The organism is Bradyrhizobium sp. SZCCHNS1022 (genome assembly GCF_032484835.1).
GTDB lineage: Bacteria > Pseudomonadota > Alphaproteobacteria > Rhizobiales > Xanthobacteraceae > Bradyrhizobium.
This window is the reverse complement of record NZ_JAUETT010000002.1, coordinates 857,807-972,333: the sequence shown is the minus strand read 5'-3', so window position 1 is coordinate 972,333 and position 114,527 is coordinate 857,807. Positions and strand designations below refer to the sequence as shown.

104 protein-coding genes, 1 tRNA gene and 4 pseudogenes (2 of these 109 running past the window's edge) are annotated in these 114,527 nt (G+C 63.5%); 58 read left to right on the top strand and 51 right to left on the bottom strand.

All coding sequences use genetic code 11. The features are described 5' to 3' along the window. On the bottom strand, positions 1–2,089 hold the 5' portion of the coding sequence (locus tag QX071_RS18075; RefSeq protein WP_315703980.1) for an autotransporter domain-containing protein. It extends 1,409 nt beyond the left edge of the window; 2,089 of the gene's 3,498 nt are visible here — the first part of the coding sequence; its start codon is at positions 2,087–2,089; the stop codon falls past the left edge of the window. A gap of 1,233 nt (positions 2,090–3,322) precedes the next feature. Between QX071_RS18075 and QX071_RS18070 the strand changes: the two genes are divergently transcribed. Together QX071_RS18070 and QX071_RS18065 are read left to right on the top strand one after the other, a co-directional pair. Continuing rightward, on the top strand, positions 3,323–3,766 hold the full coding sequence (locus QX071_RS18070; protein WP_315703979.1) for a hypothetical protein: 444 nt from the start codon (positions 3,323–3,325) through the stop codon (positions 3,764–3,766). Positions 3,767–3,985: 219 nt separating this feature from the next. Continuing rightward, a complete protein-coding gene (locus QX071_RS18065; RefSeq protein ID WP_315703978.1) occupies positions 3,986–5,227 on the top strand; it encodes a hypothetical protein in 1,242 nt (413 codons plus the stop codon). A 59-nt stretch (positions 5,228–5,286) separates the two neighbouring features. Here the strand turns inward: QX071_RS18065 and QX071_RS18060 are convergent, their stop codons facing one another. Continuing rightward, positions 5,287–5,640, bottom strand: coding sequence for a helix-turn-helix transcriptional regulator (locus tag QX071_RS18060; RefSeq protein ID WP_315703977.1), 354 nt, complete (start codon positions 5,638–5,640; stop codon positions 5,287–5,289). After that, positions 5,621–6,202, bottom strand: coding sequence for a hypothetical protein (locus tag QX071_RS18055; protein WP_315703976.1), 582 nt, complete (start codon positions 6,200–6,202; stop codon positions 5,621–5,623). The genes QX071_RS18060 and QX071_RS18055 overlap by 20 nt, the downstream gene beginning before the upstream one ends. A 119-nt stretch (positions 6,203–6,321) precedes the next feature. Between QX071_RS18055 and csgH the strand changes: the two genes are divergently transcribed. From csgH to QX071_RS18035, 4 genes are all read left to right on the top strand, one after another. Then, positions 6,322–6,639 (top strand): curli-like amyloid fiber formation chaperone CsgH, encoded by a 318-nt coding sequence (csgH, locus tag QX071_RS18050; RefSeq protein ID WP_315703975.1) that lies wholly within the window; start codon positions 6,322–6,324, stop codon positions 6,637–6,639. Further along, entirely contained in the window at positions 6,624–7,118 is a 495-nt protein-coding gene (locus tag QX071_RS18045; RefSeq protein WP_315703974.1) for a hypothetical protein, read from the top strand. The genes csgH and QX071_RS18045 overlap by 16 nt, the downstream gene beginning before the upstream one ends. A gap of 29 nt (positions 7,119–7,147) precedes the next feature. Beyond that, a complete protein-coding gene (locus QX071_RS18040; protein WP_315703973.1) occupies positions 7,148–7,489 on the top strand; it encodes a curli assembly protein CsgF in 342 nt (113 codons plus the stop codon). Positions 7,490–7,590: 101 nt separating this feature from the next. After that, positions 7,591–8,406 carry a CsgG/HfaB family protein gene (locus QX071_RS18035; protein ID WP_315703972.1) on the top strand — a complete coding sequence of 272 codons (816 nt, stop codon included), beginning with the start codon at positions 7,591–7,593 and terminating at the stop codon, positions 8,404–8,406. A gap of 125 nt (positions 8,407–8,531) precedes the next feature. Here the strand turns inward: QX071_RS18035 and QX071_RS18030 are convergent, their stop codons facing one another. From QX071_RS18030 to QX071_RS18005, 6 genes are all read right to left on the bottom strand, one after another. Further along, complete coding sequence (locus tag QX071_RS18030) at positions 8,532–8,813, bottom strand: hypothetical protein (protein WP_315728954.1); 282 nt, start codon at positions 8,811–8,813, stop codon at positions 8,532–8,534. Positions 8,814–9,177: 364 nt separating this feature from the next. Next, on the bottom strand, positions 9,178–9,750 hold the full coding sequence (locus tag QX071_RS18025; RefSeq protein WP_315728955.1) for a flavin reductase family protein: 573 nt from the start codon (positions 9,748–9,750) through the stop codon (positions 9,178–9,180). A gap of 61 nt (positions 9,751–9,811) precedes the next feature. Next, on the bottom strand, positions 9,812–11,041 hold the full coding sequence (locus QX071_RS18020) for an acyl-CoA dehydrogenase family protein (protein ID WP_315728956.1): 1,230 nt from the start codon (positions 11,039–11,041) through the stop codon (positions 9,812–9,814). A 37-nt stretch (positions 11,042–11,078) separates the two neighbouring features. After that, the gene (locus QX071_RS18015; protein ID WP_315728957.1) at positions 11,079–12,104 is read right to left on the bottom strand and encodes an NrtA/SsuA/CpmA family ABC transporter substrate-binding protein; all 1,026 of its coding nucleotides are present in this window, start codon (positions 12,102–12,104) and stop codon (positions 11,079–11,081) included. A gap of 18 nt (positions 12,105–12,122) precedes the next feature. After that, positions 12,123–12,836, bottom strand: coding sequence for an ABC transporter ATP-binding protein (locus tag QX071_RS18010; RefSeq protein ID WP_315728958.1), 714 nt, complete (start codon positions 12,834–12,836; stop codon positions 12,123–12,125). After that, a complete protein-coding gene (locus QX071_RS18005) occupies positions 12,833–13,705 on the bottom strand; it encodes an ABC transporter permease subunit (protein WP_315704290.1) in 873 nt (290 codons plus the stop codon). Before QX071_RS18005 ends, QX071_RS18010 begins: the two co-directional genes overlap by 4 nt. 305 nt (positions 13,706–14,010) lie before the next feature. Here QX071_RS18005 and QX071_RS18000 point away from each other — a divergent pair, with 305 nt between their 5' ends. The 7 genes and pseudogenes from QX071_RS18000 to QX071_RS17970 form a co-directional block, all read left to right on the top strand. Then, on the top strand, positions 14,011–15,093 hold the full coding sequence (locus QX071_RS18000) for an LLM class flavin-dependent oxidoreductase (protein WP_315728959.1): 1,083 nt from the start codon (positions 14,011–14,013) through the stop codon (positions 15,091–15,093). Positions 15,094–15,353: 260 nt separating this feature from the next. After that, the gene (locus tag QX071_RS17995) at positions 15,354–16,136 is read left to right on the top strand and encodes a MetQ/NlpA family ABC transporter substrate-binding protein (protein WP_315728960.1); all 783 of its coding nucleotides are present in this window, start codon (positions 15,354–15,356) and stop codon (positions 16,134–16,136) included. A 223-nt stretch (positions 16,137–16,359) separates the two neighbouring features. Then, a pseudogene (locus QX071_RS17990) lies at positions 16,360–17,327 on the top strand (sulfonate ABC transporter substrate-binding protein). Between the two features lie 230 nt (positions 17,328–17,557). Then, positions 17,558–18,934: an LLM class flavin-dependent oxidoreductase gene (locus QX071_RS17985; RefSeq protein ID WP_315728961.1), complete on the top strand. Its 1,377-nt coding sequence runs from the start codon at positions 17,558–17,560 to the stop codon at positions 18,932–18,934. A 28-nt stretch (positions 18,935–18,962) separates the two neighbouring features. Continuing rightward, positions 18,963–19,808, top strand: coding sequence for an amidohydrolase family protein (locus QX071_RS17980; RefSeq protein WP_315703962.1), 846 nt, complete (start codon positions 18,963–18,965; stop codon positions 19,806–19,808). A 218-nt stretch (positions 19,809–20,026) separates the two neighbouring features. Continuing rightward, on the top strand, positions 20,027–20,809 hold the full coding sequence (locus QX071_RS17975; RefSeq protein WP_315728962.1) for a class II aldolase/adducin family protein: 783 nt from the start codon (positions 20,027–20,029) through the stop codon (positions 20,807–20,809). Between the two features lie 186 nt (positions 20,810–20,995). Then, positions 20,996–21,409 (top strand): annotated as a pseudogene (locus QX071_RS17970) (DOPA 4,5-dioxygenase family protein); the annotation flags it as partial. 24 nt (positions 21,410–21,433) lie between these two features. Here the strand turns inward: QX071_RS17970 and QX071_RS17965 are convergent. Beyond that, entirely contained in the window at positions 21,434–22,843 is a 1,410-nt protein-coding gene (locus QX071_RS17965) for an LLM class flavin-dependent oxidoreductase (RefSeq protein WP_315703960.1), read from the bottom strand. Between the two features lie 252 nt (positions 22,844–23,095). On the opposite strand from QX071_RS17965, the gene QX071_RS17960 reads away from it, so the two are divergent. The 10 genes from QX071_RS17960 to QX071_RS17915 all read left to right on the top strand — a co-directional run bounded on the left by QX071_RS17960 (position 23,096) and on the right by QX071_RS17915 (position 32,449). Further along, positions 23,096–23,905: a MetQ/NlpA family ABC transporter substrate-binding protein gene (locus QX071_RS17960; RefSeq protein WP_315703959.1), complete on the top strand. Its 810-nt coding sequence runs from the start codon at positions 23,096–23,098 to the stop codon at positions 23,903–23,905. 270 nt (positions 23,906–24,175) lie between these two features. Beyond that, positions 24,176–24,964, top strand: coding sequence for a MetQ/NlpA family ABC transporter substrate-binding protein (locus tag QX071_RS17955; RefSeq protein WP_315703958.1), 789 nt, complete (start codon positions 24,176–24,178; stop codon positions 24,962–24,964). Positions 24,965–25,366: 402 nt separating this feature from the next. Then, on the top strand, positions 25,367–25,678 hold the full coding sequence (locus QX071_RS17950; protein WP_315703957.1) for a hypothetical protein: 312 nt from the start codon (positions 25,367–25,369) through the stop codon (positions 25,676–25,678). Next, positions 25,614–26,843: an LLM class flavin-dependent oxidoreductase gene (locus QX071_RS17945; RefSeq protein ID WP_315703956.1), complete on the top strand. Its 1,230-nt coding sequence runs from the start codon at positions 25,614–25,616 to the stop codon at positions 26,841–26,843. The genes QX071_RS17950 and QX071_RS17945 overlap by 65 nt, the downstream gene beginning before the upstream one ends. 22 nt (positions 26,844–26,865) lie before the next feature. Beyond that, on the top strand, positions 26,866–27,951 hold the full coding sequence (locus QX071_RS17940) for an ABC transporter substrate-binding protein (protein WP_315703955.1): 1,086 nt from the start codon (positions 26,866–26,868) through the stop codon (positions 27,949–27,951). Continuing rightward, entirely contained in the window at positions 27,948–28,799 is an 852-nt protein-coding gene (locus tag QX071_RS17935; protein WP_315703954.1) for an ABC transporter ATP-binding protein, read from the top strand. The genes QX071_RS17940 and QX071_RS17935 overlap by 4 nt, the downstream gene beginning before the upstream one ends. Then, a complete protein-coding gene (locus tag QX071_RS17930; protein ID WP_315703953.1) occupies positions 28,796–29,656 on the top strand; it encodes an ABC transporter permease in 861 nt (286 codons plus the stop codon). Before QX071_RS17935 ends, QX071_RS17930 begins: the two co-directional genes overlap by 4 nt. After that, positions 29,646–30,428, top strand: a complete 783-nt coding sequence (locus QX071_RS17925) for an ABC transporter permease (protein ID WP_315703952.1) — start codon at positions 29,646–29,648, stop codon at positions 30,426–30,428. Before QX071_RS17930 ends, QX071_RS17925 begins: the two co-directional genes overlap by 11 nt. A gap of 13 nt (positions 30,429–30,441) precedes the next feature. Beyond that, complete coding sequence (locus tag QX071_RS17920; protein WP_315703951.1) at positions 30,442–31,296, top strand: NADPH-dependent oxidoreductase; 855 nt, start codon at positions 30,442–30,444, stop codon at positions 31,294–31,296. A gap of 226 nt (positions 31,297–31,522) precedes the next feature. After that, on the top strand, positions 31,523–32,449 hold the full coding sequence (locus tag QX071_RS17915) for a TauD/TfdA family dioxygenase (RefSeq protein ID WP_315704289.1): 927 nt from the start codon (positions 31,523–31,525) through the stop codon (positions 32,447–32,449). A gap of 48 nt (positions 32,450–32,497) precedes the next feature. Here the strand turns inward: QX071_RS17915 and QX071_RS17910 are convergent, their stop codons facing one another. The 3 genes from QX071_RS17910 to QX071_RS17900 all read right to left on the bottom strand — a co-directional run bounded on the left by QX071_RS17910 (position 32,498) and on the right by QX071_RS17900 (position 35,640). Continuing rightward, a complete protein-coding gene (locus QX071_RS17910) occupies positions 32,498–33,340 on the bottom strand; it encodes a MetQ/NlpA family ABC transporter substrate-binding protein (protein WP_315703950.1) in 843 nt (280 codons plus the stop codon). A gap of 77 nt (positions 33,341–33,417) precedes the next feature. Next, complete coding sequence (locus QX071_RS17905; RefSeq protein WP_315703949.1) at positions 33,418–34,761, bottom strand: LLM class flavin-dependent oxidoreductase; 1,344 nt, start codon at positions 34,759–34,761, stop codon at positions 33,418–33,420. A 63-nt stretch (positions 34,762–34,824) separates the two neighbouring features. After that, positions 34,825–35,640: a class I SAM-dependent methyltransferase gene (locus QX071_RS17900; RefSeq protein WP_315703948.1), complete on the bottom strand. Its 816-nt coding sequence runs from the start codon at positions 35,638–35,640 to the stop codon at positions 34,825–34,827. A 391-nt stretch (positions 35,641–36,031) separates the two neighbouring features. On the opposite strand from QX071_RS17900, the gene QX071_RS17895 reads away from it, so the two are divergent. From QX071_RS17895 to QX071_RS17880, 4 genes are all read left to right on the top strand, one after another. Beyond that, positions 36,032–36,376: a DUF3088 domain-containing protein gene (locus QX071_RS17895; RefSeq protein ID WP_315703947.1), complete on the top strand. Its 345-nt coding sequence runs from the start codon at positions 36,032–36,034 to the stop codon at positions 36,374–36,376. A gap of 26 nt (positions 36,377–36,402) precedes the next feature. Further along, the gene (locus tag QX071_RS17890; RefSeq protein WP_315703946.1) at positions 36,403–37,842 is read left to right on the top strand and encodes an NAD(P)-binding domain-containing protein; all 1,440 of its coding nucleotides are present in this window, start codon (positions 36,403–36,405) and stop codon (positions 37,840–37,842) included. 71 nt (positions 37,843–37,913) lie between these two features. Further along, positions 37,914–38,366 carry a hypothetical protein gene (locus tag QX071_RS17885; RefSeq protein WP_315703945.1) on the top strand — a complete coding sequence of 151 codons (453 nt, stop codon included), beginning with the start codon at positions 37,914–37,916 and terminating at the stop codon, positions 38,364–38,366. 12 nt (positions 38,367–38,378) lie between these two features. Beyond that, a tRNA-Ser gene (locus QX071_RS17880) sits at positions 38,379–38,468 on the top strand. Between the two features lie 290 nt (positions 38,469–38,758). On the opposite strand, the gene QX071_RS17875 is transcribed toward QX071_RS17880, so the two are convergent. After that, positions 38,759–40,249: a carotenoid oxygenase family protein gene (locus QX071_RS17875; RefSeq protein WP_315703944.1), complete on the bottom strand. Its 1,491-nt coding sequence runs from the start codon at positions 40,247–40,249 to the stop codon at positions 38,759–38,761. A gap of 45 nt (positions 40,250–40,294) precedes the next feature. After that, positions 40,295–40,588 (bottom strand): aldehyde dehydrogenase family protein, encoded by a 294-nt coding sequence (locus tag QX071_RS17870; RefSeq protein ID WP_315704288.1) that lies wholly within the window; start codon positions 40,586–40,588, stop codon positions 40,295–40,297. 219 nt (positions 40,589–40,807) lie between these two features. Here QX071_RS17870 and QX071_RS17865 point away from each other — a divergent pair, with 219 nt between their 5' ends. Further along, positions 40,808–41,497 carry a TetR/AcrR family transcriptional regulator gene (locus QX071_RS17865; protein WP_315703943.1) on the top strand — a complete coding sequence of 230 codons (690 nt, stop codon included), beginning with the start codon at positions 40,808–40,810 and terminating at the stop codon, positions 41,495–41,497. A gap of 338 nt (positions 41,498–41,835) precedes the next feature. On the opposite strand, the gene QX071_RS17860 is transcribed toward QX071_RS17865, so the two are convergent. Together QX071_RS17860 and QX071_RS17855 are read right to left on the bottom strand one after the other, a co-directional pair. Further along, positions 41,836–42,153 carry an NIPSNAP family protein gene (locus tag QX071_RS17860; RefSeq protein ID WP_315703942.1) on the bottom strand — a complete coding sequence of 106 codons (318 nt, stop codon included), beginning with the start codon at positions 42,151–42,153 and terminating at the stop codon, positions 41,836–41,838. A 364-nt stretch (positions 42,154–42,517) separates the two neighbouring features. Continuing rightward, positions 42,518–42,907 (bottom strand): ester cyclase, encoded by a 390-nt coding sequence (locus QX071_RS17855; protein WP_315703941.1) that lies wholly within the window; start codon positions 42,905–42,907, stop codon positions 42,518–42,520. An 85-nt stretch (positions 42,908–42,992) separates the two neighbouring features. On the opposite strand from QX071_RS17855, the gene QX071_RS17850 reads away from it, so the two are divergent. Beyond that, positions 42,993–43,427, top strand: a complete 435-nt coding sequence (locus tag QX071_RS17850; protein WP_315703940.1) for a MarR family winged helix-turn-helix transcriptional regulator — start codon at positions 42,993–42,995, stop codon at positions 43,425–43,427. Between the two features lie 138 nt (positions 43,428–43,565). On the opposite strand, the gene QX071_RS17845 is transcribed toward QX071_RS17850, so the two are convergent. Beyond that, positions 43,566–45,332: a B12-binding domain-containing radical SAM protein gene (locus tag QX071_RS17845; RefSeq protein WP_315703939.1), complete on the bottom strand. Its 1,767-nt coding sequence runs from the start codon at positions 45,330–45,332 to the stop codon at positions 43,566–43,568. 1,315 nt (positions 45,333–46,647) lie between these two features. On the opposite strand from QX071_RS17845, the gene QX071_RS17840 reads away from it, so the two are divergent. The 4 genes from QX071_RS17840 to QX071_RS17825 all read left to right on the top strand — a co-directional run bounded on the left by QX071_RS17840 (position 46,648) and on the right by QX071_RS17825 (position 51,022). After that, positions 46,648–47,583 (top strand): septal ring lytic transglycosylase RlpA family protein, encoded by a 936-nt coding sequence (locus QX071_RS17840; protein ID WP_315703938.1) that lies wholly within the window; start codon positions 46,648–46,650, stop codon positions 47,581–47,583. Positions 47,584–48,144: 561 nt separating this feature from the next. Continuing rightward, on the top strand, positions 48,145–49,299 hold the full coding sequence (locus tag QX071_RS17835; protein WP_409977500.1) for a D-alanyl-D-alanine carboxypeptidase family protein: 1,155 nt from the start codon (positions 48,145–48,147) through the stop codon (positions 49,297–49,299). Between the two features lie 2 nt (positions 49,300–49,301). Then, on the top strand, positions 49,302–49,985 hold the full coding sequence (tmk, locus tag QX071_RS17830) for a dTMP kinase (RefSeq protein WP_315703936.1): 684 nt from the start codon (positions 49,302–49,304) through the stop codon (positions 49,983–49,985). Then, positions 49,982–51,022, top strand: coding sequence for a DNA polymerase III subunit delta' (locus tag QX071_RS17825; RefSeq protein WP_315703935.1), 1,041 nt, complete (start codon positions 49,982–49,984; stop codon positions 51,020–51,022). Before tmk ends, QX071_RS17825 begins: the two co-directional genes overlap by 4 nt. 23 nt (positions 51,023–51,045) lie before the next feature. On the opposite strand, the gene QX071_RS17820 is transcribed toward QX071_RS17825, so the two are convergent. Beyond that, positions 51,046–51,480 carry a hypothetical protein gene (locus QX071_RS17820; protein ID WP_315703934.1) on the bottom strand — a complete coding sequence of 145 codons (435 nt, stop codon included), beginning with the start codon at positions 51,478–51,480 and terminating at the stop codon, positions 51,046–51,048. A 67-nt stretch (positions 51,481–51,547) separates the two neighbouring features. Between QX071_RS17820 and metG the strand changes: the two genes are divergently transcribed. From metG to QX071_RS17800, 4 genes are all read left to right on the top strand, one after another. After that, complete coding sequence (metG, locus tag QX071_RS17815) at positions 51,548–53,134, top strand: methionine--tRNA ligase (protein WP_315703933.1); 1,587 nt, start codon at positions 51,548–51,550, stop codon at positions 53,132–53,134. After that, positions 53,134–53,925 carry a TatD family hydrolase gene (locus QX071_RS17810; RefSeq protein WP_315703932.1) on the top strand — a complete coding sequence of 264 codons (792 nt, stop codon included), beginning with the start codon at positions 53,134–53,136 and terminating at the stop codon, positions 53,923–53,925. The genes metG and QX071_RS17810 overlap by 1 nt, the downstream gene beginning before the upstream one ends. Further along, positions 53,922–54,719, top strand: coding sequence for an MBL fold metallo-hydrolase (locus QX071_RS17805; protein ID WP_315703931.1), 798 nt, complete (start codon positions 53,922–53,924; stop codon positions 54,717–54,719). Before QX071_RS17810 ends, QX071_RS17805 begins: the two co-directional genes overlap by 4 nt. A 149-nt stretch (positions 54,720–54,868) precedes the next feature. Next, positions 54,869–55,498, top strand: a complete 630-nt coding sequence (locus tag QX071_RS17800) for an antibiotic biosynthesis monooxygenase family protein (protein WP_315703930.1) — start codon at positions 54,869–54,871, stop codon at positions 55,496–55,498. A gap of 4 nt (positions 55,499–55,502) precedes the next feature. Here QX071_RS17800 and QX071_RS17795 read toward each other — a convergent pair whose 3' ends face one another. Continuing rightward, the gene (locus QX071_RS17795; protein ID WP_315703929.1) at positions 55,503–56,084 is read right to left on the bottom strand and encodes a hypothetical protein; all 582 of its coding nucleotides are present in this window, start codon (positions 56,082–56,084) and stop codon (positions 55,503–55,505) included. Between the two features lie 73 nt (positions 56,085–56,157). On the opposite strand from QX071_RS17795, the gene QX071_RS17790 reads away from it, so the two are divergent. Together QX071_RS17790 and QX071_RS17785 are read left to right on the top strand one after the other, a co-directional pair. After that, positions 56,158–56,706 (top strand): DUF2975 domain-containing protein, encoded by a 549-nt coding sequence (locus QX071_RS17790; RefSeq protein WP_315703928.1) that lies wholly within the window; start codon positions 56,158–56,160, stop codon positions 56,704–56,706. A gap of 9 nt (positions 56,707–56,715) precedes the next feature. Continuing rightward, positions 56,716–56,958, top strand: a complete 243-nt coding sequence (locus tag QX071_RS17785; protein WP_315703927.1) for a helix-turn-helix transcriptional regulator — start codon at positions 56,716–56,718, stop codon at positions 56,956–56,958. 59 nt (positions 56,959–57,017) lie between these two features. On the opposite strand, the gene QX071_RS17780 is transcribed toward QX071_RS17785, so the two are convergent. The 3 genes from QX071_RS17780 to QX071_RS17770 form a co-directional block, all read right to left on the bottom strand. Continuing rightward, positions 57,018–58,661, bottom strand: a complete 1,644-nt coding sequence (locus QX071_RS17780) for an acyl-CoA synthetase (protein WP_315703926.1) — start codon at positions 58,659–58,661, stop codon at positions 57,018–57,020. A gap of 31 nt (positions 58,662–58,692) precedes the next feature. Next, complete coding sequence (locus QX071_RS17775; RefSeq protein WP_315703925.1) at positions 58,693–60,579, bottom strand: TRAP transporter large permease subunit; 1,887 nt, start codon at positions 60,577–60,579, stop codon at positions 58,693–58,695. Between the two features lie 67 nt (positions 60,580–60,646). Next, positions 60,647–61,678: a TRAP transporter substrate-binding protein gene (locus QX071_RS17770; RefSeq protein ID WP_315703924.1), complete on the bottom strand. Its 1,032-nt coding sequence runs from the start codon at positions 61,676–61,678 to the stop codon at positions 60,647–60,649. Between the two features lie 382 nt (positions 61,679–62,060). On the opposite strand from QX071_RS17770, the pseudogene QX071_RS17765 reads away from it, so the two are divergent. From QX071_RS17765 to QX071_RS17755, 3 genes and pseudogenes are all read left to right on the top strand, one after another. Then, positions 62,061–62,315 (top strand): annotated as a pseudogene (locus tag QX071_RS17765) (IS5/IS1182 family transposase); the annotation flags it as partial. Positions 62,316–62,596: 281 nt separating this feature from the next. Then, positions 62,597–62,827, top strand: coding sequence for an outer membrane protein (locus QX071_RS17760; RefSeq protein ID WP_409977495.1), 231 nt, complete (start codon positions 62,597–62,599; stop codon positions 62,825–62,827). A gap of 305 nt (positions 62,828–63,132) precedes the next feature. Further along, a complete protein-coding gene (locus QX071_RS17755) occupies positions 63,133–63,951 on the top strand; it encodes an outer membrane protein (RefSeq protein WP_315704287.1) in 819 nt (272 codons plus the stop codon). Positions 63,952–64,466: 515 nt separating this feature from the next. Here the strand turns inward: QX071_RS17755 and QX071_RS17750 are convergent. The 8 genes from QX071_RS17750 to QX071_RS17715 are packed head-to-tail and all read right to left on the bottom strand — an operon-like array spanning position 64,467 to position 72,852. Continuing rightward, complete coding sequence (locus tag QX071_RS17750; RefSeq protein WP_315703923.1) at positions 64,467–65,186, bottom strand: ABC transporter ATP-binding protein; 720 nt, start codon at positions 65,184–65,186, stop codon at positions 64,467–64,469. Further along, a complete protein-coding gene (locus QX071_RS17745; protein WP_315703922.1) occupies positions 65,179–65,934 on the bottom strand; it encodes an ABC transporter ATP-binding protein in 756 nt (251 codons plus the stop codon). Before QX071_RS17745 ends, QX071_RS17750 begins: the two co-directional genes overlap by 8 nt. Beyond that, the gene (locus QX071_RS17740) at positions 65,931–66,926 is read right to left on the bottom strand and encodes a branched-chain amino acid ABC transporter permease (protein WP_315703921.1); all 996 of its coding nucleotides are present in this window, start codon (positions 66,924–66,926) and stop codon (positions 65,931–65,933) included. The genes QX071_RS17745 and QX071_RS17740 overlap by 4 nt, the downstream gene beginning before the upstream one ends. Next, complete coding sequence (locus tag QX071_RS17735; RefSeq protein ID WP_315703920.1) at positions 66,923–67,798, bottom strand: branched-chain amino acid ABC transporter permease; 876 nt, start codon at positions 67,796–67,798, stop codon at positions 66,923–66,925. Before QX071_RS17735 ends, QX071_RS17740 begins: the two co-directional genes overlap by 4 nt. A 9-nt stretch (positions 67,799–67,807) precedes the next feature. After that, positions 67,808–69,058, bottom strand: coding sequence for an ABC transporter substrate-binding protein (locus QX071_RS17730; RefSeq protein ID WP_315703919.1), 1,251 nt, complete (start codon positions 69,056–69,058; stop codon positions 67,808–67,810). Positions 69,059–69,083: 25 nt separating this feature from the next. Further along, positions 69,084–71,459, bottom strand: a complete 2,376-nt coding sequence (locus QX071_RS17725) for a xanthine dehydrogenase family protein molybdopterin-binding subunit (protein WP_315703918.1) — start codon at positions 71,457–71,459, stop codon at positions 69,084–69,086. Further along, positions 71,456–71,995 (bottom strand): (2Fe-2S)-binding protein, encoded by a 540-nt coding sequence (locus tag QX071_RS17720; RefSeq protein ID WP_315703917.1) that lies wholly within the window; start codon positions 71,993–71,995, stop codon positions 71,456–71,458. The genes QX071_RS17725 and QX071_RS17720 overlap by 4 nt, the downstream gene beginning before the upstream one ends. Next, positions 71,992–72,852 (bottom strand): xanthine dehydrogenase family protein subunit M, encoded by an 861-nt coding sequence (locus tag QX071_RS17715; RefSeq protein ID WP_315703916.1) that lies wholly within the window; start codon positions 72,850–72,852, stop codon positions 71,992–71,994. Before QX071_RS17715 ends, QX071_RS17720 begins: the two co-directional genes overlap by 4 nt. A 268-nt stretch (positions 72,853–73,120) precedes the next feature. Between QX071_RS17715 and QX071_RS17710 the strand changes: the two genes are divergently transcribed. Continuing rightward, positions 73,121–73,738 carry a helix-turn-helix domain-containing protein gene (locus QX071_RS17710; protein ID WP_315704286.1) on the top strand — a complete coding sequence of 206 codons (618 nt, stop codon included), beginning with the start codon at positions 73,121–73,123 and terminating at the stop codon, positions 73,736–73,738. Between the two features lie 29 nt (positions 73,739–73,767). On the opposite strand, the gene QX071_RS17705 is transcribed toward QX071_RS17710, so the two are convergent. Beyond that, on the bottom strand, positions 73,768–75,735 hold the full coding sequence (locus QX071_RS17705; protein ID WP_315703915.1) for an alkaline phosphatase family protein: 1,968 nt from the start codon (positions 75,733–75,735) through the stop codon (positions 73,768–73,770). A gap of 344 nt (positions 75,736–76,079) precedes the next feature. On the opposite strand from QX071_RS17705, the gene QX071_RS17700 reads away from it, so the two are divergent. After that, on the top strand, positions 76,080–76,910 hold the full coding sequence (locus QX071_RS17700; RefSeq protein WP_315703914.1) for a hypothetical protein: 831 nt from the start codon (positions 76,080–76,082) through the stop codon (positions 76,908–76,910). A gap of 223 nt (positions 76,911–77,133) precedes the next feature. Then, entirely contained in the window at positions 77,134–78,555 is a 1,422-nt protein-coding gene (locus QX071_RS17695) for an FAD/NAD(P)-binding protein (protein WP_315703913.1), read from the top strand. Between the two features lie 207 nt (positions 78,556–78,762). On the opposite strand, the gene QX071_RS17690 is transcribed toward QX071_RS17695, so the two are convergent. From QX071_RS17690 to QX071_RS17680, 3 genes are all read right to left on the bottom strand, one after another. Then, positions 78,763–79,632: a hypothetical protein gene (locus tag QX071_RS17690; RefSeq protein ID WP_315703912.1), complete on the bottom strand. Its 870-nt coding sequence runs from the start codon at positions 79,630–79,632 to the stop codon at positions 78,763–78,765. A gap of 255 nt (positions 79,633–79,887) precedes the next feature. Continuing rightward, on the bottom strand, positions 79,888–81,000 hold the full coding sequence (locus QX071_RS17685; protein ID WP_315703911.1) for a S1/P1 nuclease: 1,113 nt from the start codon (positions 80,998–81,000) through the stop codon (positions 79,888–79,890). Between the two features lie 107 nt (positions 81,001–81,107). After that, positions 81,108–82,577, bottom strand: a complete 1,470-nt coding sequence (locus QX071_RS17680) for a GH1 family beta-glucosidase (protein ID WP_315703910.1) — start codon at positions 82,575–82,577, stop codon at positions 81,108–81,110. 194 nt (positions 82,578–82,771) lie between these two features. Here QX071_RS17680 and nthA point away from each other — a divergent pair, with 194 nt between their 5' ends. The 4 genes from nthA to QX071_RS17660 all read left to right on the top strand — a co-directional run bounded on the left by nthA (position 82,772) and on the right by QX071_RS17660 (position 85,366). Beyond that, positions 82,772–83,392: a nitrile hydratase subunit alpha gene (nthA, locus tag QX071_RS17675; protein ID WP_315703909.1), complete on the top strand. Its 621-nt coding sequence runs from the start codon at positions 82,772–82,774 to the stop codon at positions 83,390–83,392. After that, complete coding sequence (gene nthB, locus QX071_RS17670; RefSeq protein WP_315703908.1) at positions 83,392–84,051, top strand: nitrile hydratase subunit beta; 660 nt, start codon at positions 83,392–83,394, stop codon at positions 84,049–84,051. Before nthA ends, nthB begins: the two co-directional genes overlap by 1 nt. Continuing rightward, positions 84,051–84,437: a nitrile hydratase accessory protein gene (locus QX071_RS17665; RefSeq protein ID WP_315703907.1), complete on the top strand. Its 387-nt coding sequence runs from the start codon at positions 84,051–84,053 to the stop codon at positions 84,435–84,437. Before nthB ends, QX071_RS17665 begins: the two co-directional genes overlap by 1 nt. A 185-nt stretch (positions 84,438–84,622) precedes the next feature. After that, positions 84,623–85,366 carry a hypothetical protein gene (locus tag QX071_RS17660; protein WP_315703906.1) on the top strand — a complete coding sequence of 248 codons (744 nt, stop codon included), beginning with the start codon at positions 84,623–84,625 and terminating at the stop codon, positions 85,364–85,366. A gap of 70 nt (positions 85,367–85,436) precedes the next feature. On the opposite strand, the gene queC is transcribed toward QX071_RS17660, so the two are convergent. Next, the gene (gene queC, locus QX071_RS17655; protein ID WP_315703905.1) at positions 85,437–86,144 is read right to left on the bottom strand and encodes a 7-cyano-7-deazaguanine synthase QueC; all 708 of its coding nucleotides are present in this window, start codon (positions 86,142–86,144) and stop codon (positions 85,437–85,439) included. Between the two features lie 128 nt (positions 86,145–86,272). Here queC and QX071_RS17650 point away from each other — a divergent pair. The 3 genes and pseudogenes from QX071_RS17650 to mazG all read left to right on the top strand — a co-directional run. Beyond that, positions 86,273–86,380: pseudogene (locus QX071_RS17650) on the top strand (nucleoside triphosphate pyrophosphohydrolase); the annotation flags it as partial. Positions 86,381–86,382: 2 nt separating this feature from the next. Further along, positions 86,383–86,841 carry a hypothetical protein gene (locus QX071_RS17645; protein ID WP_315703904.1) on the top strand — a complete coding sequence of 153 codons (459 nt, stop codon included), beginning with the start codon at positions 86,383–86,385 and terminating at the stop codon, positions 86,839–86,841. Positions 86,842–86,925: 84 nt separating this feature from the next. Beyond that, entirely contained in the window at positions 86,926–87,738 is an 813-nt protein-coding gene (mazG, locus tag QX071_RS17640; RefSeq protein ID WP_315703903.1) for a nucleoside triphosphate pyrophosphohydrolase, read from the top strand. A 91-nt stretch (positions 87,739–87,829) separates the two neighbouring features. On the opposite strand, the gene QX071_RS17635 is transcribed toward mazG, so the two are convergent. The 8 genes from QX071_RS17635 to dusB all read right to left on the bottom strand — a co-directional run bounded on the left by QX071_RS17635 (position 87,830) and on the right by dusB (position 98,828). Next, positions 87,830–89,041 carry a hypothetical protein gene (locus QX071_RS17635; protein WP_409977494.1) on the bottom strand — a complete coding sequence of 404 codons (1,212 nt, stop codon included), beginning with the start codon at positions 89,039–89,041 and terminating at the stop codon, positions 87,830–87,832. A gap of 316 nt (positions 89,042–89,357) precedes the next feature. After that, complete coding sequence (gene hflX / locus QX071_RS17630; protein WP_315703902.1) at positions 89,358–90,767, bottom strand: GTPase HflX; 1,410 nt, start codon at positions 90,765–90,767, stop codon at positions 89,358–89,360. An 11-nt stretch (positions 90,768–90,778) separates the two neighbouring features. Further along, positions 90,779–91,027: an RNA chaperone Hfq gene (hfq, locus tag QX071_RS17625; RefSeq protein ID WP_315703901.1), complete on the bottom strand. Its 249-nt coding sequence runs from the start codon at positions 91,025–91,027 to the stop codon at positions 90,779–90,781. 260 nt (positions 91,028–91,287) lie between these two features. Next, a complete protein-coding gene (locus QX071_RS17620) occupies positions 91,288–92,658 on the bottom strand; it encodes a sigma-54 dependent transcriptional regulator (RefSeq protein WP_315703900.1) in 1,371 nt (456 codons plus the stop codon). 17 nt (positions 92,659–92,675) lie between these two features. Further along, positions 92,676–95,024: a PAS domain-containing sensor histidine kinase gene (locus tag QX071_RS17615; protein WP_315703899.1), complete on the bottom strand. Its 2,349-nt coding sequence runs from the start codon at positions 95,022–95,024 to the stop codon at positions 92,676–92,678. Between the two features lie 166 nt (positions 95,025–95,190). Then, complete coding sequence (gene ntrC / locus QX071_RS17610; RefSeq protein ID WP_315703898.1) at positions 95,191–96,633, bottom strand: nitrogen regulation protein NR(I); 1,443 nt, start codon at positions 96,631–96,633, stop codon at positions 95,191–95,193. A 9-nt stretch (positions 96,634–96,642) separates the two neighbouring features. Beyond that, on the bottom strand, positions 96,643–97,830 hold the full coding sequence (locus QX071_RS17605; RefSeq protein WP_315703897.1) for a nitrogen regulation protein NR(II): 1,188 nt from the start codon (positions 97,828–97,830) through the stop codon (positions 96,643–96,645). Continuing rightward, positions 97,827–98,828 carry a tRNA dihydrouridine synthase DusB gene (dusB, locus tag QX071_RS17600; RefSeq protein WP_315704284.1) on the bottom strand — a complete coding sequence of 334 codons (1,002 nt, stop codon included), beginning with the start codon at positions 98,826–98,828 and terminating at the stop codon, positions 97,827–97,829. The genes QX071_RS17605 and dusB overlap by 4 nt, the downstream gene beginning before the upstream one ends. 430 nt (positions 98,829–99,258) lie before the next feature. Between dusB and QX071_RS17595 the strand changes: the two genes are divergently transcribed. The 5 genes from QX071_RS17595 (at position 99,259) to QX071_RS17575 (ending at position 104,352) form a co-directional block, all read left to right on the top strand. Continuing rightward, entirely contained in the window at positions 99,259–100,440 is a 1,182-nt protein-coding gene (locus QX071_RS17595; protein WP_315703896.1) for a bifunctional 2-C-methyl-D-erythritol 4-phosphate cytidylyltransferase/2-C-methyl-D-erythritol 2,4-cyclodiphosphate synthase, read from the top strand. A 64-nt stretch (positions 100,441–100,504) separates the two neighbouring features. Continuing rightward, positions 100,505–101,116, top strand: coding sequence for a CinA family protein (locus tag QX071_RS17590; protein ID WP_315703895.1), 612 nt, complete (start codon positions 100,505–100,507; stop codon positions 101,114–101,116). A gap of 141 nt (positions 101,117–101,257) precedes the next feature. After that, positions 101,258–102,523 carry a methyl-accepting chemotaxis protein gene (locus QX071_RS17585; RefSeq protein ID WP_315703894.1) on the top strand — a complete coding sequence of 422 codons (1,266 nt, stop codon included), beginning with the start codon at positions 101,258–101,260 and terminating at the stop codon, positions 102,521–102,523. 79 nt (positions 102,524–102,602) lie between these two features. After that, positions 102,603–103,166 (top strand): sugar O-acetyltransferase, encoded by a 564-nt coding sequence (locus QX071_RS17580; RefSeq protein WP_315703893.1) that lies wholly within the window; start codon positions 102,603–102,605, stop codon positions 103,164–103,166. A 214-nt stretch (positions 103,167–103,380) separates the two neighbouring features. Then, a complete protein-coding gene (locus QX071_RS17575; protein ID WP_315703892.1) occupies positions 103,381–104,352 on the top strand; it encodes an alpha/beta hydrolase family protein in 972 nt (323 codons plus the stop codon). A 22-nt stretch (positions 104,353–104,374) separates the two neighbouring features. On the opposite strand, the gene QX071_RS17570 is transcribed toward QX071_RS17575, so the two are convergent. The 3 genes from QX071_RS17570 to lipA form a co-directional block, all read right to left on the bottom strand. Next, a complete protein-coding gene (locus tag QX071_RS17570) occupies positions 104,375–104,605 on the bottom strand; it encodes a DUF1127 domain-containing protein (RefSeq protein WP_315703891.1) in 231 nt (76 codons plus the stop codon). A gap of 1,327 nt (positions 104,606–105,932) precedes the next feature. Next, positions 105,933–106,406 carry a type II toxin-antitoxin system RatA family toxin gene (locus QX071_RS17565; protein WP_315703890.1) on the bottom strand — a complete coding sequence of 158 codons (474 nt, stop codon included), beginning with the start codon at positions 106,404–106,406 and terminating at the stop codon, positions 105,933–105,935. A 1-nt stretch (position 106,407) separates the two neighbouring features. Further along, positions 106,408–107,367, bottom strand: coding sequence for a lipoyl synthase (gene lipA / locus QX071_RS17560; protein ID WP_315703889.1), 960 nt, complete (start codon positions 107,365–107,367; stop codon positions 106,408–106,410). 132 nt (positions 107,368–107,499) lie between these two features. Here lipA and QX071_RS17555 point away from each other — a divergent pair, with 132 nt between their 5' ends. After that, positions 107,500–108,189: a DNA-3-methyladenine glycosylase gene (locus tag QX071_RS17555; RefSeq protein ID WP_315703888.1), complete on the top strand. Its 690-nt coding sequence runs from the start codon at positions 107,500–107,502 to the stop codon at positions 108,187–108,189. A gap of 28 nt (positions 108,190–108,217) precedes the next feature. Here the strand turns inward: QX071_RS17555 and QX071_RS17550 are convergent, their stop codons facing one another. From QX071_RS17550 to QX071_RS17535, 4 genes are all read right to left on the bottom strand, one after another. Continuing rightward, positions 108,218–111,085: a valine--tRNA ligase gene (locus QX071_RS17550; protein WP_315704283.1), complete on the bottom strand. Its 2,868-nt coding sequence runs from the start codon at positions 111,083–111,085 to the stop codon at positions 108,218–108,220. A gap of 308 nt (positions 111,086–111,393) precedes the next feature. After that, a complete protein-coding gene (locus QX071_RS17545) occupies positions 111,394–112,152 on the bottom strand; it encodes a DUF2497 domain-containing protein (RefSeq protein WP_315703887.1) in 759 nt (252 codons plus the stop codon). 428 nt (positions 112,153–112,580) lie between these two features. Next, complete coding sequence (locus QX071_RS17540; protein ID WP_315703886.1) at positions 112,581–113,966, bottom strand: TolC family outer membrane protein; 1,386 nt, start codon at positions 113,964–113,966, stop codon at positions 112,581–112,583. Positions 113,967–114,243: 277 nt separating this feature from the next. Beyond that, positions 114,244–114,527 carry the end of a protein-L-isoaspartate O-methyltransferase gene (locus QX071_RS17535; protein WP_315703885.1) on the bottom strand. The gene runs 382 nt beyond the window's last position, so only the last 284 of its 666 coding nucleotides appear in the window; its start codon lies beyond the right edge, outside the window; the stop codon is at positions 114,244–114,246.

Sequence of the window (114,527 nt, the reverse complement as noted above, 5' to 3'; positions counted from 1 at the left end):
CTCCGGTCAGCGTTGCGATCCCGGAGACGTTGGCGAGCGAGGCGGTCGAATTGGTCTGGACGAGATAGAAAGCGCCCGCCTGAAAGGCGAGGTTGCCGGCAATCGTCATGCTGCCGGGTGAGGTTAGCGGTCCGGGGGCCAAAATGCCGCCGCTGCCCACCATGACGTTGCCCACGGTACCGCTGCCCGCGAGCGTGCCGCCGCCATTGATGGTCGAAGCGGAAGGAGCAATCGAGCCATCGACGACAAGGATGCCGGAGTTGATGCTGGTCGCGCCGGTATACGTGTTGTTGCCGGTCAGCACGAGCGTGCCGGCGCCGCTCATATCGAGCGTTCCGGCAATGGTGCCGTCGGAGATGACGCTGGAGATGGTTTGCGTCGTGCCCGCCGGCGGCGTGAAGAAGGGATCGCCCGAAATCTGGATATTGTTGGCAATGGTGAAATTGGCCGTGTCGAGGAACGATAAAGTCGTTCCGGCGGCCAACGACAATAAGCCGGTCCCCAGCGCGCTGTTGTTGCCGATCACCAGCGTACCGGCATTGACGGCCGTGCCGCCGCTATAGGTGTTGCTGCCCGACAGCGTAAACGCACCCGCGCCAATCTTGGTAAGCCTGCCCGTTCCGCTGATCACGCCGCCGAAGGCAGTCGAGGTGCCGTTGTTCCCGGTTGTCAGCGTCGCAGAGCCGAGCGTCACGCTCCCGCTGCCTGCCAGCGATCCGATCGATTGGTTGAAGCTGCCGAGATCGACAGTTGCGCCGCTCGCAATCGTGTAGGCACTGTTCGGTGAAAACGCGTTGACGATGCCGGCCTGCAGTGTGCCTGCGTTGACGAAAGTGGGCCCGGAATAGGTGCCTGCGCCCGACAAGGTCAGCGTGCCGGCGCCGATCTTGGTAAATCCGCCCGGCCCGCTGATGGTGCCGGACAAGGTCGCGTTGTTGCCGGCGGTGTCAAACGTACCACCCTGGCTCAGCAGCGTGATTGGCAACGAAGTCGAGATTCCGCCCGCTGCGAACTGCAAGGTCCCACCGGTAAAGATCGGACCCGACGCGCCGCTTGGGCCGGAGGCCAGCGTGCAGGCGAGCGCTCCCGACGTATTGGCCTTGAAGGTGAGCCCGGCCGCAAGCAATGCGTTGCCGTTCGAGCAGATGCTGGCAATACCTGGGCTGGACGAGACGGCGAGGGTCGTCAGGACCGTATTGGAGGCTGTGTCGATGACCGACACGTTGTTGCTGGTGCGGTTGGTGACGTAAACCCGAGAGCCGTCCGGACTGATCACCACCCCAAAAGGATCAGTCCCTACGGCGATGTTGGTGATAACGGTGTTCGTCACGGCGTTAATAACGGAAACGGTGTCGTTATTGAAGTTGGTCACATAAAGGCGCGTCCCGTCGGGACTGACCGCGATTTGACGAGGGCTGGCCCCGGCTGCGACTCCGATATTCGTGAGCACGGCGTTGGTCGCCGTATCGACGACTGAAATCGTGTTGCTGGTCTGGTTGGCCACATACGCGCGCGTTCCATCCGGACTAAATGTGACCCCGGCAGGGTTTACGCCGACGTTAATCGTTGTGGTCACCGAGTTCGTCGCCGTGTCGATGACCGAAACTGTGTTACCGAACAAATTCGTCGCATAGACGCGCGTGCCGTCCGGACTGACTGCGGTCATGGTCGGACGATTGCCTACCGGAATGGTGGCGACCACTGTGTTGGTCGTGGTGTCGATGACCGCAATGTCGTTGACGGCCGCGTTCGCCACATAGAGCCGAGTGTTGTCCGGACTAATTGAAATGCCGAGAGGATTTGCTCCTCCTCCGACATTAATAGTGGCAATGATTGCGTTAGTGGCAGTGTCGATAGCGTATACGGTGTTGGGAGAAGCAAAACTGCTATTGCTGTTGCTCAAGTAAACTATCGATTCGTCTCCGCGCACGACAGCGGCTGTTGGTTGAGCGCCGGTGACGAGCGGGGTAAGCACGTTGTTGTTGGACGTGTCGATTGTCGACATCGTAGTAAAGCTGATGCCAAAAGCATCTTGGGGTACGAACACAAATGGCCCTGTTTGCGCGCGGGACTCGTCGGCGACGAGCATTGGCAGAAGGAAAGCCGAGGCGAGAATGATCAGGGTGAGAGGGAAACCCGCGGCTCTCATTGTGCGGCCACGATTCCGGCGGAAGCACCCGCACTCGCTTTTTGGGACCGGCGGTATCGTCAGAACCCGAGGTAAGCGTGGCCCGAGTGCTGACCATTTGGCAGGATTTGGAGCGCGGTCGTCATCCGGGAGAGCCGGAGTAAGGTTCTGCCCCACAAACCTTCTCATTGACTCGGAGTTCATCCTGGGAAGCGGAGCCATCTGCGAGTTCCGTAAGGCAGGAATACCGGCGAGGAGGCCAAATCGGGCAAAGATTTGGTGCAATTTACAGGTGTGTCGCCGAGAAGCGCTATTGGCGGATGAGCCGGCTGGCCCGATTTGTGCTTTCCTGTGTCGAGAAGGCCACAAGGTCGAGTTCCGCAGATGCGACCCAGTTTCATTTCGGACTTCGGCCGCGATTCCAACAGGCAAAGAGCTGAGTGCCCCGGGCAAAGGTCAAGGCAGCCCGAGGGCTACAGCTCGTGGGTACGAGCGTTTCCGGAGACCGCATCGTTCGCGTCGAGGTGTTGCCGGAACTGCGATCACGACCGGGTTGCGCCAAGATCAGATATGATGTTGTCCGCGATGTCCGCCCTAGACGCAGCGCATCATCCCCCCCCGGCATGACGCAGCGCATCATGCCCGGCAACCTCGTCGAAAGGCTCACGCCGAGGCCATCCAGCGCATTCGAACGGTGATCCAGGGCAGTACCGAGCCGGTGCATATTCGGCATCACGCCGGCATGTCAGGGTGCAGCGCTTCATATTGGCCATTGCCGCAAACCGATGAGCGTCAGGCGAACCTAAACGCCGGTCGGGGAGGAGGTTTAGGAAGACCAGTCAGGAAAGCTTTTCCTCGACTGCGAAAAAGCTCCTCGTCAGCCGCCGCGGGGGAGGCGACACAATTGGAATGCAGGCGCAGGGAAGGGTGAAATTGCTCCGTCTAATACACGATCTGCGGCCGGGTCTTCTGCCACGACCCCAACGCGCTGCCTTCGGCAAGTTAGATCCGGCGATACGGCTGGAGCGCATTCGACGAAGCGAGACAGAGTTAGGTGCCCATAACTAACGACCGTGAGGTCAAGACCCGACGGATCGCTGGACAGGAACAGGCCTGTAATCATGTCGTCACACTGCTGCGCGAAGACAGCCGGGCTGTATGGGTGAGGAGCGGCCGTGTCGACGGTCTGCGATCATGGATCGGTACGGGTATTCAATCTTCTGCGACGATATTCGCAACGAACCTGGCGGCAAGCTCAGCTTCATTGGCTGCTACAACGGTGTGATCTTCATCTCGGGCCGTTTTCCTCTGGTCCTGCCCAAACTATGCGTTCACATCCATATCTTCTCTCCGGCGTCGCGGCCCTTCAACTCGATCGTCGTACGCTGCTATCTGCCGGGCGACGAGCAGCCGTTCGCTGAAGAGCCGATCGAGACCCCGCGGCGCAACGAGCAGACCGAGCTGGTCACCAACCTAAAGCCGGAGACCAGCGCACCGCTCTATATCGTGGCCGCCACCAGCCTCATCTTCACGCCGCTCCAACTGCGCTCCGGCGGCCTGATGAAGATCCGTGCCATCGTCGATGCCGAGCAGGAAGTGCGACTCGGATCGTTGCGGATCGAAGCGCAAGATCACTGAAGAAAGCTGAAAAGGGCTGCTGAGAACGCGCTGCGGTCGACGCTGCCGCACGGGCCTACGCGGTCGATGCGCATGGAGTTCCACGCCGCGGGACCCAGCGCGATTTGGCCTGCTCAGTCGGAGAGTTGTCATTCGGTCGTTAGGTTAACAATGTTTTAACGCGCGCCGAGGGCGGCGATCCCCGCCGACCCCGCTTTGGACAACGCAAGGACTATCTTCATGAGAACGATGACTGCCTTGGCACTCATCCTCGCGAGCGCTTCGGCCGCGAATGCTGCCGGCGCCCGCAACAACGAATCCTTCATTGAGCAGGTCGGCGCCCGCAATCAGGCGACGATCCAGCAGAAGGGCGGCAGGAACAATCAGGCCACGGCTCAGGCCGGCGAGGACAACACCGTTCTGACCCGCCAGACGGGCAAGCTTGCCCATGGCCGGAACAACTCCGGCAACGTCCAGGTCGGCAACGAGAACTTTGCGTCCACCCTGCAGACCAACAGCGCGCCCAACGCAGAGGCAAAGGACGTCGGCTACAAGAACAACTCGTTCAGCGCACAATATGGCGACAGGAACACCGCGCTCGCCAAGCAGGACGGCGGCAAGAACAACCAGGCGACGCTGCAAGTCGGCAATCTGAACGTGTCGCAGGTCGTCCAGGCCAATTCGAGCGTGACGCCGTCGTCCGCGACCCCGGTCGGAGGCGCCAACGGCGCCGTGACGAAGCAGATCGGCGACAAAAATCTCGCCGCGGTGTCGCAGAAGAGCGCCGACAGCACGGCTGACGGTGACTTCCAGCCGGGCCACAGCAACGCCGCGATGACGACGCAGATCGGCAACCGCAACGAAGTCGCGACCGAACAGACCTCGGTCGGCGGCACTGCTGAAGGGCCGCGGAATGCGGCTGCGACAGTGCAGATCGGCAACAAGAATCTGGCCTCCACCAAGCAAGGTGGCGGCGTCGCAGGCAGCTTCGGCGACACGCCGGAGGAACAGCGCGCGAACTACACGAACGCCTCGTTCATCGGTCAAGCCGGTGTCAAGAACGTCGCCGAGGTCGAGCAGGCCAACGGTGCCAACACCCAGGCGCTGTTCCAGCACGGCTACAAGAACGCTGCGACCATCGAGCAGAGCACCCAGACCTTCGGCACCGGCAACGCCAGCAACAATGCGCTGACCTTGCAGCATGGCTCGAAGAACCTCGCCAGCGTCAGTCAGTCGGTGGCCGTTCCGCTCGCGCTCGGCAGCAACAACTCGCTGATCTCGCAGATTGGCGGCTCCAACGTGGTCAACGCGGCGCAGAGCGTCGGCCAGCAGGCGAGCGCCGGCAACAACAGCCAGGTCTCGATGCAGGTGGGTCAGGGCAACGTGATCCAGCTGGTTCAGGCCACCGGCGCCAACGTGTCGAACACGTCGTTCACGGCCCAATACGGCATCCACAACGTCGCGACGGTCTCGCAGAAGTAGGTCATGCAGGCGGCGGGGCATCTCCCGCCGCCTGTTTCAAATCCGGTGCCGGCATCCAACTAATCGTCGGAGCGCTTCGGTGCGACGATCCTAGCCGGCCGATAGCCGACCGTCGACGTGCGGGGGGCGATGTTGTCGCCCGCCATCTGGTCCGGCCGGCGCAGTTCAAGGCTGATTTCGCGGTCGAGCGCCCAGGCGAGATCGGCGAGCTCGCGCAGGGTGATCTCCGATTCTCCTGACAATTTGCGATTGACGATCGCACGGCGCGTCTTCAGCCGCTGTGCAAGCTGCTGCTGCGTCAATCCTGCGCGCCGTTCTTCCATGACGGCCTTGAGCAGCTCGCGTCGCACCCGCCCCAGCAGCCGGCTGACCTTGCGCGAACGCGCGTCGATATCAAATCGAAAGAACGTCATCCGGTGCGCCCCCCTTCACGCACAGCGTCGCATCGATCCCAAGTTCACGGCGCAGTCGCCGGATCGCGATCCGGTAGCCGCGATAGAGATCATGATCCTTGATGATATCAGCCCAGTTTCCGAATACTGCGACAAAGCAGTCTTTGGCCATGAACCAGCCGAAGATGCGGACATCCGCCGTCTTCAATTCCCAGACCGCATTGTCCTCTGCGCGGATAGCACGAAACTGTCTGTTAAAGACGAGCGGCGCGCCACTCAAGAACGAATAAAACAGATCGTCGATTTGCTGCGCCGGTGATAGCTCGCCGAGCGGTCGCGGCGGCACTGCGCCTGCAAGGATCTCTTCCAGCCAGGCGACGAACGACGGCGTGCCGTAGAGCAGGCGCAGCTGCTGTTCGTGCGCGCTGAGCTCAACCTCGATCTTGACGATCGCCCCGCTGGCCACGAGGTCCGAGATGGTGGGCATGACAGGAACAATCGATGCATTAGTCAGGTGGTGACGCAGCTTAGCACAAACCTGAAGTCTATACGATCCGCTCTCCTCATGTTGCAGAGTGATCACGGCTTCACCTCAGTCCGTCAAGCCGAATGCGAATGTACGAATTGTCAAAAAAGAGCAAAGAACGACCGATAGGGTCCCCGCAAAATTGCCGTATATGCGGCAGTTCCAGTGCGTAAGAGGTGAGTGACAAGCCGATGCAGCCTAATGCAGCCGCGGTGATCGAATGCGCGATACGGGCGGCCCCACAGTCCGGCTACCTGAGAATTGACGCGACTGTCCGATCCGTCCGTCCCGCCCGTGGTCAATATCGCTTCCTGATCGACAAGCAGAGCAGCACCGGACGCTCCAGCAACACCCAAAGCGGGAGCTTTGTGCTGCAGCCCGGACAAGAGCAAGTGCTCACGACGATCATCCTGGATCGTTCGGCCGCCGATCACTATCGCGCAGAGCTGACGTTGGAATCCGACCAGGGGAGGCTGACGTGCACGTCGCCATGAAGCAAGCAATCGCGATCGGCATTATGGGCGTGGTCTTGACCATCGGCGCTTCGGCCCACGCGGAGTCCGCCTATATTGCCCAAGTGAACGCCAAGGCAGGAGTGACGGTTTCGACCACCGCGTCACAGCCTGTCCAGCTGATCCCGACCGCATCCTACGTGCCTCGACAACCCGCTTATGTGCCGACGCCGGAGGCGGCGCAATCCGCGCGCGGCAATAACATCGCCACAACATTGCAGATCGGCAACAACAATCGCGTGCTGCAGGCGCAGTCAGGCGGCAACAACTACTCCAATGTAGGCACCATCGGCGGCTCGAACAACAACGTTACCGTGCTCCAGGGCGGCCGCGACTATTCCAACGTGAACCTCATCAATACCCAGAGCCTGAACATCGCGGTGCTCCAGCCGCCCGGATCCGCGCCGATCAACATGCTGATTGCCAAACTTCCGAACGGAAGCCTGTTGATCAAGCGATGACCTCATAACTTCGAATCGAGATCTGTATCATGCGTAAGTTTGGTTTGTTTGTATTTGCGATTGCATCCGCGATCGGCATCGGCTTGTCCGCCGCGGCGGCGTCCGAGATCGTCTATCATCCCACGAATCCGACGTTCGGGGGCAGCGGGCTCAATGGTTCGTATCTACTTTCACAGGCGCAGGCACAGGGACACGGCGTGAAGTCCGGTTCGCAAGGTCCTGATCTTTCGGGTCTCAACAGCGCCTTGAGCAATCTCGGCTCGGGCGCCGTCATTATCGGCGGCAACGGTACGGGCACCGGCACGTCGGGCTCCGGAACGGGCAGCGGCACGACGACATCCCCAAGCGCCGTACGCTCCATCGTTCCCTGATACGTTGAAATCGCCGAACCGGCGCCGGATCTGACATGATGAACAAACAGCTTCGAGGCATCGCTGCCATTGCGATGCTTTCTCTCAGCTTGGCCGGATGCATGTCCGGATCGGCCAAGGACCCGTTTGCGCGCCCAGCCAAGCTGGTGCCGGAGACCAAGACCGGTGTGGTGCTCGATCGCCTGCCGCCACCCCGCCGCAAGCTCGATGTCTCCGTCTACAACTTTCCCGACCTGACCGGACAGAACAAGCCGAATGACAATTTCGCGGAATTCTCCCGCGCATTGACGCAAGGCGCCAGCGCCGTGCTGATCGACGTGCTCACCAAGGCCGGCAGCGGCGCCTGGTTCAACGTGGTGGAACGCAACGATTTGCAGCCGCTCTTGCAGGAACGGCAGATCATCCAGACCACGCGCGCCGCCGCCGAGGGCGACAGCGCGCCGAGCCTGCCGCCGCTGCGCTTCGCCGGCATCCTGCTCGAAGGCGGCATCATCGGCTATGACAGTAACGAGACCACCGGCGGGATCGGCGCCAATTATCTCGGCATCGGCGCCGACACGCAGTATCGGCAGGATGTCATCACGGTAGCGCTGCGCGCGGTGAGCGTGCAGAGCGGACGCGTGCTGGCAAGCGTCACGACCACAAAGACGATCTATTCCGTCCAGGTCCATAGCTCGGCCTACATGTTTGCTGCCATCGATCAATTGCTTCAGGCGGAGCTTGGCTTCACCAAGAACTCGCCGGCGACCCTCGGCGTACGTGAGGGCGTCCAGCTCGCGGTCTATGCCCTGATCTTCGAGGGCGTGAAGAACCATCTCTGGGAGTTCAAGGACCGTGCGGCGGGCGACGCCTTCATGCGCGAGCTGGAGAAGAATCAAGAGGCGGCGGCCATCAAGATCGACGTCCCCAAGAGCTGATCTGACAGAATGCAGGAGAGGAGGGCGGCCGTGCGGGCAACCGCACGGCTGATGTCGCGCGGCCCGGGCACTCAGCGGTCCGAGCCCTCAAACACGGCGTGAACGCTGTTGGCTGGGCTCTTATGCTACCGTGATGGCCGCGCCTGCTGGGTCGCGGTATAGCAGGCCTGCGACGATGCATTCTGTGCATTGCAGGTTTCCGGCGCGGTCGGCGCGGACCCCGCAGTGTTGGCCGGCGCAGCTGCTTCGGGCGGCGGCTTCGTCACTACCGTCGTTCCTGCGACATTGCCACGGGCCTGCTGGATGTAGACTTCGGAGCCGGCACGGGCGGCCGGCGAGCCCGACGCGACAAGGACGACGGCGGCGAGCAGTGCAAGCGTTATCGGTCTGGCAGTATTGACGATCATCGGATGACGCCCGTTCGGTCTCTTGTTGTCCTCACATCGCATTCCGCGCGACGCGCAGCTCCGTGAGCTGACGCCGGACACAGACCATGGTTCCAGGCATTTTCCAAGATGTCTGCGGAAAAAAGAGCAGGGCGTATGGCCTCGTGCGCAGGGCCCATTCCGTCACCTCGCAGGTGGTTGCAGATGGGCCAGTCCGGAAGGCCCACCCGCACTGGCCCTCGTTGACGATTCGCGTATCGCCCTAAAGCGGACCTGCCTACGGGTTGCTGTCCGAGGTGGATCCGGTTGCGATGCGCTCGGAGCCGAAGGGATGTCCGCGCCTCATCTTCGTCGTCTCCGCCGCGGCCCGTGCATGCCGTTCGTCTCACCGCACATGATTCAGTGGAACGCTGACCTCTGCGAGCAGGTCCAGGTCGGCATTGCGGTCGACCTCGACATACTGCTCATTCCAGTAAAGCAGGCCCGAAAGCCGCGGGGCCAGCTCGACGCTCTCAGGACGGCCGACGATGATCGCGTGCGCATATCGCTCGATGATCTCGTCGACTTCGCATTCGATTGCCGCCTGCGCATGCTGCAGGAGAGGAACGCCTGCAGCACCACGCGACCAGCGGATGCCATCGAACTTCTGGCGGCGAGACAGGTGTGGCGTGCCGAAGCGGTCCGCCAGAGAGAGCTGGTCCGAGCCGAGGATGTTGACGCCGAACCAGCCGTCGTGAGCGATGAGCGGAAAAGCCGATGACTGCAGGCCGAGGTTGATCATGAGCCGAGGTGGATCCACGGACAAGGATATCAGCGAGGCGATCGTCACGCCGGTGATGTCGTCTCCGCGTCCCGCAGTCACGATGCTGACGCCGGCGGCAACGCGGCGGAGCGCCGAGTGGACGTGCCGCGGATCGGATATCCTCTCGTGGACAAGATGAAGGTCACGCTTGCCCATCCGTCGTCTCCTTTCGGGCACGAGCCTTCCTGCTCGTGCCCTTGGTCGCGGCGCCGTCCGGTCAGAAGAAACCCTTCGCCGGAAGCGGCGTACCGTTGATCAGATATTGCCCGATCGCACGTTCCTTGTAGCTGACCGGATTGTGCGACGACAACGTGCGCGCGTTGCGCCAGTGCCGATCGAAATTGGTCGCTTTCTTGGTCGACGAGGCGCCGCCGACATCGAAAATGAGGCCGCCGTTGCGGATGGCGGCGTCGTCGGCGACGATCTTGGCCTGCGCCGACAGCAGGGCCGCACGATGCGCCAGCTCTTCCGAATCGGCTCGCCCGGCGTCGAACGCGTCAGTGGCCGCATCGAGTGCCTCGGCAGCAACGAGGACGACCGCTTCCGCGGCGTGCGCGGCGCTCGCGATCTTGCCGATCGTCTCCTGCAGCAGCGGGTCTTCCGTGGGCTTCTCGTGAGGCGCGTAGTAGAACGTCCGCTTGCGCGACCGCACCAGCGCAATCGCATCGCGAAGGGCGGCCCGGCTGATTCCGGCGACCGCGGCCGTCAGGAAGAGCTGCGCGAAAGTGTTGGAATAGGGCACGCCATAGCCGATGTCGGGGGCGTCGAATACGATCTCCTGCCGTTTCACCCTGACATTGCGGAAGTAGGTGGTGCCGGTGGCCGTCAGGCGCTGACCCATGCCGTCCCAGTCGTCGACCAGCTCGATGCCGTCGCGATCGACGGGAATGATGGTCGCGCCGGGACGCCCGCTCGGATCGGCGGCACGGACCAGCACGAGATCTGCATAGAGCGTCCCCGTGCTGTAATATTTGGTGCCGTTCAGGAGGTAGTCGTCGCCATCGGGCGTGAAGGTCGTGTTCGGCGTGATGTTGCCGACCTGCGGGCTGTCGAGTTCGGTGGTGGCAAGCCCGATGATGGCGCCGCCGGCGATCGCCCGTTGCCAGTCCCGCGCCTGGTCATCGCGAGGCGTGCGAACCAGCCGCTCCACGACGCTGAAGTGATTGCGCAGGATATGAGCCACATTGGCATCGGCTTCGGCGAGCCGGATGACGATCTGGAAAAGATCGCGGATCGAGCTGCCGGCGCCGCCCGCGGCGATCGGCAGTCGCAATGCACCGAGCCGCGCCTGCTTGATCAGGGCGATCTGCCGGTGCGGCAGGATGCGTTCGCGTTCGCGCTCGGCCTCGCCTTCGGCGATCTCGGCCAGCAGGGCGTCAAGAGCGCTCGGCGAGAGCGGAACGGTCGGCCCGGCGGTAAGCGTGTTGGTGGGGAGCGGCTTGTTCATTAGGCACCACATCATGAGAGAAAAGGGGGACGGCCGGTCAGCGCTGCGGCAACGCTTCGTCGATCTGGGCGAGATGGTCGGCAACCTTGACGGGCTCGGGCAGCACCTTGCGTTCGACCAGCCAGTCGGCTGCTTTCTGCAGGTCAGCGATGAACTGCCTGTCGGTCGCGGAAAAGTAGCGGTACTGGCGGTTCATCGCGATGAACCGGTCTCGAACATCATCGCTGTATTTGCCCGCCTTCTGCGCGATGTATTCGGCGTCCTTGCTATTCTCCGAAATCCATTTGCCCTCGGCGCGGAAGGCATCGTTGACGGCGCGGACCAGAGCTGGGTTCTCGGTGGCGAACTTGCGGGTCGTCAGGTAGGACGTGTAGTCGATCTGGAACTCGAGGTCGCGACCTTCCAGGAAGATGTCGTGCGCCTTGTAGTCGAGCCGCGCGATATCGACGCCGGGGCTCCACATCGACCAGGCATCGACCTTGCCCGAAGCGAGCGCGGGCGCGGCATCGGGTGGGTTGAGGTAGACGAACTTGACCTTGGAACGGTCGACCTTGTGCTTCTCCAGTGCCGCGACCAGCAGGAATTCGCCGAGCCCCGAGCGGTTGACCGCCACCGACTTGCCGACGAGGTCCTCAACCTTGTTGATGCCGGAATCGTCGCGGGCGATAATTGCGGTGGTGCGTGGCTCATAGACAACGAACTGCGTGAATACCAGCGGCGACCCAGCAATGATTGCCGCCAGCGCCGGCGTCGTCGAACCGCCGAACGAGAAATCGGCGGTGCCGCCGGTCACGGCCTGCAAGGTCGGCGCGTGGTTCGGGAACGGTCCCAGCCATTCGACCTTGATGCCGTCCTTCGCCAGCGTCTTTTCGAATTCGCCACGCTCTTTGGCAATCAGGTTGAGCCCGGACAGGCCCCAGGTCAGGCGTACGGTATCGGTGATGCGTCCCGCGGCCGACCAGGCATGATCGGTCAAGGTGAAGCCGGCGAGCGCCCCGACGCCGAACGCAGCGGTACCGAGGAACTGACGGCGTGAAGGGTATTCAAAGTCGTCCGACGACATGGGCGATCCTTCCAGGATTTAAGCGGGAGCGTGTTCGTTGAGCACACCGAGTTCGGCTAACAGGTCGCCGCGCGCGACCGTGCCGATGTCGTTGGCGCGGTGCTCGGATGCGATTCGACCTTTGCGCATCACCAGGATGCGATCGGCCAGCGCGATCGCCTCGTCGACGTCGTGGGTGACGAGCAGGACGCCGGGCCGGTGCCTGGCGACGAGCTCGCGCACCAGCACATGCATGCGGATGCGGGTCAGGGCATCGAGCGCGGCAAACGGCTCGTCGAGCAGCAGCAACTCAGGCTCTTGCACCAGCGCGCGGGCCAGCGCGACCCGCTGTGCCTGGCCGCCGGAGAGGTTGCGCGGCCAGTCATCGACCCTGTCGCCGAGACCGACTTCGCCGAGCGCGGCCGCGGCGCGCCGGCGAGCATCCGGACCGTCCAGTCCGAGGGCAACGTTGCGCCAGAGACTGTCCCAGGGCAGCAGGCGATGCTCCTGGAACACGACCGCAGGACGGCGCGGCGCGACGATGCGGCCGGCCTGGACCGGGTCGAGGCCCGCAAGCGCACGCAGCAGCGTGGTCTTGCCGCAGCCGCTCTCGCCGAGCAGAGCCACGAACTCGCCGCGTTCGATGCGAAGATCGAGTCCGTCGATCACGGTTCGATCGCCGTAGGCGCGCCGCAGTCCATGGACGACCACGGCCGGAGCGGCGTGCGGAGGCGGCGCGAACCGGACGGTCATCGTGCAGCTCCATAGTTCGGATGCCAGGAGAGCAGCCGCCGCTCGAGCCACCGCGCAATCAGGTCTGCGGCAACGCCGATCAACGCGTAGATGACGATCGTGAGCACGATCACGTCCGTGCGCAGGAACTCGCGGGCATCCATCGCAAGGAAGCCGAGACCCGACTGCGCGCCGATGGTTTCGGCGACGACGAGTGCGAGCCAGGCCGTGGCGAGCGCATAGCGGACGCCGGTCAGGATCGAGGGCAGGGCACCCGGCAGGATGACGCGGCGGATCAGCTGCAGGGTCGACAAGCCCTGAACCCGGCCGAGCTCGATCAGCTTCGGGTCGACCTGACGGATGCCGAGGGTCGTGTTGATATAGAGCGGGAAAGTCACGCCGAGCGCGACGAGGAAGACCTTCTCGGCTTCACCGACACCGAGCCATACGATCACGAGCGGCAGGACCGCCAGAAACGGAATCGCGCGGATCATCTGGATGCTGCGATCGATGAGGGCTTCCGCAAGACGCGAGAAGCCGACGAGAACGCCCAGCGCAAAGCCGATCGTCCCGCCGACAGCAAAGCCGGCTGCCGCCCGCAACAAGCTGACGCCGAGGTCGTCCCCCAGCGTGCCCTGTGACGCCAGCTTGAAAGCCGTGCGCAGGATCTTGCTGGGGGCCGGCAACACCTGCGGCGACAGATAGCCGCCTTGCGCGAGCGCTTCCCATACCAGGACCAGCAGCACCGGCGCGAGCCAGGACAGCGCCTGCAGGGGCGCGGTGCTGATCGAAGCGGTTCTTTCCGTTTGGCGTGCTTGTTGGTCCACTTGGCTGCCAGGGCCGCCCTGCGACAGCTCGATCGTCCCTGCAGCCTGTTCGAGATTGCTCAATGTCGTCCGGCCTTCGTCATCATCCGTTTGCAACCCGATCACGACCGAGTTGCGCGCCTGCGCATCTGTTGCGCGCGACCGGAAGTGTCCTAAGCACCGTGGGCGCGCTAGCCGAAATCTCCCACGAATGACGGCCAATCGAAATAGAGCCGTTTTCCAATTGTTGTTCCGGTTGGAGGTTTTCGATTTCCCCCGCGCACGAAAAGCGGCAAGAACTTCTTTTCCGATTTTGTTAGTACGTGCGTCAGGAAATCGCGCTCCGCGTCGACGTCGACCGCCAGTAGCGCAGATCGTGGGGCCAGCAAATGACACATCCGCTTCGTTTCGGCATCTGGGCGTCGGTGCACGGTCCTCGTGCGGCGCATCAGGATCCGGAGGAGCCCTACGACGCGTCGTGGGAGCGCAATCGCGATCTCGTCCTGGCGGCGGAAGCGCTCGGTTTTGATTCCACACTCATAGCCCAGCACACGATCAATCCACATCAGGAGGATCTGGATCAGCTCGAAGCCTGGAGCGCAGCGGCGGCGTTGGCCGCGTTGACCAGCCGGATCGAGATCATCACGGCCATCAAGCCCTATCTCTTTCATCCTGTGGTGCTCGCCAAGATGGCGCTCGGCATCGAGAACATCAGCCGCGGGCGCTTTGCGATCAATCTCGTCAATGCCTGGAACAGGCCGGAGCTCGAGCGGGCCGGGATCGGATTTGCCGAGCATGACGAACGCTACGCATATGGGCGCGAATGGATATCCGTGGTGTCGCGCCTCCTGCAGGGCGAAAGGCTCACGCATAAGGGCAGATATTTCGATGTGCAGGACTACGCGCTGCGCCCGAAGGATCTCTACCGTGCGCGGCCGCGCATCTATGTCGGCGGCGAGTCAAAGCCGGCGCGCGCGCTGGTCGCCGATCGCGGCGATGTCTGGTTCATCAACGGCCAGCCGATCGCCGATGTGGCTGCGCTGATCAACGACGTCGCCTCGCGTCCGCGTTCGGGCGCGGCGCCGCTGCGCTTCGGCCTGTCGGCCTTCGTCGTGGCGCGACCGACCGCGGCCGAGGCCGACCATGCGCATCTGCGGCTGCTGCGCCTTGCCGAAAAGGATGCCCCCATGAAGGTCATCCAGAAGCAGAACACCGATCCCAAGGTCGTCATGATGCAGACGATGCAGAAGGGCGCGCGCGTGGGCAGCAACGGCGGGACTGCGGCCGGGCTGGTCGGCAGCTATGACGAGGTGGCCGATCGGATCGTCGACTTCCACCGTACGGGCATTGAACTGTTCATGCTGCAGTTCCAGCCCTTCGATGCCGAGATGAGACGCTTCGCCGACGAAATCATTCCGCGCGTGCGGCAGCGGCAGGCCGTGCGGCATCCCGCTGGGTTGCGCACCGGCTGATCCTGATCGTTCCGGCGACGACCAGACAGACCCATAAGGAAGCAAACGGCGACTTCAAGTCGGCGAGCGGCTAACACATGATGTGTTGCCACACCGCTTACTCATTGGGAGGGCAAGTCGAAAAACTCGCTGCGCGGTCTATCGGGCCGGAGACATTCCTTCCGTGATCGCGACCATCTTTGGTTTGGCGTTTCATTGTCATGGCGAGCGTTCCTCTCCACTATTTGCCTCCAAGTCAGATTCGTCGGAGACCAGACTTCATGAAACGCCGCCTGCTGTCGATCATTGCCGGACTCTCGCTGTTTGCAGCGCCGGCTCTTGCCAATCAGAAGATCAAGGTCGGGATTTCCGGCGGCGATTCCGAAATCCTCTGGACCAAGGTGAAGGAGATTGCCGCCAAGGACGACCTCGACGTCTCCGTGATCGTCTTCAACGACTATCTGTTGCCGAATGCAGCGCTGGACTCCGGCGATCTCGATGCCAATGCGTTCCAGCACAGACCTTTCCTTGACAACCAGGTCAAGACCCGCGGCTATAAGATCGTGCCGGTCGGCACCACCATCATCGCGCCGATCGGCCTCTATTCGCAGAAAGTGAAGTCGGTGGACGAACTCCGGCAGGGCGCGGCGATTGGCATTCCCAACGATCCGTCGAACGGCGGCCGCGCGCTGCTGCTGCTCCAAGCACAGAAACTCATCAAGATGAAGGATGGGGTAGGGCTGTTACCTACCGTACTCGATGTGGTCGACAATCCGCGTAAGCTCCAGTTCCGGGAAATCGACGCGGCGCAGCTGCCGCGCAGTCTCGGCGATCTCGACGCGGCCGTCGTCAACACAAACTACGCAGTGCCGGCCGGTCTCATTCCCGGAAAGGACTCCATCGCGATCGAATCTCCCATCGACAATCCCTACAGCAACTTCATTGCCGTTCGCGAACGCGACAAGGATGCGCCCTGGGTCCCGAAGCTTGTCCGCGCCTTTCAGAATGACACCATCCGCCAGCTCATCAAAGACAGGCTGCCGGGGCAGATTCCCGCGTTTTGAGCTTGATCGCGGAGATCCTAGCGGCCGGCGGTCTATTGCAGGTGACTGCGGGTGACTCACCGGCAATGGAGCATGTTTTAAATCTCCGCGCGGAGAAACGATGCTCTGCGGCAGCTCTGATATTTGGAAGCCTATTCCAGCACGCCCGCGATATATCGCAATCCCGAAACACCGCGCGAGCTGCGGTTTGCTGACTTCTTGCGAGGTAGCTATGGTCACTGAAATGAGACGTCGCGCCGCCGTTCTGTTTCGTCGGACGGTCAGGTTGGCGACGGTCCTGGCCGTCGCGGCATTGGTCGCCTCGCCGGCTGGTGCCGAAGGCCAGGACAAGGTGATCCGGATCGGCTTCCAGAAATATGGCAACCTGATCCTGCTGAAGGGCAAGGGTTGGCTCGAGAAGAAGCTGCAGCCGCTCGGATACAGCGTCGAATGGAAGGAGTTTCCATCAGGCCCGCCGCTGCTCGAAGCGCTCAATGTCGGCTCGATCGATTTCGGTCACGCCGGCGAGACGCCGCCGATTTTCGCCCAAGCCGCCGGGGCACCCTTCGTCTACGTGGCGCACGAGCCGCCGGCACCGGAAGGTGAAGCGATCCTCGTGCCCAGGGACTCTCCGATCAAGACGGTCGCCGAATTGAAGGGCAAGAAGGTTGCCCTAACAAAGGATCGAACGTGCACTACCTGCTCGTCCGCGCCCTGGAAAAGGCTGGCCTGAAATATACCGACATCGAGACCGTTTTTCTCGCCCCCGCCGATGCGCGGGCGGCGTTCGAACGCGGCTCGGTCGATGCCTGGGTGATCTGGGACCCGTTCCAGGCCGCCGCGGAAGTCGCCACCAATGCACGCACATTGACCAATCGAAGCAACCTTGCTCCCAACCATCAATTCTATCTCGCAACCAGGAAATTCTCCGACGGCAATCCGCAGGTGATCGACGCCGTGATTGCCTCGATCGCAGAGCTCGATGACTGGGCGAAGGACAGGGTGACGGATGTCGCGGCCGAACTCAGCCCAGGCATCGGCATTCCCGCGCCCATCCTCGAGATTGCGCTGAAACGTCAGAGCTACGGAGTCAAGCCGCTGGATGAAAGCGTGGTCGCCGAGCAACAGCGAATTGCCGATACATTCTTCTATCTTGGCCTGATCCCGAAATCGATCGCGGTTGCGACCGTTGTACGGAAGCCTGCCTCCTGAGTCGGAGAGACGTTACGCACAGGGTGCTGGTTCCGTCTGCCTTGGCGGCGCGAACGCACTGAGCGGAGGCGCAGAGGCGAGCCATAGGGCAGGGCTCGTCGCTGCAACTCGGGCCGCCGCTGGCGCAACGTGCGCGTTCCACGTTGCACGATCCGGTATGCTGGAAATACCGGTAGGATCGGTCATTATCATCTTAACGGCTGGATTCCGCCCCGGTCCGGAGCTTTCTGATGGCTGCAAAGAAACAGATCCTGCTAAACGCCTTCAACATGAACTGCGTCGGCCATATCAATCATGGCCTCTGGACCCATCCGCGCGACCGCTCGCCTAACTACAATACGCTTGCGTACTGGATCGATCAGGCCAAGCTTCTCGAGCGCGGTCTGTTCGACGGGATCTTCATCGCAGACATCATCGGGGTCTATGACATCTATGGCGGCGGGATCGATGTGACGGCGCGCGAGGCGGTGCAGCTCCCGGTCAACGATCCGATTCTGCTCGTCTCCGCGATGGCGGCTGCGACGGAGCAGCTCGGCTTCGGCATCACCGTTAACGTACACAACGAGGCGCCCTATACGCTCGCACGGCGCTTCTCGACACTTGACCACCTGACGCGAGGTCGGATCGGCTGGAACATCGTCACCGGCTATCTCGACAGCGCGCATCGCGGCAAGGGCGACGTGCAACTGCCCGAGCATGACCGCCGCTACGACTATGCCGACGAATATCTCGAGGTGCTCTACAAGCTCTGGGAAGGAAGCTGGGACGACGATGCCGTACGTCGCGACCGCGCGGCTCGAATCTTCACCGATCCCACAAAGATCCGGCCCGTCTCGCATCATGGCGAATTCTTTCAGGTCGACGGCTATCACCTCTCCGAGCCCTCTATCCAGCGGACGCCCGTGCTGTACCAGGCCGGCACCTCGCCGCGAGGGCGCGCTTTTGCCGGCCGACACGCCGAATGCGTCTTCATCTCCGCCCGCGACAAGGCGACTGCGCGCAACGCCGCGCGCGCCATCCGGGCGGAGCTGACGCAAGCCGGCCGTCGGCCGGAAGACATCAAGGTTTTCGTCGGCATTGCGGTGGTGCCGGGCCGGACCAAGGCCGAGGCTGAGGACAAGCGCGCGGAATACCTGCGCTATGCCAGTCCGGAGGCCGGACTGGCGCATTTCTCGGCGTCCACCGGCATCGATTTCTCACGCTACGGGCTCGATGAGCCCATTCCCTACGCGCCCGGCAACTCCATCCAATCGGCGACGGCGATTGCCGCACAGAGGAAGCTGACCAAGCGCGATCTCCTGAACGAACTCGCTTTGGGCGGCCGCTATGCAACGATCACCGGCGACGCCGTTGCCGTCGCGGACGAACTGCAATCCTGGATCGAGGAGGGCGAGGTGGATGGCTTCAACCTCAGCCGCATCGTGGTGCCCGAGACCTATGCGGACTTCATCGACATCGTCATTCCCGAGCTCCAGGATCGCGGTCTCTACAAGACCGCCTACGCGGATGGTTCGCTGCGCCACAAGCTGTTCGGCGAGGGGAACCGCCTGCCCGATCGGCATGCGGCCGGGCGGTTCCGGCCGGTTGGCCGTCAGTACAACATCTAGCTGGGCCTGCGATCCTTAAGGAATTCAGATGACCATTATCGATCTGCGTTGCCGCCCGGCTTATTTGCACGACTTTTTCGGTGCTACGCCTGGCAGTCCGGAATTTGAGACCGCGCGGTGGCTCAATCGCCGCGTCGGCACGCGGGGAGATGATGCACATTTCACGTGTTCGCTGACCCAAAAGGGCTTTCTTGCCGAGATCCATGATGCCGGTCTGGCGCGGGCCGTGGTGGTCGGGCGACATACGCCGTTCCAGCATTTGCCGAACGACCGCATCCACGAGATCGTCTCCGGCCATGCGGAGCTGGTCGGGATCGGCTCGGTCGATCCGGTCATTCAGGGCGAACGGGCCGCGATCGAGGAGATCGAGCGCGCCGTCAGCCAGCTTGGATTCAAGGGGATCGACATCGAGCCGGGCTTCGGCGCGCCGCCTCGCCACCCCGATGATCGCGTCTACTGGCCGATCTACGAGCGGCTTCAGGAACTCGACATTCCGCTGTTCCTGATGACCGGACCGACGACGCCTGATCCACGTTTCAACGATCCGTCCGGCGTGGCCGTCGTCGCCGCAGCGTTTCCGCGCCTCAAGATCGGAGTTTATCACGGCTCCTGGCCGAGAGTGCAGGAGATCATTGGCGTCGCCTTCCGGCACGCCAATGTCCATCTCATCCCGGACATGTATCTGTTTCAGCCGGGACAGGAGGCCTATGTGAAGGCGGCCAACAGCTTCCTGGCCGATCAATTTCTGTTCGGCTCCTCTTATCCGTTTCGGCCGATCCGGCAGTCGATCGACGACTACGCCGCTGCCGGCTTCCGGGACGATGTGTTGGAGCGGGTCTTCTCCACGAACGCTATACGCCTGCTGAAACTTTGAGGGACCGGAGCGGACCGCTTCGGAGAGAGGAAGCCCGTGTCCTGGCTCGCTGCTGGCCAGCCAGACCCACACAGGAGTACTAACGGCAGCTCCGCAGAGAATGTTCGATTCGGAGAGCGTCGATCTTTGAAAAGATCGTCTCGCGCCAGTCGTTCTACCATGGTCTCAGTGAGCGCATCGCGCGACGAGCGCGGGCTCGAGGCAGGAGGTGAACGGCAATGAACACGATCGTCGAAAGGCCGAGGAAGTTTTCGCTCGTGGAGCGTCCGCCCGCGGCTTCATCCGAAGAGGAACGGCTGCATCGCAAGCAGCGCCTGGCCGCAACCTTCCGCCTGTTCGCCCGTTACGGCTTCGATCAGGGGCTCGCAGGGCACGTCACCGTGCGCGATCCGGAGTACACCGACCGGTTCTGGATCAATCCGCTCTCCGCTCATTTCAGCCAGATCAAGGTCTCCGACCTGCAACTCGTCGATCACGACGGCAACATCCTGGTCGGCGACAGGCCGATCAACCAGGCCGGCTTCGTCATTCATTCAGCGATTCACGCGGCGCATCCGCACGTGATCGCTGCCGCGCACACCCACTCGACCTACGGCAAGGCCTGGTCCGCGCTCGGCCGGCTGCTCGATCCCTTGACCCAGGATGCCTGTGCCTTTTACGAGGACCACGCGCAGTTCGATCCGTTCACGGGCGTGGTGCTCGATGCCGACGAGGGCAAGAAGATCGCGCAAGCGCTCGGCACCAAGAAGGCTGCGATCCTGCAGAACCACGGACTGTTGACGGTCGGTCCGACCATCGAGGCCGCAGCGTGGTGGTACATCACGATGGACAATGCCGCGCGCACCCAATTGCTGGCCGAGGCCGCCGGTCCTACCAAGCCGATTCCGCATGAGGTCGCCAAGCTGACGGCGAGTCAGGTCGGAACCCACAAGGGCGGCTATTTCAGCTTCCAGCCGTTATGGGACTGGATCACGGCGCAGGAGCCGGATCTCTTCAACTGAGATCGACGCGGGGATGTGAAGACGCCCGGCCGGATCGATGTCCGGCGGGCATTGTAGTCTTCCCCCGCCGCATGCTCGGCGCATGGCGCGTCCGCTCATGCTGCGGTAGATGAGCCGGTGAGCAAAGCGCGTTGTTCGAAGGGGTAAACCCGGGGCCGCTCTGCCGAAGAAAGAAGGGAGGACGCCATGGGAGCGCCGGACATCGCGGCGGTGCCGCAACCGATCGATGCCATCACCAGCTTCCATGCACATATCTACTATTCCGAGGGGACGCGCGGCAATGCACAGCAGCTCCGGGATTGGATCGGCGAGCGCTTCGTCGTGACGTTGGGGCACTGGCACGATGCGCTGGTAGGTCCCCATGAGCAATCGATGTACCAGGTCGCCTTTGCGGTCGAGGTGTTTCCGACGCTGGTGCCGTGGCTGATGCTCAATCACGGGAAGCTAAGTGTTCTCATTCACCCGAACACGGCGCGGCCGCTGGCGGATCATACGGCACACGCGCTCTGGATCGGACCGCCGTTCGGCATCCGTGGCGACAAGCTGCCACAGGAAAGCGAGGCGGAGCTGCCACGGGAGCCGAACACGCGACCGACGGTTCGTCCCTCACCATCATATATGCTGCTACTCCGCCGCATCCGGGCGTGCCGCGGCTGCCCACGTCGCAGGATCGCGGTAGGCCGCGCCGGGATGGGTGGTGTGAAGCAATGGCCCGCGGCCCGGAAACAGCTTCTCGCGCAGGGTGCCCTCGGCGTACGCGGTCTTGCAGACGCCGCGCGACTGCAATTCGGGCACGACGAGATCGACGAACGCGGTGAGCGATTCCGGCGCCACCAGGCGGAACAGGTTGAAGCCGTCGACGTCGGTGGCCTCCGCCCAGGCGATCAGTTCATCCGCGACCTCTTGCGGCGAGCCGACCACGAAAGGCGAGCGCGCGCCGGCGTAGCTCAGCGTGGCGAGATCGCCGATCCGGACGGGGCTATCGCTGCGGACGGTGAAGTTCTCGACCATCGACTGGATCGCGTTGCTCGGGACGTATCTGATCGGATCGTCGGGGCGGTAGGTCGAGAAATCGACCCCGGCCCAGCCCGACAGCAGTGCAAGCTGGCCCGCCTGATCAACGTGACTGGCATACTCTTCCAGGAGGTCGTGGGCCTCGGCGCGAGTCGGCGCGACGATGACGGTGGCGCCAGCGAACAGCCTGATGTCGTGGGGATCGCGGCCGAACTCCTTCGCGGCCGTCCTGATGTCGCGGACCGCGCCGGCGAGCACGGATTTAGTCTGGCCGTTGAGGAAGATGGCTTCCGAATGCTTGGCGGCGAAGGCGCGGCCGCGTTTCGATGTGCCGGCCTGGTAGAGCAGGGGCGTGCGTTGCGGCGACGGCTCGGCCAGATGGATGCCGTCGACCTGGAAATAAGCTCCATCATGTCGCACGCGCTGGACCTTGGCCGGGTCCGTGAAGATGCCTCCGGCGCGATCCCGGTGGACGGCGCTGTCCTGCCAGCTTCCCTCCCAGAGTTTGTATACGGCCGCGAGGAAATCGTCCGCGGCATCGTAGCGGTCGTCATGGGCGCGGCCCTTCGCGAGGCCCATCCCACGGGCGCCGCTGTCGAGATAGCCGGTGACCATGTTCCAGCCGATCCGGCCGCCTGACAGGTGATCGAGCGTCGAGAAGCGTCGCGCGAACTGGTAGGGGTGTTCGAACGTCAGGTTCGACGTGATGCCGAAGCCGAGATGTTTCGTGACCAGCGCCATGGCCGAGACCAGCAATGTCGGGTCGGCGTTGGGCAGTTGGACGGCCTGCGCAAGGGCCGTCTCCGGACTGTTGCCGTAGACGTCGTAGACGCCGAAGACATCGGCCAGGAAGATGCCGTCGAGCAGGCCGCGTTCGGCAATCCTGGCATAGTCGACCCAATATTCGAGCGTGTTGTAGTTGATCGACTGATCGCGCGGATGCGACCACAGGCCGGCCCAGTTATGGCTCGGGGCCATCATGTTGAAGGCGTTGAAGCGGAGTTCGCGGGGCTTGGCCATCGGTCGGCTCTCAGGAATGCGTGAGTGCTATGGATCGTCTGTCGGCGATGTCGCTCGTCGACAGCGACGATAGCAGCTCGCCGGGAGCACGTTGTTTCCATTTGAAGCCCGCTTCACCGCAAATGGTGTTGCCGACACGTAGCACGGCAGAACGCACGTCGCTTTTTTTCGCGAGCGCTCGACAGGCCCGGGGCAAGTGCACATCATTCGCAGAGTTGCGAGGTTTGCAATTCCCGATGACGAGGCTGAAACGTGACGAAGATACTGCTGCGTGTAGCGCTGGCCGTTGGTCTGGCATTTGGTCTTTCGGCAGCCGGCCGGGCCGATGAGCCGCTGAAGATCGCGACCAGTGCGGGCCCGGTGGGGCAGGTAGTCGGCTTTGCCGCCAAGCTCGCCAAGGACAACGGGCTCGACGTCAAGGTCGTCGAGCTGTCTGACTGGGTTGCGATCAACGAGGTTATCAATTCGGGCGAGGTTGACGCCAACCTGTTTCAGCATGCGACCTATCTGGCGCTGCAGAACAAGCAACGGGGCTACAACCTGGTGCAGGTCGACAAGGTCGGCGTGATCGCGCCGGTCGGGCTGTTCTCGAAGAAGATCAAGACGCTCGACGAGGTGAAGGACGGCGCCTCCGTCTCCATTCCCAATGAGCCCCTCAACGGCGCGCGCGGCCTGATCCTGCTGGAGCGGGCGGGGCTCATCAAGCTGGCAGCCGGCAAGGGCTTTTCGGTTTCGAAGTTCGACATCATCGAAAATCCGAAGAACCTGAAGATCGTCGAGCTGGATCCCGCCCAGACCTACCGCTCGCTCGACGACGTCACGCTCGCGCTCGTCAACATCACATATCTGATTCCGGCCGGCGGAGATCCGAAGGCGGCCCTCGTCATCGATCGCACGATCGATGACGGCCTGGTGCTGCGCTTCACCGCGCGGGCGGACAGACAAGACAATCCGAAGCTGAAGGCCTTCATCGAGGTATTCAAGTCGCCGGCAGTCAAGCAGTTCATCGAGGAGAAGCTGCCTGCGTTCATTCCGGCTGGGTTCGATAACAAAGCGTCCTAATATGGATTGCGGCGATGCTGCCTTTTGGGCCGCGGATCGCGTCCCCAGGCTTCAATCGGAATGGAGCGCCGTTAACGACTCGATGTGCCATCAAATGCGCATTCGTGGCGGAGAGAACAAACAGTCTCCCCAGGTGTCCGTTAGAAGGATGTCCCATCCCCAGAACGGGCGTCGGCAGGACCGTCATAACCTTATTCATTGGTGCGATTGATACCTGACCGAGCCGGGGCTAGTGACCAGCGGAACCTGATTGTTTCGTTGGAGACTTGCATGCGTAGCCTCGTCGTAGTCGTTGCCACCTTCTTATTGCTGGCTTCGTTGCCAGCCCTGCCGGCGCAGGCCGAAACCATCCGTGTCGGCGTCACGGCTGGACCGCATGCCGAGATTCTCGACGTGGTGAAGAAAGTCGGCGCCGAGCGTGGACTCGACATCAAGGTCGTCGAATTCACCGACTATGTCATTCCGAACCAGGCGCTCGCGTTGAAGGATCTCGAGGCCAATTCGTTTCAGCACGAGCCATATCTCAAGAACCAGATCTCGAAAACGGGATGGAAGATCGTCAAGGTCGCGACCACGATCGCGTCGCCGCAAGGCGTCTATTCCCAGAAATACAAGACCCTGGCCGAGCTGCCCGAGGGCGCGCGCGTCGCCATCGCCAACGATCCGTCGAATGGTGCGCGCGGGCTGATGATCCTGGCGCTGCACGGGCTGATCAAGCTCAAGGATCCGAGCAACGTTGCCTCGACGGTCGCCGACATCACCGACAATCCGAAGAAGCTGCGCTTCGTGGAGCTTGACGCGGCCCAGCTGCCGCGGGCGCTCGCCGATGTCGATCTGGTCTCGATCAACAATAACTACGCAGTGCAGGCTGGGCTCAATCCCACCAAGGATGCGATCGCGCGCGAGAACGCCGAAGGTCCGTGGGTCAACATCCTCGCGGTGCGCGAGGAGGATAAGGACAAGCCCTGGGTCAAGCGGCTGTTCGAGGCCTACCAGTCCGAGCCGGTCAAGGCGTTTCTAGAGACACGCTTCAAGGGCGCCTATATCGCGACCTGGTGATCGGGCACAGCGCGCGAGCGTCGGCGAACAGAGAAGGCAGCACGGTCCGCCGGCTTGCAACAGCCTGTCAGCGTCGCCGCCGATACGAAGCGGATCGCAGCGTGCCAAGGAAACCAAAAATTGTTGTCGCGCCCGCGTCATCAGGAAGGACGAGGCGATAAATTTGCTATCGCCGTGGATCGAGCGGTCGGGGCGCATTCATCCAATTGAAATTTTCTCGCCACCTGATCGCATCGAGAACAGAGCGATCGAAAATCGCCCAACTCTGAAATTGCCAGGGATGGTGCGCTGGATGACCATGCTGGTTCGCGCGTCACCCGCGCGATATCGGGAGTTTGAGCATGGTGGCAGGCGCCACATCCGCAAGCCAACGACAACGCCGCGGCACGGGATGTACCCATCGTGACGACCGCGCCTGACTTGCTGTCGCGTACGGCCGATGTGCTCGTGGTCGGCGGCGGCATGGCCGGCGCCTTGGGCTGTCGCGTCGGACGTTGGCTTCGGGACGGCTGGGCCAATATCGCCGGCATTCGGGCTGGGGAGGAATGGGCCGGACAACTTCCGAACAAGCAATGGTTGATGGAAACGGTGTTTCGGCGGGTGGCGAAGCCGCGGCTCGCGCAGCCGATGGACGAGACAAGGGGACAGCATGACGATCATCACACATCGACCGGGAGCATTGGTCGGCTGGGACGGATTTCCTGGACCGGCTGAATGGCCGGAGAGCCCGCTGTCGCAGGCGCTGACGCAGCCGCTGCTGCTCGGATTATTCCTGCCGATCCAGGCCGGCGGCTGGAGTGCGTCGACGCTGCAGCGGACCACGTCTTGGCACTTTGACTACAACCGCGATCTCGTCCTTGCAGCCGAGGGACTTGGCTTCGATCTCGTCTTCGCGCTGTCGCAATGGCTGCCCAAAGGCGGCTATGGCGGCGTGTTCACCGGCGAGGCGCTCGATTCGTTCGTTACGACGGCGGCGCTGACCAGCCTCACCCGGCGTATCATCCTGATCTCGACCATCCACGTGCTCTACGGCCCGTGGCATCCGCTGCATCTCGCCAAATACGGCACCACCCTCGACCACATTTCCAATGGACGCTGGGGCATCAACGTTGTGACCGGCCATCGCGCCGCCGAGCACGAAGCCTTCGGCTGGAGCCGGATCGAGCATGACCGTCGCTACGAACTGGCTGCCGAGTTTCTCGAGGTGTTGCAGCGGCTCTGGGGCGAGACCGAAAACTATTCGTTCGCCGGCCAATCGTCCTGGAAGCTCAACGATGCCTTCGTCACACCGAAGCCCCGCTTCGGCCGGCCGGTCCTGGTCAACGCCACCGGTTCCGATGCAGGCATAGCCTTTGCTGCGCGCTATTCGGACATCGTGTTCATCACCAGTCCGGCCGGCTCGAGCTTCGAGAGTGCGATCCCGGCGCTGCCCGCGCATACGGCAAGGGTCAAGCAGGCCGCGCGTGATCTTGGTCGCGAGGTGCGGACCCTGCTCAATCCGATGGTGATCTGCCGCGAGACCGAGCGTGAGACGTGGGCCTATCACGATGCGATCGTGGCCCATGCCGATCCCGTCGGAAGTTTTCATAATCTCGAAAGCGATGCGCATGCCTGGCGCGGCCGTAGCGGGCTCGATGCACCCAAGCGCCGGGCGATCGGCGGCAATATCGAGGTGATCGGTACGCCGGAGCAGGTCGTCGAGCAGTTCGTCCAGCTCAAGAAGGCCGGCGTCGATGGCCTGCAGCTCTCGTTCTACGATTTCAAGCCGGACCTCGATTTCTTCGGTCGGCGCGTGTTGCCGCTGATGGAGCAGGCAGGCTTGCGCAAGCCGGTGATCGAGACGCCTGCCCATCCTGCGGCGGCACAGGCTGCGGAATAGCCGACAGCAGAGGACACAAACGATGACGTCAATGCGAGAACGATTTTCGACGACGCTGGCCGCGGCCCTCGCCTTTGCAACGCTCGGCCTCGTGCAGGCCGCAGCCGAGCCGCTGACGGTGCGCATCGGCTTTGCCAATGTCGGCGCCGACAACCGCCAATTCTCAGGCGGCTCGTCGGCCGCGATCGCGCATTCCGAGCATTACGTCGAGCAGGAACTCAAGGACAATCCGGACGTCAAGATCGAATGGTCGTTCTTCAAGGGAGCAGGGCCGGCGGTCAACGAGGCCTTCGCCAACAATCAGCTCGATTTCGCCCTGCAGGGCGATCTGCCCGAGATCATCGGCCGTGCCAACGGCCTGAAGACGAAGGTCCTGATCGCCTCCGGTGCGCATGCGCCGATCTATCTTGCGGTGCCGGCGGGCTCTCCGATCCGCAAGGTCGCCGATCTGCGCGGACGCAAGGTGTCGATCTTCCGGGGCACCAACAATCATCTGGCAGCGGTGAAGGTGCTTGCGGGCTACGGCCTGCAGGAGAAGGACGTCCAGGTCATCAACATGGATACCGCGACGACGAACGCAGCCTTGACCTCGCGCGATATCGACGCGGCCTTCGGCAACTTCCCGCTTGCCAGCCTGGTCGACAAGAACATCGCCGAGATCATCTATACGACCAAGGGCGACAACCCGGCCTATGAGCGGCATTCCACGCTGATCGGGCAGGAGGCCTTCATCGCGGCCCATCCGGACATCACCCAGAAGGTCGTATCCGCCATCGTGCGTGCCGCGCGCTGGTCGTCAGAGGAAGCCAACCGGGACGCCTTCTTCGAGATCTCCGCACGCTCCGGCTTTCCAGCCTCCGGCTATCGGTTCGATTTCAAGGACCAGGAGCTGAAATATCGCAACACGCCGCTCATCGATGCCTCGATCATCGAGAGCTATCGCTTCCAGGCCAAGCAGGCCAAGGAGTTCGGCCTGCTTCGCCGGAATGTCGAGATCGATGGCTGGTTCGAGCGCTCCTTCCTCGACAGGGCGCTTAAGGACCAGGGCCTCGTTGGCTATTGGCAGGAATATGGGCCCGACGGCAAGCCGGTGGCGGCCGGCCAATGAGCATCGTGGTTGAGCGGACAGGTCGCGCCGAGACGCCGGCCACGAACGCGGCGACGCCGCGCGGCCGGCTGGAAGTACGCAGCGTCTCGAAGGCCTTCACCGTCAATGGCGCCCCGATTGCGGCACTCGATAACGTCTCGCTGGACGTTGCGCCCGGCGAGTTCGTCGCCTTGCTGGGCCCCAGCGGCTGCGGCAAGTCCACGCTGCTGCGGCTGATTTCGGGGCTCGACCACGACTACGACGGGACCATCGTGCAGGATGACGAAGCCGTCACCGGCCCGAGTCTCGAGCGCGGCATCGTGTTCCAGGAGCCGCGACTGTTTCCCTGGGCAACGGTCCGGCAGAACATTGCGCTCGGCCTCAAGAACGCGCCGATCAGCGAAGCCGAGAAGCGCGAGGCGGTCGCCGCGCACATCTCGCTGGTCGGTCTCGACGGCTTTGCCGAGGCTTATCCGCATCAGCTGTCCGGCGGCATGGCGCAGCGCGCGGCGATCGCGCGCGGGCTCGTCAACCGGCCGCGCCTGCTGCTGCTCGACGAGCCCTTCGGAGCGCTCGATGCTCTGACGAGGGCCCGGCTGCAGAACGAGCTGCAGCGCATTTGGGCGCAAGAGAAGATCACGATGATCCTGGTGACCCATGATGTTGAGGAGGCCGTATTTCTCGGCGACCGCGTCGTGGTGCTGGCGCCCCGGCCCGGTCGAATCTCCCGCAGCTTCGATGTCGTGGCCGACCGGCCACGCGAGCGCAGCGACGATCGGCTGATCCGGCTCCGCGACGAAGTGCTGCGGACGCTCGAGCAGGATGACGGTGACCCGGCAGCCGGCCACGACGGAGGGAGCGACGCATGAGCGACGCCGTCCTCGAAACGGAGCTGCGTCAACGTGGCCTGTTCGGCGCCAGTGGCCTGCGCGAATGGCGCGGTGCTGCCGCGGTCTCGGCCCGCGCCGGGCGCATGAAAGCGTTGGCCTGGGTTCTGATCTTGCCCGCGATCGCGCTTCCGGTCTGGATCATCGGCAGCGAGCGCGGCTCGCTGGCCGAGCAGATCCTGCCTCGTCCGGCCGACGTGCTGCACACTTTCGGTGAGATGATCGCCAGTGGCGAGCTGGCGCAGCATGCCGGCATCAGCCTGCTGCGTGTGCTGTTCGGTTTCGCGGTCGGTGCCGGGGCAGGCCTCTTGCTGGGGGCAGCAATGGGACTGTCGCGGCGGGTGGACGAGCATGTGCGTCCGTTGTTCACCGCGATCGCGCAGGTGCCGGCGCTCGCCTGGATTCCGCTCGCGATGCTGCTGCTCGGGATCGGCGAGACGCTGAAGGTCGTCGTCATTGCCAAGGCCGCCTTCGTGCCGGTTACGATGAACACCAGTGCAGGGATCGCCAACGTACCACGCGCGCTGGTCGAGGTCGGAGAGACGTTCCGTTTCACGCGGTTGCAGATGCTGCGCCACGTGGTTCTGCCTGGCTCCGTGCCGCCGATCTTCACCGGGCTGCGCTATGGTCTCACCCATGCGTGGATCGCGCTGGTCAGTGTCGAGCTCCTCGCTTCATCCGAAGGTCTCGGTTATCTCTTGGTCTGGGGTCGGCAGATGTTCTGGCTCGACACGGTGCTGGTCGCGATGACGGCGATCGGCGTAATCGGCTTCGCCAGCGACAAGTTGCTGGCGACCGTCGAGGCTCGGCTGCAGCGGTGGCGGACCGATGGCGTCTGACGATCTCAGTACGCGATCTGCTGTAGTTACCCTGCGGCGCGGTCTCGTGCTGCCACTGCTGTTATTGGCTGTGTGGGAGGCCGGCAGTCATTCCGGCTTGGTCAATCCGCAGTTCCTGCCGCCGCTCGAGAAGGTCGGCCGGGTCGCCTGGCAGGAATTCAGGAGCGGCGAACTGCCTTTTGCGCTGGCGACGAGCCTCAAGCGCGATCTTCTCGGCTTTGCGCTCGGTGCCAGCATCGGGATCGTCGTCGGCCTTCTGCTCGGACTGTCTAGAATCGCCGATCGCATCTTCACGACCTGGTTCAACGGTCTCAAACAGATTGCGCTGCTGGCCTGGATTCCGCTCATCTCGCTATGGTTCGGTTTCGACGAGGCCGCCAAGATCGTCTTCATCGCGCTCGCTGCGGCCATTCCCGTCATCCTCAACACGGTCGAAGGCGTGCGGTCGACCTCGACGAAGCTCCTGGACGTCGGCGATGTCTTCAGGTTCAGCCGCCTGCAGCTGGCCTGGTCGCTCTATCTGCCTGCCGCAACTCCCTCGGTGCTGACCGGGCTCCATCTCGGCCTGATCTATGCTTGGCTTGCGACCATCGGCGCCGAGTATTTCATGGCGGCGGGGCCCGGGATCGGCGGCCTGATCATCTCGGGCCGCGAGCGCTTCGAGATGGCGCTCGTGATGTTGGGGATCGTCGTCGTGGGACTGGTCGGCTTCGCGGTGGATCGAAGCGCGACGCTGCTCGAACGGCGGCTGGTGAAATGGCGCACGGCGTGAATGAGGAAGCACAATGACGATCATTGAAAACACGACGGCGATTGCCGCGGAGGACGACATCACGGCAGCGCTGCGTAAGCGCTACGGCGCGCACGTTCCCGAGATCGCGTCAGGCGCCAACGACATCCTGGCGCATCTCCTGGCGCATCGTTCGATCCGCAGCTATCGGCCGGACCCGGTGCCGCGGCAGACGGTGGAGACGCTGGTGGCCGCGGCGCAATCGGCCGCGTCGTCCTCCAACCTGCAGACCTGGAGTGTCGTCGTGGTCGAAGATCAGGCGCGCAAGCAGCGTCTGTCTGAATTCGCCGGCAACCAGAAGCACATCCGCGAGGCGCCGCTGTTCCTAGTCTGGCTCGCCGATCTGTCGCGTGCGGAGCGTCTGGCGAAGCGGGAAGGGCGGCCCGATGAGGGACTCCATTTCCTCGAAACGCTTCTCGTTGCCGTCATTGACGCGGCGCTCGCCGCCCAGAATGCTGTGGTCGCTCTGGAATCGCTCGGGCTTGGGTCGGTCTATATCGGCGCGATCCGCAACCGCCCGCAGGCTGTCGCCGAAGAGCTTGGCCTGCCGCCGAACGTGCTCTCCGTGTTCGGCCTGTGTGTCGGTTATCCCGATCTTTCGGCGGGCGAGGACGTCAAGCCGCGGCTGCGGCAAAGCGTGATCGTGCATCGCGAGCGCTATGCCCCGTCCGACGAGGTCGACGGAATAACGGCCTATGACGAGACGTTGCGCGGCTTTCAGACCGCCCAGGGCGTTGCCGCGATCGGATGGCGTGAAGCGGTGCTCAACCGGCTCGGTTCGGCAAAGGCGCTCAACGGCCGCGACAAGCTCGTGGATGCGTTACGTGCGCTCGGCTTCGGGCTGAAGTAGCAGCAGAACTTGCGTTGTTCTCGTAACCTCGCCATCCGCCAGTTGCTCGTTCCTCCGGATGCGCCAAGTTTGAAAGCCAATTCTGCCGGCTTTGCGTATAGTTTTGGTTCGAACGTCATTGTCAGCGTGGTCCTGACTTCGTGCGACGAGGATCTGCTGACGCCGACGTGCAAACAAAACCGTATCGCATCGGGAGCATGCCATGGCCACCGTCCACTCAGTTTCGATATCAAATCCGCTTTCGGGCCGTTCGATTCCGTTGTCCGACGTGTCCAGGCTGTCGGCGCGGATCGGCGCGGAGATCCGCAACGTGAGATTATCGGGCGATTTGCCCAATGAAACCATCAAGGAGATCAACGATCTGCTGCTGCAGCATCGCGTCATCTTTTTCCGCGGTCAGGATCATCTCGATGATGCCGAGCAGGAGCGTTTTGCCAAGCAACTCGGCGATCTCGTGCCGCATCCGACGGTCGGCTCGATCAAGGGCACCGCGTCCATTCTCGAACTCGATTCCGCGCGTGGCGGCGGTCGTGCCGACTCCTGGCACACGGATGTGACCTTCGTCGATGCCTATCCCAAGGCTGCGGTGCTGCGTGGCGTCGTGATTCCAGAGTACGGCGGCGATACGATCTGGTCGAATACGGCTGCGGCCTATCAGGACCTGCCGGCGCCGTTGCAGCGGCTCGCGGACGAGCTCTGGGCGGTCCATAGCAATGCTTACGATTATGCCGCGACTCGCACGCGGGCAACGGAGGCAGATCGCAAGCATTTCGACGAGGTGTTTACCGGTACGATCTATGAGACCGAGCATCCGGTCGTTCAAGTCCATGCGGAGACCGGCGAACGAACGCTCGTGCTTGGGAATTTCGTTCAGAGGTTCGTAGGACTTCGTAAGGGCGACGGTCAGAAGCTGCTCGAACTGTTCCAGTCCTACATCACGGCGCCCGAGAACACGGTACGCTGGCGCTGGCAGGCGGGCGACGTGGCGATCTGGGACAATCGGGCCACCCAGCATATCGCGGTCAACGACTATGGTGATCAGCACCGCATCGTGCGGCGCGCCACCATCGACGGCGGCGTTCCGGTCGGCATCGACGGCCGGCGTAGCGTCACGCGCATCAAGGCGCCGAAGCCGGTCGGCAAGGCCGCCTGACATTATGGCGAAGGCCCGCGACGTCGCGCGGGCCTTCGTCCTTGATGCTCACTTCATGTAGTCGGGCAGGGTGAAGCCGTCATAGAAGCGATCCGCTAGGATCGCGGCCTTGAAGCTCGGTGATTTGTACGCCGCCGCGATGTCCTTCGCCCAAGCGGTCTCGGCATTGCCACGCTTGACGGCGACCACGTTGATATAGGGCATGGTCATCTTCTCGAGGGCGAAGGCGTTGGTCAGTTTCAGGCCACTGAAGATCGCGAAATTGCCCTGGATCGCCGCGAAGTCGACGTCGTCGAGCGCGCGCGGTGCTTGCGCTGCCTCCAGGGGAACGATCTTGATGCCGCCGGGATTCTTGATCACGTCGAGCTCGGTGACGTCGACCGGCTTGGAGTCGCGAATTTCGATCAGGCCGAGGTCGCGCAGGATCCACAGCGCGCGCTGCAGGTTGACGGGATCATTGGGCACCGCGACCTTGGCGCCTGCGCCGATCTTCTCGCCGAGCGCGTGCTTCTTGGAGTAGATGCCCATGGGCGGCGTCGGCACATGCACGATGCCGACGAGATCAGTGTTCTGACGCTCGTTATAGGAGTTCAGAAACACCGTGTGCTGCATCACATTGGCATCGATTTCGCTCTTGAACACGGCATTGTTGGCTTCAAGCCCGGTCGAGAATTCGACGTAGCGGATCTGATAGCCCTTTTTCTGAAGCTCGGGCGCGACGCCGACTTTGAATTCGTCGATATAGGGACCGGGGACGAAGCCGACCTTGAGATCCTTCTTCTCCGGCGCTTGCTTCTCAGGACCTTGGGCGAATGCGCCGGGACCGGCGAATGTCTGAACGGTGAAGGCGACCAAGAGGCAAAGGAAACGTAGTCTGGTCATTATCGGCATGAGACGTCCGGGGCTTGGGGCAAACAAAAGGCGGCGCGATGCCTCGCATGGCATCCGCGCCGCCGTGAGATCAGGTCTCAGGCGATCGCCTGGACCGGATGAGTGTAGGCGCTCGCCGGCCGCTCGAGGCCGTAATGCTCGCGCAACGTCTTGCCGGTGTAATCCTCGCGGAACAGGCCGCGCTTGCGCAGGATCGGCACGACGTGCTCAGCGAACAGGTCGAAGCCGCCCGGCAGCCAGGGTGGCATCACGTTGAAGCCATCGGCCGCGCCCTGCTCGAACCAGGTCTGGATGTTGTCAGCGATCTTCTCCGGCGTGCCTGCGATTACCCAATGGCCGCGCGCGCCGGCGAGACGCTGGATCAGTTGCCGGATCGTCGGCTTTTCCCGGTCGACGATGTCGACCACGAGCTTGAAGCGGCTGGCGACGCCACGCGCTCCGTCCGTCTCGATCAGATGCCGCGGGAACGGCCCGTCCAGGTCGAAACCGGATAGATCGAGGCCCAGCATCTGGCGCAGCTGGACCAGCGAATATTCGGGTTGGATCAGTTTGTTGAACTCGCCCTGCAGACGGTCTGCCTCGGCCTGCGTCGAGCCGATGAACGGGCTGATGCCGGGAAGAATCTTGACGTGGTCGGGATTGCGGTCGAGCGCACGCGCCTGGCGCTTGATGTCAGCATAGAACCCCTGCGCGCTGGCAAGCGTCTGGTGCGCCGTAAAGATGGCCTCGGCAAACCGCGCAGCGAAGGCCCGGCCGTCATCAGAGGAGCCCGCCTGCACATAGACCGGCCGTCCCTGCGGCGAGCGCGGCACGTTGAGCGGCCCGCGCACGCGGAAGTATTTCCCGACATGGTTGACCGGATGAACCTTGTCGGTGTCGGCAAAGATGCCGGATGCGGGATCGTTGACGACGGCGTCGTCTTCCCAGCTGTCCCATAGCGCCGTGATGACGTCGAGGAATTCCTTGGCGCGCTCGTAGCGCTCCTGGTGCGGCGGATGTTCGGGCAGGCCGAAGTTCTGTGCCGCCTGCGGGGCGCTGGTCGTGACGATGTTCCAGCCGGCGCGACCGCCGCTCAGATGATCGAGCGAAGCGAACAGGCGGGCGAGGTTGTAGGGCTCATGATAGGTGGTCGAGGCGGTCCCGATCAGGCCGATGTGGCTGGTGGCCGCGGCGATGGCCGACAGCCAGGTGATCGGTTCGAAGCGGAAGCGCTGCGCGTAACGGACATTGTCCGCCAGCGCGGGACCATCAGCAAAGAAGATCGCGTCGAACTTGTAGTGCTCGGCAGTACGGGCCAGCTGCTGATAGTAGCTGATGTCGAGCGCCCGGCTTGCCGCCGAGCCCTTATAGCGCCACGCAGCCTCGTGATGGCCGCCCGGATAGATGAAGAGGTTCAAGACCAGCTGGCGGTGGTGGCTCATGGGGCGCTCATGTCTTGGGACTTGGATAGGAGAGGTTGACCGAAGGTCACCGGCCGTAGATCGCTAGTCGGGCTTGCGTGCAAAGGCATAACGTAGGTAACGCGCAAGTCTCAGTCCCTCCGGTGTCCGATGAGCTTCGACCAGCTCGGCGAATGCGGCGCGAATCCGCCTGCCTTCGGCGTAGGTGAAGCTGTCCAGGAAGTTTCCGAATGCGCTGCTCTCGGACCAGCCGAGCAGTTCATCGACGTTGCCGTGGGTCTCGACCAGGGTACGCAGCTCGCTCTGGTAGCCGACGAAGCCCGCCTGCTCGAATAACGAACGAAGCTCGTCGTCGGTGGCCGCATAGACGCCATGGGCGCTCAGCCGGCCTTCATCAAGTCCGGCTGCGGCAATCGCGCGGCGCAGCAGGAGACGCGACTCGTGGGGGGCAGTCGGATCCTGGATCGTGAGCCCGATCCGGCCTCCCGGTCGAAGTGCCCGACGGGCTTCCTGTAGAACCATCCGCTTGTCGGAGATCCAGTGCAGCACGCTGTTGAGATAGATGACGTCGAATTCGCCTTCTCCGAAGCGCGAGAGATCCTCGGCACGGCCGGTATCGAAGGCGAGGTTGCTGGACTGGCGCAGCCGGGCGATGGCGATGCGGCTTTCGAGAGGGTCGATGCCGACGACGCGACCGCCGGGTCCGACGAGATGAGCCGCAAATTCCGCAAGCCGGCCCGTTCCGGCGCCGACGTCGAGTACGCGTTCACCGGGCTTCAAAGCGAGCGGCTCGAGCAGGAGCTTGCCATGGTTGAACTGGATGACGCCGAGCTGCTCATAGGTGCGGGCGAGCTCCGGCGTGTCCTGGTGGAGGCTGATGACGGCAAGAGGGTCTGACATCGCGATATCCGTCCGAGCGCTGCGGCCGAAAGAGGCATGGGAGGCGGCCGTACAGGATTGAAATCTACCGGCTTCATCCCGATGCTGTCGATGAAATGGAATTGCATTGTTGTCGACGAAGCGAGCATGAACGCATCGTCCGCAGCGCGGACGGATGCTGCGCATCTTTCGAAGAAAGAATGAGTTTCGTCTGGCGAGAAGCACGGGCCGACCGGGAATGCAGGTAGTTCAGAGCGAACACGTAGTTCGTTTCACGATCATCGGCTTCGTCAGCCGATCATTGCATCTCTGCGAAAACAAAGCTTGTTCTGTTTCATTGACCAAGGTGCGATCGCTCGTAGGATAAATGGCGAGATCGTTGCTCTCGATCGTTTCCCCGGAAGGGTACAGCATGAGCGGAGATCGGCTATTCCTGCTAGCGCCAGGGTTTCGGGATCCGGAGCGGCCGGGCCGCTTCTTCGTATGCCCGCACTGCAATGCGATCGAGGGGCTGCTCGGTTCGTTTCCGGGTCTTGCAACCCAGATCGAAGTCCATCGGCTACCGTTCGAAAAGCCGAGGCTGGCGATCATGGACCTGCTCGGCGAGGGGCATCAGTCACTTCCGGTCCTAGTGTTCGACGATAACAAGCCGGTGCCGGACGAGGCGCAGATCGCCAACGGCAGGCGTTTCATCGACAGTTCCGAACGTATCCTGCACTACCTGGCGGACCGCTACGGCTTTCCGCATCTCCACTGACCTCCATCATCCTTCGGAGACGACGCATGCCAAAACCAGACCTCGACCAGGCCGCGCGCGACACGCTGCGGCTGATCGGCCCTGATCCGCAGAACTGGGTGCCTGATCGCGACGGCGTCGACCACAACGTCGTCGTGGTCGGCGGCGCTCATTCCGGCAGCGCCTTTGCGTTCGCGCTGCGCCGCGCCGGCATCGGCAAAGTCGCCATTATCGACGCAGCTCAGGATGCGGCGGCCAGCGGCATCTGGCTCACGACTGCGCGGATGCACAAGCTGCGAACGCCGAAGGCCCTGCCGGGGCCCGAGCTCGGCCTTCCGGGTCTGAGCTTTCAGTCCTGGTACGAAGCGCGGCATGGCGAGGCCGCTTATTCGGAAATCGACCGGATCCCGCGCGTCGACTGGGCTGCGTATCTGGATTGGTACCGGTCCGTACTGAACATTCCGGTCCAGTACGGCACTCGGCTGCTGCGCATCGAGCCGGTCAATGACCATCTGAAGCTGCACATCGAGCGTGACGGCGCGACGCGGATCGAAACCACGCGCAAGGTCGTCCTGGCCAACGGCTTTCTTGGAGCGGGTGGCCCCCATGTCCCCGAAGTGATCGAGAGCAGCCTTCCGCCGTCGCTCTATGCGCATACCTCTCAGGCGATCGATTTCACGGCGTTGCGCGGCAAGTCCGTGGCTGTGGTCGGAAGCGCGGCTTCAGCATTCGATGCGGCTGCGGCGGCGCTCGAGAGCGGGGCGACGCAGGTGCATCTGTTCGCGCGCCGACATGAGCTCGCCTCCTTGCCGGTGATCCGCATCAGGGGCTATCCCGGTGCCTACGACAATTACGGTACGTTGCCGGATGCTATCCGCTGGCACCAGGCGATCCGCTTCAAGCACGCCGGCTCGACGCCACCGCCGGACGCGATTGCCCGCGCGGTCAAACACCGCAATTTCCATCTGCACCTGTCATCGCCCTGGAGCGAGGCTCGGACCGAGGGAACACAAGTGATCGGAGTGACGCGACGCGGAGAATTCAAGTTCGACTTCGTCATCGCGGGAACCGGCTTTACGGTGGATGCCAGGCGCCGGCCCGAACTGGCTGACTTTGCTGACGAGATCCTGTTGTGGCGCGACCGGTTCAAACCACCTGCTGACGAGCAGGATGAAGGCCTCGGCGCCTATCCCTACCTCGGCTCCGGCCATGAATATCTGGAGAGGCGGCCGGGGCAAGCGCCGCTCCTGAGGGATATTCACGTGTTCAACCCCGCTGCTTTTGTCAGTTATGGCTTGCCGGTCGGCGACATCCCGAGCTTCAGGCGCGACATTCCGGGCGTTGTGGCCCGGATCAGCCGCGATCTGTTCCTGGCCGACCTGCCGGCGCATGAAGTCCGCATCAACGGCACCGTCGATCCTGATTTCAACGCTGAACTCTACGCGTCGGCCATCTGGCGCGGGCCGCTCGAGGTCGCTGCCGAATAGCCGGAGCGGCCGGTGCTCGTGCGCCGCGTGGCGAGCGTAATCAGGGCTTCTGGAGGTTGGAGCTGCCGACCTTGTTGCGCAAGGACGCCTGGGTCCCGGTCGTACCGCCCGGCAAGTGCGATCCCGCCCATGCACCAATCCGGCGCGGCGTTGGTGTTGCGGCTTGTTACATCGGCGCCACGATCACGGCGCGTTCGCTGGCCACGCGCAGCCACGCCTGGACCACGGCGCTTGGCCTGGCGCGCCTCAGCGACGGTCTGCTCGATCGATTCTGCTTGATCGCGGTTGGCCAGTTCACCGGGGCGCGGGGAGAATTGGAGATGACCCAGCAATCCTGTTGCGTACCGACCGCGCAGCTCACGAAGAAGAAAGGCCGAGAAGATGTCGGAAACGCTCAACGCCTTGGGGATAAGTCTCCTCAAATCGTGCCCCCAAGGCAACGGGGTCAACGTTGCCCCAAGATTGCTCCCAAAAGCCGGTTTGTTCGCAGACTGTTCTTGACCTTCCACCTACTAACTGCTTGATAAGTCTACATCGGAAGGGTGGCCGAGTGGTTTAAGGCACCGGTCTTGAAAACCGGCGTACCCGCAAGGGTACCGTGGGTTCGAATCCCACCCCTTCCGCCAGCTCCGCCGATTGTGCGATTGCATCCGCTTATATCGCCGATTGCCGCAGACGATACGCGTGATCGAGTCATCCGATGATGAAACTTATGGATGGACTGTCATCGGGCGATCCCGTGGCCCTGTTTCTTGGCGGGATTGTTTGTCATCGAGGCCCGTCTCCTTGTCTCGCTCCTTGTCTTGCCGCAGCGGCCGACATGCTGTCCGGCCCTGCGACCCAAGATGCGTGGGCGGCGAAGGAAGGGGTTGTGCGCCCGGCTCCGGCACAGCGGCGCCGGAGCCGGGTTTTTCGCTCAGAGGCGCTCGCCTGCGGCCTCCAGCGCCGCAGCGGGCGTCCAGTTGCCGTGCAGCGACATGCGCAGCCGGAAGGGGATCTTGATACGCGCGACCGGGCCCGCCGCCATCTTCAGCGAGTCGAGCACCAACAGCTCGGTGTTCGCGCCGTTGAGATGGTTCAGCAGCGCGATCACATAGCCGTCGCCCTCGGGCGCATCCACCGCGCGCGGCACGAAGATCGGCTCCTGGAAGCACTGCGCATTGCCAGGATACCAAGCGTCGGTCTTGCCGGTCTTCACATTGACATGGGCCAGTTGGTTGAAGAACTGGAACGGACGCTCGCCTAGGCTTTTGTCAAAAGGCAGCGTGGGATCGAAGGCGAGCACGAAGCCATGCTCGTAGGACTTGCCGGTGAAGCGCTCATCGCAGCGCGGGAATTCGCAGGGATAGGAGGTCAGCGGGAGCGGCTTGAGCGCGTGCTCGTCCGCACCGGAGTCGCCCGGCCCGTTGAGATTGAACGTCCAGCGCATGAGCTGCGAACTGAGCGTCTCCGGGAGCGGAACTGAGCCATCGGCCTGAGGAAAGAAATAGAAGATGTTTCCGGTCGTCACCGGCATGTCGACCTGCAACATGCCGTTGTCCTCGTAGGAATTGAGCGTGTGCCCCTGGAAGCCATTCTTCGGCCCGTGGAACCACATCACATCCTCGGCACTGCCGTCGCGCGGTAGGACGCCGAAAAGCTGCGGCAGATCCGGCTGCCATTGGAAATGCTGCCCGCCCGCCTTCATGCGCTCGACATCCACGGTCAGCGGGATAAGCGGGAAGACGACATGCCGGGCGGTAACGGCGAAGTCGTGGATCATCGCCGCATACGGACCCTTGAACCAGATTTCCTTCTTCAACTTGCCACTGGCGTCGATCTCGAAATAGGCGATGTCGGGCGTGCCGTCGCCTTTCGCCTCATAGGCGAAGCACAGAAGATCGCCGTTGTCGGGATCAATCTTGGGATGGGCGGTGAAGGTGGCCGACTTGATCTGGCCGTTGAAGTCCCAGACGCCGAGCGTCTCCAGCGTCTCGGGATCGAGCGCATAGGGAAGAGCGTCTTCTTTCATCGCCAGCAGGACACCCCCGTGAAACAACACGGTGGTGTTAGCCGTCGTGTTGTTCTTGGCGGCAAGCGGATCGTTGGTATAGAGGTTGCGGTAGACGCCGTTGAGCGAACGCCGTTCGCGCCATTGCGCCATCAGCCGGTCGGTATGGATATAGCGCCGGCGCAGGCTGACGTGGCCGTTCGCGAACTTGAAAGCGGACACAAGGCCATCGCCGTTGAAGAAAATGTCCTTACCGAGCATCGGTGGATAGTAGGAGTCTGGCGAGACCTGAAAGAAGGTGCCATTGATTTCGGGGGACACCGCGCCCTCGATCTCCAGATCGAAGATCTGCGCCTCGATGCGGCTCGGCTTGTAGAGCCCGGTGAACTCGGGGATTTCGGGGAAGGTCATGCTCATGGTCTTTGCTCCTGACATTTGCGATGGATGGCGAACGAGCGACGCTCAGAACGGATAGGCGCGCGGTTCCTGCTGCACGCTGATCCCGTCGTCGGACGTCAGGTCCTGGGTGATCCAGTCGCTGTTGAAGCGGCAGCGACCGCTGTTCTTCTTCCCGCCGAACTTCGTGTTCGGATCGTCGCTGGGGGAAATGTCGTCGATGTGCGTCATCCCCGCCTCGGCGCCCTGCGCGAAACGAAGGTCCCGCGCCGCGTCTTCGGTGAAGACCGCGCTGGAGAGGCCGAACTCGGTGCCACCGGCCATGTGCGGGGCCTCAGCCTCGTTGGCGGCGCGGACCAGCGGGGGGGGGGGGGGCGGATCGGGCTGAATGGCTCCGTGTGGGCCAGTTCCGCTTCATTGCTGACATCACGAGACCCTGTCCCCATAACTGGACGATTTCGTTCAATTATATCGGAACTTTCGTGGGCGTCAATATTCCTGTACGATACCGTTCAATTAAAATTCAGCGGACCGTACCGACGAGCGCGCGGCACGGCCTGTCGAAAGAGGCGATCAATAATGCGAAGAAAGACCGAGGATCGGCGACTGGGCTTTGTCAAAGCCGCCGGAAAGCTATTTGTCGAACGGGGATTTGGGTCCGTCTCCATGGAAGCCGTCGCCGCAGAGGCGGACGCATCGAAGACTACCCTCTATGGCTACTTTCCAAGCAAGGAAGCGCTGTTCGAAGCCTTCGTGAACGAGGCAGGAAAAGGTGGGCTCGAAGAGATGGAGGGAGCCAAGGCGGGAGGCAACCTCAGGGAGGCCCTCCGCCATCTTGGAATGGCCTATCTCGATCTCGTGACCAGGCCAGATGTCGTCGAAGCGAACCGCCTTGTCATGGGTGAGGCCGGACGGCAACCCCAGTTGAGCCGGATATTTTACGACAACGGTCCGCGAAAGACGCTGGTCGTCATTTGTGAAACGATCGGATCGTTGATGGAAAGGGGTTTACTCAGGCGGGCGGATATTCGGCAGACAGCGCTGTATTTCAAGTCACTGTGCGAGGCTGGGCTCGTGGAGCGCCAGCTATGGGGGCTCGATGGAGCGCCCCATGAGCACACCCGACAGGTTGCGGTTGAGGATGCGATCAACGTATTTCTTGCCGCCTTTGCGACGGGCGGAAACTCTGCATCGGAGGCGAGCGGTCGTATCCCCAGGAATGGGGTAGCTGAGGCGGAGCAAGCCGCTCGCAAAACGCGCTGTCCATAGCGCCGTAGCGCGAGAGCGGCTTGCGGCGGTCACCGGCGATTCCCCGGTAGGATCCGGTTGCGGCAGCCAGTCCGGTAGCGAAAACGGATGCCACGCCCCGATGCCGCCAAGCCCGACGTCTATTTCCAGGCGCCGACGAGTTCGACATATCCGAACCCTTTGACCGGCTTTCCGCCGTAGATGCCGGATATCTTGCTTGCGCCCTCATATTTGGTGAGGAAGGGGAGGAAGGACATGAATTCCTTGCGGCGAGGCGCGGATGAACTCTCGGCCGTGGGCGGTCCTCCATTCCAGATGTCACGCGTTTCGCCGGTTACGCTGGCCGTTTCGGTCTCCCGTTACTGGAGAGGAGAGAATGTCTCGGGGATGAGCAATGTCGCCTCCACCGAGCAGAACCAGGCGAAGTCGAAACCCGCCATGTCCGCCTTGAACATTTCACTGGCCATATAACGATCCGTAGCCACCTTGGGATCGACGCCTTCGGGATAGTTGACGAGCGCGACGACTTTCGCTGGATCGCTCGCAACGGTAAACACGCCATGCGTGACGATTCCGAACGCTTTCAGGCTCTCGATATGCTTGGTCCAGATCTCACGGTAGGCCGTAGCAGCCTCGGCGGATTTCAGCGTGTAGGTGCGTATTTCATAGGTCTTCATGAGTTTTCTCCCATTGATGCCGCATGATCGGATGTTGCTACGACCTCGGTTCAGGCCATGGCGGCATGTTCTCGTCAGTTGACGGGTGCCATAAACAAGCGGCGGACCGACGATCTTGTGCCGCGACGTCTGCACTCTCCCGATGGCGCAACCTTTGGCCTGAAGCTCAAACTAAGACCACACTGGTTGACTCCAGCAATTGGCGGAGTGTTGCCAACATGGCGGAGCCTATGCGCAAACGGGAATGGCGCCCGCCCAAGACTGCCGATTCCCGTGCGAAATGCGATATCTGGCCCGATATCAGATAGTTACAACGATCTTGTAGTTCTCATCGCTATCTCGCACGGCTCTTAGCCGCTCCAATCTACACCGCCCCGATCTGCTGCAGGACGCCCAGGCGATCGACCTGCAGCCACGCTCGCGCGAGTTTTCCGTCGCATGCTTGGTAGATGGCAATCCCTTGTTGAACCGCGGTCTTCCCGGTCGGGGCGATGCCGGACAGTGGACCCAGATGCGCCGCCTCGAAGCGCCAGCGAACGCAAGCCTTGTCGCCGTCCGCGAACAAATCCTGGATTTCGAATTGCAGGTCGGGAAAGGCCGTAACCATGCGTTCGACGGTTTGCCGGAATCCTTGCGGTCCCAGTTCGCCATTGGAACCGACGAAGCCGTCCGCCAGATAATCCGGCAGTCGGTCGAGCACGCGCGGATTGAGACAGTCCTCATAAAGGCCTTTGACAAGTTCAGACGGGGTCATGACGATCCTCAGATTGACAGCATATTGTCAATTTACCATTTGACAATATGCTGTCAATATTCGATCGACAATTCGGGAGACCGCCGTGCACAGCCCTCAAAGTGAAGAATTGAGCCGTCTCGTTTGGGACGTCTTGCAAACTGCCAGCCGCCTGATCGAAGCTGGCAACCGGCTGAGCGCTCCCTTCGGCCTGACTGCTGCGCGGTGGCAGGTCATGGGCGTCATCATTCAAGAGCCCGCGACCGTGGCCGATGTCGCCCGGCGCCTTTCTCAAACACGCCAGGGCGTTCAACGTTTGGCCGATGAGATGGTGCGGGACGGGCTCGCAGCATACAGCCCCAATCCGAGGCACGCCCGCGCCAAGCTGCTCGCCCCCACATCGCAGGGCTCTGCTTCGTACCGAAAGCTGATGAAGGAGCAGGCCAAGTGGATGGAAGCTCTGTCCGCCAACCTGCAGCTGAAGGACATCGCTGCTGCACGCGTGCTGCTGGCAACACTCAATTCGGCCTTGGGAAAATAGCCGACCGTCGATCGGGGCGGATCGTACGTCCGACATGAACAATGCGGGTCACCTTCGATCCCCGCGTGCGAATTAAGGGAATCTGATCCCTGCCGCTGCGCTTTATCGCGACGTTCGCATGATCGAGCAAAGGTGCCGTCAAGCCGACGGCGCTTGCGCTTTCGGCTTCTGCGCTTGCTCGACGTGCCGCCGCTGATCGAGAAACGCCTGGCTTGATCGGGTCTTGAACAATTCGAGGTTCTCGGTGTCGTCGACCACCGGCATCAGTGCCTGGTCCATGTAGTCGAGCCGGCGAGGGTCCGTCTTGACCTTGTGCGCCAGCCGGCGAAGCCGGCTCGCGAGCGTCGCCCAGCGGACGGCCTTGACCGCCGTCTCGGCCACATAGCGCGGATAGAACGACCAGACGGGTTCGACCGCCAGATGGGGACGGCGCTCATTCCGGCCCTTGAGCCGCAGCACGCCTCCTTCGAGCGGATGCACATGCTCGATCGGGTGATAGCCTTTGAAATACAGAGCGTAGTTCAGGATCCGGCTGATGTTGTTACCGGTCGCCGCCGCACGTCGCATCAGCGTCTCGATGTGGTCCCAGCTGTAATAAGTCGTCCAGGCCAGTTCATAGGCGCGTTCCCATTCGGCCTTTGACATCGTGGGGTGTGCGACCGTGACGTGATCCAGATCGTATTTATTGAGATCCGGATCCATCGCGACGCGTTGCGAATGAAGCGTCTTGTGGTCTTCCGAACCGGGCAGCGGCGTAAGCAGGAAGAACTCGAGCATGTCGATCGGCAGCTCCTGCTGGATGATCTTGACGTCGCGGACGATCGAAGCGGGGGTGTCGTTCGGGAAGCCGAGGATGTAGCCGCCGACTGTGATGATCTTGGCCCGCTTCCAGGCCAGCATCATCTCGCGATAATCGGTGATCTTGTTCTGACGCTTCTTGGCTCCGGCCAGACTGTCAGGATTGATGTTTTCCAGGCCGATGAAACAACGCCTGACGCCGGCGCGCGCGCATTTCTCGATGAAGCGCGGCAGCTTGTGGCAAAGCGTATCGACCTGGATCGTGAAGCGGAGGTCCCAGCGCTCCTTCTCACGAAGTTCGATGATGCGGTCGAGCAGGGCCTCCCAATCCCGGTTGCGGGCAAAATTATCGTCGGTGATGAAGAAGGCGTAGATGCCCTGCGCGACGTTGGCGCGGATCAACGCCTCGATGTCATCAGCGCTCCGGCGTCGCGACTTGCGGCCCTGCACGTTGATGATGGTGCAGAACGAGCATTGAAACGGACAGCCACGTCCCGCGTCGAAGCTCGTCGTGTGCCCGATCACCCGCGCGATTTGCTGGCGGGGGATGATCGGCAGCGGTCGATCTTCCAGATCAGGCAAGTCGTCGAGGAAGTTGTACAGGGGCTGCAATCGGCCGGCAGCGGCATCCCTCAAAATGAGGTCTAGGCGACCTTCGGCCTCGCCGGCGAATACCGACACGCCAAGGTCCAGCATCTGCTGCACACCGGAATCTTGCTCCGGCAACATTGCAAGCGTGCCGGACACGTGAAAGCCGCCGACGGCAACCGCGATACCGCGGCGGCGGAATAGTTTTGCGAGATCCACCGATCGTGGAAACTGGTTGGATTGGACGCCGACCAGCATCACCATGCCGGCATCCGCCGCCGTGATCGAGCGGATGAGATCATCGACCCGTATGCGCCGGTTCGTTTCGTCTATGGCCTCGATGCTGATGTCGACATCGGCGCCGAGGACCCGGCGCTCGCGACAATCGAGCGCGATACCATAGAGACAGGCCAACGAGTTCGAGGGCAGACCACCGCGCCACCATCGGATGACGTAACCATCATCGTCGTAATGTGACGGTTTGATCAGAACGAGGTGGAAGGACTTGTGCAATCCCACGAGCGGCGCTCCCCTCAGCGGGCCTCAACGTACCCCTTGATGCTCCCGGCGCCAAGCATGGAGGCCCATGAGCCGATCAACTTGTCGCGCGTAGGTTGCTGAGAGAAGGCAGCCGACCTTGTGTAACTAACTGTTACGAGGAGACAGCATCGGCCCATTCGAATCGTTCGCTAACAAATCGTTCGACAGCGCGCTAATAGCAGCGGAACCGATGCGTGCCGATCGAACGCCAGGCTACAATTCCTCACAGCGTGCACAGCCTGGAAAGAGGATTCGTTCGTTTCAATCCGTTTCCATGGAGTCGATTGAACACAATCAGACGACAAAACTGTACGCCCGTCCGTGTGACGCAGCGTTCGGATCGTACAGTCAGAAGGATTGAGCCAAATGCTTCGCAGCCCTTATCAGCTATTCCCAACGGCTCTGCATCCGGGCTTGCAGATAAGGGGGAGCTTGGCTGGTCGGAATCACGGAAGGTGAGGGGACGTTTGTCTATCGCTGTCCCGGGCTTCGCCCCGGCGAATGACAGACTGATCTGGTGAAGAAGTCACACGCCTTAGGTCCGGCCTATTCCCGGGGCACGGTCTCGCGAGGTGACCGAACTCCGGCTCAGGCGAATGCAAACGCGATCAGGCTCGAGCACAGGATCGCGAAGCTTACGGCCGTCAGGGCGAGAAATCCGCCCGAAACGATATCTTGATCTCGCATGGATCACCTCTCGCGTTTGATGCTCACCCGAACTGATCAAAATTTCGGAAAGCCACGTCGCAAAAAGGGAAGCTTCAAGTCATTCCAAGGATGTCATTCCAACCGAGCATGTGATTCCAGATCATGCCAAAGGAGGAACGGGAGTGCCGGCGAACCGGCCGGAACGTCAGGCCCGCGAACGGACGCCTTCGAACGCATGGGCGAGGAAAATGCCGGCGCCGACCAAACCCATGACTGCTGTGATTGCTTCGATCATCGTAAGAGGTCCTTCTGAGCCCCGCGAGAACCAAACGACGCAGGGCCCCGCACAGTCAAAAGGATTCAGTCCCGAAAACTGAGAAGCCCCCCGACTGAGGATTCACGGCAACAGATGTGACATAATGGAAGCACTGGAAACACGGGACATGGCCAAACCGTGCCGCGGCCGCGCCGTTTCCGGGCCAACGCACCGAAGGTAAGCCCTGGTTAACCATGCTAAGCCCACCCCATTTCCGCCGTGTTCAGGTTGCGTTATCCTTACGCATTCAGTCGTAGTGGGATGCGACTCGGGGAAGAAGTCCGGCATTGCCGCCATCGGCGGCCAGCCGGCGAACGGTTATTGGGGTCGATGGAGTTTCGGCGGACAGATCCGGTCGAGAGGGCGGTGCGAGCAACCGTTGCGGTCGCGGCGTGCCTTATGGTCGCGAACTGTGCGTCCTCCAACAAGTTTGCAAGCCGCCTAGATCCGAAATACGGCGTGTCGTCGAGCCCGCGCGTGGTGGCATTCGGCGAGCCCGTGCCCAAGGGCGGTGGCGTCTACCGCGTCGGCAAGCCCTACACCGTGGCAGGGCGCGTTTATGTGCCGGAAGAGGATGTGAACTATCGGGCCGAGGGCCTTGCGTCCTGGTATGGCGACGACTTCCATGGCCGACTCACCGCCAATGGCGAGGTGTTCGACATGGGGTCGCTGACGGCGGCCCATCCGACGCTGCCGATGCCGTGCTATGCCCGCATCACCAATCTTTCCAACGGCAAGTCGCTGATCGTGCGGGTCAACGATCGCGGCCCCTATCACGAGAACCGCCTGATCGACGTCTCCAACAAGGCCGCCGAACTCCTGGAATTCAAGAGCAGGGGCGTTGCGCGGGTCCGCGTCGAATATGTCGGCCGCGCGCCGCTTGAAGGCTCCGACGACCTCCAGCTGATGGCGACCTTGCGCACCGGCACGCCGGCTCCGGCACCGTCGCTGGTCCGCGTGGCTTCGGCGCGGCCGTTCGTGCCGGAGATGCCGGCCCGGGGACATGGGTTGCGCGGCGACGTCCCGATGCCGGAGGAGCGGCCGTACACGCTCGGCAACACCGCCGCAGACGCCGCGTCGGTCGGCGGCAGTTCGGAGCTGTCTGCATCGAGTCGCTCCCGGGGCCGACCGCTGGAGAATCCGCGGGCGGTGGCTTACGACCAAGACGGCGGCTATGCGACACGCACCAGCCCAGCCTCCGCTTACGCTCCCGACGACGGGGCGCAGGAAGCGCGCGACATCCTCAGCGGCCGCGGCCTCTATTGACGCGACGAACACGCCTCAGGCAGGGCGGATGGAGCGCGAGCCATGCTCGCGGCATGCCGGCCGACTGCGGCAGCACGGCAAAAGAAAACCCCGCGGGGCTGGACGCGGGGTTTTCGAGGTCGGCGTACCAGGTTTTCAGGGCCAAGAGGTGCCGACCGGTGATGTATATTTAAGGTTGAATTCTCAAAATGCAACAGCGTTGCCGTGAGGAGTATGTTCTCAGGCAACGCTGCGGCGAATACTGGGCCCTGAAATATCCCCAGTGAGAGTGAGTCGCAGTATCGTGGGAAAAAGTTCAGCCGCGATGGAACTATTTCCAGCATCCTGCTCGCGCTTGTACTGCTCCTGTTCTGCTGTTGGAATTTCTGAGCACCTGCCGTTGCGGCGGAGGACGACGGGCGATGTTGTTTGCGTCCGGGCCAGCTGTTACAACCCGCTCGCTCCGGGGCCCTGCCGATGGCATTGAAAATCTTACCGTTCCGCCGATCCGTCTCGACCTCCGGGCGCTCCCTGGGCGCGCTGCCCGCTCTCGCGCTTGCTCTGATCATCGCCTGGAGCGGCGTGCTCCACGCCGCCAACCAGAGCGTGCAGGGCGCACGCAAGGACGAGGGCGGCTTCGAGGGGGATGCGCCGACCGCGATCCTGATCGAAGCCAGCAGCGGCAGCGTGCTGTTCGAGAAGAATGCCGACGAGCTTCGCGCGCCCTCCAGCATGATGAAGCTGATGACCGCCGAAGTGGCATTCCACGCGGTTCAGGAGGGCACGGTCAAGCTGACGGACGAATATCGAATCAGCGAGAACGCTTGGCGCAAGGGCGGGGCGCCCTCGGGCACCTCGACCATGTTCGCCGCCATCAACAGCAAGGTCTCGGTCGACGACCTCCTGCACGGCGCCATCATCCAGAGCGGCAACGATGCCTGCATTGCGCTCGCCGAAGGCATGGCAGGCAACGAGAAGATCTTCGCCGCCGACTTCATGACCAAGCGCGCCCGCGAACTCGGCCTGGCCAAATCGACTTTCGCCAATTCCAACGGGCTGCCGGACCCCGGCAACAAGATGACCGTGCGCGAGCTCGCGATGCTCGCGCGCCACATCATCCTGGACTATCCGGAGTTCTATAAGCTCTTTGGCGAGAAGGAATTCACCTGGAACAAGATCCGCCAGCTGAACCGCAATCCGCTGCTGAATGCGATGGAAGGCGCGGATGGGCTGAAGACCGGCTACACCAAGGAGGGTGGCTACGGCATGGTCGGCTCCGCGGTGCAGAACGGCACCCGGCTGATCGTCGTCGTCAACGGGCTCGAGGATTCCGAGGATCGCGCCAGCGAAGCCAAGAAGATGCTCGAATGGGGCTTTCGCAATTTCGAGACCCGGACCTTGTTCGCGGCCGATCAGCCGATCGGCTATGCCAGGGTCTTTGGGGGAGAGAGCCGTTCCGTCAAATTGTCCAGCCCCGAGCCGGTCAAGGTGATGGTCCAGAAGAACGGCACCGACAAGCTGATCGCCCGCATCGCCTATAGTGGACCGGTGCGTGCGCCGATCGAGCAGGGGCAGCGAATCGGGGTTGTCAGGATCTGGCGCGGCCCCAATATCGCCGTGGAGACCCCGATCTATGCCGCCGAACCGATCGCCAGGGGATCGACGATGCGGCGCGCAATCGACGGCGCCAGCGAGCTGGTGATCGGCCTGTTCCGCGCTGGCGTCGAGAAGCTGTAGAAATGGCTGAAGCAGGTGTGCAACGCGGTCCCGGCCGCGGCAGATTCGTCACCTTCGAGGGCGGCGAGGGAGCCGGAAAATCGACCCAGATCAAGATGTTGGCCAAACGTCTTGAGGCTGCGGGCGTGCGTCATGTCACCACCCGCGAACCCGGCGGGTCGACTGGCGCGGAGATCATGCGGCATCTCGTCCTGTCGGGGATGGGCAAGCTGCTGGGCGCCGAAGCGGAGACGCTGCTGTTTGCGGCCGCCCGCGACGATCATGTTCGCAACGTCATCCTGCCGGCGCTCGACCAGGGCCGCTGGGTGCTCTGCGACCGCTTCTTCGATTCGACCCGCGCCTATCAAGGCAGCCTCGGTAAGGTTGCGCCCGATGTCCTCAACGCCATGCAGCGCGTAACCATCGGCGATCTGAAGCCGGACCTGACCATTATCCTCGATGTGCCGGTCGAGGTCGGCATGCAGCGGGCGGCGGCGCGGCGCGGCAGCGGTATTGCCGACCGGTTCGAAAGCGAAGACATCAAGTTCCACCACGGCCTGCGCGAGGCCTATCGCAAGATCGCGGCCGAGGATCCCGAACGGTGCGTGCTGATCGACGCCACGGCCGATCCGGACCGGGTCGCTGATGCTGTCTGGGACACGATTCGTGTGCATTTCTTCACACCCGCGGCGGTGGGACAGCTATGAGCGCGCGCAAGGTTGAAGCCGAGATCGCAATCCGCCATCCGCGGGAAACCAGCGTGCTCTTCGGGCATCGCGAGGCGGAAGCCGCGCTGCTGTCGACCTATCGCAGCGGCCGCATGGCCCATGCCTGGCTGCTCGGCGGGGCGCCGGGCATCGGCAAGGCAACGCTGGCCTATCGGATGGCCCGCTTCGTCCTGACCCATCGTGATCCGAGCGCGCCGCTGGTGCGCGCGGCCGACACGCTGTTCGTGGATCCCGACGATCAGACCGCGCGCCACATCGCCTCCGGCGCCCACGGAGGCCTGCTCTCGCTGGAGCGGTCGGCCAACGAGAAGGGCGTGATGCGCACCGTCATCACCGTCGACGAGACGCGCGAGACGATCAGCTTCTTCGGCTCGACCGCGGCGGTCGAGGGCTGGCGGGTGTGCATTGTCGACACCGTCGACGAGCTCAACCCCAATGCCGCCAATGCGCTGTTGAAGATCCTCGAAGAACCGCCGCAACGCTCGCTGTTTCTGCTCGTCAGCCACGCCCCGGCGCGGGTGCTTGCCACCATCAAATCGCGCTGCCGCCGGCTGAGCTTGCGTCCGCTTGCGACGGAAGATGTGATCCGTGCCGCCGCGGCGGCCGCCGGGATCGATCCGGCCGATCCAGCGCTCAGAGAGGCCGCAGAGGCGTCCGAGGGAAGCGTCTCGCGCGCGCTTACCCTTCTCGGCGGCGACGCGATGCAGCTGCAGACCCGCACCGCCGCGTTGCTTGCGACCTTGCCGCGGCTCGATCCGAACGAGCTGCATGCGCTCGGCGACGCGCTCGGCACCAATGACCGTGCGGCGCTTGCGAGCTTCATCGACACGATCGAGCGTTGGGTCGCCGAGCGGTTGCGCGGCCCCGATCCCAACGCCAATCTGCCCCGCCTTGCACGGCTGGCCGAGGTATGGGAAAAGATCGTCCGCGCCGCGCGCGACACCGAATCCTATAATCTGGAGCGAAAACCGCTGGTTTTCTCGGTGTTCGGGATGCTCGCCGAAGCCACGCGGTAACCGCGCCGAGTCACATCCCGAGATCATTCGTCCGACGTCGAAGAGGAATTTGCCGTGGCGAAGGCCAGTAAGAAGACTGTCAAGAAGGGCTCGAAGAAGGCTGCCGCCAAATCGCGCGCCAAAGCCAAGGTGGGCAAATCCAAGCCTGGCAAATCCAAGGCCAGCACGCCGAAGGGCCCAAAGGCCAAGGCGACTTCGAGAAAGACCTCGACGCCGAAGGCAGCCAAGCGCGGCGTGAAGAAGGCGTCCAAGACGGCCTCGAAGAAGGCGCCTCCAAAGAAGGCGCCTCCAAAAACGACGGTTGCGAAAAAGACCGTCAAGCAGGTTGCCAAACCATCCGCCAAGGCGCCCAAGGCCGCCAAAGCGACGAAGGGCGCGCCGGCGCCTGCCTCGAAGAAGCGCACTGCCGGTAAACCGGCGCTACCGGCGGCTGAGCTCAGAACGACGATCGAGCCCACGAAGCCACCGCGCTCCGCCAAGCCCAAGGCGCCGCGCAAGCCCAAGCCTGCGGCTGCTCAAGACTCGGTGCCACAGCCAGCCGCCACGCCCGCGCAAGCAGATAATGCCGCGAGAAACACCTTCTACATCACGACAGCGATCGCCTATCCCAATGGTCAGCCGCATATCGGTCACGCCTATGAGGCGATCGCGACCGACGCCATCGCGCGCTTTGCGCGCCTCGACGGCAAGGACGTGTTCTTCCTGACCGGCACCGACGAGCACGGCCTGAAGATGGTCCAGACCGCGCAGAACGAGGGGCTTTCGCCGGCCGAGCTTGCCACCCGCAATGCCGGCCGCTTCCGCGAGATGGACGAGCGGCTGAACGTCTCGTTCGACCGCTTCATCCGCACCACCGAGCCCGCGCATCATCGTTCGGTGCAGTCGATCTGGAATCGGATGCAGCAGAACGGCGACATTTACGCCGACACCTATGCGGGCTGGTATTCGGTGCGCGACGAGGCCTATTACGCGGAGGACGAAACTGTCGTCGGCGTGGACAATGTCCGTCGCGGCCCGCAGGGCACGCCGGTGGAGTGGGTCGAGGAGAAGAGCTATTTCTTCCGCCTCTCGGCCTATCAGGACAAGCTGCTCGCGCTCTATGAGAGTCAGCCCGATTTCATCGGCCCGGATGCCCGACGCAACGAGATCACGAGTTTCGTCAGGGGCGGTCTGAAAGACCTTTCGATTTCGCGCACCACCTTCGATTGGGGCGTGCGGGTGCCTCACGACGATGAGCACGTGATGTATGTCTGGGTGGATGCGCTGACCAACTATATCACCGGAGTCGGCTTCCCCGACCAGAACGATCCGAACTGGAAGTACTGGCCGGCCGATGTGCATGTCATCGGCAAGGACATCATCCGCTTCCACGCGGTGTACTGGCCCGCTTTCCTGATGTCGGCCGGCGTGCCGGTGCCCAAGCGCGTCTATGCGCATGGCTTCCTGTTCAACAGGGGCGAGAAGATGTCGAAGTCGATCGGCAATGTCGTCGACCCCTTTACGCTTGCGGACCAATATGGCGTGGACCAGCTGCGCTACTTCTTCCTGCGCGAAGTCCCGTTCGGTCAGGACGGCAACTACAATCATGAGGCGATCGTGGCGCGCATCAACGCCGATCTTGCCAATGACCTCGGCAACCTCGCGCAGCGCTCGCTGTCGATGATCGCCAAGCAATTGGGTGGCGTGCTGCCGGAGCCCGGCGCGTTTTCGGCCAACGACAAGGCGATCCTGGCTGAAGCCGACGCCATGATCGGGGCCGCGCGCAAGGCGATGGCGACCCAGCAGATCCACCAATGGCTCAACGCGGTGTGGTCAGTCGTGGCCGAAGCCAACCGCTATTTCGCGGGCGAAGCGCCGTGGGCGCTGGCCAAGACCGATCCGCCGCGTCAACGCACCGTGCTCTATGTCACGGCCGAAGTGATCCGGCAGGTCGCGATCCTGACCCAACCGGTGATGCCGGCGGCCTCGGCGAAGCTGCTCGACAGCCTCGGCATTCCAGATGACGAGCGAAGCTTCGACCGCCTCGGCGGCGAGGTGCGGATCGCCCCCGGCACCCAGCTGCCGGCCCCGCAAGCGGTGTTCCCGCGCTACATCGAACCTTCGGCCGCGTGATGTTGGTCGACAGTCATTGCCATCTGGATTTTCCGGATTTCGCCGAGGATCTGGATGGCATCGTTGCGCGCGCCGCCGCGGCCGGGGTAGGACGCATGGTGACAATCTCGACGCGCGTGCGGCGCCTCCCGGACCTGCTCGCCATCGCCGAGCGCTACGAGAACGTCTACTGCTCGGTCGGTACCCATCCTCATAGCGCCGACGAGGAGGATGGCATCTCGGCCGACGAGCTGATCGACCTCACCAGACATCCAAAGGTCGTGGCGTTGGGCGAGGCGGGGCTCGACAATTTCTATGAGCATGGCTCGAAGGACGCTCAGGAACGCGGCTTCCGCGCTCATATCGCTGCGGCCCGCGCCACGGGCCTGCCGCTCGTGATCCACACCCGCGAGGCCGACGAGCAGTGCGGGCGCATCTTGGAGGAGGAGATCGCGAAGGGACCTTTTCGCGCCGTGCTGCATTGCTACACCGGCGGACGCGAGCTGGCGATGAAGGCAATCGATCTCGGACTGCACATCTCGTTCACGGGCATCCTGACCTTCAAGAAGTCGGAAACGTTGCGCGCGCTCGCCGCCGAACTGCCGGCCGACCGCATCCTGGTCGAGACCGATGCGCCATATCTGGCGCCGAGCAAATTCCGCGGCAAGCGCAACGAGCCCTCTTATGTCGTCGAGACCGCCAAGGTGCTGGCGGACACCCGCGGCGTGTCGTTCGAAGACATCTCGCGGCAGACCACCGAGACGTTCTTCAAGCTGTTCTCCAAGGTGCCACGGCCGGACGCTGCGCGATGACGCTGACGCTCACCATCCTCGGCTGCGGCTCTTCGGCGGGCGTGCCGCGCCCGGCGCTGGGATGGGGCGCCTGTGACCCGTCAAATCCGAAGAACCGCCGCCGCCGCTGCTCGCTGATGGCGGAGCGGACCTCGGCGCACGGCACGACCCGTGTCGTGATCGACACCGCGCCGGACCTGCGCGAGCAACTGATCGACGCCGAGGTCGATCATATCGACGCGGTGTTCCTCACGCATGAGCATGCCGACCAGACCCATGGCATCGATGATCTGCGGTCCGTCGTCCTGCACCAGCGCCGGCGCATTCCGGTCTATCTGAGCCAGTCGACGGCCAAGGATATCATGCACCGGTTCTCCTACTGCTTCGTCTCGCCGGCCGGCAGCGACTATCCGCCGATCTTGACCCAGCATGCGATCGAAGCCGGCGAGACCCAGGCGGTGGAAGGCAAGGGCGGCGAGCTCAAGCTATCCGCCTTCCTGGTCCAGCACGGCAACATCCCGGCGCTCGGCTATCGGATCGGCAATGCCGCTTATACGCCCGACCTCAACGACATTCCGGAAGCGAGCTGGGGCGCGCTCGAGGAGCTCGATCTCTGGATCCTCGATGGCCTGCGCTATGCTGCGCATCCCAGCCACTTCTCGGTCAACGATGCGCTGGCCTGGATCGAGCGTTTCAAACCGAAGCGCGCCGTCATCACCAACATGCATTCCGATCTCGATTACGAGGTGCTGCGGCGAAGCCTGCCTGACGGTGTGATCCCCGCCTATGATGGCATGCGGCTGACGCTGGGTTAGACTGTTGTTAGGATTGTAGGGTGGGCAAAGCGAAGCGTGCCCACCGTTTCCAATCGTGCACTCCATTGGTGGGCACGGCGCGTCCGCGCCTTTGCCTACCCCACGCTCTACGAGTTAGCTCCGATCATTGAGAACACGGAGATGCTGCCATGATGTCCTTGTTCTTCGAGGTCGAGATCAAGCCGGGCCGCACCGAGCAATATCTGCAGCTCGCGGCATCGCTGAGGCCGGAGCTCGATGCGCTCGGCGGCTGCCTGTTCCTCGACCGCTTCAAGAGCCTGTCGCGCGACAATCTGCTCTTGTCCTATCAGATCTGGCAGGACGAGGGCGCCCTGACCGCCTGGCGCGCGCATGGGCATCATCACGAGGTGCAGACGCTCGGACGTGACCAAGTCTTCTCCGACTACCGGATACGTGTCGCGCAGGTGATCCATGAAGCGCGGCGCGACCGGCCGGTCTGGCAGCCGGAGCGCCGCACGGCATATAACGATCCGCAGCGGCGACCGCCGACTTATGTGCTCGTGACGGAAACGTCCGGTGCACGGCTCCCCATCGCGACGGATATGCCGGTTGGGAGCTTCGCCAGCGTCTACCGCGAGGGCTGCTTCGCGCACCTCGTCGAACTCGAGGACGAGGCATCAGGGCTCGCACTGAGCCCCAGGCTGCTGGCCAATCCAGCGACGGAGTATGTCCGCATCGTCGAGGTCACCAGGGACTACGGGATGTACAACCGTCGCGAGGCGCCGCAGTATTATCCGCCGAAGGCGCCGAATGCGTAGCGTGTCAGATTTGGCAGCGTGGAACGTCCACGATCGGATGATCGGAAGCCAATGAGCGCAGATCGACGTCACGCGCCAGCGTGACATACTCGACGGTTTCGGCTGTCCTCAGATAGGTGGTCACATAGATCGGCCCCTCCGGCAGCTCGAACGTCTTGCAGGCTTTCGGTGCGATCGAGATCGTGACCGATCCGCCGCCACCGGCGCTCTTCCGTTCCATCAGTTCGGCGCGGAACGCGAGCAGCTTCGCGGCATCGGCCTCATCCAGACGATAAGCGTAGATGCGCGTCGCGGCCTCCGCTTCCCGCGCCAGGGCCGCTGGCTCTGCCAGTTCGCGCAGCACGAACTCGCGCTGCTCCTCGGCAGCGCCGCGGCGCCTGACCACAATCCGCAATACGACACCGCCGGGCAGCGGGCGGAGCGAGATCGGCAGCTTGACCGCCGCGCGCAGCTGCGCCGGATCGCTGGTCTGAAAATCGACCCGGGCGAGCTTCACCATCGAGGTTACCGGCATATGGCTACAGCCCGTGGCGCTGCAGCCGAGGCCGAAGATCAGGAGAAGGCGGGGCAAGGCTCGGATCGGCATGCGCTCACTTCCGTTTGACAATGAATAATTATTGAAATACGATAATTTATTCTTTCGTCAAGAGGGCTACGCCATGACTGACCTTGCCGACCAGAACCATCGGTTGCGTCGTTTTTCCCGTGCCATGGCGCGGATTACCGGGCTGGGCATCCTGCTGATGTCGGCCGGCACGATTCTGATTTTCGCCCTTCCGGATTTGACGCGCAGCCTGCTGCTGGCGCGTCTCGGCGGCATCGGCGCCAATCTGCAGATCACGCCCGCGCGCGCCATTGCGGGTGCAGCGGTGATGGCTGTTCCCATCGGCGTGATGCTCTACGGAATGTGGCAGGTCCGCGCGCTGTTTTTGGATTTCGCGCAAGGAAGCGTGTTCACGCCAGCGACTGCGCGGCGCCTGCGCGATTTTGCTGCCGCGGTGTTACTGCAGGCGGCGCTCGGCCCGCTATCGTCGACCGCGCTGCTGATCGCCTTCACCATCAGCAATCCGCCGGGCAGTCGCCAGCTCGGCATCGCGCTATCGATCAACGACTATATCGCGCTGATCGTCGGCGGCGTGCTGCTTGCAGTGGCCTGGGTGATGGCCGAAGCAACCCGGATCGCCGACGAGAATGCCAGCATTGTTTGAGGCCCGGACATGCCGATCATCGTCAATCTCGACGTCATGCTGGCACGCCGCAAGATGCGTTCCAAGGAACTCGCCGAGCGCATCGGCATCACCGAGCAGAACGTCTCGCTGCTGAAATCCGCCAAGGTCAAGGGCGTGCGTTTTGACACGCTGGCGCGGATCTGCGAGGTCCTCGACTGCCAGCCGGGAGACATCCTGGAATATCGCAGCGGTGAAGACGATATCACCGTGCCGCGCGTTGCGCGCGGGTGATCGTTGCGCGCGCAGGCGCGCAGCACCGCCATTGGCCAAGCGTCCCCTGTCGACTTCGCTTACGCCGAGATTGCCTTCGCCGACTGCACCTCGTTGCGGAGCAGATATTTCTGGATCTTGCCGGTCGACGTCTTCGGGATCGGGCCGAACACGACCACCTTCGGCGTCTTGAAGCCGGACATGTGGGTGCGGCAATAGGCGATGATCTCGGCTTCGGTCGCCTGCACGCCCTCCTTCAGCTCGATGAAGGCACAGGGCACTTCGCCCCATTTCGGATCGGGCTTGGCGACCACTGCGGCGAACAGCACGGCCGGATGTTTGTAGAGGATGTCTTCGACCTCGACGGAGGAGATGTTCTCGCCGCCGGAGATGATGATGTCCTTGGAGCGATCCTTGATGATGACATAGCCGTGCTCGTCGAGCACGCCGAGATCGCCGGTGTGAAACCAGCCGCCGGCGAAGGCTTCCTTGGTCGCCCTCTCGTTTTTCAGATAGCCCTTCATCACGATGTTGCCGCGGAACATGACCTCGCCGATGGTCTCGCCGTCGCGCGGCACCTCGCGCATGGTTTGGGGATCGAGCACGGTGACCGCTTCCTCGAGCGGGTAGGGCACGCCTTGCCGACGCTTCATTTGCGCGCGCTCCGCCGGCGGAAGCTCGTCCCAGCCGGGCTGCTCGGCACAGACCGAGGCGGGGCCATAGACCTCGGTCAACCCATAAACATGCGTCAGCTTGATGCCGATGCCCTCGGCGCCCTCCAGCACTGCGACGGGTGGCGCGGCGCCGGCAATTAGGCCGATGACGGGCTTCTCCCGCTTGCCCTTTGGCGCGTCGGGAGCGTTGATCAGCACATTGTAGACGATCGGCGCGCCGCACATATGCGTCACGCCGTGCAGGCGGATCAACTCGAAGATCTTGCTCGGCTCGACCTTGCGCAGGCACACATTGACGCCGGCCGCCGCCGCCATCGTCCACGGGAAGCACCAGCCGTTGCAGTGGAACATCGGCAGCGTCCAGAGATAGACCGGATGCTGGCCGAGATTGCCGGCGAGGATGTTGCTGACGGCGTTGAGATAGGCCCCGCGGTGATGAGTCACGACGCCCTTGGGATTGCCGGTCGTGCCGGACGTGTAGCTCATCGCGATCGCGTCCCATTCGTCCTTCGGACGTCGCGGCTCGAAGGCGGGATCGCCGAGCGCCAGAGCGGCCTCATATTCGATCTCGCCGATCCGGCTGCCGCCCGTGAACGAGATGTCGTCGACGTCGATCACGAACGGTTTCGCGCCGGTCATCAGCTTGAGCGCGTCGGAGATGACGCCGGAAAACTCGGGATCGACCAGGATGATCTTGGCCCCGCCATGATCGAGCTGGAACGCGATCGACGGCGCATCGAGCCGGATGTTCAGCGTATTCAGCACGGCACCGGCCATCGGGACGGCGAAGTGCAGCTCGTTCATGGCCGGAATGTTCGGCAACATCGCCGCCACCGTGTCGCCCTCGCCGATGCCGCGGCCGGCGAGATAGGACGCGAACTGGCGGCAGCGCGCGTAGGTCTGGGCCCAGGTGAAGCTGCGGCCCTCATAGACGGTACTGATGTGATCGGGATAGACCGCCGCGCTGCGCGCGATGAAGCTCAGCGGGGTCAGCGGGACGTAATTGGCCGGGGTCTTGTCCAAGCCGATATTGTATTGGTTCGCGCTCATGGCTTCGTCCTCCAGCATTCACTTGAGGATTCTACAGGAACCCGATCGAAATCCAGGGAAAAATTGCAACCACCGCAAGTCCGATCAGGAGCGCCAGCAGATAGCCCCAGATCGGCCGCATGCCTTGCGCAGGGTCAACCCGGCCGATGGCGCAGGCCGCGTAATATCCAACTCCGAACGGCGGTGCGAACAGGCCGATCCCCATCGCCAGGATGATGATCATGGCATAATGCACCTCGTGCACGCCGACGGCACGCGCGATCGGAAACAGCAGCGGCCCGAACAGCACGATCGCGGGAATGCCCTCCAACACGCTGCCGAGGATCGTGAAGGCCAGGATCGAGACCGCGATGAAGGCGGCAGCGCCGCCCGGCAGCCCGGTCATCGCGGCTGCAAGCGAGCGCGAAAAGCCGGATTGCGTCAGGCCCCAGGCCATGCCGGTCGCGGTGCCGATGATCAGCAGGATGGCGCCGGAGAGCGCCGCGGTCTCGACCAGCATCGGCAAGAGCCGTCGCCAATCGAACCGGCGGTAGATCAGGAGCCCGATGATCAGGCCGTAGACGATGCCGATGGTGGAGACTTCGGTGGCGGTCGCTATGCCCTCGACGACGGCGAAACGAATGACGAAGGGCAGGGCCAGCGCGGGTAGGGCGACAACGAAGCTCCGGCCGATCTCGGACGCCGCGGCGCGCCGGACGCCGCTCATGTCCTCGTGGCGGTAGCGCCAGCGAACCAGCGCGCACAGCGTCACCGCCAGCACGACGCCCGGCAACAGGCCGCCGGTGAACAGGGCGGCGATCGAGACACCGGTGACCGAGCCAATCGTGATCAGCACCAGGCTCGGCGGAATGGTTTCGGTCTGGGCGCCGGTCGCTGCGAGCAGGGCGACGAGATCGCCGGGACGGGCGCCACGCGCCTTCATCTCCGGAAACAGCACCGGCGCCACGGCGGCCATGTCGGCGGCCTTCGCGCCGGAAATGCCGGAGACGAGGTACATCGCGCCGACCAGCACGTAATGCAGGCCGCCCCGGACGTGGCCCAGCAGACTCGCCAGGAACGCGACCATGGCGCGCGCCATGCCGGTCATCTCGATCAATAGGCCGAGGAACACGAACAGCGGCACCGAGAGCAGGATCAGATGGCTCATGCCCTCGTCCATCCGCCCGACCAGCACCACCAACGGCGTGCGCGTGGTCAGCGCCAGATAGCCGAAGATCGCGAGCCCGAACGCGAAGGCGATGGGAACGCCGGCGAATACGCAGAAGCCGACCACGCCGACGAAGAAGATGACCAGGTTGAGATTGCCGAGCGGCTTCAGCCAGGGCTGCGCCAGCCAGAACAGCACGATGATGACGGCCACGGACGCCACCGCGGCCAGCACGGTCCTGCGATCGGCCGCGCGGACCAGCCGCAGCAACGCAAACAGCGTCATCAGGACGATGCCGACCGGCAGCGCTGCCGCGCGCCAGACATTGGCGATCTGCAGCGCCGGCGTCGTGATGAAGCTTTCCTCCGCGGCGTAGTCAAAGGCCGGCCGCACCACCAGCACCAGGAACGCCAGCGCGGCGGCTGTCGCCACCACGTCGAGATAGGCCCAAAGCCGCGGTCCGGCCACCGCGACCATCGCAGTCATGCGCATGTGCTCGCCGCGGCGGAACGCGACGACGGCGCCCAGCATGGCGAGCCACAGGAACAGGATCGACGCCAGTTCGTCCGACCAGATCAATGGCTGATGCAGCGCGTAGCGCGCCACCACGCCGGCAAACAGGATCACGATCTCGGCGACGACCAGGAGCGCCGCCGGGATCTCCACGAGCAAGCCGAGCGCGAATTCGATCGAACCGATCAGCGACCGGCGGCGAGGGGCCTCGACGACCACCTCGCTGACCACGATTTCGGTGAACTCGGCTTGCGCCATGGCATCGATCCAAGGCTGAGCGGTAAAAGGCTGAGCGACAAGGAGGGCGGCTAACTACGAGAAACTGCTACGACAGCTTGCCGACGGCCTTTTCGAGCAGGCCCCAGGCCTCCTCGCCATACTTGCCTTTCCATTCGGCGTAGAAGCCGGCGGTGCGGAGCTTATCGCGGAAGGGCGCCACTGTCGGCTGATTGAAGATCAGCCCCTTGGATGCGAGCTCCTGCTGCAGCCCCGCATTCAGCTTGGCCGTATCCTCGCGCTCCTTCACCGCGGCAGCGTTGATGTTCTTGGCGACGATCGTCCGGACGTCCTCAGGCAGGCTTTCCCAGGCGCGGCGGTTGGCCAGGAACCAGAACCCGTCCCACATATGGTTGGTCAGCGAGCAGTATTTCTGCACCTCGTAGAGCTTGGCGGTCGAGATGATCGCCAGCGGATTTTCCTGGCCCTCGACGACCTTGGTCTGTAGCGCCGAATAGACCTCGCTGAAATTGATCGAGGCGGGCGCCGCCTCGAACGCCTTGAACATCGAGGTCCACAGCGGCGACACCGGCACGCGGATCTTGAAGCCCTTGAAATCGTCGGGCCCGTTGATCGGCTTGGTCGACGACGTGGTCTGGCGGAAGCCGTTGTCCCAGATCTTGTCCATGACCATCAGGCCGGCCTTGTTGATCTGGCCGCGAACATAGGCGCCGAGATCACCGTCCATGGCCTTCCAGACCGTGTCGTAGTCCGGGAACGCGAAGCCGATGCCATTGATCGAGGCTGCCGGCACCAAGGTCGACAGGATGAGCCCGGACAGCGTGAAGAACTCGACACCGCCGGAGCGGATCTGGCTCAGCATGTCGGTGTCGGAACCGAGCTGGTTGTTTGGGAAGATCTGCAGGTCGAACCTGCCGTTGGTCTCGCTCTTGATGGCCGCGGCCATCTCCTTGGCCCGGACGTTCATCGGATGCGAGTCGGGCAGGTTGTTGGCGTATTTGTAGCTGAACTCGGCGGCGCTCTCCGCGCGCACCACATGGGGTGCGCTGACACCACCGAACCCACCGAGAACCGCTGACGCCGCGGAGGCCCTCAGAAGCGCGCGTCGTGACAGGCTCATGCTTCGTTTCTCCCTGAGAAAGTTTTTGTTCTTTCGCGAGACCCTGGACTGCCACGCGGCTCAATCCTATGAGGACCGAATCCCGGCGATCTCAGCGGTTTCGTCTTCGCCGCTTATTGCAGCCGAACGACGCGGCGGCAAGCGGTGAGGACATCAGGCGTATCCAGCGCGCCACGTCAGCGCGTGAAGCCCGGCGAGCCAGCAAACGCTCCAAACGGCCCCGATGAAGCGGATGCAGCTGACCTTCGGGCTCAGGTTTTTGCCCTAAGATCCTGATCTGCTTATACATAAATATATTCCATAATATACATTATGCGAATCGCATATGCGGCAGTTCACGTCGGGCTGTCGTTTCTCGTTCGACCTGAGTCTTTCCGCTTCGACGGAGGTCACGCCCAAGTTTGTGTCGCCCTCCGACCCGGCGGCGCGCTCGACGGGAGCGCACGGCGGCCAAGCCTTCTCCGCCTACTCGACGAACTATCTGGTCGACGTCGAGAATGCGATCATCGTCGATGTCGAAGCGACCACGGCGATCCGGCAGGCAGAAGTTTTGGCCGCCAAGCGCATGATTGAGCGTTCACTCGAAAAGTTTGAGCTTTATCCAAGCCGGCTTCTCGGCGACAGCGCCTATGGCTCCATGGATTCCTTCGACAGGCTTCAGTTCGGCATCGAACGCCAATGCCGTTGCTTGTCTGACATCCGCCACGAACGTTTCCGGAACGTCGCGACCTAACCGGCGCTCAATTTCTCGCACACAGTCCGCCATTTTTGTCCCCGGAAAGCCCGGATCGCCTCCTCCACGTCAATTGGAGCGCCCTCCTCGGATGCCGCTCGGGCCAGAGCGACTCCGAAGGAAGCGTCATCGCGGCCAGCCGACTCCGATCGAACCAGCATCGACTCCGATGGAAGCGGAACAACGTGCCTGAACGGCCTACCCTTTTCCGCCGCGTCGGCGCCGGCTGGGAATACGGCATCACCCGCAACTGGATCGTCGGCCTCGAATACAACTACGCTGCCTTCGGCAGCCAGACCTATCAGCTCGGCGGCGCCTCGGGTAACTACACCTTCGATGCCAAGCCGCGCGACATTCAGTGGGCCGTCGTGCGCGCGAGCTACAAGTTCGACGCGCCGCTCATCGCGCGCTACTGAGCTTCAGCGGCCGCGAATCGATGAACGAAAGCCCCCGGGGAGTTTTCCCGGGGCTTTTTCGTTGCGTGAATGAGTCGGGCAGCTTCGGGTGAGTCATAGTTCCGACCTTGGAACTGAAATATGCGCAACTAAGTGCATATGGATACAATACGACAACAGTGCTCGCCTATTTATGTGGCGTTCATGCAACTGAGGCGCGAAAAGCCAACCGGAATCTACGTCGGGCGAGGGTTCCCGCGTGGCCATGCACGCGTCGTCTCGCTAATCTTTTGTTATCAAATATTTCGATGCATTGGGTGGGGGCCATGAAGAAACAAATTGGACTTGCGTTCGCCGCTTCGCTTCTCTCGATTACAATCATCGGAACCGCGTCTGCGGCGGACATGGCCGTCAAGGCGAGGCCGATGGTGGCTCCGCCCGTGGTGCCGGGTTGGCAGGGCTTCTACATCGGCGGCAACGTCGGTGCTGGCTGGGCCGATACGACCTTCACCGGCATCCCCGTGACTGGCGATCACTTCCTGCTTCCGGGGCTTTCTCGCTCGACCGGGTGGGGTGATGCCAATGTCGTCGGCGGTATCCAGGCCGGCTACAATTGGCAATGGGATCGCTTCGTGCTCGGCATTGAAGGCACGTACTCCGGATCCGGCGTCAAGAACAGCACGGGCATTATTGTGGATCCGGTGTTTGCAGGTCAGAACACTCGCCTGAATTCGAAGATCGACCAATATGCCACCATCGTCGGACGAGCCGGCTTCGCACCGACGAACGACTGGCTGCTATATGGCAAGGGCGGTTATGCGGCCGGTCACATCAAGACACATGCCGAGGACTTCTTCCCGCTACCGGCGACGTTGCAACACTTCTCGGACAGCTCGGCTTGGCACAATGGTTGGACCGCAGGCGTCGGCGTCGAGTACAAGTGGATGCGCAATTGGGTGTTCGGCGTGGAGTACGACTACTACAGCTTCGACACCAAGAACCACTCGAATGCGACGGTCTCGACCGTGGCAGGCGCTCCCGGCGCACCGACGTTCTATTCGCAGGACGTCAAAACGAACATGAGCACCGTCGTCCTGCGCGCGAGCTATCTCTTCAATCCGGCGGCAGTGGTCGCGCGGTACTGATCTCTCCGGCATATAGCGTGTTGGCAAAGCCCCGGCTTTCACGCCGGGGCTTTAACCGTTAATCCGTAGAGTTTGCCCACTCGGATGGTATTGTTACGCTGGCTATTATGAGAACGCTCTCAGCCCGCCTATTTTTGCGATGCATGTGTCCGCAGACGGCCCTTCTCTGACATGCACATCTCTCAGAATGACCGCTCTGGGCCCAAAGCTACCCTCCTCTCAGGCGGCAGCCGGGGCCAGAGCGACTCCGAAGGAAGCGTCATCGCGGCCAGTTGACTCCGATCGAACCAGCATCGACTCCGATGGAAGCGGAAGAACGTGCCTGAACGGCCTACCCGTTTCCGCCGCGCTGACTCCGATGCAGCGAGAGACGACATCGGGCTTGGCGTGTCCTCCGCACCTCCTTCGGCGGCAACTTTTCGGGATTTGCGATTGCGGCTGCTTCGGTGCTCTTTCGGCTGCCTATGTGCCGGATCGGACAAGGAGCTCGATGACTGGCCCCGGCCGGATCGCGATCAGACTGCGCAATATCGTTCTTGGATGTCCTTGTCTGCAAGCAATGCTGCAGCGCTGCTCTCGTGAACGACCTCGCCCTGGTCGATGATGACGGCGCGGTCTGCAAGGCGTAGCGCCCATTCGACGTTCTGCTCGACCAGGAGCAGCGTCTTGCCCTGGTCGCGCAGTCGGCGGAGCAGCACGCCCATTTCTTCGACCAGCACGGGCATGATGCCTTCCGACGGCTCGTCGAGCAGAATCATCCTGGGGTCTGCGATCAGCGCGCGGGCAATCGCCAGCATCTGCTGCTCGCCGCCGGACAGTGTCACGCCTTCCTGATCGAGGCGCTCCTTCAGGCGCGGAAACGTCTCGGCCACCGTATCGATCGCGTGGCGCTCATCGATGTCTCCTGCGGCCGCGACGAGACCCAGCCGCAGGTTCTCACGCACCGAGAGGCCAGGGACGATCCGTCGCTCCTCCGGGACATAGGCAAGCCCGAGATGAAAGCGCTGATGGGCGCGCAGCGGCAGCAGCTCCCTCCCCCCAAAGCGCACGCGACCCGTCGCCCTCGGAATCAATCCCATCACCGCCCGCAACGTGGTGGTCTTGCCCGCGCCGTTGCGACCGACGAGGGCTACCACCTCGCCCTGGTTCACGTGCAGGGATATGCCGTGCAAGATATGGCTGGCTCCGTACCAGGCGTGAAGATCCTCGATCTGAAGCAATGGAGTCTCAGCCATAGCCTTCACTCTGTCCAAGGTAGACGCGGCGAACTTCCGGATTGCTCCTGATCTCGTCAGGCGTGCCGTCCGCAAGCAGCCGGCCATGATGCAGCACCACGACGCGCTTGCTGAGGCCGAGCACCATCTTCATCTTGTGTTCGACCAGAAGCACGGTCCGCCGCTCGGCGAGCCGCTCCAGGAGCGCAACCATGTCCTTGGTCTCCTCCGGCCCCATGCCCGCCGTCGGCTCGTCGAGCAAGAGAAGCTCCGGTTCGGAGACCAGCGCGATCGCGATCTCCAGGGCTCTCTGCTGGCCGTGCGAGAGGAATTTCGCCTGCACCCAGCGCTTGCTGAGCAGGCCGACCGCCTCGAGGGCGGCATCGGCGCGGGTATTCAGCTCCGGCAATCGCGTGCGATTGCGCCAGATGTCATAGCTGACGCTGAGCGCCTGGGCCGCCACGCGCACGTTCTCATGCACGGAGAGATCGGCGAATATGTTCGTGATCTGGTAGGACCGCGAGATGCCCTGGTGCACGAAGCGGTGCTGCGCCAGCCCGCTCAACTCGCGTCCCTTGAAGTGCAGCTTGCCCGAAGACGGCGATAATGCGCCCGAGAGAATGTTGAAGAACGTGCTCTTGCCGGCGCCGTTCGGCCCGATGATCGAGGTGAGCTGGCCGGCTGCGAAGGACACGCTGATATCCTGCAGGGCGACAAAGCCGCCGAAGCGTTTGCCGATCGCCTCCGCGCGAAGCAGTTCGCCGCTCATCGGCGTGTCCTTGCGATCGAGATTGTGTCGAGCAAAGTGCCCCAGATACCCTTGGGCAGAAACAGGACGAAGAGGACGAAGATCGCGCCGACGAAGATCTGCCAATGCGACGTCCACAGCGACATGACGTCTTCCAAAATCAGGAAGGTTGCAGCGCCGACAAAGGGGCCGAAGAAGCTCCGCGCGCCGCCCAAGAGGACCATCATCACGATCATGCCCGAGGTCTGGTAGTGCAGGATGTCCAACGGCACGATCGACAGATGCAGCGCCAGCATGCAGCCGCCGAGCGAGGAGATCGCCCCCGACAGCATGAACACGATCAGCTTGCAGCGCTCGACATTATAGCCGCAGGCCCGCGCCCGCTGTTCGTTCTCGCGGATCGCCTCGATGACCGCGCCGAACGGCGAGTTCAGGATCCGTGACTGGAACCACATCGCCGCGGCGGCAAACGCCATCAGAACGTAATATTTGTTGACGGGATCGAGGAAGTTGATCTGAAGGCCGAACAGGTTGATGTGATCGACGGTGAAGCCGCGCAACCCGTTCTCGCCGCCCGTGATCCAGGAGGCCTGCAGCGCCACGTAATACACGAGCTGGGCAAGCGCGAGCGTCACCATGGACAGGTAGATGCCGCGGGTTCGGGTCGACACCATGCCGATCGCCGCGGCCAAAGCCGTGCTCAGCGCAACTGCGATCGCGACGGCGGCAAACCACGGCATGCCATAACGGCCGATCGCGATGCCCGTAAGATAAGCGCCCGAACCGAAAAAGGCGGCCTGGCCGAACGACAGCAGGCCGGTGTAGCCGAACAGGAGATTGTAGCCCATCACCACGACGCCGTAGATCAGGACGTTGACGGCCAGGGCCTTGGACGGCAGCAGCCATGGCAGCACCGCAAGGACCGCGATGGAGAGCAGCACCCGCTGGTCCAGCAGCCAAGCGAGTCCGCCCGGCGCGGATTTGGCGATCGCTTCGTCGGATCGGAACGTCATGCGGCCCTACCCTTCACGCCGAACAGGCCCTGCGGGCGGATCAACAGCACGATGGCCATCAGCGCGAACATGACGATGGTCGCCATTTCAGGCGCAAACAGCGCCACCATGCTGATGGAGATGCCGACCATGAGGCCCGCGACGACCGCCCCGACGATGGAGCCGAGCCCGCCGATCACGGTAACCACGAACGCCTCCGCGAGCACCAAGGCCCCCATCTCCGGGTTGACGCTACGCATCGGTCCGGCCAGCACGCCGCCCAGGGCGGCCAGCGCGACGCCGAGTCCGAAGATCGCCAGCCACACCCGGCCAATGTCGACGCCGAGCACCTGCATGATGGTGGGATCGCGCGCGCCCGCGCGCACGATCAAGCCGACCCGGGTCTTCTCCAACAGCAGCCAGAGCACGAGCAAGACAATGGCGACCAGTACGATGACGAAAAGCCGGTAGCGCGGGAAGAAGCCGATGCCGAGATCAACCACGCCGATAAGCTGCGACGGGGTCGGAAACGGCACGCCGTCGCTGCCGAACACGATCCGTACGCCCTCGACCAGAACGTAGCTGAGGCCGAACGTCAGCAACAGCGGATCGTCGGTCGAGCGGCCGTAAAGCCTGCGGATCAGGGCGAACTCAATCAGCATGCCGAAAGCGCCGATCAGGATCGGAGCAAGCAACAGCCCCCACCAGAAACTTCCGGTGAGAGAGGCAATATACAGTCCCGCATAGGCTCCGATCATGAACAACGCGCCATGCGCGAAATTGACCACGCCGAGCATGCCGAACACGATCGTTAGCCCAAGTGCGGTGATCACCAGGACCGCGCCAAGCGCGATCCCGGAGAGCAGCTGCATGATGATCAGCGACAGGTCCATCGGCGCGGCTTAGGTGGCGTGGCCGAGCTCGCTGCAGCTCCGCAGCATGTCGTCAGCGCCCGCCTCGTTTGCGAGGATCGCGAACAGATCGTTGTCGTTCGCCATGGCGGACTTCTTCTTGGACTCCAACACCAGGACCGACTGCACCGACTGGTGGTCGCATTTGCGGTAGTGCTGCGGCCCCTTGGTGAGATCGTATTGCAGCTTCTCCAGGGCATCGACCACCTTGTCGGTGTCGGTGCCTCCGGCGGCCTGCATGGCGAGCAGCAGCGAGGCCACTCCGGAGTAGCCATAGGCGCCGTAGTCGGTCGGGATCGCCCCGCCATTGGCGGCCCGGAACGCGGCGTTGAAATCCGCTGCCGATCTGTTCTGCGTCTCCAAGCCCCAATAGTAGTTGGCGCCGCCGACCACGCCTTCAAAGACATCGGGACCGACCGCGAGCCGCTGGTTGTGCAGGATCACGGGCACCACGATCTTCATCTGCTGCTTGACGCCGAAATCAACCGCCTGCTTGATCGCATTGGCCTGATCGCGGCCGAAATTGCTGATGCAGAGCACATCCGGCCGCATCGACATCAGGCGCGGCATGAAGGTGGAGTAGTCGGCTGCACCGAACGGATGCAGGATTTCGCCGACGCTGTCGGCACCGATCGCCGCCTGCGCACGCTTGAAGCCGCGCAGCATCTCGTGACCATAGGCATAATCCGCCACCAGGTGCGCGACCTTCATGCCCTTCTTCAGGGTTTTCCCTGCCACCGCCGCTGTCGTCATGTGCGGATTGAGCGCTTCGTGGAAGGTGTATTTGCTGAAGTCCTTGGCCTCGTTGATGGTGTCGGACTGGCTGATCGAGACGTAGATCACGCCGCGGGCACGGGTGACCTCGTTGACCGCGAGCTGCACGGCGCTGGAGAGCGCACCGACGATGGCATGCACCTTGTCCTTCTCGATCAGCTCGAGCGTACGGGTGGCGGCTTCGCCGGCATTGAGCTTGTCATCCCGCACCAGGAGCTCGACCTTGCGGCCACCGATGCCGCCTTTGTCGTTGACGAGCTTGACCGCGAGCTCGGCGCATTTCACCTGGTCGCGCGCCTCGGCGGCGAATGGGCCGGTCAGCGGGGTCGGAAAGCCGATGCGGATGGTGTCATCGGCGGCACGGCCGAGCCGCGGCATCGCCAACGTCGCAAGGCCGGCCGACATCCCGGCCAGCGCGGTGCGGCGGGATATCTTCATTCGGGTCGATCTCGATCCGGACTTCTGCATGGTTTCCTCCCTGATATCGCTTTTTCTAGAATCGCTTGAGGGCCTTCAGGACGCGTGTGGGCGTGATCGGAATGGCGTTGACGGAGGCATCGAACGGCGCGAGCGCATCGTTGACGGCGTTGAGCACGCAGGCTGACGCCGCCGCGGTGCCGGCTTCCCCGCACCCCTTGGCGCCGAGCACGGTGTCCTCCGTCGGTGTCTCCACATGCGCGATCTCGATATCGGGCATCTCCATGGCCATCGGCACCAGATAGTCGGCAAGCGAGCCGTTCTGGAGCTGGCCGGTCTCGCTGTAGCGGCATTCCTCGAACAGCGCCGCGCCGAGCCCCTGCACCACCCCGCCGCGCAGCTGCTCATCGACCAGCATCGGGTTGATGATGCGGCCGCAATCCTCAACCACGAAATGCTTCAGGAGCTTGATGAAGCCGGTCTCGATGTCGACTTCCAGCGAGCAGCCCTGGATCCCATTGGTGAAGGCGAACGGATAGCCCTGCGGAGCAAAATGATGACTGACCGTGAGCTGCGCCTGCGTGCCCGGCGGCAGCGTGTCGGACCGGAAGTAGGCGATGCGGGCAATCTCCGAGACCGGCAGCCGTTGCTGCTGCGATCCGGCATCGACCACCTGCCCGTCGATAATGTCGAGCGCCGCTGGCTGCTCCTGCAGGATGAGTGCGGCGATCTCCAGAATGTTGCGCTTGAGCACACGTGTCGCCTGGAGCGCGGTCTCGCCGCCGATGCCGGCGCCGCGGCAGGCCCAGGTGGCGCCACCATGCGGCGTCACCTCGGTATCGCCCGTGATGACCTTGACGTGCTCCTGCGCGATCCCGAGCTGGTCGGCCACGATCTGGCTGATGATCGCCTCGGTGCCCTGCCCCTGCTCCGTGACCGAGATCAGGCAGCGGACCTCGCCCGATGGTGTCAGGCTGACGATCGCGCCGTCCTGCGACGAAATGCGCGCGCCGCCGACGCCATAGAAGGCGGGACTTGGATTGGTGATCTCGACGAAGGTCGCGATGCCGATGCCCCGATAGACGCCGCGTGCCCGTAAGGCCGCCTGCTCGGCGCGCAACGCGTCGTAGTCCATCATCGCATGCAGCCGCCGCAGGCAGGCTTGATGCGACAGCGCCTCGAACCTGTAGCCGGTCGGCGATGTCTGCGGATAGGCGTCGTCAGCGATCACGTTCTGCGCGCGGATGGCGAAGGGATCGAGGCCGACGCGCGCCGCGGCGATGTCGACCAGCCGTTCGGTGACGGCGCAGGCGATGGGGTGACCAACGGCGCGGTATTGGCTGGTCTGGACCTTGTTCTGGAAGATCACCTCCAGCGCGGCGCGATAGGCCTTCAACCCATATGGCGCCCCGATCAGACGGATCACCTGGTTTCCCTCGACCACGCTGGTGCGCGGATAGGTCGAGAAGGCCCCGATCGCGGTGATGTCCTGCACATCTATTGCCAGGATGCCGCCCTTCGCGTCGATCGCCATGCGGGCGCGCACGCGATGATCGCGGGCATGGATATCCGAGACGAAGGACTCGATGCGGTCGGCGACGTATTTGACCGGTCGTCCCAGCAGGATCGAAAGGCCGACCACCGCCATGTCCTCGTGATAGACGTGCAGCTTCATCCCGAAGGAGCCGCCGATGTCGGTGGCGATGACGCGGACGCGGGCTTCCGGGATGCCATAATGGCGCGAATAGAGGTCCTGAAACTGGTACGGCGTCTGGGTGCCGTGATGCACCGTGAGCATCTCGCCGCCGGGATCGTAGTCGGCGACGATGGCGCGCGGCTCGAGCGTCACCGCGGTATGGCGGCCGAAGCTGAACTCCTCCTCCACCACATGAGCGGCGGCGGCAAAGGCATCATCGACGCCGCCGCTATCGAGCTGGCTTCGGAAACAGGCATTGCCGGCGCTACCCGGATTGATCAACGGTGAGCCGATCTGGCGCGCGCTGTCGACATCGGCAACGACGGGCAGGTCCTCGTAATCGACCTCGATCAACTCGAGCGCATCCTCGGCAATCGCCCGGCTCTCAGCGACCACGGCGACGACCGCCTGCCCGGCCCAGACCACGCGATCCAGCGGCAGCGGCAGTTGCGGCGCCGATGTCATGCCCTTGAAGTGATCCAAGGTGCCGGTCCAGGGCGTGCAGATCTTGGCGAGATCAGCACCGGTCGCGACGAGATGCACGCCCTCGCGCGCCCGCGCGGCTTCGGTATCGATGGACACGACCTTTGCATGCGCATGCGGGCTGCGCAGGAAAGCGGCATGCAACATACGCGGCAGAGTGAGGTCGCTGACATAGCGGCCGCGCCCGGCGAGCAGCCGCTTGGCGTTGGGACGCGGCACCGAGCGGCCGATATAGGAATTGGGGCGATCGAGCGAGGTCAGCTGCGCACTCATGCTGCGCCTCCATCGTCTCCGGACGCGGAGGCGCGTGCCGTCGCCACCGCCTCGATGGCGTCCACGATCGCCTCGTAGCCGGTGCAGCGGCAGTAGTTGCCCGAGAGCGCATCGCGGATCTCCGTGCGGCTCGGCCGCGCCACCTGCGACAGCAGTTCATGGGCGCTGATCAGCATGCCGGGCGTGCAGAAGCCGCACTGGAGCGCGTTGCGGCGATGGAATTCAGCCTGGAGATCGCCGATCGCGCCGCTCTCCGACAGGCCCTCGATGGTATCGACCCGCGCGCCAGCGGCCTGCACCGCGAACATCAGGCAGGAATGCACCGCGCGTCCGTCGAGTTGCACGAGACAAGCGCCGCAGGCCCCCATCTCGCAGCCGGCGTGGGTTCCCGTCAGTTCGAGCTGATTGCGAAGGCAGTCGACCAGGGTCTCGCGCGGCGCAACATCGCAGGTCACCTTGCGGCCGTTGACGACGAGCCGGACGCGGAAGGTCTCGTCGATCTCATCAGACAACCCGTCTTCGCCGATCACGCTCATGCCCCCTCCCCGAGACGGCCGAGCAGGCGCCCAAGCAGCACGCGGGCGAGATGCAGCCGCATCGCCGGCGGCACCTCGTCGCTTTCAGGTGGGGCAAGGTCCGCCTCCAGCGCCGTCTGCGCCGCGGCGACGCGCGCCGGATCGAGCGTGGCTCCAGCCAGCGTGGCTTCCACTGTCTTGGCCCGGGTCGGCACATTGCCGACCGAGAAGAAGGCGATGCGGATGTCGTCGATGCGGTCGCCTTCGCAACTCGCGAGCAGACCGCACCCGACCAGCGCATAGTCGCCGCGCCGACGCGCCAGCTCGTCGAAGGCGAACCGTTGATTGCTCCTGAACACCGGGACGTGGATCGCGGTGATCAATTCACCCGGCCCAAGCGCCGTCTCGAACAGATCGACGAAGAAATCGTCGGCTCTCACCCGCCGGCGGCCGGCCGGCCCGGCGATCTCGATCTCGGCCGCAAGCGCCAAGGTTATCGCGGGAAATTCGGAGGCAGGATCGGCGAGCGCAACGCTGCCGCCGATCGTGCCACGATTGCGGATCGCCGGATGGGCGACGAACGGCGCCGCAGCGCGTAGCAGCGGAGCGAACTGCCCGATCAGAGGCTCGCTCAGCATCTCGCAGTGACGCGTGAGCGCGCCGATGCGCAAGAAGTCGCCTTGACGCTCGACGCCGCGCAGTTCGGCAATATGGGTGATGTCGATGAGAAGCCGCGGAGCCTGCAGCCGCAGCGACAGCGCGGGCACGAGGCTTTGTCCGCCGGCGATGAAACGCGCGTCGTCGCCGGCACGCGCATGGGCGTCCAGCGCTTGTTCGATCGTCTCAGCACGAAAATAGCTGAAAGCCCTCGCCTTCACTGCCGTTTCCTCGATCCCTCCGCTCGCCAGCGGGGATTGCCAAATTTGTAACCATCTGGTCTCAAAATCCTCGCACGGCGACGAGACTGGGTCAACCAGAATTGACCATTTGGTCACAAATGTGGATTGCGCTATGAAGTCCGCCGCGAATTGCGATACAGCGACGTCAATGGCGAGAAAAGCGCACAAGAAGGCGAAGCGACCGGTCCGGCGAACGACCAAGGCAGCCCCCAAGGCGGGCCCCAAGGCCGTGCCGCAGCGCCGCAACATGCGCGCTCCCGACCGTGAGCGGCTGATCGTGCACGAGGCGATCCGCTTCTTTGCCGAGCGCGGCTTCGAAGGCCAGACTCGCGAGCTCGCCAAGCGCATGGGCATCACGCATTCGGCGATCTATCGCCACTTCCCGAGCAAAGAAGCGCTGATCGAGCGCGTCTACCAGGAGGTCTATCTCAGCCGCTGGTCGCCCGATTGGGCGCCGCTGATCCGCGATCGCGCGCTGCCGCTGGAGGCGCGTCTCACGCGCTTCTACCTGGACTATGTCGCCCACGTGTTCGAGTACAATTGGGTCCGGATCTTCGTCTTCTCGGGAATGAAATCGTTCGGCATCACCGGCCGTTATCTCGACCTTGTCCGCCGCGAGATCATCGAGCCCGCCGCGATCGAACTGCGTCACGATCTGGGACTCCCAAACATTACGGAGCGCCATCTCAGCGAGCGCGAGACCGAAATGTTCTGGGGCCTGCACGGACGCATCTTCTATATCGCCATTCGCAGATTCATCTACGAGACACCGATCCCATCCGACCTGGACGCGATCGTGCGCGACGCGATCCGGACCTTCCTGGACGGTGCGCGAACGACCATGCCGGGACTGCTCACCGCATAGGATGAGCAGCCGCCAAGGCTCGACCGGCGTCAATCCCGGTCGCGGTCCCATCCATCAGGCCGGTTCTTGTGGTGGGCTTCCTCACCATCGTGGCCGAACCGAAACAGGTCCATCAAGTCGCCGATCGCGGGCGCATTGACGGGAATATACGGATTACGGCCGGTGATCGGATTTGGAAGATTGTCGCGGCTTCGCGAGGACAGCGTGCCGAGGCGCCAATTCCGCTCGATGAATTTCACGACGGAGGCATGATCGGAGTAGACGTGCCCGACGTGACCGCCACGCGAGTAAGGTGACACGATAATCGCCGGGACGCGGACGCCATCCCCGAAAAAGTCGACGGGCTGGACGTATCCCGAGTCCCAGAAGCCGCCGCCTTCGTCGAACGTGACGAGAATGGCGGTGTGAGCCCAAAGCTCCGGCTGCGCCTGGATCTCCTCGATAAAGACCTTTGCGTAGTTTTCGAAGGAAGAGAGCTTGGAACTGTCCGGGTGACCACTCGGAGCATCTTCCGAACGTAGGAAGGCGACTTCCGGCAATTTGCCGCTGCGGATGTCCCTGATGAGATCTTCTGCGTCGCGCAGATGCGCCGTGCGGCTCTCGGCCGTCGACATGACCGCGGTCGAGAACTGAAACGGATTGCAATTATCGCAATAGCCGGGAGAAGCCGTATGATTGGGATCGGCTACGTAGCGATTATATCCACCAGCATACCACGCCCAGGAAATGCCCTTCTGGCTGAGCTTTTCTCCGATCGTGGGCACGCTCGAGGGCGGCAAAGCGTTGGCAAGCGTATCGATCGTTCCATCCGGAAAGTAACCCGGATGCCTGCTGGCAACGTGATAATAGGTCCCCGGTGCGCAATGTGGATCAGGATGATATGGCAATGAAGCAATGTAGGCCCGGATCGTCGCCACACCGGGCTGATTCAGATCCGAACAATTGACGAAGGTGCCCGCGTCGTAGATCGGCGTATTGTTCGCGCCAGGCTTGGGGTTGGGATTCATGATCAGGCTGGCATCCGGAATTGCCGGATTGCCGTGACCATCGCTGAAGTAGATTTCGTCGGCAGTACCGAAAAAGTTCCAGTTGGGCGACGATGGGCCACGCATGGCCTGATGGTAGTTGTCGCTCATCGTATACTCGCGTGCAAGCGCGTGAAAATATGGCGCGTCACCGCGTGCGACATTGTAGAAGCCCAACGCGACGCCGCCGCTACCAATGCCGTTGGCACTGCGGGTCGCTTCAACCCATGGGAACAGATCATTGAGACAGCCGCTCGGGTTCTCTGCCGTGGCATGGGTTATGTCGCAATCAGCCTGTTGCCACTCCGGAAAGAAGCCGTGGTTGGGATCGGCTATGTAGAAATCGTAGGGCGTTAAGCCGGTCACCTGAAAGGGCCCGTTCGGCAGGGCATTCACGTTGGCGATACGCCCATCGGGCACATATTTGGGAAACGGATTTGCGCCGATGGTCATGTCGTGCGGGTCGAACAGCGGCGCATACTGGTGATAGAACATCGTCTCCCATGCCAGCGCACCGGCATCCGTCGCAAAGGGCGGCCCCGCCGTGTCGCTTCCGCCTAGCGGCAAGTTGCCCGTGGTTTGCGGTGGCAGCAATGCGTAGGTTTGTTTGCTTCCCGGCGCCAGTTGGAACGTGCCCGTCTCAACAGCGCTCGATTGCGCACCGGCCGCGAAGTTGTGACCCGGCCGGCCGTCTATATCGACAATGCCCTTCGACAGCAGGTTCGACACATGATCGCCCGAAGGTGCACGATAGGTGGCAAAAACATGATCGAAGCTCTGGTTTTCGCCGATGATGACGAGCAGATGCTCGATCGGCGTCGCGGTCCGAGCGTTGTTCGGTTCAGCAATCGCGGCCGCCGATGTCTGGAGAAGAGCTAGCCCCGCCGCGAGAACGGTCCCGCCGAACGGAAGAATACGGCGAGTCCGGCAAAGGATCGAACTTGCAAGCGAATGAACCGGCCGATCCCGCATCCTGCGAACTCTCATTGTGTCGTCCCTGAACTTAGAGCCCCCAAGCCGGTCACTACGTACCGCTGCGACGCAACAAGCCCGTGACGTGTGGATGTCCTGACAACCTAAAATGCGAACCGACGGATGCTCCGGGGCGGGCGATTGCGTAGGACGCCCCCTGCCCTCGACCAGTTCGGTGGGTGCCTGTCGCGCCTTGTGGACGGTGCAGAAGGTAAGTCTGTCCGAAAACGCCTCGTACTTGTCACTCCACAGTCTTGCTTTGGTCAAAGCGCCGCGCCGTTTTGTCGGACGATTCGGAACCGACGTGCGCCCTTGAGTCCCGGAGGGGCAGTGGACTGAAAGGAATGCCAGTGCAATCGACGCCGAACGCGAATGAGCTTGATCCGGGCGGGATCGGTCTATCGCCAGAAAAGGATTCCTACACGGATGTGTATAAACGCGTCGTGCGTGACGTGCTCTCGCGGATCGATCAGCGGCTTGCGGACATCGCGGCCCAAGCCGGAGCCCCTCGTTCGACCGAACCGGCTGGCGGCAAAGGCGTCCCGCCGACACGCTTGCGCCGATCGCTACACCGCAGGGCTTTGCGGGGCGCGATCGGCGTTCTCATGGTGGCCAGCCTGAGCACTGCGGCGCTGGCTTGGTATTACGCGGATCCGATGACGACCGTCATGGCGCGTTGGATGCCCTCTTTTCTGAAGACGGCGGCAACAAACGATGCCGACGTCTCCACCTCCGATTTGACTTCATCGAGCGCGCGCCCACCTGCCCCTCCCGTACAGCCTACGGATTTGGGCTCGGCGCCGCCGCAGAATGGTTCATTTGCATCGGGCGTGCAGGGGCCGGCGGAACATGGCGATATCACCACGGCCTCGATCGATCGGGACTTGATGCCGTTGATCCAGAAGCTGGCGCGCGACATCTCGGAGCTGCAGGTCGGGATCGAGCAGCTCAAGGCGGGGCAGGAGCAGGTCGTCCGCGATCAGGCCAGAGCCGCGGAGCAGTTGCAAGCCGGTCAGGACCAGCTGATGCGTCAGATGGCGAGGATATCCGCGGTGCAGCCGCCGAAGCCGATCGCACCCTCGCCGCGGGTGGATGCGCTGCGTCCGCCAAGTGCAGCGCTGCCGCCACCGCGGCCTCGCACCGCCAATACCGCGCAGACGCTGTTTCCGCGATAAAGGCCGTGGCTCGCCGGTCTGCACGCATGCGTCATGCTCGCTGGCCGAACGACCGGACAAAATAGTTCGGGCGAGCAGATAGCTGTTCCTGGCCGTTCAGGCGCGCCAAGACGCCGCAGAAGAGAATATTCGTCTTTTTGAACGACATGCGAACGTGGGCGCGTTGTTGCGTGCTAGAATAAAACTTACGCGTTTGCCGCTCTCAAAGAACGAGGCGCCTCGGATGAGCTGCTTCCCGGAACGACACGCAATCATTATCGGCGGCGGTGCCTCGGGCGTGCTGCTCGCCTATCAGCTGCTGCAGCATCCACATTCCGATTTCCGCGTCACGCTGATCGAAAAGCGCTGTGAGATCGGCCGCGGGCTTGCTTATCACACGGGCAATGCCGATCATCTCCTCAACGTCCGCGCGGCCAATATGAGCGCCCTGCCCGACGATCCCGATCACTTCTGGCGCTGGTTGTCGACGAGTCCAAACGCCGCGCCGTTCCGCCCCGATCCCTACTGCTTCGTCCCTCGCCGCCTCTATGGCGATTACATCGCAAGCCTGGTGGATCCGTTTCTATCGCCGGAGCACGGCGAGCAGCGTCTCACGATCGTCCGTGGCGAATGCATCGCGGTGAGCGAGGGCTGGGGCAACGTCACTGTCAGCCTGGCCGATGGTTCGCGTCTCGTCGGCGATGTCGCTGTGCTCGCAACAGGTCACGACGCTGCGACCGCCCGATCGGCTTGGCACGCCGATCCCTGGATTTCTCCATCCGTTCCCGGCTTCAGCAAGGACGCGGCCGTGCTGATCCTCGGCACCGGCCTGACCATGGCTGACTACGTGCTGACCTTGCTGCGCGAAGGTCATCGCGGGCCCATCATCGCGATGTCGCGCCGCGGCCTGATGGCCAGAGGCCATCGGCGCACGGCGCCGCTGTCCATCCGGGAGGAAGATATTCCTTTCGGCGCCGGCGCCAGCACCTTGCTGCGCTGGTTCCGGCAACGCATCGCGGCCCATGTGGCGGCGGGCGGCGACTGGCGCAGCGTGATCGATGCAGTCAGACCTTTCAGCCACCAGCTGTGGCGCGAGCTGCCAGCTTCCGCCAAGCGCAGCTTCCTGGAGCATGCCAGGGCTTGGTGGGACGTGCATCGGCACCGCATGGCGCCGGAGGTCGAGGCGCGCATCGTCGAGGCGATCGCGGACGGCCAGCTGACAGTGACGGCTGCCAAACTGGTCGGCATCGAAGGCGGCACGAGCGGCGCTCGGGTTCGTTATCGCCGGCGCGGCCGGCCGGAGGCCGAAACTATCGAGGTCGGTGCGATCGTCGATTGCACGGGCATCGTCCGCGATCCGCGGGCAACCATCAATCCTGCCGTCCGCAGCCTGTTCGATCAGGGGCTGGCGCGACCCGATCCGCTTCGGATCGGCATCGACGTCACGGCCGAGTGCACGATCATCCACGCGGACGGAACGTTGTCGCAACGGCTGTTTGCGATCGGCCCGCTGACCCGCGCCGCGTTCTGGGAGATCATGGCCATCCCTGACATCCGCAACCAGTGCGCGGCGCTCGCGGCGCAACTCGTGCAGGGCCGCGCAGCCCTGCTGTCCGAGGTGATCGGTGTGCAGCCTCCCGTCACGGACCAGCAGGTCGCGATCTAGTATGGCGCCAACGCATCGGCTTTCAGCGTTCAGCGCCGGGTAGATTTTCGAGACTGGCGATCAGGCCAGGCCCAGTCAGCTCCAGTCCAGCTTTCTTCGCGTTTGTCCGCCGGCGGGGCATGTCATGGCTGCCAGACATCGCGAGCCGAACCAATCAAGGCTCGCGGTGCTGAGCTGGCGCGACCAGCAATCCACATCGACCTGGGCTCATTTGCAGGAATGGATGCGTCCGTCGTAGCCGCGGTACGTGCCACGATCCGCGTCATAGGTGCGGAAATGCATGCACCTGAGATCGGCCTCGTGGCGGTGGGCGACGTGGGCACGGTGCTTGCGCTTGACGACGGGCTCCTCGTCTTCGTCGCGTGCATGATGTCTGCGCGGCTTTGGCGCATCGTGTTCGACGTGTTCCGAGGCGCGCGTCGTAACCTTCGGCTTGGCTGCCGGCTTCGGGGGAGTTGCTGACTTCGCCTGGCTCGGCGCTGCAGGCGCGGGCGTCGCTGCAACCGGCTTGTCCTGTGCCGCCGCTGGTTTGGCCTCCTCGATTGCGGGCTTCTTCTCGTCCGCGGCGGTCGGCTTGTCCTGAGGCGCTGGCGCCGTCTTGGTGTCAGCCGGCTTCTCCGGAACGGCAGCCGCCTTCTCGGACGGCTTCGGCTCAACCGCCGGAACCTTGTCGCTCCGTGCTGCGGCGGGCTCCGGTGCGGCTACCGCTTTCTCCGGCACGACAGCGGATTTCTCCTCAGCCTGAGCGGGCTTGTCCGACTCTTTCTTCTCGTCGGCGACCGCGGGCTTCTCGGCGCCGGCCGCCGGGGGTTCGACCGCCGCGGACGGCCGATCCTTCGCGGCTACGGAGTCGCCTTGCGCAGGCGCCGATTGCGGTTCGGTCTGCGCTTTCTCCTGGGCTGCTGCAGGCTTCTCAGGCTCCGCGCCGGATTGGCCGGACTCAGCGGCCGCGGGCTTCTGCTCAGCTGCCGCCGGCTTCCCATCTGGCGCGACCGTCTTTGCTTGGTCGGACTTTTCAGTGGCGGCCGGCGCCGACGGTTCGGGCGAGGCCGCCTGCGCGTGCGCCGGCACGCTCATGAATATCGCGAAAAGGACGCAACAGAACGCGCCGGCACGATGGGCGACGGCTGACGAAGAAGCATACATACGCATGACGGGGATCTCGGTTGATGGCCGGAACGAGTGGTCCGACGCCAACTAGGCTGCACCACGGGTTTAAGGCAAGTCTGTGAACCCTGCGGCACAGAAGCGCAGCCAACTCAAATTAGTTGCACAGTGTGTGCCGGCCGCATCACGCGCTGCGTGCGGCACGAGAAGCGCATTTCATGCTGATCAGTTCTTCGGCCAGATCGTGTTGAGGATCTGCGCGAGATGGGCACCCGCCTTCGCCAGTTGCTGCCGTTTGATCTCGTCGGCAAGGTGCATGTAAGTCAGACGATCCGGAAATATCACCGCCCATTTCGGATGCGGGGGTGGATCGGTTTGCGCAAAGCTGAGCCCCTGAAAGGCGGTCTTGGCCACCTGCAGCGTGTCGGTCGCCCAATCCCCCGCCCAATTCTCGAGCGGCCCGGAACTTGCCGGCACCGCACGTGCGGCCGCCAGCAGTTCGCGCGTCGCGGCGTGGCCAATGTCGAATGGAATGTCGTCCCATTCGGCGTGCAGGTTGACATTCTGGTCCTGGATCAGATTGCCGCCGGCGGTCTGGTTGTCAGGATTGTCCTGACGCGCGGCATCAGGGTCGACCAGGACGCCCTGCGCATCGAGATAGACCGCGCCGACATGCAGCGGCTGATGCAGGTCGCCGACGAAATGCGTGAGCAGCAGCAACGCTTCCTTCTTGTCGCGGATCGAGAACGGCGCCGGGGCCGGCTTGTCGGTCAGCACGGCGAGTGCGGCATTGACCGCCGCGACCAGATCGTGGGGGTTGGTGCCGACCTCGCTGCGGTCGAAAGCATCGCGCTGGATCGCAACGTCGTCGAAATGGAAGGTGTTGTGGCAGCCTTGTTCGAAACCGGACGGCTGGTAGGAGCAGGTTTCGCTGTGCCAGTTGCGGCTGACATAGTCCTCCATGCGAGCCCGTTCGAGTGCCGAATTGAACGGAATGCACGCCGTTTCATATTCGGGATGGTTGGGATCGAGCTCGTATTTGAAGCGGTTGCCATCGTGGTGTGCGACGGCCTTGACGCAATCCGCCCACGGACCCGCCTGTTGCAGCCCGATCTGGCGCCAGACGTGGCGATCTTTCATGGCCTTGATCTCGGCGTCGGACGGCAGCGGGTCGTTGAGGATGTCATGGACCTGCTTGGTCGCATTGGCATTGTCGGCGATCAGCTTCGCGGCGATGTCCCCGACCACTTCGTGCCCCTGAGCCCCCCATGCCAACGCCCTGCCCGGCTGCAGGCAAAGTGCGGACAGCATAGCCAGGATGAAAGTGATGCGTCCCATGCCCGCCTCCACGATCCCCGTTGTGACCGTCGCCTTCATACAATGTTCGATGCGGCAACGGCAGCATCGCATCTTCTGCGCGAACTATGACGTTCGGTTAGCGCTCGTCACGCCAGCAGCGCATTTTTTGCGATCACATGGCGATAAAAGGACGCGCTGAGCTTGGGGGTGCGAGCCTGGGTGTCGAAATCGACGTGATAGACGCCGAAGCGCTGCCGATAGCCGAACACCCATTCGAAATTATCCATCAGGCTCCACAGGAAATAGCCTTTCACCGGCACGCCCTCCGCGGTCGCGCGCTGCAGTTGGGCTAGGTAATTGCGCAGGTACATCACCCGATCGAGGTCGTGGATCTTACCGTCCGGGCTCACCTTGTCGTCCGAGGAGGTGCCATTCTCGGTGATGTAAATCGTCTTCAGATCCCAGATCTTGGCCGCGAACCTTGGCACCCAATAGGCGATCTCCGGCCCGACCAGGAGCCAGGGAGAACTCATATGCGGGAACGAGGACGGCATCGGCAGCGCCTGGAACCCGGGCGCATTGTCGCTCGCGACCACATAGGCCTGCGGCGCATAGATGTTGAGCCCAACGAAATCGACCGACGCCGAGATGATCTTCAACTCGTCCGCAGTGAATTTCGGGGCGTCCTTGCCGGCCCAGGCCAGGAAGGCGTCGGTATAGCGGCCTTCCAGGATCACGTTGAGGAAGCCTGCGTTCAATTCGCGCGTGGCGATCTCGGCGGCACGGATGTTCTCCGGCGTGTCGATCGCCGGCACGCAGGCCGTGATGTTCTCGGCCATGCCGACTTGCGTACCCGCGCGGCCCCTGGCCCGGATCGCCTGCACCGAGAGCCCATGCGCCAGCGCTACGTGGTGCCGCGCCTGGTTCACCTCTCCTTGCGGCAGTTTCAGCCCGGGCGCGTCGATGCCGAGGCCATAACCGAACGGGATGAAACGTCCGCATTCGTTCACGGTGAAGATGGTCTTAACGCGATCGCTCAAGTGCTCGGCGACGTAGCCGGCGTAATCGGCGAAAGCCTTCGCGGTCTCGGCCGAACGCCAGCCGCCGAGGCGCTCTTGCAGCGCCTGCGGCAGATCCCAATGATACAGCGTGGCATAGGGCGCGATGCCGTTCGCGAGCAACTCGTCCACCAACCTGTTGTAGAAATCGAGCCCTTTCGGGTTCGGCGTGCTGCCGCCATCCGGAAACAGCCGCGGCCAGGCGATCGAGAACCGATAGGCCTTGCAGCCGAGTTCCTTGATCAGGCCGACATCGTCCTTGTAGCGATGATAGTGATCGCAGGCGACGTCACCGGTGCTGCCGTCCTCGATATGGCCCGGCGCATGGGTGAAGACATCCCAGATCGAAGGCCCGCGACCGTCGGCCCTGGCTGCCCCCTCGATCTGGTAGGACGAGGTCGCGGTGCCCCAGACGAAGTCGTGCGGGAAATGGCGGCCGGGCGCTGCTGGCTCGTTCGTCACGGGCCCCTCCTGTGCTGTCGCAGTCGCGCCTCCCGTTCCAAGGGCGGCCAGACCGGCCAGCTTGGCAAAATCACGACGGGAGACATCGTTTGGCATTGGCTGTCCTTGAACACATAGGGCTTCAGTCGTCGCCGGGTACATGAGCGCCGACGGCAGTAGGAACCACATCTTCAGCGCGTTTTGAACGGCTGTCGCCGTGAATCCGGGCCAATCATAGCATCATATCGAGGTCATTACGGCCATGCACCGTCGTCTCGACAGTCCGGCTCGATTGCGCCTATGGTTGCGCCATGACAGATCACCCTCACGACCATGATCACTCGGAGCTGACCGAGACCGAGCTGCGCGTTCGTGCGCTCGAATCCATCCTGACCGAAAAGGGCTATATCGATCCGGCCGCGCTCGACGTGCTGATCGAGACCTATGAGACCAAGGTCGGCCCGCGCAACGGCGCCCGCGTCGTGGCCCGGGCGTGGACCGATCCCGCGTTTCGCGCCCGCCTGCTGGCCGATGCGACGCCTGCGATCGGCGAGCTCGGCTATGCCGGCCGCCAGGGCGAGCATATCGTCGCGGTCGAGAATACGCCCGAGCTGCACAACATGGTCGTGTGCACCCTGTGCTCCTGCTATCCCTGGCCGGTCCTGGGCCTGCCGCCGGTCTGGTACAAATCGGCGCCCTATCGGGCCAAGGCGGTGAAGGATCCGCGCGGCGTCCTGCAGGATTTCGGTTTCGAGCTGCCGCCCACCACCAAGATCCGCGTGTGGGATTCGACCGCCGAGATCCGCTATTTCGTGCTGCCGATGCGCCCCGAAGGCACCGAGGGCTGGAGCGAGGAGAAGCTCGCCGAGCTCGTCACCCGCGACAGCATGATCGGCACCGGCCTGCCGAAGCAACCGGGCGAGGTGGCGTAATGGATGGCGCGCATGACATGGGCGGGGTGCCCTGGTCCGGCCCGGTGCGGCCGGAGCCGAACGAGCCGGTGTTCCATGCCGAATGGGAGCGTCGCGCGTTTGCGATGACCCTGGCAATGGCGATGCCGGGTGGCTGGAACATCGATATGTCGCGCTTTGCGCGCGAGAACCGGCCGGCGGCCGACTATCTCGGCATGAGCTATTACGAGATCTGGCTCGCCGGTCTCGAACGCCTCATGCAGGACCGTCATCTCGTGGAGGCAGATGAGATCGCCGCCGGTCGATCACTGCATCCGGCCAAGCCCGTCGCAAGAATTCTGACTGCGGACGGCGTCGCCGCAATGCTGCATCGGGGCGGCCCGAGCGAGCGCGAAGTCACACGACCGGCACTCTATGCGGTGGGCGCTCGCGTGCGCGCCAAGGACATTCATCCGCCGACCCACACCCGTCTGCCGCGCTACGTGCGCGGCCACGCCGGCCGCATCGAAGCGGTGAGAGGTGTGCACGTCTTTCCCGACAGCAATACAAGCGGCGCGGGCGAAGATCCGCAATGGCTCTACACCGTCTCCTTCAGCGGCGCGGAGCTGTGGCCAGACGCACCCGATCCGATGCTCGAAGTCACGGTGGATGCGTTCGAGCCCTACCTGGAGCCGGCGTGATGAGCGTGGAGCGCAACGCCGCGCGGGAGGCCGCGCGTGCCCTGCCCGACATTCCTCGCGACGATGAGGGTCCGGTGTTCCGCGCCCCCTGGGAAGCCCATGCATTTGCGATCGCGGTCTCCCTGCATGCGCGCGGCCTGTTCACATGGGGCGAATGGGCTGCAGCACTGGCCGACGAGATCGCGCGCGCACAAGCGGCCGGCGACGCCGACACCGGCGAGACCTACTACCTGCATTGGCTCGCGACGCTTGAGCGGCTGGTCGCGGAAAAAGGCGTCACATCGGCCACAACCCTGACGCGCTATCGCGACGCATGGGATCACGCCGCCGACCGCACCCCGCACGGCAAGCCGATCGAACTGATACCCGCGGATTTTTCCGATTGAAGCCGTGCGAGGCCGTCAGTTTGCGCACCTATCGGCGTGCGAGATCGGCGCAACCCTATCGCAACCATCGCCGGGAAATTCGCAAGTCAGGTGGTGGCGCATAGGTGCCGAGATTCGTATCATTCCGCCTGCGCCGGTCGCGTACTCGCGCGTGATCTCGAAGCGAAGAGAGTCAGGGGGCAAACATGTCTGAGGTCGAATCCTTCGGAAACATCGTGAATTCGCTGGTCGCACTGCGACAGGACTATCACGAGCAGCTTAAACTGATTCCGCAATATGAAGCCTTTCTGCAGGTCGACCGCTCGACCGAACGGGCGGCCCATGCACTGCAGAACGCCGAGGCTTCTCTGTCGCCGATCGCCGCCGAAGTGATCGACTCGTTGCAATTTGCCCGCAACCGATACGAGCAGCATCTGAACAGCCTTCCGGAATATCGCGCCCTGCTTGCAATCGACCGGCTGATCGAGGAGATCGCGATCGATCTCGGCGTTCGGAGCAAGGATGACGAGGGCGCGGGCCGGTCGCACGAACCGGCGATGACAGAGGCTGCGGCCGCTCTGGAAACCGTGGCGATCTTCGCGGAGCCCGAGATGCCGGCGCCCCATGCCGAGGCCGGCGAACCAGCACCCGCCGAGCTCGAAGAGACTCTGCATGCAGAGGCCGGCCTAAGCGCTGCGACGGATACTCCGATGCAGTCCCCTATTTTGCCGCTCGATATCGACGCCGATCTCGTCGACGATGACATCGTCGCTGTCCGCGCTCCCTCCGCGCCGGTCGACGAGGCCGGTATCGATGAGGACCTGCGCGAGATCGCCTATCGCGATCTCACCAAGGCAACAGCGGAGCCGCCGGCCAGCGCCGTCGCCCAAACGGAGCCGCCTTCGGCCCATCCGACTGTTTCCGAGGAGAGCGACGAAGCGGCCGCCTGACCCGAGACTGCTGCCCGGTCTTGCGAGCCGTCGGACGGAAGCACCCGATGACTGGTTGCAACGGAACGAACTAAACGCCGGCGGCGTATTCGCGCCACCCCTTGGCGCGCAACTCGCAAGCCGGGCATTGGCCGCAGCCATAGCCCCAATCGTGCCGGGCGCCACGCTCACCGAGATAGCAGGTGTGGGAATGGTCGCGGATCAGATCGACCAGCCCTGCTCCGCCGAGGTCATGCGCAAGTTGCCAGGTCGCGGCCTTCGATAACCACATCAACGGTGTGTGGAGCTCAAAATTCCTGGCCATGCCGAGATTGAGGGCGGTCTGCAGCGCCTTGATGGTCTCGTTCCGGCAGTCCGGATAGCCGGAATAGTCGGTCTCGCACATGCCGCCGACGATATCGGCGATGCCGCGCCGATAGGCGAGCGCGGCGGCAAATGTCAGGAACACGAGGTTGCGGCCCGGCACGAAGGTATTGGGCAGGCCATCCGCTCCCATCTCGATCGCGACATTGCGGGTCAGCGCCGTCTCCGAGATCGCAGCCAATGTGGGGATCTCGAGCGTATGGCTCTCGCCGAGCCTGTCCGCCCAATCGGGCCGCAGGTGCTTGATGCCGTCGACCAGCCGCGTCCGGCAGTCGAGCTCGATGGCATGGCGCTGGCCGTAGGCGAAGCCGATGGTTTCCACCCGCGCAAAACGGTCCAACGCCCAGGCCAGGCAGGTGGTGGAATCCTGTCCGCCCGAGAACAGCACCAGTGCGGTTTTGTCCAGAGTTGTCATCGGCCCCGCTTAGCACTTCTCTGCGCTACGGGCCAACCAAGCTGTGGCGCAGAGTGGGTTTTCGCTGGGACGCACGCCGCTCTTGAGGCATACAGGTCTCAAAAGCCCGCTCGGTTCCAGGACCTCACATGACGCCGTCCCGCGACATCTCCCGCCTCATCGAGATCATGGCCCGGCTGCGCACGCCCGTGACCGGCTGCCCCGGAGACTATGAATATAGTTTTTCGAGGATCGCTTGATGGATGCCACAGCCCCCGAACAACTGCGCACGCACGCTATTGGCCTAGTCACTGACGCGAAGCAGATGCTGAAGGCGGCAGAGCTTTTGCACAAGTCTGGCGAATGGACGGTGACGCTGCCGACCTACTACCTGCTCGGGCATGCAATGGAGGTTGTGCTCAAGGCTTTCCTCCTGGCCGGCGGCGAGGAACTGGAGCGTTTAAAGAAGCGGTACGGCCACGACATCGCTAAGGCGGCGAAGAAGGTGGCCGAGGCAAAACACAACGCCATATCGCCGCTCGTCCAGGAATACCTGCCCGAGATCGAGCTATTGAACGGCTATTACAAGGCCAAGGAGCTTGAGTACCGCGTCACCGGGTTCAAGTCATTTCCGCAGAAGGAAAGGCTAATCGCCTTCCTCCAATCCGTCATTCCGCTGGTTGAGCCGGTTGCGTATCAGGCTTACCCCGTTCGCTGAGCAACAGCCGCAGGCGCATGATCTCGATCAATAGGCAATGCATTTCGCGCGCTGCATAACTGCGGTGAACTAGAGGACCCCCCCGTGAAACCCTCCCGCGACATTTCCCGCCTCATCGAGATCATGGCCCAGCTGCGCACGCCGGTGACCGGCTGCCCGTGGGACCTGGAGCAGACATTTTTGACCATCGCTCCCTACACAATCGAGGAGGCCTATGAAGTCGCGGATGCGATCATCCGCGGCGACCTCGACGATCTCAAGGAGGAGCTCGGCGACCTCCTGCTGCAGGTGGTCTATCACGCCCGCATCGCCGAGGAGCAGCAGGAATTTGCGTTCGGGGACGTGGTCGAAGCCATCACCACCAAGATGATCCGGCGCCACCCGCACGTGTTTCCCGACAAGGACGGTAAGATCACGCAGCCGACCAAGGGCACTTGGGACCGTATCAAGGCAGAGGAAAAGGCCGAGCGCGCCGCCCGCCGGCCGGCCGAGGCGGCCGCACCCAGCCTGCTCTCCGGCGTGAAGGCCGGACAGCCGGCGCTCGTGCGCGCGATGGAGCTGCAGCGTCGGGCATCGACCGTCGGCTTCGACTGGAACGACCCGCGCGCGGTGCTGCAAAAGATCCGCGAGGAGGCCGACGAAATCGAAGCCGCACTCGATGGCGGCGACGCGACGCAGCTGACCGAAGAGACCGGCGACCTGTTGTTCGCACTGGTCAACCTCGCCCGTCACGCCAAGGTCGATCCTGAAACGGCGCTGCGCTCGACCAACGCCAAGTTCGAGCGGCGTTTCGCCTATATCGAGGGCGCGCTTGCCGCGAACGGCCGCGCACCGGCCGACGCTTCGCTCGACGAGATGGACGAATTGTGGAACGAGGCGAAGGCGCAGGAGAAATAGCTACGCACCGGTCGAGGGCGTGGCGTCACCCGACGTGATGCAGCCTGTTTAGCGTTCAAGCTACACGCACGTTGCCGGATCGCGCGCGCAACTAACCATCTTCGCGCGCGACGACTCGCTTCCGACCTCGCATGGGGCTCACATCCAGATCGGCGATCGGACGGCGATAGGTCTCGACGCGGCGCAGCCAGCCGGCCTCCCAGATGTGGTTGGTTGGAAGATTACGAACCCTTTGCTGCAGGACAGACTGTGCTGCGTCGGTAAACTCTGCGAGCACGGCGGTCCGATCGCTCGACGTGCCGTTCATGCTGAGGAGCACTTGCTTCAGCCCCCATCCCTGCCGATTTCCGGTCTGCCGGTTGACGGCCGTTTCGGCCGGGTTGGTGCCCTCTCCCTTGAAGTTGATGTAGTCGATCAACGGATAGAGGTCCTTGGAGGCTTGTACGATGCGCGAGAACTGCACGACGATGTGCTCGCGCTCGGCCACATCAGGCGTATTTTCGAGGATCTTGTCGATCGCGCCCTGGGCTCTGGCTACGAGGAACTGAATTTGTCCGGGCACGGTCGCGAGCAGAAACTGTCGCAGTTGCTGCATCTCGGGCGAGTTGAAGTTTCTCTTGAACTCTGCCCGGTTGATCCAGGGACAGTGAGGAATGGGTGTCTTGTCCAGCCACGGCGGGAGATGGGCCCCCTGTTTGCGCAGGAATGCGAGCAGCGCCGGAAAGCTTTCCTCGAACGCCGTCGGATTCCCGGCCGGAAACCAGATGAAGTGACCGACACCCAGCGAGGCGAAGTCCTCGTTGGCATTCCACGACGTGACCGCGTTGCGATTGCCGCCGGTTTCGTTGAGCCAGATCTTATGGCCAACCTTCTGGGCGACGTCGGCAGGCAGCACGAGTTGCGGCGCAGCCGTGGCCTCGCCGTCGGATTTCTGCGCCTGTGGCGATCGCGCCACTCCTTCCGTTTCTCCCTTCACCGACTGCGCGGAGACTCCCGGCGCAGCGTTGCCGGGCGTTGGGTTCTGCGCTTCGGGCACGGGCGAAGCGATTTTCGGCCGCGGTTCTTGCGCCTCGGCGGCAGGTGCAGACTCCCGCTCTCCCTGGCTCTTCTCGATGTCGACAACGGTCGATTCAACCCGTGCCGCATCTTCTGTCGATGCGGCCGGCCTGACGATCACACATGAAAGCAGCAAAACGCCCCAGGCAGGCCCCCACCGGTACGACCGGCTAACGGTGGCCTGCCGTGCGGTTCCCTTCTCGCTGACCGCGCGCGAGCCGTCCATCAAATCACCGCCGATGTCCATGTGTCTCAAGGAGCCGTCTTTGCCCGAAGCGCAATTACCGGAGGATGAAGTCCTCGTCGCACTTTGGTTCTTTTTCGGGGCATGATCTTGCCGAGAGACCGCACAGCACATTTCCTGTCACGCGCTGTCGCCGGCCCGCCACATTGCCCTCCTCGGGTCCGACCGCTCGCGGAGCGTTGGCGCGCCACTCCAACGTTGAACCCGGACCTGGAACAGTACCCAGCTCCGAAGGTCCGCATCATCTCGCGAGTCCTCGATTACGAAGCTTGGAACCGCAGGAGCACTCCAAGACCCGTCAGACCGGCCTCACGCTTCCTCACGCCACCCTCGGCACGGCGTGATAGCGATCGACGACGATGTCGCGCTTGCTGGGATCGACACGCACCGTCATCTCGTAGCGGCCGTCATGCAACTCCTTGTCGAGCACTTCGGCGTTGCGATGCAGCCAGCTGATGCCAGCGCCATCGGCAGCATCGATGGAGAGATCAAGGGTGATGCGCGCGGCTGCGAGCCGGTCCTCGATCGCCTGCAACAAGATATCCACACCCTCCCCCGTTTCCGCCGAGACCAAAAGGCACGGCCGTTCCGGCGACCGGCGCGCCGCGGTGTTGACGAGGTTCTCGCGGGCGTCGTCGTCCAGGCGATCGATCTTGTTCCAGACCTCGATGAGGTTGTCGCTGGCATGCGGATCGATGCCGAGCTGGCTCAGCACCATCTCGACATCCTGCTGCTGCGCCTCTGCGTCTTCATGCGAGATGTCGCGCACATGCAGAATCACGTCCGCCTCCAGCACCTCTTCCAGCGTGGCGCGGAAGGCCGCGACGAGTTGGGTTGGCAGGTTGGAAATGAAGCCGACGGTGTCGGACAGCATGGCCTTGCCGCCATGCGGCAGGCTGATGGCGCGCAGGGTCGGATCGAGCGTAGCGAACAGCATGTCGGCGGCCTGCACGTCGGCGCGCGTGAGCCGGTTGAACAGGGTTGATTTGCCGGCATTGGTGTAACCGACCAGTGCCACCACGCGGTAGGGCACGCGCTGGCGTCCGGCACGATGCAGCCTTCGCGTCGCCTGCACCTTCTTCAACTCGTTCTCGAGCCGGGTGATGCGCTCGCCGATGAGCCGGCGGTCGGCTTCGATCTGGGTCTCGCCGGGACCGCCCATGAAGCCGAAGCCACCGCGCTGGCGCTCCAGGTGGGTCCAGGAGCGAACCAGGCGGCTGCGCTGATAGTTGAGATGCGCAAGCTCGACCTGCAGCGCGCCTTCCTTGGTCTTGGCGCGGCGGCCAAAGATCTCGAGAATGAGCCCGGTGCGGTCGAGCACCTTGGTATTCCAGGCCTTCTCCAGATTGCGCTGCTGGATCGGCGCGAGCGAGCAGTCCATGACGACGAGTTCGATGCCATGGCCGGCGATCAATGCGCCGATTTCGTCGACCTTGCCCTTGCCGAGATAGGTTGCAGGCCTGATCTGGCCGATCGGCGCGATCACCGCGTCCGCCACCGTCAGGTCGATGGCGCGTGACAGTCCTTTGGCCTCGTCGAGCCGTGCCTCGAAATCGCGTGCATCGGATAAGCCTTGGGACGAGCCTTGCGGCGCGGCGCCATCGCCGCGGCGTGGGCGCAAATACGGACCGATGACGACCACCCGCCCGGTGTGTTTAACCCGTTCGGGATCCTGACCATCTGCCGACCTCGATCGGTCGGCGCCCCCATTGCGCTCACGAGGTTCCAATCAGATCACTCTCACGCCGATGAGTCCTCGCCGCCTTCGAACAGCTGGATCGGTGCCCCCGGCATGATGGTCGAGATCGCATGCTTGTAGACCAGCTGCGAATGCCCATCGCGCCGAAGCAGCAGGCAGAAATTGTCGAACCAAGTGACAATCCCCTGCAACTTTACCCCGTTCACCAGAAAGATCGTCAGTGGTGTCTTGGTCTTGCGAACGTGGTTGAGGAAGGTGTCTTGTAGATTTTGAGCGCGGTCTGCCGCCATTGTTGTTATCTCGCGTCTTGTGCTTTTTTCTTATTGAACCGTCCGCGATCCGACGCCAGTCGGACCATTTCAGGTTGCCTATGCTCCAGTGAGATCCCCCTCGCGGAGCATGGGCGGTAGGATTAGAAGGCAGCCGCGATCAATAGGCAAGCCGCTTACGCGCACACCAGTTCCGAAACACTGGCAATTCTCCCGTAAAACTGCGGAAAATGCCCCCTTGTCCCGAGCAAAATCGCTCTCGTAGAGCGAACGTCGCACCACTACCCGACCCCCAGCGCCTTCAACTTGCGATGCAAGGCCGATCGTTCCATCCCGACGAACTCCGCGGTGCGCGAGATATTCCCGGAAAAACGGCTGATCTGGGCGATCAGATAGTCGCGCTCGAATACCTCGCGTGCCTCGCGCAAAGGCAAGCCCATGATGTGCTCGCCATTATTGCTGGTCGGCATCGCCGGCACCATCGAGCCGACATCGGGCGGCAGCATGTCGGCGGTGATGATCACCTCAGGCCCACCGGCGGCGAGAATCATCACGCGTTCGACGTTGTTGCGGAGCTGGCGCACATTGCCCGGCCAGACATGCGACTGCAGCACGGCCATGGCGTCCTGTCCGATCTGCCGCTTCGGCAGGCCGGTCGTCGCCGAGATCTGGTCCATGAAGTAGTCGATCAGCTCCGGAATGTCCTCGCGCCGTTCGGCGAGCGGAGGCACGCGGATCGGCACCACCGAGAGGCGATGGTAGAGATCCTCGCGGAAACGGCCGGCCCCGATCTCCTCTTCGAGATTGCGCGCGGTGGACGAAATGATTCGGACGTCGACATGTACCTTGGTGGTGCCGCCCGAGCGTTGGAAGGTCTGGTCGACCAGCACCCGCAGAATCTTGTTCTGGGTCTCGCGCGGCATGTCGGCGATCTCGTCGACGAACAAGGTGCCGCCATGTGCTTCCTCGAGCGCCCCGGTCTTGCGCGGCTGTTCGCCATTCGACAGCTCGACGCCGAACAACTCCTCTTCCATGCGCTCCGGTGTGATCGCCGCGGCATTGATCACGATGAACGGCCCCTCGGCGCGCGGCGAAGCCGCATGCAAAGTACGCGCGGCGAGCTCCTTGCCGGAACCAGGCGGGCCAACGATGAGGATTCGGCTGTTCGCCTTGGCTGCACGCTCGATGGTCTGGCGCAGCTGATTCATCGCAGGCGACCGGCCCGTCATCACGCTCGCAGTCGGCGCCAGCTGCTTCAGTTCGCGGACTTCGCGCTTCAGACGCGAATTCTCCAGCGCCCGTGTCGCCACCAGGATCAGCCGGTCGGATTTGAACGGCTTCTCGATGAAATCGTAGGCGCCACGCTTGATCGCGGCGACCGCGGTCTCGATGTTGCCGTGGCCGGAGATCATCACGACCGGAAGGTCGGGATGATCCTTCTTGATCTGCTCCAGCAACTGCAAACCGTCGAGCTTGGAGCCCTGCAGCCAAATGTCGAGAAACACCAGATGCGGGCGGCGGCTCGCGATCTCGGCCAGTGCCGAATCGCTGTCGCGCGCGGTGCGCGTCGTGAAGCCCTCGTCGTCCAGGATGCCGGCGACCAGCTCCCGGATATCGGCCTCATCGTCGACAATCAGAATATCACTCGCCATGGATCACGCCTGTCTCGTCAGCCGCCTGAGGCGGCTTTGATTTTCGCTTCGTCATTGGTCGTCTCTGCCGGCCCTGCGGTTTCCCCGGCCGATGCATTTGTTTGCGCAGGTGCGGCAGCCCCCGGGCCGCCCTGCTCCTTCGCGTCCGGCTTGGCCGCCTGTCCCGACAGCGCAAAGCGCAGCCGCATCCAGGCGCCGCGCTGGCCCGGACGAAAATCGGACGCGTCCTTCAATTCGAGCCGCCCGCCGTGGTCCTCCAGAACGCGGCCGACGATCGCGAGGCCAAGGCCGGTGCCCTTGGCACGCGTCGTGACGTAGGGCTCAAGGAGCCGCTGCCGCGCCACCTTGGGCAGGCCGATGCCATTGTCGATCACATCGATCAAGACGTCCTCGCCCTCCCGAGCGGCCACCACGTCGATGCGGCCCTTGCCGAGCTCCTCCGGCGGCACCACCTCGATCGCCTCGGTTGCGTTCTTGATGATGTTGGTCAGCGCCTGCGAAATCAGCCGGCGATCGAACTGCGCGCGCAGGGGATCCTGCTTGATGTCCGTCTCGATATCGATTTCGGGATGGGCGACCTTCATCAGGAACACGGCCTGACGCACGGTATCGGCGACATCCTCGCCTTCCATCACCGGCTTCGGCATCCGCGCGAAACGTGAGAACTCGTCGACCATTCGCCTGATATCGTCGACCTGCCGCACGATCGTCTCGGTACATTGCTCAAATACGGCCTTGTCCTCGGTGATGACCTTGCCGAATTTGCGGCGAATCCGTTCAGCGGAAAGTTGAATCGGCGTCAGCGGATTCTTGATCTCGTGCGCGATGCGGCGCGCCACGTCGCCCCAGGCCGACGTACGCTGTGCCGAGACCAATTCGGTGATGTCGTCGAGCGTGATGATGTAGCTGTCGCGCGCCTGGTTGGTCTGCTCCGCAGTGACCCGCACCGAGAGATTACGCTCGTTGCCGTCGCGCTGGATCGTGATCTGGCCCTGCACCAGCCTTTGCTTGCCTTCGCGCGCGGTCTTCATCATCTCGTCCAGCTCGGGCAGCACGTCCGAGAGCGGATGGTCGAGCGTCTCTGATTCGGCATGCCCGATCAGCTTCTCCGCCGAGCGGTTGAGAATGCCGACCGAGCCTGACGCATCGACCCCGATGATGCCGGCGGAGGCCGACGACAGCACGGCCTCGATGAAGCGGCGGCGGCTGTCGATCAGCTCGCTTGCGTTGACGAGCTCGTCACGCTGGGTGCGCAACTCCTGCGTCATCTTGTTGAAGGTCTCGCCGAGCTGGGCAAGATCGCCCTCTGACGCGTGGACCGGCACCTTCACGTTGAGATCGCCGGTCGAGACTGTCTTGGCCGCGTTCATCAGCTGGCGGATCGGCGATACCAGCCCGTTGGCGAAATTCAGCCCGAGCAGCACGGCGGCCATCAGGATGGTCAGCGCGATCACCGCGAACATCAGCGCGAATGCGACCTGGATGCCGACGCGGCGGGACTCGACCTGTGCATATTCGGCAACCGACAGCTCGGTCTGCTTGAGCTGCGCCACCACGCGCGGATCGAGCAGCCGTGCGACATAGAGGAAGGTGTCGTTGAAGGCACGCAGGCGGATCACCGCCGCGACGTAATTGGCCTCGGGGAACACCGCGATCTGCGGCTCGGTCTCGTTGACGTTGCTGAGGAAATCGGCCGGCGGGGTCTGGAAGCTGTACTGGACGCCGGTCTGCGCCGTTTCCAGCACGTTGCGGTCCTTGTCGATCAGCATCGCGCCCGGCAGATTGCGCGACACGGCACTCGAGGTGAGCATCTCGCGGAAGGTGGCGCGATCCTGATCGAACAGCGGCCTCGCATGGGCGATGTCGTTGGCCATGCCGAGAATGTCGCCGCGGATCAGCTGCGCATGCTCGTAAGTATAGGCGCGCGCCACCGTCAGCGAATTCTGGATCGCCTCCCGCGCGGGCCCTGAAAACAGCCGGTCAAGGCCGCGGTCGATGGTGACGTTGGCGACGATCGCCACCAGCACCGCCGGCAGCACCGCGATGATCGAGAACAGGCTGACGATCTGCACGTGCAGCCGCGCCGCCGCCCGGCCCCGCCGGCGGGCCTGGACCATCTGCCAGACCTCGCGGATGATGATCCCGACCAGGATCAGGATGGTGCCGGCATCGACCAGGTAGAAGGTGTTGACGACCTCCTCGGTCGGTTCGATCGGGGTCAGCCCGACCAGCACGACGAAGGTCAAAAAGGCGGACCCAAGCGCCAGCGCCACCGCCACCGGCGCCAATAAGGTACGCCACGTCCAGCGCCGCCCTTCGGGGGGCGACGAATCGAACGGGGGGGCCGAGGTCTCTGCGTTGGTCATTCCGGCAAGGGTTGTGGCTGAACGCGGGGAAGTCCGACGATTCGGACTGATGCATTCCTACCACAATGTTGCCGAATTGCGACAAATCCGCGGCGCTCGGAGCCGGCGCGGACTTGTCCAGTTTAATTCCAGCGGTAATCGAGCCCGGCTGGTTCGAAATGCGCCGTCAGGCCCCGCTGCGGTAGACTTGGATATCGAGGTCGCGAATTTTCTTGCGCAGCGTATTGCGGTTGAGGCCGAGCAGGTCCGCCGCCCGAATCTGGTTGCCGCGGGTGGCCGCCAGCGCCGCAGTGAGCAACGGCACCTCGATCTCCTTGAGGATACGGTGATACAGGCCCGGCGGCGGCACGCCGTTCGGGAAGCCCTGGAAGTGCGAGGACAGATAGGCCTCGACCGCGCCGCCGAGATTGTCGATCGATTGCGATGCGTTGGCGCCGGTCGTGACCGCCGGCGGCGCCAGTTCGCCATCGATCACGGAGGCGGTGATCACGTCCTGTGGATAGAGGGCGGCCAGACGCCGGGCGAGGTTTTCCAGTTCGCGCACGTTGCCGGGCCAGCGGTGTTGCTTCAGCCGCTCCAGCGCCGCGGCATCGAGCTTCTTCGGCGGCAACCCGTCCTTCTCCGCCAGCGCGAAGAAATGCCGGACAAGATCCGGCAGGTCCTCGATGCGTTCGCGCAAGGGCGGCAACCGAAGCGGCACCACGTTGAGGCGGAAGAACAGGTCTTCGCGGAACAGGCCCTGCTGAATCAGGATACGCAGGTCCTTGTTGGAGGCGGCGACGATACGCACGTCGGTCTTGATCGGGGTGCGGCCGCCGACGGTGGTGTATTCACCCTGCTGCAGCACGCGCAAAAGCCGCGTCTGGGCTTCCATCGGCATGTCGCCGATCTCGTCGAGGAACAGCGTGCCGCCCTCGGCCTGCTCGAAGCGGCCGGAGGCGCGGGCATTGGCGCCGGTGAAGGCGCCGCGCTCATGACCGAACAGCTCGGACTCGATCAGGTCGCGCGGGATCGCCGCCATGTTGACGGCGACGAACGGGCCATTGCGGCGCTTGCCGTAATCGTGCAGCGCGCGCGCCACCAGCTCCTTGCCGGTACCGGACTCGCCCGAGATCATCACGGTGAGGTCGGTCTGCATCAGCCGCGCCAACACGCGGTAGATCTCCTGCATCGCCGGCGAGCGGCCGACCAGCGGGATCGATTCGAACTCGGAATCGTCCGGCTGCGCCGCCGCCCGCTCCTTCGGCTCGGCCAGCGCGCGGCCAACGATGGCGATCAGCTCCTTCAGGTCGAACGGCTTCGGCAGATATTCGTAAGCCCCCCGCTCCGACGCCCGGATCGCGGTCATGAAGGTGTTCTGCGCGCTCATCACGATGACCGGCAGGTTCGGCCGCATCTTCTTGATGCGCGGCAACAGGTCGAACGCGTTCTCGTCCGGCATCACCACGTCGGTGATGACGAGATCGCCCTCGCCCTGGCTGACCCAGCGCCACAAGGTGGCAGCGTTGCCGGTGAGCCGGACCTCGTAGCCGGCGCGCGACAACGCCTGGTTCAGGACCGTGCGGATCGCCGTATCGTCGTCCGCGACTAGAATGCTACCTGCAGGCATGGGTCGTCCTCATCTTGATCCCTGTGAGGCATGCAACGGCGTCCCGGCAACGTCATCGCCATGTCGTCTATCTGGGCTGTGGTCTGGTTGTTTGTTGGCGCTGTACATCGGCATCAGCACCCGGAAGGTAGTCTTGCGCGGCTGCGACTCGCACTCGATGATCCCGCCATGGTCGCCGATGATTTTCGCGACCAATGCAAGACCGAGGCCGCTCCCGGTCGGCTTGGTGGTCACGAACGGATCGAACAAATTGGGCATCAGGTCTTCCGGCACGCCGGGACCGTTGTCCTTGACGCAGAACTCCAGCGGCAGCGACACCCGCGACTTCTTGCCGGGCACCGAGAGCCGCACGCCGGGACGGAACGCGGTGGTGAGCTGGATCTCGGCGTCGGTGCCGAGATCCACCACCGCCTCGGCGGCGTTCTTGACCAGGTTCAGGAACACCTGGATCAGCTGATCCTGGTTGGCGAGCACCGGCGGCAGCGAAGGGTCGTAGTCCTCGATGAAGCGGACGTTGCGGGCGAAGCCGGATTGCGCCAGCCGCTTCACATGATCGAGCACGGAGTGGATGTTGACCGGCCCGCGCGCCACCGGGCGATCGTCGCCGAACACCTCCATGCGATCGACCAGGGTGACGATGCGGTCGGCCTCGTCGCAGATCAGCCGCGTCAGCATGCGGTCTTCTGAGGAGGCCTGCTGTTCGAGAAGCTGCGCGGCGCCGCGGATGCCGGAGAGCGGGTTCTTGATTTCATGCGCCAGCATGGCGGCCAGCGCGATCACCGAGCGCGCGGCGCTGCGATGGGTGAGCTGGCGGTCCATCTTGTCGGCGATGGTGCGTTCCTGCAGCATCACCACGATATGGCCGGCCCGCTCGGGCAGCGGCGCGACATGAAGATCGACCAGCCGGTCGGCGCCGGTGCGCGGCGTGCCGAGATCGACCTTGTATTCGTTGACCGGGGCGCTGGTGGTGCGGACCTGGTCGATCAGCGCCAACAGCGGACTGCCGAACGGCACCAGTTTCTTCAGCGACTGCCGCTGCAGGAATTGCGTGGAGGAATCGAAAAAGGATTCCGCCGCCATGTTGGCGTCCACGATCATCCCGTCCGGCCCGACCACCAGCACCGGATTGGGCAAGGCGTTGAGAACGGCATCGCCATCGGATGGCGGCTGCTTGCGCTGTTCTGCGGCGGTGCTCATGCGGCTGCACTCCAGGCAAAGTCATCGAAGGCGTCGGGAAGCTGCCGATGCACATCGGCCGGCTGTTCTGATGTGAGGATGCGCTGGCGCCACATCTTCAATTTGTCCTGGGGCGCGCGCGCCGTCTGGGCGGCGACATCGAGGCCCCAGCCGAGATGCTTGCGGGCGTGGCGAAGGCCGACCCGCTCGCCATAGTGGCGGCAAATCTCGTCGTAGAGCGTCGTCAGATAGGCGAGCTGCTGCGCGAGCTCCGGCGCGCCCTCGTCCGCGCCGCCGTCGAGCCGGCGGCCGATCTGGCCGGGCAGCCAGGGGGCGCCTTGCGCGCCGCGGCCGATCATCACGGCGTCGGCACCGGAGGCATCGAGCGCCGCGCGTGCGTCCGCATACGAGGTGATGTCGCCGTTGACGACGACCGGCACGGTCACGGCATCTTTCACCGCGCGTACCGCGGTCCAATCCGCTTCGCCCTTATAGAACTGGCTGCGGGTGCGGCCGTGCACGGTGATGAGCTTGACCCCGGCGGCTTCGGCGCGGCGCGCCAGTTCCGGCGCATTCCTGCTGCGCTCGTCCCAGCCGAGCCGCATCTTCAAGGTCACGGGCACCTCGACCGCCGAGATCGTCGCCTCGATCAGACCAAGCGCATGATCGAGGTCGCGCATCAGCGCCGAGCCGGACTGGCCGCCGGTGACGTGACGCGCCGGGCAGCCCATATTGATGTCGATGATGTCGGCACCGGCATCGGCTGCGACGCGCGCGCCTTCCGCCATCCAATGCGCCTCGCAGCCGGCGAGCTGGACCACATGCGGCCCAATGCCGCTGGCCTCACAGCGCAGCCGGGATATCCACCGCCCCCTCACGAGATCGTCGCTGGCCGTCATCTCGGAGACGACGAGCCCGGCACCGAGATCGGCCGCCAAGCGGCGGAACGGCGCATCGGTGACCCCCGACATCGGCGCCAGGACGGCCCGGTTGGCGAGCGAAACTTCGCCTATTCTCAAGGGCTTGGTGGTAGATTTGGCACTAATCTTGGCCGGACCGGTCACGGACGACTCACGAGCTGATCAGACGCATCATTGCGACCGCCTTGCACTCTTGAGCACAACGATTGGGCAGTCAAGCGTTATGCCTACACTTTAGCCAAAACCGCCCATCTTTCAAGTGCAGCGCAGCAAAATATGCTTGTTGAACGGTCATGGTAAACTGGTCGTGACCCGGGTTTTTGCATGGCTCCAAGGCCTCTCGGGCAACCATCGATTCGTCGCGGGGGCACCTTCGCATCTTTGCGGAGCAGATGCGGCGCGAGATCATCGGCGACGCATCCGGCATCGCCTCCTCCGTGATCGCCCTCGCCTATCTGCCTCCGCCGATGTAAGAAGCGCGCCTCAACCTCCCCCCGTGAAGCTTTGTCTTCGTTAGTAGCCTGATCCCATGACCATTTCTCAGCGGACTGCAGCTATCCTCGTCGCGGCCGGGCGCGGTCTGCGCGCCGGCAGCGGCGGCCCCAAGCAGTACCGCAGCATCGGCGGCCGCACCGTGATCCATCGCGCGCTCGCGGCCTTTTCCGAGCACCCCGAGGTCGACATCGTCCAGCCGGTGGTGAATCCGGACGACATCGATGTGTTCAACGCCGCCGTCAGCGGATTGCGCCATGCCGCGCCGGCGAATGGCGGCGCGACGCGGCAGGCCTCCGTGCTCGCCGGCCTCGAAGCGCTGGCGCCGCACCGGCCCGAAATCGTGCTGATTCATGATGCCGCGCGTCCGTTCGTCTCTCCGGCCGTGATCTCGCGCGCGATCGTCGCGGCCAACCGGACCGGCGCTGCGATCCCCGTGATCCCGGTCAATGACACGATCAAGCAGGTCGGCGACACCGGCAACATCACTGCGACACCGGAGCGCGCGAAGCTGCGGATCGCGCAGACGCCGCAGACGTTCAAGTTCGATATCATTCTGGAGGCGCATCGCCGCGCCGCGCGCGATGGTCTCACCGAGTTCACAGATGATGCGGCGATTGCCGAATGGGCGGGATTGACCGTAGCCACCTTCGAGGGCGATGTTGCCAATATGAAGCTCACCACACCGGAAGACTTCGTGCGCGAGGAGGCACGGCTGGCAGCTGCGCTCGGCGACATCAGGACTGGCACCGGTTACGACGTGCATGCGTTCGGGCCCGGCGATCACGTCTGGCTCTGCGGCCTGCGCGTACCGCATAGCAAAGGCTTCCTGGCTCATTCGGACGGCGACGTCGGTTTACACGCTCTGGTTGATGCAATTTTAGGCGCTTTGGCCGACGGCGACATCGGCTCGCACTTCCCCCCCAGTGACATGAAGTGGAAGGGCGCCTCCTCCGACCAGTTCCTGAAATATGCCATCGAGCGCGTCACCGCGCGCGGCGGCCGCATCGCCAATCTCGAAGTCACCATGATCTGCGAGCGGCCCAAGATCGGCCCGCTGCGCGACCAGATGCGGGCGCGAATCGCGGAGATCTCTGGGGTCGGCATCTCTCGCATCGCCGTGAAGGCCACCACCAGCGAGAAGCTCGGCTTCACCGGCCGCGAGGAAGGCATCGCTGCGACCGCGAGCGCCACCATCCGCCTGCCCTGGAGCGCTTAGCGTGATGAGCGAGTTGACGCCTGCGGAGAGTTCGGTCTGACGTTCGCATGGGGAAACGCGGGACATGGCTAGCGAACGTCAAACGGTCTCCACGAGCGCCCTCGCCCGCGCGCTGCTCGATCTCTGCCGCTCGCGCAAGCTGACCATCGCCACCGCCGAATCCTGCACCGGCGGCCTGGTCGCCGCGGCGCTGACCGAGATTCCCGGCTCCTCCGATGTCGTCGACCGCGGCTTCGTCACCTATTCGAACGAGGCCAAGCGGGCGATGCTTGGCGTCAACGCCTCGACACTGCAGACCTTCGGCGCCGTCAGCAAGGAGACCGCAATCCAGATGGCGGTCGGTGCGCTGGAGCGCGCCGACGTCGATCTCGCGGTCGCCATCACCGGCATCGCCGGCCCCGGCGGCGCCACCCCGGGCAAGCCGGTTGGCCTCGTGCACTTCGCCTGCGCCGCGCGCGACGGCCGCATCATCAACCGCGAGCAGCGCTTCGGCGCGATCGGCCGCAGCGCGGTGCGCACCCGCTCGGTGGTCGAGGCGCTGCGCATGCTGATGGAGCTGGCGCGGCCGCAAACCGCGGTGAAGCCGAAACGCGCCGCCGCCTCGCGCCTGCGCCCGCGCGTGGCGCGCGCCCCGCGCCTGCATCCGGTGAAGCGGCCGCGGCCGCCGCGGACGTAGTCAGTCGCTTCATGCACATCCTCGCGGCTCCTCATCCGCAGGAAACGCGACCCGAGGACTGACGAACCCGCGCATAAGGTTTTGGTTAATTTTCCCCTGATACGGCTTGGGCAACAATGTCACGGGCGGGGGATGGATTCGATGAAGCTCTTTTCGGGCAAAGCTGCAGAGCAGCAGAAGCACAACCTGTTGCTGGATGCGATCTTCGAGCGCTGTCGCGACACCATCCTGGTGCTGTCCGAGGGCAAGATCATCGCCTGCAACGAGGCAGCTGTCCGCTTCGGCGGCTTCCGCAGCAAGGCCGATCTGTTGTCGCGCTCGCCGGCCGCGCTGGCGCCCGAAATCCAGCCGAACGGCCGCCGCTCCGCCGACATGGTCGGCGAGATGAACGCGAAGGCCAAGCGGGAGGGTCACGCCAGTTTCGAATGGACGACCAAGCGCGCCGATGGCACGGACGCGCTGGTGCAGATCACGCTGGTCCCCGTCGAAATCGAAGGCAAGCCGGTGCTCCTGAGCTATCGCCGCGACCTCTCCGATCTGGTCGCAGCACGCGAGGAGAAGAAGCGCGTCTTGGGCGCCCTGGCCAAGGACCTCGAGACCACGGTCGGAACCATTGCCAATGCGATCTCCGCCGCATCGCGTGAGGTGCAAACCACGGCCGCCTCGCTGACCTCGACGGCCGAGCAGGCCGCGCAGCGGGTTGCGACCGTGGCGGCGGCTTCGAGCTCCGCTTCCTCCAACGTGCAATCCGTCGCCGGCGCGACCGAGGAACTGTCGAGCTCGGTGAGCGAGATCAACCGCCAGGTCGCGACCTCCTCGACCATCGCCGCCGAGGCGGTCGATGCCTCCGCCCGCACCAACCAGCTCGTGAACAGCCTGTCCGACGCTGCGGCCAAGATCGGCGCGGTGACCGACATGATCAATGCGATCGCGAGCCAGACCAACCTGCTGGCGCTCAACGCAACCATCGAGGCGGCACGGGCCGGCGACGCCGGGCGCGGCTTTGCCGTGGTCGCCGCCGAGGTGAAGAGCCTGTCCAGCCAGACCGCCAAGGCGACCGACGAGATCAGCGCGCACATCAGTGCCATGCAGCGCGCCACCGGCGACACGGTGACGGCGATCCAGGGGATCGGTGGCACCATCGGCCAGATCAGCGACATCGCCAAGACGATCGCGGTCGCAGTGGAGCATCAGGGCCAGGCGACCCAGGAGATCGCCCGCTCCGTCAATCAGGCGGCGAACGGAACGCGCGAGGTGGCCGGCAATATCGGCGCCGTCAGCCAGACCGTCGATTCCGCCGGCCAAGCCGCGCGGCAAATGCTGGGCGCGGCCGGCGAACTCGCCAAGCAAGCCGAAGCGCTGCGCGACAAGGTCCGCGACTTCCTCACGGCAGTGCAGGCGGCGTGAGGCGCGGGCGGCCATAGTGCCGCCTAAGGTCGTGCGCCGCGTACGCTGATGAAGTCGGCGTGGTCACATGAGGAAAGTCATGAATGCCAACGACGATCGCACCAAGACCATTCGCAACAGGACGCCCGAATCAGCGGCCATGGTGGCCAACGTCAGACGAGCGACGGCAATCACCGCCGCACTCAACCGCTTGACCTTCAACGATACAGTCGAAATTCGGGCTTTGTTCAGCGAACTCATCGGTCAAAAGATCGACGAGAGCTTCCTGCTGATCCCTCCATTCTATACTGCCGGCGGGACCGAAATTCGGGTCGGACGCAATGTCTTCGTCAATCAGAACTGCACGTTCTATGACCTTGGCGGCCTTGACATCGCGGACGATGTGATGATCGGGCCAAACGTGAGCATCATCACGGCGAGCCATCCCCTTGAACCTTCGCAGCGGCGTACCGTCACAATCGGAAGGCCCATCACGATCGAGAAAGGTGTGTGGATTGCAGCCGGCGCGACGATTATCGGCGGTGTAACCGTCGGCGAGAACTCGGTCGTGGCGGCGGGTTCGGTCGTCACCAAGAACGTTCCCCCGAATACGCTTGTCGGAGGTAATCCGGCGCAGGTCCTTCGTTTGATCGATAACCGTTGATGGAAACGGTCCGCAAGAGGTCGGTTGTCCCGTTCATCTGCTGCACCAAGCGGACCCCAGGCAGCCTCTGCACGATGCGAGGGCTTCGCGCCCGGCTGCCACCCTGCCGCTCGAATCCGTCTCGTTGCGCGACGCCTTTCGCATAGCTGGAAGGCTGCCGACACATTTCCGCCGCGCCCTCCCGCTCAAGTAGCATTTTATCCAGGGGGACATTTTGCTGCACAGGACATTCGGGGCGCTCGGCCTCGCGTTGCTCTGCCTCGCCTCACCGGCCCGTCCTGCCGGCCTCCAGCTTCTGGAGTCCGATTCAAATCTGAAGGGCGCAATCTGGACGCCCTGCTCGGCTCCACCACAGGACGTGCAGCTGGGCAAGCTCGGGGTGACGGCCGTCGAGACGCTGCCCGGCGTCAAGGACTGTCCGATCAAGGGCAGCAGGCTGCCGTTGATCGTGTTCTCGCACGGCCGCGGCGGCTGGTTCGGCCAGCACCATGATCTCAACGAGGCTCTGGCCGATGCCGGCTTCATCGTCGCCGCGATCAGTCATCCCGGCGACAGTTTTGGCGACGACGCGCAGCGCGACAGCCTGTCGAACTGGGCGTCGCGGCCAGCCGACATCGTGCGCTTGATCAACTTCATGCTGAATGATTGGAAGGATAAGGCCGCGATCGATCCTGACCGGATCGGCTTCTTCGGCTTCTCGAAGGGCGGCTATACAGGGTTGGTGCTGGCCGGAGCGGATCCGGACTTCAGCCGCGTCGCGCATTATTGCACCGACCGATCACCGTTCTGCGAGCAGGTCCACAGCGGTGACGTTCCAAAATCCTTCGCACACGATCGCCGGATCAAGGCGGCCGTGCTCGCAGACACGGCGCCGACTGGTCCTTTCGCCGACGGCAATCTCGCCAGCATCAAGATCCCGCTGCAGATCTGGCGCTCGCGGCTTGGCGGCCATGGCGCCGATCCCGAAGGCACCGCGCGGGTGGCGGGCAGTCTTTGGAATCAGCCGGACATTCATGTCGTGCCCGCCGCGCACTACGCCTTTCTCGCGCCCTGCTTTGCTGAGTTCGCAGCCGCCGTGCCGCGCATCTGCACCGACAATCCGCCCGACTTCGACCGCGCGGCATTTCACCGCGTGTTCGACGCCGAGGTGGTCAGGTTCTTTTCCGAGCATCTGATGGGCAGATAGGACCTGTCGTCCGTGACGCCGCTCATGCCCGCCAGAACGGACGGCGGCACAGCCAGCGCGCTTGTTCCCTTGTCAGGCCGTAGTCCTTGAGCACCTCGTCGGCCATCCATGGCAATTGGCGAGCGAACCGGCGCCGTTCCAGCCATCGCTCCCACCAGACCCGCACGACCGACTTGGTCTGGCGAGGAGCGCGGTCGGGATTGGAAGCCGTCTTCCCAAAAGGATAGACGTTCGCGCCCGGTGTCGCAGACACGGAGGGACTCGGTAACCTCGGCAGATCACGAGGTTGGCTGGCAAGTCTCTGAGCTCGCATCAGGTCGGGGAGCGGAGGCCGCTCCTTGATGTTCCTGACGCGAAGATCGTCTGTCGTGCTCGGCATGGCAGGCCTCCCGTGGGACTTTGACCTGCCGGCCATAAAAAAAGCCGCCAGATCAGGCGGCTGTTCGGATGTCTTGCTGCAATATCTCAGATTGAGCGCGATCCTCCCGCCGCCAGCGAGCTGTCGTGTGTAAAACGTCGGGAATGGCTGATGGCGACGGTGATCATGGCCGACGCTATAGCGCACCGATCCCCGATTGTCATCCTCATTCAGCGAGTATCGCACCGACCGCCGATCTGTTGCGCGCGGCTTCGTTGCGCCGAACTACGTCATTGTTTCGATCGTTGCGGATCGCGTTGCGTCTGTGATTGGAATGACGCAACGACCGGACGCGGCGTGAGCCGCCCCCGCCGGGCCTGCGCGTGAGGTGACTACAATCGCGCGCCCTGCTCTGCTGATCGACTGTGCCGTGCCTGTCGGGCAAATCGGTTAGGAGTGCGCAAGCCGAGCGCGCCGACTGTCACGTCGAACAGCCGCAGCACGGCTTGCGCCGAAGAGCTGATTTCTCAAGACAGATCAACGAGAAGGTCCGTTTCAAGAGCCTCCTCGCAAAATATTCTTGTTTCGTTTTTTCAGAATTCGTGTTTGATTTCATTCATCCCGCCTCGGCAAGAGGGACGTTTCGGCCGATCGTCACGATACGTGAGGCGGGGAAGCGATGGCCGCGTCGCGCCGTGAGACGAACGGCTGATGATGCGGACGGCGAAATCGTGTGGTCCTGACGCCCCGGTGCTGGCGTCCAGCGCAGCGCGTGAAACGCGTTGTCGCGACGCGATGATGCTTCGCATCACGCAGTGGGGGCAATCAAGCCGGTCCCCAGGGAGATCACGTATAAGCCGTAACCCATCGCGCAGGGAATGCCGGATGTTCGGCTTAACCTGTGGTGACTGCCGCCTGCTTTTCTTGTTGCAGGCGGGCCATGGGTGAGGCCTTCACCCGGCATTCCCTGCGCCCTCTTCGATCTTTGAGGGTGTGAGCTTCGCCAGACTCGGGCGCGTCAGCGCTGCGGGAATGCGGACCCGCATCTGCTGTTTGAGACGTGGATAGTAGTAACCCGACGACTCTCCCAGCTCGTCATTCCGGGGCATCGCGAAGCGATGAGCCCGGAATCCATAACCACGATCGTGAGTATGGATTCCGGCTCGCCCTGCGGGCGCCCCGGAATGACGATGGGAAGGACGAGGCCTGCAACAAGCCGCGCCTAGGTCGAGGACACCGCGGGCTTCTTGCCGTAGATCGCGTCCGCCCGCTTCTCGAATGCCGAGGACAGCCGCGCAAACGCCGTGTCGAACATCGAGCCCATCAGCATCGCGAGCATGCGGCTCTTGAACTCGTAGGCGATGAAGAAAGTGACCTCGCAGGCATTGCCGTCGCGCGGCTCGAAGCTCCAACGGTTCTCCAGCGAGGAGAACGGTCCGCTGACATATTCGACCAGGATCTTGCGGCCCGCCCGATCCAGCGTGACGCGGCTGGTGAAGGTCTCCTTGACCAGCTTGAACGACACCGTCATGTCGGCAACGATGACCTCGAGGCCGTCAGGCTTCTCGCTGCGCTGGCGCACGACCAGCGCCTGGCACAGCGGCACGAATTCCGGATAGCGCTCGACATCCGCGACCAGGTCGAACATCTGGTCGGCGGTATGCGGAACGCGCCGCTTGTTGGAGAATCTCGGCATGTCAGCGCTGGGCCGCGGCGCGCGCGGCCTTGAGCTTGGCGAAATCCTCGCCGGCATGATGCGACGAGCGCGTCAGCGGGCTCGCCGACACCATCAGGAAGCCCTTGGTGTAGGCGACGGTCTCGTAGCCGGAGAATTCTTCCGGCGTGACGTAGCTCATAACAGCATGGTGCTTGCGGGTCGGCTGCAGATACTGGCCGATGGTGAGGAAATCGACGTCGGCCGAGCGCAGATCGTCCATCACCTGCAGCACCTCGTGGCGCTGTTCGCCCAGGCCCACCATGATGCCGGACTTGGTGAAGATGGTGGGATCGAGCTCCTTGACCCGCTGCAGCAGGCGGATCGAATGGAAGTAGCGGGCGCCGGGCCGCACCGAGAGATAGCGCGACGGCACCGTCTCGAGATTGTGGTTGAAGACGTCGGGCTTGGCCGCGACCACGAGCTCGAGCGCGCCGTCCTTGCGCAGGAAGTCCGGCGTCAGCACCTCGATCGTGGTGGTCGGGCACTGTTGGCGAATCGCCCGGATGGTCGCGGCGATATGCGCCGCGCCGCCGTCAGTGAGATCGTCGCGGTCGACCGAGGTGACGACGACATGGGTCAGGCCGAGCTTGAAGGTAGCCTCCGCGACATGCTCCGGCTCGCTGGCATCCAGCGCGTCCGGCAGCCCGGTCTTGACGTTGCAGAAGGCGCAGGCCCGGGTGCAGGTGTCGCCCATGATCATGAAGGTGGCGTGCTTCTTGTCCCAGCATTCGCCGATGTTGGGACAGCCGGCCTCCTCGCACACGGTCACGAGCTTGTTCTCGCGGACGATGTTGCGGGTGTCGGCATAGCCGCGGCTGGTCGGGGCCTTGACCCGAATCCAGGCCGGCTTTGCCGGCGAAGCGGAATCCGGCCGGTTCACCTTTTCGGGGTGACGGGGGCGTAGCGGCGTGTTCGAGAGGGTGTCGACGATGGTGACCATAGGCAGGTCCAGACTGCGAAAAGGCTTAGCTAATCCGCCGCTTGCCGTGACGCAACCAGCTCGCCGACCCTAGCAGGACATGGCAGATATGGGCAGTCTTCCGCGCCCTTATCCCGGTTGATTCCCTTCAAAATGGCCCGCAAACCGCCCTCCACCCCAGCAGTTTCACGGACTCCGGCCCCGCGGACAGGGAAGCGGCTGACCCGCGCCTTCTTTACGCGCAGCGTGCACGAGGTCGCGCCGGAGCTGATCGGGGCCACCTTCCTGGTTGATGGCGTCGGCGGGATGATCGTAGAGGTAGAGGCCTATCACCACACCGAGCCGGCCGCGCATTCGTTCCGCGGCCAGACGCCGCGCAACGCTGTGATGTTCGGGCCGCCCGGCTTTGCCTATGTCTACCGCTCCTACGGCATCCATTGGTGCGTGAATTTCGTCTGCGAGAAAGAGGGATCGGCGAGCGCGGTCCTGATCCGCGCGATCGAACCGACAATGGGCATCGAGGAGATGCGCCGGCGGCGCAAGCTGGAGGATGTCCACGCGCTGTGCTCCGGCCCTGGCAAGCTGACGGAAGCGATGGGCATCACGATCGCGCACAACGGCCTGCCGCTGGATGCTGCGCCGATCGAGCTGTTCGCGCGTACGGCTGATGTCGACGTCATTCGGGGCGTCCGCATCGGTATTACGAAAGCCGTGGAACTGCCCTGGCGCTACGGCTTGAAGGGCTCGCGGTTCCTCAGCAAGCCGTTTGCGGCACCGGCTGCCCCGTCCTCAGCCGTCGTCCCGGGCAAGCGGACGAAGTCCGCGCAGACCCGGGACCAATAGTAAAGCGCGTCTTATCAACGCCGAGCGGTCACCCAACGCCCGCCAGCCGCGCCAGTGCCTCCTGGAACTTGGCCTTGCGCGCCAGCGCTGCCTCGCGCTTCTCCCGCTCTTCCTCGACGACCTCCTCGGCGGCCTTCGCGACGAAGTTCGGATTGCCGAGCTTCTTGTCGACCCGCTCGATGTCGGCGTCGGCCTTGGCGATCTCCTTGGTGAGCCGCGCGCGCTCGGCGGCGAGATCGACGACACCCTTCAGCGGCAGGGCGGCGACCTCGCCGCGCACGACGAGCTGGGCCGAGCCTTCCGGCGCCCCGTCGGCGAAGCTGATGTCCGAGAGCCGAGCGAGGCGCTTGATCACATCGGTCCAGCGCGGCGCCCGCTCCTTTGTCTCTGCCGAGGTGCCGACCAGAACGAGCGGCATCAAGGTCGCCGGCGGGATGTTCATCTCGGCGCGCACCGAGCGGATCGCGGTGACGAGATCGACCACCCAGCCGATTTCGGCCTCTGCGGCCTCGTCCTTGAAGCTGGCGGCGTCGAACGAGATCAGGAGCGGCGGCACCAGCGGATCGGCGAAGCTGGCCGCCGACAGCGCCGCGATCTCCTCGACCGTCGGGACGTCGGTGCGATGCGGCCAGGGCGTCAGTGCGAGCAGCCCGTCGCGGCGCGCCGTCGTCTCCCACAGCGCCTCCGTGATGAAGGGCATGAAGGGATGCAACAGCTTGAGGATCTCATCGCGCGCCCAGGCGACCATCGCCTGGGTTTCGGCCTTCGCCCGGCTCTCCGGCCCGGTCAATACCGGCTTGGCGAGCTCGAGATACCAGTCGCAATAGACGTTCCAGACGAAGCGGTAGATGGCGCCCGCCGCATCGTTGAAGCGATAGGCCTCGATCGCCTCGGTAACCTCGCGTGTCGCAGCCGCCGCCTCATGGGCGATCCAGCGATTGAGCGTCTCCTTCGCCTTTGCCGCGTCGAAGCCATCCGGCATCGCGCAGTCGTTCATCTCGGCGAAGCGGCAGGCGTTCCAGAGCTTGGTCGCAAAGTTGCGATAGCCCTCGACGCGCTGCGACGACAGCTTGATGTCGCGCCCCTGGGCGGCCATCGCCGCCAAGGTGAAGCGCAGCGCGTCCGCACCGTATTCGTCGATCAGGGCGAGCGGGTCGATGACGTTGCCCTTCGACTTCGACATCTTGGCGCCCTTCTCGTCGCGGACGAGCGCGTGGATGTAGACGGTCGAGAACGGCACCTCGCCCATGAAGTGCAGGCCCATCATCATCATGCGGGCGACCCAGAAGAAGATGATGTCGAAGCCGGTGACCAGCACGTTGGTCGGATAGTAGCGCTTCACCTCGGGCGCATCGTCGGGCCAGCCGAGCGTCGAGAACGGCCACAGCGCCGAAGAAAACCAAGTGTCGAGCACGTCCTCGTCGCGGGTAATGAACCCGGCGCGCTTGTTGCGGTCGAGCGCCATCTCCCGCCCCTGCTCCGGCGTAATGACCTCCTGCTCGACATAGTAGCCGATGGCGTGGCCAACCGCCTCCTCCTCGGTCTCGGCGACGAACACCTTGCCGTCGGGACCGTACCAGGCCGGGATCTGGTGACCCCACCAGAGCTGGCGCGAGATGCACCACGGCTGGATGTTCTCCATCCAGTCGAAATAGGTCTTCTCCCAATTCTTCGGGACGAATGTCGTCGTCCCCGACCTGACCGCCGCGATCGCGGGCTGGGCCAAGGTCTTGGCGTCGACATACCATTGGTCGGTGAGATACGGCTCGATCACGACGCCGGAGCGGTCGCCGTGCGGCACCATGTGGGTGTTCGGCTCGATCCGTTCGAGGAAGCCGAACGTCTCTAGGCGTTCGACGATCTTCTTGCGCGCCGCGAACCGCTCGATGCCGTGGAACTCCCGCGCGAATTCCTCGGAGCCCTCGGGCAGGTCGCGCATGTAATCCTCGTTACCGACGAGGTTGAGACACGCTTCCTTGTCGAGCACGCTGATCTGCGCCAAGCCATGGCGGCGGCCGACCTCGAAGTCGTTGAAATCATGCGCCGGCGTGATCTTGACGGCGCCGGTGCCCTTCTCCGGATCGGAATACGTGTCGGCGACGATCGGAATCTCGCGCCCGACCAGCGGCAGGATCACGCGCTTGCCGATCAGATGCTGATAGCGCTCGTCGTCGGGGTGCACCGCGACTGCGGTGTCGCCGAGCATGGTCTCGGGCCGTGTGGTGGCGACGACGATGAAACTCGTGGGATCATCGGGGCTGAAGGTCCTGCCCTCCAGCGGATAGCGCAGATACCAGAGATTGCCCTTGAGCTCGACCTGCTGGACCTCGAGATCGGAGATTGCGGTGAGCAGTTTCGGGTCCCAATTAACCAGCCGCTTGTCCTTGTAGATCAGGCCGGCGCGGTGCAGTTCGACGAACACCTTCACGACGGCTTTGGACAGCCCCTCGTCCATGGTGAAGCGCTCGCGGCTCCAGTCGCAGGACGCGCCGAGCCGCTTGAGCTGGTTGATGATGGTGCCGCCGCTTTCGTCCTTCCATTCCCAGACGCGCGCCAGGAACTTTTCGCGGCCCATCTCGCGGCGGCTCGGTTGCTGCCGTTCCATCAGCTGGCGCTCGACCACCATCTGGGTCGCGATGCCCGCATGGTCGGTGCCCGGCTGCCAGAGCACGTCGCGGCCGCGCATGCGTTCGAAACGGCAGAGGATGTCCTGCAGCGTGTTGTTGAGCGCGTGGCCCATATGCAGCGAGCCCGTCACATTCGGCGGAGGGATCACGATCGTGAACGGCTCCGCATCGCGCCGGTCGGGGCGCCCGGCGCTGAACGCACGGGCATCCTCCCAAACGAGCGACATGCGGCTTTCGATGTCGGCGGGCTGGTAATTTTTCTCGATCATGGCGTTCGCAGCCGGCACGCGCCAGCTTTCCAAAATTCGTGGACCCTCGCAGCTCTGCCCTCAGAGTTCCGATCGGAACTGAGAAACTCACCGCAAGCTCATGACTCTCAAGCTCTTTTCGAGCCGATGCACCGTCCGAGGCAACCGCAAGCGAGCGGGCGGCGGCACCTCCTCGGCGGCACCAGTTTGAAGATGGGTAGAAACCCCCCGCAGCGCATCAAGTCAACAGCAGCCCGGAGGGGGCGTCTGCGCGCCAAGACGGCGCGCGGGCAAGACGGCAAAGCGGAAGACGCGCTTGGAGCCGGCGCTCAGCGGCCGCGCGACACCCGCTCGATCTCCGCCTTGACGATGCGCTCGACCAGGGCCGGCAGATTGTCGTCGAGCCAGCTCTTCAACATCGGCCGCAGCATCTCTTTGACGAGATCCTCCAAGGTGCGCGCATTGTTGCTGAGCACCGTATTGGCCAGGGCGTTGAAAGCCGACTCCACGGCATTGACCGTGGTTGGCGACAGGATCGGCTGCTTGGGAGGCGTCTGATCGAAGGACGATTCGAACGTGGGCGCCTTCACAGTCTGGTTCGCCGCGGCGCGTTCAATGAACTCGATGTCGTTCTGCGGTTCGACCCTGCGGAATGAAGCCGGCGCGGGGCTCGGAGCGGGGGGTGGAGGTGCCACTGCCATATCGTCCGTCAACTCAAGTACATCAGGTTCTGGTTCTGGTTCGGGGTCTGCGGGCCGAACCTCTTCGGCCGTCGTCTCATCCAATCCCGCCAGCAATGCGTCGATGTCGTCCTGGCTATTGCTGGCCGGAGCCGCGGCTGGTGGCGGCGCTGCCGGCGGAGGAGCCGCTTTTGCGGTTGCAGCAACGGCGGCAGGAATTTTTGAAGGTGGGATGTCGTTCATCGCCGGCTTAGGCGCCGGCTTCTCAGCTTTCGGTGGCGGCGCGGCTGCAGCTGCCACAGGCTTCTCGGCAGCCGACGGCTTGGCTTCATCGTCGGCGATGATGCGCCGGATCGACGCCAGAATCTCCTCCATCGAGGGTTCTTGCACTTTCGCGGGCTGCGTCATTTCCGACTCCAAATCATCGACGCCGTCGCACGCGTCATCTTACCCCAAGCACCGCAAGATTCGCAGGCTCCGGATCCAAGAGGCTCGGATTTCCTGATGGACATGCCCCGATTGTCTCCAGATTATGCGCCGCTCGATGCAGTTGAAAGAACGATGCCGTCCGCGTCGGAGCTCCGCTTGGAATGATACTCCGAGGCGCTCCGAATCGTTCCGCGGCCTTTTTTAGGCTATGTCATGGCAACAAATGATTGCAAGCAACGCTGGCCGCGAACCGGTGGAGCAGGCAAAGTTAGTAGCCGTTCGGCGCAGGCGCGCCACAACTTCTAACAGCATCGGCCTGTCGCCTCAACAAACACTGCCGCGTTCGCTACACACGAAAACGCCTCGGCCAATGGCCGAGGCGTTGATCGTCTACCCTTGCGATTGGTTTACCGCCCGTCTGGCGTGCGAACACCAGCCCAGCTGTCACGAACCTGATGGTAATGGACGCTCGGATCATAAACCGTGGTGGGCAGGTTCAAGACCTGGGGCGACAGCCGTCCGATGGCATTGAGCACCGAGTATGACGCCACGACCCGATCGTGCTGCGCCGTCACCAAGGCGTTGCGCGCGTTCACGAGTGCCTGCTGCGCGTTCAGAACGTCGAGCGTCGTGCGTTGTCCCGCTTTCGCTTCTTCGCGCACGCCGTTGAGAGCGACCTCGGACGCGGTCACCTGCGCCTGCGCAGAGGAAACCTGAGCCTTGCCGGCGACCAGCTGTCCCCAAGCCGTTACCACGTTGGCACGAGTCTGATCGCGCGTCGTATCAAGGTTCAGACGCTGCTGCGCCAAATTTTCCTTCGACTGGCGGATCAATGCATACTCCGCGCCGCCTTGGTAGATCGGAACCGTAAGCTGGGCGACCGCCGATGCACCGAACGAGCGGAAGGACTGCAAGCTCTGCTCATTGGATTGCTGTGCCTGAGCCGTCACCGTCACCGTCGGCAGCAGCGCCCCCTCGTTGATCTTGACCTGGAGATAATTGACGTCGATGCCAAACATCGCCGCCGTGACACTCGGATTTTCCGTCAGGCTGGTCTCGATGGCCTGCTGAAGGGTGGACGGCAGGAAACGGTCGACCGGCGAGCCGGGGGCGAGATTCTCGGGTTCGCTGCCGATGATGCGGCGGAAGTTGGAACGGGTCGTCGTCAGGTTGGACTCAGCGGTCAGCTGCTGCGTCCGGCCCGCGGCGAGCTGTGCCTCCGATTGCGCCACGTCAGTGCGCGTCACCTCGCCGACATTGAAGCGGTCGCGGGTCTGTTTCAGAGTCTGCTCAAGAACCCGCGTGTTGCTGCGCTGAACTTCCACGATGGCAGCGTCACGGAGATAGTCCATGTAAATGGTCGCGGCCTGGAACAGCACTTGCTGCTCCAGAACGCGCAAACCTTCACGCGCGCCAGACACCTGGCTCTCGGCGGCTCGCGTCTTGTTGGCCGTCTGATTGCCGTTGTAGAGCGTCTGGGTCGCGGTCACGCCGACGCTTCGCGGGACCGTCTTTCCATGGAAGGGGTCAGTGCCCGCGCTGATCTGAATGTCCTGGTACTGGTAGCCGCCAGTGGCTGTGAGTGAAACCTTGGGCCGGTAACCCGACAGGGCCTGCGGCACGTTCTCGTCGGTAGAGCGGACCGCGGCACGCTGGGCATTCAGCTGCGGGTTATTCTGATAAGCACGGACCAGCGCGGCCTCTATCGTATCGGCCAGCACAGGCGTGGGTCCAGCACAAGCAATCAGGAGGACCGCAGCCGCCGCTGCGGTGACGACCTTCACCCCAAACATCCCTGTTCCAATCATCGTTGTTACCGGCTCAACGCCAAAGCCGGGCCGTAAGCCACAAGAGAGACTCCCGCGCGCCACCGCACCTTATTCCCCACGCAAGCGCGACGAAACCACCCAAGATCGGACTCGTGTGGAAACTCTACGCCTGCAGCATCCGGGCCACACTTCTGATTTAAAACAGATTTCCGCCCGCCCACAGGCCTGCGACCGCCGCAGAATCCCCATGGGGGCGCCCCGGCCAGAGGCCATTTCGGGGCGGTTTCGGGGTGAAACAGTCTTAGAAAACGAACTCGGGAACCCGCTCAAGTCCCGGCAGGACCGGAGCCGAGGCATCAAACAGGACCCGTGAGCCGAAATCTTGATGTGAGTGGGTAATGATCATGGCCCGCGCGGGCTTGGTCTTGGCGAAGACCCCCACCAGGCGTCCCCCCTCCTTGAGCTGGCGGCACAAGCCATCCACGGGAACCTCTGAGGCTCCGTTCAACAGAATCACATCGTAGCGGTCATCGCCCGGATCACCCTCGGCGCATCCTGCCACCTTGACCGTGATATTGTCGAAAC

What these genes read in the sequence shown, in the direction of transcription:
- QX071_RS17795 (WP_315703929.1), bottom strand. Translation starts at nt 56,084, where the DNA reads ATGCCGATCCGAGCCTTGCCCCGCCTTCTCCTGATCTTCGGCCTCGGC.
- QX071_RS17620 (WP_315703900.1), bottom strand. Translation starts at nt 92,658, where the DNA reads ATGGCGAGTGATATTCTGATTGTCGACGATGAGGCCGATATCCGGGAG.
- QX071_RS17755 (WP_315704287.1), top strand. Translation starts at nt 63,133, where the DNA reads ATGAAGAAACAAATTGGACTTGCGTTCGCCGCTTCGCTTCTCTCGATT.
- hfq (WP_315703901.1), bottom strand. Translation starts at nt 91,027, where the DNA reads ATGGCGGCAGACCGCGCTCAAAATCTACAAGACACCTTCCTCAACCAC.
- QX071_RS18015 (WP_315728957.1), bottom strand. Translation starts at nt 12,104, where the DNA reads ATGTCGTCGGACGACTTTGAATACCCTTCACGCCGTCAGTTCCTCGGT.
- QX071_RS17695 (WP_315703913.1), top strand. Translation starts at nt 77,134, where the DNA reads ATGAGCTGCTTCCCGGAACGACACGCAATCATTATCGGCGGCGGTGCC.
- QX071_RS17980 (WP_315703962.1), top strand. Translation starts at nt 18,963, where the DNA reads ATGACCATTATCGATCTGCGTTGCCGCCCGGCTTATTTGCACGACTTT.
- QX071_RS17855 (WP_315703941.1), bottom strand. Translation starts at nt 42,907, where the DNA reads ATGACCCCGTCTGAACTTGTCAAAGGCCTTTATGAGGACTGTCTCAAT.
- QX071_RS18000 (WP_315728959.1), top strand. Translation starts at nt 14,011, where the DNA reads ATGACACATCCGCTTCGTTTCGGCATCTGGGCGTCGGTGCACGGTCCT.
- QX071_RS17785 (WP_315703927.1), top strand. Translation starts at nt 56,716, where the DNA reads ATGCCGATCATCGTCAATCTCGACGTCATGCTGGCACGCCGCAAGATG.
- QX071_RS17740 (WP_315703921.1), bottom strand. Translation starts at nt 66,926, where the DNA reads ATGACGTTCCGATCCGACGAAGCGATCGCCAAATCCGCGCCGGGCGGA.
- QX071_RS18070 (WP_315703979.1), top strand. Translation starts at nt 3,323, where the DNA reads ATGGATCGGTACGGGTATTCAATCTTCTGCGACGATATTCGCAACGAA.
- QX071_RS17605 (WP_315703897.1), bottom strand. Translation starts at nt 97,830, where the DNA reads ATGAGCACCGCCGCAGAACAGCGCAAGCAGCCGCCATCCGATGGCGAT.
- QX071_RS17890 (WP_315703946.1), top strand. Translation starts at nt 36,403, where the DNA reads ATGCCAAAACCAGACCTCGACCAGGCCGCGCGCGACACGCTGCGGCTG.
- QX071_RS17750 (WP_315703923.1), bottom strand. Translation starts at nt 65,186, where the DNA reads ATGGCTGAGACTCCATTGCTTCAGATCGAGGATCTTCACGCCTGGTAC.
- QX071_RS17800 (WP_315703930.1), top strand. Translation starts at nt 54,869, where the DNA reads ATGATGTCCTTGTTCTTCGAGGTCGAGATCAAGCCGGGCCGCACCGAG.
- QX071_RS17955 (WP_315703958.1), top strand. Translation starts at nt 24,176, where the DNA reads ATGCGTAGCCTCGTCGTAGTCGTTGCCACCTTCTTATTGCTGGCTTCG.
- QX071_RS17580 (WP_315703893.1), top strand. Translation starts at nt 102,603, where the DNA reads ATGAATGCCAACGACGATCGCACCAAGACCATTCGCAACAGGACGCCC.
- ntrC (WP_315703898.1), bottom strand. Translation starts at nt 96,633, where the DNA reads ATGCCTGCAGGTAGCATTCTAGTCGCGGACGACGATACGGCGATCCGC.
- QX071_RS17635 (WP_409977494.1), bottom strand. Translation starts at nt 89,041, where the DNA reads ATGGACATCGGCGGTGATTTGATGGACGGCTCGCGCGCGGTCAGCGAG.
- QX071_RS17895 (WP_315703947.1), top strand. Translation starts at nt 36,032, where the DNA reads ATGAGCGGAGATCGGCTATTCCTGCTAGCGCCAGGGTTTCGGGATCCG.
- QX071_RS17810 (WP_315703932.1), top strand. Translation starts at nt 53,134, where the DNA reads ATGTTGGTCGACAGTCATTGCCATCTGGATTTTCCGGATTTCGCCGAG.
- QX071_RS17945 (WP_315703956.1), top strand. Translation starts at nt 25,614, where the DNA reads ATGACGATCATCACACATCGACCGGGAGCATTGGTCGGCTGGGACGGA.
- QX071_RS18065 (WP_315703978.1), top strand. Translation starts at nt 3,986, where the DNA reads ATGAGAACGATGACTGCCTTGGCACTCATCCTCGCGAGCGCTTCGGCC.
- QX071_RS17550 (WP_315704283.1), bottom strand. Translation starts at nt 111,085, where the DNA reads ATGATCGAGAAAAATTACCAGCCCGCCGACATCGAAAGCCGCATGTCG.
- QX071_RS17825 (WP_315703935.1), top strand. Translation starts at nt 49,982, where the DNA reads ATGAGCGCGCGCAAGGTTGAAGCCGAGATCGCAATCCGCCATCCGCGG.
- QX071_RS17875 (WP_315703944.1), bottom strand. Translation starts at nt 40,249, where the DNA reads ATGAGCATGACCTTCCCCGAAATCCCCGAGTTCACCGGGCTCTACAAG.
- QX071_RS17905 (WP_315703949.1), bottom strand. Translation starts at nt 34,761, where the DNA reads ATGAGCCACCACCGCCAGCTGGTCTTGAACCTCTTCATCTATCCGGGC.
- QX071_RS17710 (WP_315704286.1), top strand. Translation starts at nt 73,121, where the DNA reads ATGCGCGCTCCCGACCGTGAGCGGCTGATCGTGCACGAGGCGATCCGC.
- QX071_RS17705 (WP_315703915.1), bottom strand. Translation starts at nt 75,735, where the DNA reads ATGCGGGATCGGCCGGTTCATTCGCTTGCAAGTTCGATCCTTTGCCGG.
- tmk (WP_315703936.1), top strand. Translation starts at nt 49,302, where the DNA reads ATGGCTGAAGCAGGTGTGCAACGCGGTCCCGGCCGCGGCAGATTCGTC.
- QX071_RS17900 (WP_315703948.1), bottom strand. Translation starts at nt 35,640, where the DNA reads ATGTCAGACCCTCTTGCCGTCATCAGCCTCCACCAGGACACGCCGGAG.
- QX071_RS17930 (WP_315703953.1), top strand. Translation starts at nt 28,796, where the DNA reads ATGAGCGACGCCGTCCTCGAAACGGAGCTGCGTCAACGTGGCCTGTTC.
- QX071_RS17975 (WP_315728962.1), top strand. Translation starts at nt 20,027, where the DNA reads ATGAACACGATCGTCGAAAGGCCGAGGAAGTTTTCGCTCGTGGAGCGT.
- QX071_RS17735 (WP_315703920.1), bottom strand. Translation starts at nt 67,798, where the DNA reads ATGGACCTGTCGCTGATCATCATGCAGCTGCTCTCCGGGATCGCGCTT.
- QX071_RS17745 (WP_315703922.1), bottom strand. Translation starts at nt 65,934, where the DNA reads ATGAGCGGCGAACTGCTTCGCGCGGAGGCGATCGGCAAACGCTTCGGC.
- QX071_RS17595 (WP_315703896.1), top strand. Translation starts at nt 99,259, where the DNA reads ATGACCATTTCTCAGCGGACTGCAGCTATCCTCGTCGCGGCCGGGCGC.
- QX071_RS17585 (WP_315703894.1), top strand. Translation starts at nt 101,258, where the DNA reads ATGAAGCTCTTTTCGGGCAAAGCTGCAGAGCAGCAGAAGCACAACCTG.
- QX071_RS17660 (WP_315703906.1), top strand. Translation starts at nt 84,623, where the DNA reads ATGTCTGAGGTCGAATCCTTCGGAAACATCGTGAATTCGCTGGTCGCA.
- nthA (WP_315703909.1), top strand. Translation starts at nt 82,772, where the DNA reads ATGACAGATCACCCTCACGACCATGATCACTCGGAGCTGACCGAGACC.
- QX071_RS17590 (WP_315703895.1), top strand. Translation starts at nt 100,505, where the DNA reads ATGGCTAGCGAACGTCAAACGGTCTCCACGAGCGCCCTCGCCCGCGCG.
- QX071_RS17940 (WP_315703955.1), top strand. Translation starts at nt 26,866, where the DNA reads ATGACGTCAATGCGAGAACGATTTTCGACGACGCTGGCCGCGGCCCTC.
- QX071_RS17725 (WP_315703918.1), bottom strand. Translation starts at nt 71,459, where the DNA reads ATGAGTGCGCAGCTGACCTCGCTCGATCGCCCCAATTCCTATATCGGC.
- QX071_RS17985 (WP_315728961.1), top strand. Translation starts at nt 17,558, where the DNA reads ATGGCTGCAAAGAAACAGATCCTGCTAAACGCCTTCAACATGAACTGC.
- QX071_RS17995 (WP_315728960.1), top strand. Translation starts at nt 15,354, where the DNA reads ATGAAACGCCGCCTGCTGTCGATCATTGCCGGACTCTCGCTGTTTGCA.
- QX071_RS17730 (WP_315703919.1), bottom strand. Translation starts at nt 69,058, where the DNA reads ATGCAGAAGTCCGGATCGAGATCGACCCGAATGAAGATATCCCGCCGC.
- QX071_RS17780 (WP_315703926.1), bottom strand. Translation starts at nt 58,661, where the DNA reads ATGAGCGCGAACCAATACAATATCGGCTTGGACAAGACCCCGGCCAAT.
- QX071_RS17565 (WP_315703890.1), bottom strand. Translation starts at nt 106,406, where the DNA reads ATGCCGAGATTCTCCAACAAGCGGCGCGTTCCGCATACCGCCGACCAG.
- QX071_RS17920 (WP_315703951.1), top strand. Translation starts at nt 30,442, where the DNA reads ATGACGATCATTGAAAACACGACGGCGATTGCCGCGGAGGACGACATC.
- QX071_RS18040 (WP_315703973.1), top strand. Translation starts at nt 7,148, where the DNA reads ATGCGTAAGTTTGGTTTGTTTGTATTTGCGATTGCATCCGCGATCGGC.
- lipA (WP_315703889.1), bottom strand. Translation starts at nt 107,367, where the DNA reads ATGGTCACCATCGTCGACACCCTCTCGAACACGCCGCTACGCCCCCGT.
- QX071_RS17935 (WP_315703954.1), top strand. Translation starts at nt 27,948, where the DNA reads ATGAGCATCGTGGTTGAGCGGACAGGTCGCGCCGAGACGCCGGCCACG.
- QX071_RS17775 (WP_315703925.1), bottom strand. Translation starts at nt 60,579, where the DNA reads ATGGCGCAAGCCGAGTTCACCGAAATCGTGGTCAGCGAGGTGGTCGTC.
- QX071_RS17685 (WP_315703911.1), bottom strand. Translation starts at nt 81,000, where the DNA reads ATGGGACGCATCACTTTCATCCTGGCTATGCTGTCCGCACTTTGCCTG.
- QX071_RS17840 (WP_315703938.1), top strand. Translation starts at nt 46,648, where the DNA reads ATGGAGTTTCGGCGGACAGATCCGGTCGAGAGGGCGGTGCGAGCAACC.
- QX071_RS17865 (WP_315703943.1), top strand. Translation starts at nt 40,808, where the DNA reads ATGCGAAGAAAGACCGAGGATCGGCGACTGGGCTTTGTCAAAGCCGCC.
- QX071_RS17555 (WP_315703888.1), top strand. Translation starts at nt 107,500, where the DNA reads ATGGCCCGCAAACCGCCCTCCACCCCAGCAGTTTCACGGACTCCGGCC.
- QX071_RS17790 (WP_315703928.1), top strand. Translation starts at nt 56,158, where the DNA reads ATGACTGACCTTGCCGACCAGAACCATCGGTTGCGTCGTTTTTCCCGT.
- QX071_RS17545 (WP_315703887.1), bottom strand. Translation starts at nt 112,152, where the DNA reads ATGACGCAGCCCGCGAAAGTGCAAGAACCCTCGATGGAGGAGATTCTG.
- QX071_RS18035 (WP_315703972.1), top strand. Translation starts at nt 7,591, where the DNA reads ATGTCCGGATCGGCCAAGGACCCGTTTGCGCGCCCAGCCAAGCTGGTG.
- QX071_RS18030 (WP_315728954.1), bottom strand. Translation starts at nt 8,813, where the DNA reads ATGATCGTCAATACTGCCAGACCGATAACGCTTGCACTGCTCGCCGCC.
- QX071_RS18025 (WP_315728955.1), bottom strand. Translation starts at nt 9,750, where the DNA reads ATGGGCAAGCGTGACCTTCATCTTGTCCACGAGAGGATATCCGATCCG.
- QX071_RS18060 (WP_315703977.1), bottom strand. Translation starts at nt 5,640, where the DNA reads ATGACGTTCTTTCGATTTGATATCGACGCGCGTTCGCGCAAGGTCAGC.
- QX071_RS17700 (WP_315703914.1), top strand. Translation starts at nt 76,080, where the DNA reads ATGCCAGTGCAATCGACGCCGAACGCGAATGAGCTTGATCCGGGCGGG.
- QX071_RS17690 (WP_315703912.1), bottom strand. Translation starts at nt 79,632, where the DNA reads ATGAGCGTGCCGGCGCACGCGCAGGCGGCCTCGCCCGAACCGTCGGCG.
- nthB (WP_315703908.1), top strand. Translation starts at nt 83,392, where the DNA reads ATGGATGGCGCGCATGACATGGGCGGGGTGCCCTGGTCCGGCCCGGTG.
- QX071_RS17965 (WP_315703960.1), bottom strand. Translation starts at nt 22,843, where the DNA reads ATGGCCAAGCCCCGCGAACTCCGCTTCAACGCCTTCAACATGATGGCC.
- queC (WP_315703905.1), bottom strand. Translation starts at nt 86,144, where the DNA reads ATGACAACTCTGGACAAAACCGCACTGGTGCTGTTCTCGGGCGGACAG.
- QX071_RS17680 (WP_315703910.1), bottom strand. Translation starts at nt 82,577, where the DNA reads ATGCCAAACGATGTCTCCCGTCGTGATTTTGCCAAGCTGGCCGGTCTG.
- QX071_RS18010 (WP_315728958.1), bottom strand. Translation starts at nt 12,836, where the DNA reads ATGACCGTCCGGTTCGCGCCGCCTCCGCACGCCGCTCCGGCCGTGGTC.
- QX071_RS17925 (WP_315703952.1), top strand. Translation starts at nt 29,646, where the DNA reads ATGGCGTCTGACGATCTCAGTACGCGATCTGCTGTAGTTACCCTGCGG.
- QX071_RS17720 (WP_315703917.1), bottom strand. Translation starts at nt 71,995, where the DNA reads ATGAGCGTGATCGGCGAAGACGGGTTGTCTGATGAGATCGACGAGACC.
- QX071_RS17910 (WP_315703950.1), bottom strand. Translation starts at nt 33,340, where the DNA reads ATGCCGATAATGACCAGACTACGTTTCCTTTGCCTCTTGGTCGCCTTC.
- QX071_RS17665 (WP_315703907.1), top strand. Translation starts at nt 84,051, where the DNA reads ATGAGCGTGGAGCGCAACGCCGCGCGGGAGGCCGCGCGTGCCCTGCCC.
- QX071_RS17770 (WP_315703924.1), bottom strand. Translation starts at nt 61,678, where the DNA reads ATGAGCCTGTCACGACGCGCGCTTCTGAGGGCCTCCGCGGCGTCAGCG.
- QX071_RS17860 (WP_315703942.1), bottom strand. Translation starts at nt 42,153, where the DNA reads ATGAAGACCTATGAAATACGCACCTACACGCTGAAATCCGCCGAGGCT.
- QX071_RS17645 (WP_315703904.1), top strand. Translation starts at nt 86,383, where the DNA reads ATGGATGCCACAGCCCCCGAACAACTGCGCACGCACGCTATTGGCCTA.
- QX071_RS17615 (WP_315703899.1), bottom strand. Translation starts at nt 95,024, where the DNA reads ATGACCAACGCAGAGACCTCGGCCCCCCCGTTCGATTCGTCGCCCCCC.
- QX071_RS17805 (WP_315703931.1), top strand. Translation starts at nt 53,922, where the DNA reads ATGACGCTGACGCTCACCATCCTCGGCTGCGGCTCTTCGGCGGGCGTG.
- QX071_RS18020 (WP_315728956.1), bottom strand. Translation starts at nt 11,041, where the DNA reads ATGAACAAGCCGCTCCCCACCAACACGCTTACCGCCGGGCCGACCGTT.
- QX071_RS17540 (WP_315703886.1), bottom strand. Translation starts at nt 113,966, where the DNA reads ATGTTTGGGGTGAAGGTCGTCACCGCAGCGGCGGCTGCGGTCCTCCTG.